Annotated in this window: 100 protein-coding genes and 1 pseudogene (2 of these 101 only partly in view); 30 read left to right on the top strand and 71 right to left on the bottom strand. The window is 47.1% G+C overall.

Features of this window, described 5'->3' with window-relative positions; translation table 11 throughout:
* Together emrA and emrB are read left to right on the top strand one after the other, a co-directional pair.
* A protein-coding gene (emrA, locus tag YWE_RS0102960) for a multidrug efflux MFS transporter periplasmic adaptor subunit EmrA (RefSeq protein ID WP_029093180.1) crosses the window boundary here: on the top strand, positions 1-835 show its 3' portion. It extends 335 nt beyond the left edge of the window; the window shows 835 of its 1,170 coding nt (coding positions 336-1,170); the start codon falls outside the window, past its left edge; its stop codon occupies positions 833-835.
* A gap of 19 nt (positions 836-854) precedes the next feature.
* Positions 855-2,390, top strand: coding sequence for a multidrug efflux MFS transporter permease subunit EmrB (gene emrB / locus YWE_RS0102955; protein ID WP_029093179.1), 1,536 nt, complete (start codon positions 855-857; stop codon positions 2,388-2,390).
* A 227-nt stretch (positions 2,391-2,617) separates the two neighbouring features.
* Here emrB and YWE_RS0102950 read toward each other — a convergent pair whose 3' ends face one another.
* The 6 genes from YWE_RS0102950 to YWE_RS0102925 form a co-directional block, all read right to left on the bottom strand.
* A complete protein-coding gene (locus YWE_RS0102950; RefSeq protein ID WP_029093178.1) occupies positions 2,618-3,760 on the bottom strand; it encodes a glycerate kinase in 1,143 nt (380 codons plus the stop codon).
* A gap of 85 nt (positions 3,761-3,845) precedes the next feature.
* On the bottom strand, positions 3,846-4,730 hold the full coding sequence (garR, locus tag YWE_RS0102945) for a 2-hydroxy-3-oxopropionate reductase (RefSeq protein ID WP_036014829.1): 885 nt from the start codon (positions 4,728-4,730) through the stop codon (positions 3,846-3,848).
* 66 nt (positions 4,731-4,796) lie between these two features.
* On the bottom strand, positions 4,797-5,567 hold the full coding sequence (garL, locus tag YWE_RS0102940; protein WP_029093176.1) for a 2-dehydro-3-deoxyglucarate aldolase: 771 nt from the start codon (positions 5,565-5,567) through the stop codon (positions 4,797-4,799).
* Between the two features lie 86 nt (positions 5,568-5,653).
* Positions 5,654-6,991, bottom strand: coding sequence for a glucarate dehydratase (gene gudD / locus YWE_RS0102935; protein ID WP_029093175.1), 1,338 nt, complete (start codon positions 6,989-6,991; stop codon positions 5,654-5,656).
* An 87-nt stretch (positions 6,992-7,078) separates the two neighbouring features.
* Positions 7,079-8,413, bottom strand: coding sequence for an enolase C-terminal domain-like protein (locus YWE_RS0102930; RefSeq protein WP_029093174.1), 1,335 nt, complete (start codon positions 8,411-8,413; stop codon positions 7,079-7,081).
* 11 nt (positions 8,414-8,424) lie between these two features.
* On the bottom strand, positions 8,425-9,759 hold the full coding sequence (locus YWE_RS0102925) for an MFS transporter (protein WP_029093173.1): 1,335 nt from the start codon (positions 9,757-9,759) through the stop codon (positions 8,425-8,427).
* A 551-nt stretch (positions 9,760-10,310) separates the two neighbouring features.
* On the opposite strand from YWE_RS0102925, the gene garD reads away from it, so the two are divergent.
* On the top strand, positions 10,311-11,873 hold the full coding sequence (gene garD, locus YWE_RS0102920; protein WP_029093172.1) for a galactarate dehydratase: 1,563 nt from the start codon (positions 10,311-10,313) through the stop codon (positions 11,871-11,873).
* A gap of 352 nt (positions 11,874-12,225) precedes the next feature.
* Here the strand turns inward: garD and YWE_RS0102915 are convergent, their stop codons facing one another.
* The 3 genes from YWE_RS0102915 to dgt form a co-directional block, all read right to left on the bottom strand.
* The gene (locus tag YWE_RS0102915; protein WP_211230987.1) at positions 12,226-13,215 is read right to left on the bottom strand and encodes a reverse transcriptase family protein; all 990 of its coding nucleotides are present in this window, start codon (positions 13,213-13,215) and stop codon (positions 12,226-12,228) included.
* Positions 13,216-13,518: 303 nt separating this feature from the next.
* Complete coding sequence (locus tag YWE_RS0102910; RefSeq protein ID WP_029093170.1) at positions 13,519-14,673, bottom strand: CdaR family transcriptional regulator; 1,155 nt, start codon at positions 14,671-14,673, stop codon at positions 13,519-13,521.
* 231 nt (positions 14,674-14,904) lie between these two features.
* Positions 14,905-16,401: a dGTPase gene (gene dgt / locus YWE_RS0102905; RefSeq protein WP_029093169.1), complete on the bottom strand. Its 1,497-nt coding sequence runs from the start codon at positions 16,399-16,401 to the stop codon at positions 14,905-14,907.
* A 288-nt stretch (positions 16,402-16,689) separates the two neighbouring features.
* Here dgt and mtnN point away from each other — a divergent pair, with 288 nt between their 5' ends.
* Genes mtnN through YWE_RS0102890 form a run of 3 tightly spaced genes read left to right on the top strand, consistent with a single transcriptional unit; the run spans position 16,690 to position 18,882 of the window.
* A complete protein-coding gene (mtnN, locus tag YWE_RS0102900) occupies positions 16,690-17,391 on the top strand; it encodes a 5'-methylthioadenosine/S-adenosylhomocysteine nucleosidase (protein WP_029093168.1) in 702 nt (233 codons plus the stop codon).
* Between the two features lie 14 nt (positions 17,392-17,405).
* Positions 17,406-18,251: a vitamin B12 ABC transporter substrate-binding protein BtuF gene (gene btuF / locus YWE_RS0102895; protein ID WP_029093167.1), complete on the top strand. Its 846-nt coding sequence runs from the start codon at positions 17,406-17,408 to the stop codon at positions 18,249-18,251.
* A 16-nt stretch (positions 18,252-18,267) separates the two neighbouring features.
* Complete coding sequence (locus tag YWE_RS0102890) at positions 18,268-18,882, top strand: TRIC cation channel family protein (RefSeq protein ID WP_029093166.1); 615 nt, start codon at positions 18,268-18,270, stop codon at positions 18,880-18,882.
* Between the two features lie 436 nt (positions 18,883-19,318).
* Here the strand turns inward: YWE_RS0102890 and erpA are convergent, their stop codons facing one another.
* The gene (erpA, locus tag YWE_RS0102885; protein WP_029093165.1) at positions 19,319-19,663 is read right to left on the bottom strand and encodes an iron-sulfur cluster insertion protein ErpA; all 345 of its coding nucleotides are present in this window, start codon (positions 19,661-19,663) and stop codon (positions 19,319-19,321) included.
* A gap of 372 nt (positions 19,664-20,035) precedes the next feature.
* On the opposite strand from erpA, the gene hemL reads away from it, so the two are divergent.
* A complete protein-coding gene (hemL, locus tag YWE_RS0102880) occupies positions 20,036-21,319 on the top strand; it encodes a glutamate-1-semialdehyde 2,1-aminomutase (protein WP_029093164.1) in 1,284 nt (427 codons plus the stop codon).
* A gap of 876 nt (positions 21,320-22,195) precedes the next feature.
* Here the strand turns inward: hemL and YWE_RS31810 are convergent.
* From YWE_RS31810 to YWE_RS0102850, 6 genes and pseudogenes are all read right to left on the bottom strand, one after another.
* A pseudogene (locus tag YWE_RS31810) lies at positions 22,196-22,400 on the bottom strand (protein YdhT); the annotation flags it as partial.
* A gap of 2 nt (positions 22,401-22,402) precedes the next feature.
* Positions 22,403-23,176 carry a thiosulfate reductase cytochrome B subunit gene (gene phsC / locus YWE_RS0102870; protein WP_029093162.1) on the bottom strand — a complete coding sequence of 258 codons (774 nt, stop codon included), beginning with the start codon at positions 23,174-23,176 and terminating at the stop codon, positions 22,403-22,405.
* On the bottom strand, positions 23,173-23,841 hold the full coding sequence (locus tag YWE_RS0102865) for a 4Fe-4S dicluster domain-containing protein (RefSeq protein WP_051323161.1): 669 nt from the start codon (positions 23,839-23,841) through the stop codon (positions 23,173-23,175). The genes phsC and YWE_RS0102865 overlap by 4 nt, the downstream gene beginning before the upstream one ends.
* A gap of 209 nt (positions 23,842-24,050) precedes the next feature.
* Positions 24,051-24,773: a YdhW family putative oxidoreductase system protein gene (locus tag YWE_RS0102860; protein WP_051323150.1), complete on the bottom strand. Its 723-nt coding sequence runs from the start codon at positions 24,771-24,773 to the stop codon at positions 24,051-24,053.
* A gap of 16 nt (positions 24,774-24,789) precedes the next feature.
* Complete coding sequence (locus YWE_RS0102855) at positions 24,790-26,892, bottom strand: aldehyde ferredoxin oxidoreductase (RefSeq protein WP_029093159.1); 2,103 nt, start codon at positions 26,890-26,892, stop codon at positions 24,790-24,792.
* A 66-nt stretch (positions 26,893-26,958) separates the two neighbouring features.
* Complete coding sequence (locus tag YWE_RS0102850) at positions 26,959-27,588, bottom strand: ferredoxin-like protein (RefSeq protein ID WP_029093158.1); 630 nt, start codon at positions 27,586-27,588, stop codon at positions 26,959-26,961.
* A gap of 653 nt (positions 27,589-28,241) precedes the next feature.
* Between YWE_RS0102850 and yddG the strand changes: the two genes are divergently transcribed.
* A complete protein-coding gene (gene yddG / locus YWE_RS0102845; protein ID WP_029093157.1) occupies positions 28,242-29,123 on the top strand; it encodes an aromatic amino acid DMT transporter YddG in 882 nt (293 codons plus the stop codon).
* A 27-nt stretch (positions 29,124-29,150) separates the two neighbouring features.
* Here the strand turns inward: yddG and yacL are convergent, their stop codons facing one another.
* Together yacL and acnB are read right to left on the bottom strand one after the other, a co-directional pair.
* On the bottom strand, positions 29,151-29,513 hold the full coding sequence (gene yacL, locus YWE_RS0102840) for a protein YacL (RefSeq protein WP_029093156.1): 363 nt from the start codon (positions 29,511-29,513) through the stop codon (positions 29,151-29,153).
* 200 nt (positions 29,514-29,713) lie between these two features.
* Complete coding sequence (acnB, locus tag YWE_RS0102835) at positions 29,714-32,311, bottom strand: bifunctional aconitate hydratase 2/2-methylisocitrate dehydratase (RefSeq protein ID WP_029093155.1); 2,598 nt, start codon at positions 32,309-32,311, stop codon at positions 29,714-29,716.
* A 328-nt stretch (positions 32,312-32,639) separates the two neighbouring features.
* On the opposite strand from acnB, the gene YWE_RS0102830 reads away from it, so the two are divergent.
* Entirely contained in the window at positions 32,640-32,939 is a 300-nt protein-coding gene (locus YWE_RS0102830) for a hypothetical protein (protein WP_029093154.1), read from the top strand.
* 73 nt (positions 32,940-33,012) lie between these two features.
* Here the strand turns inward: YWE_RS0102830 and lpdA are convergent, their stop codons facing one another.
* The 4 genes from lpdA to pdhR all read right to left on the bottom strand — a co-directional run bounded on the left by lpdA (position 33,013) and on the right by pdhR (position 40,085).
* Entirely contained in the window at positions 33,013-34,437 is a 1,425-nt protein-coding gene (lpdA, locus tag YWE_RS0102825; RefSeq protein WP_029093153.1) for a dihydrolipoyl dehydrogenase, read from the bottom strand.
* A gap of 172 nt (positions 34,438-34,609) precedes the next feature.
* The gene (gene aceF / locus YWE_RS0102820; RefSeq protein WP_029093152.1) at positions 34,610-36,502 is read right to left on the bottom strand and encodes a pyruvate dehydrogenase complex dihydrolipoyllysine-residue acetyltransferase; all 1,893 of its coding nucleotides are present in this window, start codon (positions 36,500-36,502) and stop codon (positions 34,610-34,612) included.
* Positions 36,503-36,516: 14 nt separating this feature from the next.
* Positions 36,517-39,183, bottom strand: coding sequence for a pyruvate dehydrogenase (acetyl-transferring), homodimeric type (aceE, locus tag YWE_RS0102815; RefSeq protein ID WP_029093151.1), 2,667 nt, complete (start codon positions 39,181-39,183; stop codon positions 36,517-36,519).
* A gap of 137 nt (positions 39,184-39,320) precedes the next feature.
* A complete protein-coding gene (pdhR, locus tag YWE_RS0102810; protein ID WP_029093150.1) occupies positions 39,321-40,085 on the bottom strand; it encodes a pyruvate dehydrogenase complex transcriptional repressor PdhR in 765 nt (254 codons plus the stop codon).
* 649 nt (positions 40,086-40,734) lie between these two features.
* Between pdhR and YWE_RS0102805 the strand changes: the two genes are divergently transcribed.
* Positions 40,735-42,078, top strand: a complete 1,344-nt coding sequence (locus tag YWE_RS0102805) for an amino acid permease (RefSeq protein ID WP_029093149.1) — start codon at positions 40,735-40,737, stop codon at positions 42,076-42,078.
* Positions 42,079-42,141: 63 nt separating this feature from the next.
* Here YWE_RS0102805 and ampD read toward each other — a convergent pair whose 3' ends face one another.
* A complete protein-coding gene (gene ampD, locus YWE_RS0102800) occupies positions 42,142-42,696 on the bottom strand; it encodes a 1,6-anhydro-N-acetylmuramyl-L-alanine amidase AmpD (RefSeq protein WP_029093148.1) in 555 nt (184 codons plus the stop codon).
* A gap of 446 nt (positions 42,697-43,142) precedes the next feature.
* Here ampD and YWE_RS0102795 point away from each other — a divergent pair, with 446 nt between their 5' ends.
* The 8 genes from YWE_RS0102795 (at position 43,143) to yjfF (ending at position 51,835) form a co-directional block, all read left to right on the top strand.
* Positions 43,143-43,559: a hypothetical protein gene (locus YWE_RS0102795; RefSeq protein WP_029093147.1), complete on the top strand. Its 417-nt coding sequence runs from the start codon at positions 43,143-43,145 to the stop codon at positions 43,557-43,559.
* Between the two features lie 235 nt (positions 43,560-43,794).
* Positions 43,795-44,241 carry a prepilin peptidase-dependent pilin gene (gene ppdD / locus YWE_RS0102790; RefSeq protein WP_029093146.1) on the top strand — a complete coding sequence of 149 codons (447 nt, stop codon included), beginning with the start codon at positions 43,795-43,797 and terminating at the stop codon, positions 44,239-44,241.
* Positions 44,238-45,701, top strand: coding sequence for a type II secretion system protein GspE (gene gspE, locus YWE_RS0102785; RefSeq protein ID WP_029093145.1), 1,464 nt, complete (start codon positions 44,238-44,240; stop codon positions 45,699-45,701). The genes ppdD and gspE overlap by 4 nt, the downstream gene beginning before the upstream one ends.
* Positions 45,698-46,885, top strand: coding sequence for a protein transport protein HofC (hofC, locus tag YWE_RS0102780; protein WP_029093144.1), 1,188 nt, complete (start codon positions 45,698-45,700; stop codon positions 46,883-46,885). Before gspE ends, hofC begins: the two co-directional genes overlap by 4 nt.
* Before the next feature lie 326 nt (positions 46,886-47,211).
* Positions 47,212-48,168 carry a galactofuranose ABC transporter, galactofuranose-binding protein YtfQ gene (gene ytfQ / locus YWE_RS0102775; RefSeq protein ID WP_029093143.1) on the top strand — a complete coding sequence of 319 codons (957 nt, stop codon included), beginning with the start codon at positions 47,212-47,214 and terminating at the stop codon, positions 48,166-48,168.
* A gap of 112 nt (positions 48,169-48,280) precedes the next feature.
* Positions 48,281-49,789 (top strand): galactofuranose ABC transporter, ATP-binding protein YtfR, encoded by a 1,509-nt coding sequence (ytfR, locus tag YWE_RS0102770; RefSeq protein ID WP_029093142.1) that lies wholly within the window; start codon positions 48,281-48,283, stop codon positions 49,787-49,789.
* Positions 49,790-49,800: 11 nt separating this feature from the next.
* On the top strand, positions 49,801-50,823 hold the full coding sequence (gene ytfT, locus YWE_RS0102765) for a galactofuranose ABC transporter, ATP-binding protein YtfT (RefSeq protein ID WP_029093141.1): 1,023 nt from the start codon (positions 49,801-49,803) through the stop codon (positions 50,821-50,823).
* Positions 50,816-51,835 carry a galactofuranose ABC transporter, permease protein YjfF gene (yjfF, locus tag YWE_RS0102760; RefSeq protein WP_029093140.1) on the top strand — a complete coding sequence of 340 codons (1,020 nt, stop codon included), beginning with the start codon at positions 50,816-50,818 and terminating at the stop codon, positions 51,833-51,835. Before ytfT ends, yjfF begins: the two co-directional genes overlap by 8 nt.
* A gap of 152 nt (positions 51,836-51,987) precedes the next feature.
* Here the strand turns inward: yjfF and YWE_RS0102755 are convergent, their stop codons facing one another.
* Positions 51,988-53,031 (bottom strand): GMP reductase, encoded by a 1,044-nt coding sequence (locus YWE_RS0102755; protein WP_029093139.1) that lies wholly within the window; start codon positions 53,029-53,031, stop codon positions 51,988-51,990.
* Between the two features lie 177 nt (positions 53,032-53,208).
* Here YWE_RS0102755 and YWE_RS0102750 point away from each other — a divergent pair, with 177 nt between their 5' ends.
* The 4 genes from YWE_RS0102750 to yacG all read left to right on the top strand — a co-directional run bounded on the left by YWE_RS0102750 (position 53,209) and on the right by yacG (position 55,740).
* Entirely contained in the window at positions 53,209-54,090 is an 882-nt protein-coding gene (locus tag YWE_RS0102750) for a prepilin peptidase (protein ID WP_029093138.1), read from the top strand.
* The gene (coaE, locus tag YWE_RS0102745) at positions 54,087-54,710 is read left to right on the top strand and encodes a dephospho-CoA kinase (protein ID WP_029093137.1); all 624 of its coding nucleotides are present in this window, start codon (positions 54,087-54,089) and stop codon (positions 54,708-54,710) included. Before YWE_RS0102750 ends, coaE begins: the two co-directional genes overlap by 4 nt.
* Positions 54,707-55,459 (top strand): cell division protein ZapD, encoded by a 753-nt coding sequence (gene zapD / locus YWE_RS0102740; protein ID WP_029093136.1) that lies wholly within the window; start codon positions 54,707-54,709, stop codon positions 55,457-55,459. The genes coaE and zapD overlap by 4 nt, the downstream gene beginning before the upstream one ends.
* Before the next feature lie 74 nt (positions 55,460-55,533).
* Complete coding sequence (gene yacG, locus YWE_RS0102735; protein ID WP_029093135.1) at positions 55,534-55,740, top strand: DNA gyrase inhibitor YacG; 207 nt, start codon at positions 55,534-55,536, stop codon at positions 55,738-55,740.
* A gap of 34 nt (positions 55,741-55,774) precedes the next feature.
* Here yacG and mutT read toward each other — a convergent pair whose 3' ends face one another.
* From mutT to secM, 3 genes are all read right to left on the bottom strand, one after another.
* Complete coding sequence (gene mutT, locus YWE_RS0102730; RefSeq protein WP_029093134.1) at positions 55,775-56,185, bottom strand: 8-oxo-dGTP diphosphatase MutT; 411 nt, start codon at positions 56,183-56,185, stop codon at positions 55,775-55,777.
* Between the two features lie 104 nt (positions 56,186-56,289).
* Positions 56,290-59,007: a preprotein translocase subunit SecA gene (secA, locus tag YWE_RS0102725; protein ID WP_029093133.1), complete on the bottom strand. Its 2,718-nt coding sequence runs from the start codon at positions 59,005-59,007 to the stop codon at positions 56,290-56,292.
* 105 nt (positions 59,008-59,112) lie between these two features.
* Complete coding sequence (gene secM, locus YWE_RS0102720) at positions 59,113-59,637, bottom strand: secA translation cis-regulator SecM (protein WP_029093132.1); 525 nt, start codon at positions 59,635-59,637, stop codon at positions 59,113-59,115.
* 31 nt (positions 59,638-59,668) lie between these two features.
* Here secM and YWE_RS0102715 point away from each other — a divergent pair, with 31 nt between their 5' ends.
* Positions 59,669-60,190, top strand: a complete 522-nt coding sequence (locus tag YWE_RS0102715) for a DUF721 domain-containing protein (protein WP_029093131.1) — start codon at positions 59,669-59,671, stop codon at positions 60,188-60,190.
* 16 nt (positions 60,191-60,206) lie between these two features.
* On the opposite strand, the gene lpxC is transcribed toward YWE_RS0102715, so the two are convergent.
* The 22 genes from lpxC to cybC all read right to left on the bottom strand — a co-directional run bounded on the left by lpxC (position 60,207) and on the right by cybC (position 85,496).
* A complete protein-coding gene (lpxC, locus tag YWE_RS0102710) occupies positions 60,207-61,124 on the bottom strand; it encodes a UDP-3-O-acyl-N-acetylglucosamine deacetylase (RefSeq protein ID WP_029093130.1) in 918 nt (305 codons plus the stop codon).
* A gap of 105 nt (positions 61,125-61,229) precedes the next feature.
* Positions 61,230-62,387, bottom strand: a complete 1,158-nt coding sequence (gene ftsZ / locus YWE_RS0102705; RefSeq protein ID WP_029093129.1) for a cell division protein FtsZ — start codon at positions 62,385-62,387, stop codon at positions 61,230-61,232.
* 69 nt (positions 62,388-62,456) lie between these two features.
* Complete coding sequence (gene ftsA / locus YWE_RS0102700) at positions 62,457-63,713, bottom strand: cell division protein FtsA (protein WP_029093128.1); 1,257 nt, start codon at positions 63,711-63,713, stop codon at positions 62,457-62,459.
* 2 nt (positions 63,714-63,715) lie between these two features.
* Positions 63,716-64,561, bottom strand: a complete 846-nt coding sequence (gene ftsQ / locus YWE_RS0102695; RefSeq protein WP_029093127.1) for a cell division protein FtsQ — start codon at positions 64,559-64,561, stop codon at positions 63,716-63,718.
* Position 64,562: 1 nt separating this feature from the next.
* Positions 64,563-65,474: a D-alanine--D-alanine ligase gene (locus YWE_RS0102690; protein WP_029093126.1), complete on the bottom strand. Its 912-nt coding sequence runs from the start codon at positions 65,472-65,474 to the stop codon at positions 64,563-64,565.
* Positions 65,467-66,912 carry a UDP-N-acetylmuramate--L-alanine ligase gene (gene murC, locus YWE_RS0102685; protein WP_218046415.1) on the bottom strand — a complete coding sequence of 482 codons (1,446 nt, stop codon included), beginning with the start codon at positions 66,910-66,912 and terminating at the stop codon, positions 65,467-65,469. Before murC ends, YWE_RS0102690 begins: the two co-directional genes overlap by 8 nt.
* A 110-nt stretch (positions 66,913-67,022) precedes the next feature.
* Entirely contained in the window at positions 67,023-68,081 is a 1,059-nt protein-coding gene (murG, locus tag YWE_RS0102680) for an undecaprenyldiphospho-muramoylpentapeptide beta-N-acetylglucosaminyltransferase (protein ID WP_036014820.1), read from the bottom strand.
* A complete protein-coding gene (ftsW, locus tag YWE_RS0102675) occupies positions 68,078-69,289 on the bottom strand; it encodes a cell division protein FtsW (protein ID WP_029093123.1) in 1,212 nt (403 codons plus the stop codon). Before ftsW ends, murG begins: the two co-directional genes overlap by 4 nt.
* The gene (gene murD / locus YWE_RS0102670) at positions 69,289-70,605 is read right to left on the bottom strand and encodes a UDP-N-acetylmuramoyl-L-alanine--D-glutamate ligase (protein WP_029093122.1); all 1,317 of its coding nucleotides are present in this window, start codon (positions 70,603-70,605) and stop codon (positions 69,289-69,291) included. The genes ftsW and murD overlap by 1 nt, the downstream gene beginning before the upstream one ends.
* Before the next feature lie 2 nt (positions 70,606-70,607).
* Positions 70,608-71,690, bottom strand: coding sequence for a phospho-N-acetylmuramoyl-pentapeptide-transferase (mraY, locus tag YWE_RS0102665; RefSeq protein WP_029093121.1), 1,083 nt, complete (start codon positions 71,688-71,690; stop codon positions 70,608-70,610).
* Positions 71,684-73,060, bottom strand: a complete 1,377-nt coding sequence (gene murF, locus YWE_RS0102660) for a UDP-N-acetylmuramoyl-tripeptide--D-alanyl-D-alanine ligase (RefSeq protein WP_029093120.1) — start codon at positions 73,058-73,060, stop codon at positions 71,684-71,686. Before murF ends, mraY begins: the two co-directional genes overlap by 7 nt.
* Positions 73,057-74,556, bottom strand: a complete 1,500-nt coding sequence (murE, locus tag YWE_RS0102655; RefSeq protein ID WP_036014816.1) for a UDP-N-acetylmuramoyl-L-alanyl-D-glutamate--2,6-diaminopimelate ligase — start codon at positions 74,554-74,556, stop codon at positions 73,057-73,059. The genes murF and murE overlap by 4 nt, the downstream gene beginning before the upstream one ends.
* Positions 74,543-76,312, bottom strand: coding sequence for a peptidoglycan glycosyltransferase FtsI (ftsI, locus tag YWE_RS0102650; RefSeq protein WP_029093118.1), 1,770 nt, complete (start codon positions 76,310-76,312; stop codon positions 74,543-74,545). The genes murE and ftsI overlap by 14 nt, the downstream gene beginning before the upstream one ends.
* A gap of 68 nt (positions 76,313-76,380) precedes the next feature.
* On the bottom strand, positions 76,381-76,701 hold the full coding sequence (gene ftsL, locus YWE_RS0102645) for a cell division protein FtsL (protein WP_029093117.1): 321 nt from the start codon (positions 76,699-76,701) through the stop codon (positions 76,381-76,383).
* The gene (gene rsmH, locus YWE_RS0102640; RefSeq protein WP_029093116.1) at positions 76,698-77,639 is read right to left on the bottom strand and encodes a 16S rRNA (cytosine(1402)-N(4))-methyltransferase RsmH; all 942 of its coding nucleotides are present in this window, start codon (positions 77,637-77,639) and stop codon (positions 76,698-76,700) included. The genes ftsL and rsmH overlap by 4 nt, the downstream gene beginning before the upstream one ends.
* Positions 77,640-77,642: 3 nt before the next feature.
* Complete coding sequence (gene mraZ / locus YWE_RS0102635) at positions 77,643-78,101, bottom strand: division/cell wall cluster transcriptional repressor MraZ (RefSeq protein WP_029093115.1); 459 nt, start codon at positions 78,099-78,101, stop codon at positions 77,643-77,645.
* Between the two features lie 525 nt (positions 78,102-78,626).
* Positions 78,627-79,646 carry a catabolite repressor/activator gene (gene cra, locus YWE_RS0102625; protein WP_029093114.1) on the bottom strand — a complete coding sequence of 340 codons (1,020 nt, stop codon included), beginning with the start codon at positions 79,644-79,646 and terminating at the stop codon, positions 78,627-78,629.
* Between the two features lie 212 nt (positions 79,647-79,858).
* The gene (gene ilvN, locus YWE_RS0102620) at positions 79,859-80,350 is read right to left on the bottom strand and encodes an acetolactate synthase small subunit (protein WP_036014813.1); all 492 of its coding nucleotides are present in this window, start codon (positions 80,348-80,350) and stop codon (positions 79,859-79,861) included.
* 2 nt (positions 80,351-80,352) lie between these two features.
* Positions 80,353-82,071 carry an acetolactate synthase 3 large subunit gene (gene ilvI, locus YWE_RS0102615; protein WP_029093112.1) on the bottom strand — a complete coding sequence of 573 codons (1,719 nt, stop codon included), beginning with the start codon at positions 82,069-82,071 and terminating at the stop codon, positions 80,353-80,355.
* Positions 82,072-82,618: 547 nt separating this feature from the next.
* The gene (locus YWE_RS0102610) at positions 82,619-84,418 is read right to left on the bottom strand and encodes an AMP-dependent synthetase/ligase (protein WP_029093111.1); all 1,800 of its coding nucleotides are present in this window, start codon (positions 84,416-84,418) and stop codon (positions 82,619-82,621) included.
* A 184-nt stretch (positions 84,419-84,602) separates the two neighbouring features.
* The gene (locus tag YWE_RS0102605; protein WP_029093110.1) at positions 84,603-85,109 is read right to left on the bottom strand and encodes a cytochrome b/b6 domain-containing protein; all 507 of its coding nucleotides are present in this window, start codon (positions 85,107-85,109) and stop codon (positions 84,603-84,605) included.
* On the bottom strand, positions 85,110-85,496 hold the full coding sequence (gene cybC / locus YWE_RS0102600; protein WP_029093109.1) for a cytochrome b562: 387 nt from the start codon (positions 85,494-85,496) through the stop codon (positions 85,110-85,112).
* Between the two features lie 594 nt (positions 85,497-86,090).
* Between cybC and leuA the strand changes: the two genes are divergently transcribed.
* The 5 genes from leuA (at position 86,091) to YWE_RS0102570 (ending at position 91,841) form a co-directional block, all read left to right on the top strand.
* Positions 86,091-87,641, top strand: coding sequence for a 2-isopropylmalate synthase (leuA, locus tag YWE_RS0102590; RefSeq protein ID WP_029093108.1), 1,551 nt, complete (start codon positions 86,091-86,093; stop codon positions 87,639-87,641).
* A 107-nt stretch (positions 87,642-87,748) separates the two neighbouring features.
* Complete coding sequence (gene leuB, locus YWE_RS0102585; protein ID WP_029093107.1) at positions 87,749-88,840, top strand: 3-isopropylmalate dehydrogenase; 1,092 nt, start codon at positions 87,749-87,751, stop codon at positions 88,838-88,840.
* A gap of 2 nt (positions 88,841-88,842) precedes the next feature.
* Entirely contained in the window at positions 88,843-90,252 is a 1,410-nt protein-coding gene (gene leuC / locus YWE_RS0102580; RefSeq protein ID WP_029093106.1) for a 3-isopropylmalate dehydratase large subunit, read from the top strand.
* A gap of 13 nt (positions 90,253-90,265) precedes the next feature.
* Positions 90,266-90,868: a 3-isopropylmalate dehydratase small subunit gene (gene leuD / locus YWE_RS0102575; protein ID WP_029093105.1), complete on the top strand. Its 603-nt coding sequence runs from the start codon at positions 90,266-90,268 to the stop codon at positions 90,866-90,868.
* Positions 90,869-91,214: 346 nt separating this feature from the next.
* Positions 91,215-91,841 carry a LysE family translocator gene (locus tag YWE_RS0102570; RefSeq protein ID WP_029093104.1) on the top strand — a complete coding sequence of 209 codons (627 nt, stop codon included), beginning with the start codon at positions 91,215-91,217 and terminating at the stop codon, positions 91,839-91,841.
* Positions 91,842-91,909: 68 nt separating this feature from the next.
* Here the strand turns inward: YWE_RS0102570 and YWE_RS0102565 are convergent, their stop codons facing one another.
* The 13 genes from YWE_RS0102565 to YWE_RS0102505 form a co-directional block, all read right to left on the bottom strand.
* A complete protein-coding gene (locus tag YWE_RS0102565; RefSeq protein WP_029093103.1) occupies positions 91,910-92,701 on the bottom strand; it encodes a creatininase family protein in 792 nt (263 codons plus the stop codon).
* Positions 92,702-92,718: 17 nt separating this feature from the next.
* Complete coding sequence (locus tag YWE_RS26410; protein WP_036014810.1) at positions 92,719-94,113, bottom strand: purine-cytosine permease family protein; 1,395 nt, start codon at positions 94,111-94,113, stop codon at positions 92,719-92,721.
* A gap of 262 nt (positions 94,114-94,375) precedes the next feature.
* Entirely contained in the window at positions 94,376-95,341 is a 966-nt protein-coding gene (gene lafU, locus YWE_RS0102555; RefSeq protein WP_029093102.1) for a putative lateral flagellar export/assembly protein LafU, read from the bottom strand.
* Positions 95,341-96,204: a flagellar motor stator protein MotA gene (motA, locus tag YWE_RS0102550; RefSeq protein WP_029093101.1), complete on the bottom strand. Its 864-nt coding sequence runs from the start codon at positions 96,202-96,204 to the stop codon at positions 95,341-95,343. Before motA ends, lafU begins: the two co-directional genes overlap by 1 nt.
* A gap of 12 nt (positions 96,205-96,216) precedes the next feature.
* Complete coding sequence (locus tag YWE_RS0102545; protein ID WP_051323147.1) at positions 96,217-96,927, bottom strand: FliA/WhiG family RNA polymerase sigma factor; 711 nt, start codon at positions 96,925-96,927, stop codon at positions 96,217-96,219.
* 32 nt (positions 96,928-96,959) lie between these two features.
* Positions 96,960-97,454 carry a flagellar basal body-associated FliL family protein gene (locus YWE_RS0102540; protein ID WP_036014808.1) on the bottom strand — a complete coding sequence of 165 codons (495 nt, stop codon included), beginning with the start codon at positions 97,452-97,454 and terminating at the stop codon, positions 96,960-96,962.
* Between the two features lie 13 nt (positions 97,455-97,467).
* On the bottom strand, positions 97,468-98,595 hold the full coding sequence (locus tag YWE_RS28880) for a flagellar hook-length control protein FliK (protein ID WP_051323146.1): 1,128 nt from the start codon (positions 98,593-98,595) through the stop codon (positions 97,468-97,470).
* Between the two features lie 4 nt (positions 98,596-98,599).
* Complete coding sequence (locus tag YWE_RS0102530) at positions 98,600-98,905, bottom strand: hypothetical protein (RefSeq protein ID WP_029093098.1); 306 nt, start codon at positions 98,903-98,905, stop codon at positions 98,600-98,602.
* The gene (gene fliS / locus YWE_RS0102525; RefSeq protein ID WP_029093097.1) at positions 98,898-99,293 is read right to left on the bottom strand and encodes a flagellar export chaperone FliS; all 396 of its coding nucleotides are present in this window, start codon (positions 99,291-99,293) and stop codon (positions 98,898-98,900) included. Before fliS ends, YWE_RS0102530 begins: the two co-directional genes overlap by 8 nt.
* A gap of 31 nt (positions 99,294-99,324) precedes the next feature.
* Entirely contained in the window at positions 99,325-100,632 is a 1,308-nt protein-coding gene (gene fliD / locus YWE_RS0102520) for a flagellar filament capping protein FliD (protein ID WP_029093096.1), read from the bottom strand.
* 357 nt (positions 100,633-100,989) lie between these two features.
* Positions 100,990-101,829 carry a lateral flagellin LafA gene (lafA, locus tag YWE_RS0102515; protein ID WP_029093095.1) on the bottom strand — a complete coding sequence of 280 codons (840 nt, stop codon included), beginning with the start codon at positions 101,827-101,829 and terminating at the stop codon, positions 100,990-100,992.
* 240 nt (positions 101,830-102,069) lie between these two features.
* The gene (locus YWE_RS0102510; protein WP_029093094.1) at positions 102,070-102,909 is read right to left on the bottom strand and encodes a flagellin N-terminal helical domain-containing protein; all 840 of its coding nucleotides are present in this window, start codon (positions 102,907-102,909) and stop codon (positions 102,070-102,072) included.
* A gap of 299 nt (positions 102,910-103,208) precedes the next feature.
* On the bottom strand, positions 103,209-104,039 hold the full coding sequence (locus YWE_RS0102505; RefSeq protein WP_029093093.1) for a flagellin N-terminal helical domain-containing protein: 831 nt from the start codon (positions 104,037-104,039) through the stop codon (positions 103,209-103,211).
* A gap of 1,034 nt (positions 104,040-105,073) precedes the next feature.
* On the opposite strand from YWE_RS0102505, the gene YWE_RS0102500 reads away from it, so the two are divergent.
* Together YWE_RS0102500 and YWE_RS0102495 are read left to right on the top strand one after the other, a co-directional pair.
* Positions 105,074-106,075: a transcriptional regulator gene (locus YWE_RS0102500; protein ID WP_036014790.1), complete on the top strand. Its 1,002-nt coding sequence runs from the start codon at positions 105,074-105,076 to the stop codon at positions 106,073-106,075.
* Positions 106,050-106,646: a hypothetical protein gene (locus YWE_RS0102495; protein WP_029093091.1), complete on the top strand. Its 597-nt coding sequence runs from the start codon at positions 106,050-106,052 to the stop codon at positions 106,644-106,646. The genes YWE_RS0102500 and YWE_RS0102495 overlap by 26 nt, the downstream gene beginning before the upstream one ends.
* A gap of 74 nt (positions 106,647-106,720) precedes the next feature.
* Here the strand turns inward: YWE_RS0102495 and YWE_RS0102490 are convergent, their stop codons facing one another.
* The 9 genes from YWE_RS0102490 to flgE all read right to left on the bottom strand — a co-directional run.
* Positions 106,721-107,737, bottom strand: coding sequence for a hypothetical protein (locus YWE_RS0102490; protein ID WP_029093090.1), 1,017 nt, complete (start codon positions 107,735-107,737; stop codon positions 106,721-106,723).
* Positions 107,738-107,748: 11 nt separating this feature from the next.
* Positions 107,749-108,666: a flagellar hook-associated protein FlgL gene (gene flgL / locus YWE_RS0102485; RefSeq protein WP_029093089.1), complete on the bottom strand. Its 918-nt coding sequence runs from the start codon at positions 108,664-108,666 to the stop codon at positions 107,749-107,751.
* Positions 108,667-108,770: 104 nt separating this feature from the next.
* Positions 108,771-110,132, bottom strand: a complete 1,362-nt coding sequence (flgK, locus tag YWE_RS0102480; RefSeq protein ID WP_029093088.1) for a flagellar hook-associated protein FlgK — start codon at positions 110,130-110,132, stop codon at positions 108,771-108,773.
* Positions 110,133-110,264: 132 nt separating this feature from the next.
* The gene (locus tag YWE_RS0102470) at positions 110,265-110,585 is read right to left on the bottom strand and encodes a rod-binding protein (protein ID WP_029093087.1); all 321 of its coding nucleotides are present in this window, start codon (positions 110,583-110,585) and stop codon (positions 110,265-110,267) included.
* Between the two features lie 11 nt (positions 110,586-110,596).
* Positions 110,597-111,706, bottom strand: a complete 1,110-nt coding sequence (locus tag YWE_RS0102465; RefSeq protein ID WP_036014782.1) for a flagellar basal body P-ring protein FlgI — start codon at positions 111,704-111,706, stop codon at positions 110,597-110,599.
* Between the two features lie 36 nt (positions 111,707-111,742).
* A complete protein-coding gene (gene flgH, locus YWE_RS0102460; protein ID WP_029093085.1) occupies positions 111,743-112,417 on the bottom strand; it encodes a flagellar basal body L-ring protein FlgH in 675 nt (224 codons plus the stop codon).
* 157 nt (positions 112,418-112,574) lie between these two features.
* Positions 112,575-113,360, bottom strand: a complete 786-nt coding sequence (flgG, locus tag YWE_RS0102455) for a flagellar basal-body rod protein FlgG (protein WP_029093084.1) — start codon at positions 113,358-113,360, stop codon at positions 112,575-112,577.
* 74 nt (positions 113,361-113,434) lie between these two features.
* Positions 113,435-114,166 (bottom strand): flagellar basal-body rod protein FlgF, encoded by a 732-nt coding sequence (gene flgF, locus YWE_RS0102450; protein ID WP_029093083.1) that lies wholly within the window; start codon positions 114,164-114,166, stop codon positions 113,435-113,437.
* 10 nt (positions 114,167-114,176) lie between these two features.
* A protein-coding gene (gene flgE / locus YWE_RS0102445) for a flagellar hook protein FlgE (protein ID WP_029093082.1) crosses the window boundary here: on the bottom strand, positions 114,177-115,343 show its 3' portion. Its footprint extends 21 nt past the window's final position; 1,167 of the gene's 1,188 nt are visible here — the last part of the coding sequence; its start codon lies off the right edge, out of view; its stop codon occupies positions 114,177-114,179.

The following is a 115,343-nucleotide window of genomic DNA, read 5'->3' as shown; positions in this document are numbered from 1 at the left end:
AACACATCAATTGATTATTAATAATCGCCAACTGTCTGCCAATATTGAGCTGAAAAAGACCGCGTTAAATCAGGCCCAGCACGACTTAGTTCGCCGAGAGACATTGGGTAAAGCCGGCGCCATCGGTAAAGAAGAGCTTCAGCACGCCAGAGATGCCGCAGACAGTGCAAAAGCAGAGCTTGATGTAGCAATCCAACAGTATAATGCCAATAATGCTCTGGTACTCAGTACCCCGTTGGAACAGCACCCTTCGGTGCTTCATGCCTCTTCCCAGCTCCGTGACGCATGGTTAACGCTACAGCGGACCAAGGTTGTTGCCCCGGTTACCGGTTATATTTCACGCCGCAGTGTGCAAGTCGGCTCTCAGCTAGAGATAGGCTCAAAGCTGATGGTGATTGTTCCTGCCGACCAACTGTGGGTCGACGCAAACTTCAAAGAAACTCAGTTAGCCAATATGCGTATTGGTCAGCCGGCGACCATCGTCAGCGACTTTTACGGTGATGACGTAGTTTATCGGGGCACCGTTGTCGGCCTTGATATGGGGACCGGTAGCGCCTTCTCACTGCTTCCTGCACAAAATGCGACCGGCAACTGGATCAAAGTGGTTCAGCGCTTACCGGTACGCATAGAGCTCGATAAACAGCAGGTAGATAAGTATCCGCTGCGTATCGGGCTGTCAATGGATGTCACGGTTGATACCGCCGATCGACAAGGCCTGGTTCTGGCTGATAAACCCCGTCAGGGCATTGCTTATCAAACCGATGCGTTGACCTACGATCTGACACCGATAAATACCCTTATTGCCGATATCATTCGGGCTAATACCGGTTCATGAAACCGAGGTTTATGTATAAATGAAACCTCTTGAAGGTGCCAAACTAGGCTGGATGACGCTGGCTCTGGCGTTAGCGACGTTTATGCAAGTGTTGGACTCAACCATTGCAAACGTGGCTATACCGACCATTTCCGGCGATCTTGGCTCATCGATATCCCAAGGAACATGGGTTATCACTTCATTCGGCGTGGCAAATGCGATTTCAATTCCGTTAACCGGATGGCTGGCGAAACGCGTTGGAGAAGTGCGCCTGTTTATGGGTGCAACAACCCTGTTTGTGGTTGCATCGTGGCTGTGTGGTATGTCTCACAGCTTAGAAATGCTGATCTTTTCCCGCGTGATACAAGGGCTGGTGGCCGGCCCAATCATGCCATTATCCCAAAGCTTGCTGCTTAATAACTACCCTCCCCTCAAGCGCAGTATGGCACTGGCATTGTGGTCAATGACGGTTACAGTTGCGCCGATTTTTGGTCCGATACTCGGGGGCTGGATCAGTGATAATTATCACTGGGGCTGGATCTTCTATATTAACGTTCCGGTTGGTATTGCCGTTGTGATGATTACGTGGGCAACGCTAAAAGACCGCGAAACGCCAACAGAAATTAAACCTATCGATACGGTCGGTCTGGCGCTGTTAGTTGTCGGAATTGGCTGCTTCCAAATGCTACTCGATCGGGGCAAAGAGCTGGACTGGTTTAGTTCGACAGAGATCATCGTGCTGGCCATTATTGCGGTGGTTGCAATTACCTTCCTGATTATCTGGGAACTGACGGACGACAACCCGATAGTGGATCTGTCGCTGTTTAAATCAAGAAACTTCACCATTGGCTGCCTGTGTATCAGCCTGGCCTTTATGCTGTATATCGGCTCGATCGTATTGCAACCTCAGCTACTGCAGGTGGTATACGGATATACCGCCACCTGGGCAGGTTTAGCCGCTGCGCCAATAGGGTTAATTCCATTATTGCTCGCTCCGGTTATCGGCAAGTATGGTCCTAAAATTGACCTGCGCCGTCTGGTGACCTTTAGCTTTATCGTCTTTGCTGGCTGTTTCTACTGGCGTGCCTATACCTTTGAGCCGTCAATGGGCTTCGCTGCCGTAGCCTGGCCGCAGTTTATACAGGGCTTTGCTATTGCCTGCTTCTTTATGCCACTGACAACCATTACCCTGTCTGACGTAGAGCCATCCAAGCTTGCGGCGGCATCCAGCTTGTCTAACTTCTTAAGGACGCTGGCGGGATCGGTAGGAACGTCAATTACCACCACCATGTGGTCAAGTCGGGAAGCGTTACACCATACCCATTTAACCGAAGCCGTTAATTCCTATAATCCGCTATCGCAACAAACTTATGATTCTATGGAAAAAATGGGGATGTCGCCGGAACAGGTTTCTGCCTATCTCAGCCAGCAGATTACTAATCAGGGATTGATTATTTCAGCTAATGAAATCTTCTGGATCTTTGGCGGTATCTTCTTATTCTTGCTGATATTTATCTGGTTTGCTAAACCACCGTTTGTCATTGGCGGCGGAAGGCATGGCGATGGTGCACATTAGGGTAATAAATCAGCGAATAGCTTGAGTGAAACAGAGAGAAACTACCGCATAAGCGGTAATGCCGGTTAGTTAAGCATATCTCTGCACCATATAAGCCTGCGATATCCTCATCCCCGCGAACGCGGGGATGACGGGGAAGATAGCTTGATGATGGCTAACACGAGGGTTGCTCGAAACCCCAAGCCAAAGTCCTTTGAGTTTAAAAACCTAGCCACCAGCCTGAACCACTATCTGAGGCTCAAGCCTAATTTAAACACCATCGCAATATTACGCGCGGTCATTTTTACGTTTTCAGCAGCCTGCTTTAGAGCGTCATCTAAAGAACAAATTTTATATAACACGCTAAATGTCGCATCCAGCCCGTGCTGATAGACAATATCAACATCACTGCTCAGGCTGCCGGCAATGGCGATAACTGGCTTGTTGTAACGCTTAGCCACCCTGGCGACGCCAATAGGTACCTTACCGTTAACGGTTTGGCTATCGATGCGCCCTTCCCCGGTAATCACTAAATCGGCGTCCTTTACTACCGCATCTAACCCGACGGCTTCGGTAACGATATCGATACCGGGGCGCAGCTCCGCGCCTAAAAAAGCCAGTAACGCAGCCCCCATGCCACCGGCCGCTCCGGCACCGGGAACGTCATTAACCTCCAGCCCCAAGTCCCGTTTAATAATTTTTGCATAGTGCAATAAATTTGCATCTAACTGCTCAATCATTGTAGCTGAAGCGCCTTTTTGCGGGCCAAAAATAGCCGAAGCCCCCTGAGCACCGGTTAGCGGATTAGTGACATCACAAGCCACTTCAAAGCGACAGTTTTTAATGCGCGGGTCCATTGCACTAATATCAATGCGGTCCAGCTTTTCCAATTCACCGCCACCAAAACCCAGCTGTTTACCATCAATATCCAGCAGTTGAACCCCCAACGCCTGTGCCATTCCGGCTCCGCCATCGTTAGTTGCGCTGCCACCGATACCAATAATACAGTGGGTTACCCCCTGATTTAGCGCCGCTGAAATCAGTTCACCGGTGCCAAATGAAGTGGTGATCATCGGATTGCGTTTATTAACCGGTACGCGCTCCAGCCCGCTTGCCGCGGCCATTTCAATGATGGCGTAGCGATCGTCACCGGATAGTCCTAAAAAAGCAGAACCTCTTTCGCCCAGCGGATCGGTGACATCTACCGCTATGATTCTTCCTGAGGTTGCAGCCACCATCGCTTCGACGGTGCCTTCTCCCCCGTCGGCGACCGGTAATTTAATATATTCAGCATCGGGGAAAATTTCGCGGAACCCGGCCTCAATTTGAATAGCAACATCCAACGCGCTGAGACTTTCTTTGTAGGAGTCCGGAGCTATGACTATTTTCATAACTTATCCATATAAAAGATGACTTAATGACCCGATAAACATCGACCACTCTTCCGCCGCACCAAGGCGGCGGAATCAACGAGAATTATCGTGTTACTTCAACTTTAGCTAACTTTTCGTAATAACGAGCCAGCGCACAGTGATCAGAAGTGCCCATATCATCAGCTTTTAATGCCTGCATCATCTCCATCACTGCCGCAGTTAATGGCAGTTGGGCGCCTACGCTGTGGGAGGTATCCAGTGCGTTGGCTAAATCTTTAATATGTAAGTCAATGCGAAAACCCGGTTTAAAATTGCGATCCATGACCATGGGTGCTTTCGCATCCAGAACGGTACTACCCGCCAGACCGCCGCGAATAGCCTGGAAGACTAAATCCGGGTTTACTCCGGCTTTGGTTGCCAGTACTAAGGCTTCAGACATGGCGGCAATATTCAGCGCTACAATGACCTGGTTAGCCAGCTTAGTCACGTTCCCTGCGCCGATATCACCGGTATGGACGACTGAGCCTGCCATGGTTTTCATAATGTCAAAGCAACGGTCGAATACCGGCTTTTTACCGCCAACCATCACCGATAAAGTGGCATCAATCGCTTTAGGTTCCCCGCCGCTAACCGGCGCATCAAGCATTTCAATCCCGTTAGCCGCCAGAGCTTCACTGATTTCACGGCTGGCCAGCGGAGCAATTGAGCTCATATCGATAACCACTGAACCCTTTTTAGCGCCTTCGATTACGCCGTTTTCACCCAGAACCACCTCTTTCACCTGTGGTGAATTTGGCAGCATAGTAATAATCACATCAACCTGTTCAGCAACGGATTTCGGTGAGTTAGCGGATACCGCACCGGCAGCAACCACTTCAGCAACAGCATCGGTATTACGATCCATTACCACCAATGCGTAGCCTGCTTTAAGCAGGTTTTTGCTCATAGGCTTACCCATAATACCTAAGCCGATAAATCCAATTTTCATGTCTGTTTCCTTCAATTGGTTAACAAGCACCGCCGCCAGAGGCCGCGGCCTAAATTTCAGTTAAAACTATTTCTTAAATTTGTCACTCAAGGCCTGAGTTGCCGCACGGAAAACCCCCAAATCGCTGCCAACGGCAACAAAGGTCGCTCCCCATTCCTGATAACGGCGGGCATCTGCCTCTACCGGCGCCAGAATTCCGCACGCTTTTCCGTGGGCTTTAGCGCGTTCAAAAATATGACGAATGACTTTCTGTACTTCCGGATGCCCCGCCTGTCCGAGGTAGCCTAATGCTGCTGACAGGTCACTCGGCCCGACAAAAATTCCGTCAATGCCATCAACGGCGGCAATAGCATCCAGATTATCAACGCCCTGTTGGCTCTCTATCTGAGCCATGACGCAAATATTGTGGTTAATTTTTGTAAAATAGTCCTGTTCTAACCCGTAGCGGTTACTGCGGTGAGAGACAGAAACACCGCGTATGCCCTGCGGCGGATAGCGGGTAGATGAGACCGCCCTAAGCGCCTCTTCTTCCGTTTCAACAAACGGAATTAATAGGTTATAGAAACCAATATCCAGCAGGCGTTTAATGGTGACCGGGTCGTTTGACTGCGGGCGCACAATAGGCGCACTAACGCTATCTTTCAGCGCCATTAGCTGGGGAATAAAGGTACCGATATCATTCGGCGCATGCTCTCCGTCAAGCAGTAGCCAGTCAAAACCGGCATAGCCTAAAACTTCGGTGGTAATCGGGTTAGCTAAGGCTGCCCAACAGCCAATTAAGGTTTTTCCCTCACGTAAATCCTGACGAAACTGATTAGGAATATTACATTTAAGCATGGTGAATCCTCTGTTCTTATTGCAACCGGCGAATAATTTTTAGTGGCGAAACAGGCATAAAACCTGGCCTGTTTCGCCCGACAAAATTAACGAACCAAACACGGTTTCTTATTATCGAAAGTCCAATTAGGAATCAGATACTGCATGCCGACCGCATCGTTACGCGCGCCCAGTCCCATGCTGTTATAGAGCTCATTAGCTTTACGCACCTGATCCATATCAATCTCAATTCCCAGCCCCGGTTTCTTAGGAACCTGAACCATGCCGCCTTCAATTTTTAATGGCTCTTTGGTGATGCGTTGATTCCCTTCTTGCCAGATCCAGTGAGTATCAATGGCGGTGATCTTACCCGGAGCCGCCGCGGCAACATGGGTAAACATCGCCAAAGAAATATCAAAGTGGTTATTGGAATGAGAACCCCACGTCAGGCCCCACTCATGGCACATTTGAGCGACGCGAACAGAACCTTGCATGGTCCAGAAATGCGGGTCTGCCAGCGGAATATCGACGGAATGAAGCTGAATGGTATGGCCCATCTGGCGCCAGTCGGTGGCCACCATATTGGTCGCCGTTAGCAGCCCGGTTGCTCGGCGGAACTCAGCCATCACTTCACGGCCTGAATAACCCGCCTCAGCACCGCAAGGATCCTCAGCGTAAGCCAGCACGCCACGCAATCCCTTACCGATTTCAATGGCTTCGTCTAAAGACCAGGCACCGTTCGGATCCAGCGTAACTCGGGCTTCCGGGAAGCGCTTAGCCAGTGCAACAATGGCTTCAGCCTCTTCACAACCGGCCAGCACGCCGCCTTTAAGTTTAAAATCGTTGAAGCCATATTTTTCATATGCTGCTTCAGCTAAACGCACCACGGTTTCAGGTGACAGCGCTTCTTCGTGACGCAGACGATACCAGTCGCATTTATCGTCTTTTTGGTTCTGATAAGGCAGGTCAGTTTTATTTCGATCGCCGATATAGAACAGGTAGCCCAGCATTTCAACGGCATCGCGCTGTTGACCATCACCTAATAATGACGCAACGGTGACATTCAAATGCTGCCCTAATAAGTCGAGCATGGCGGCTTCAACGGCCGTCACAACGTGAATCGTTGTTCTCAGGTCAAACGTTTGGTTACCACGACCGGCAGAATCACGATCGGAGAACTGATTACGTACCGCCTGCATCACATTTTTATATTCGCCCAGCGTTTTACCAACGATTAACGGTTTGGCATCTTCCAGCGTCTGACGAATACGCTCACCGCCGGGAACTTCGCCTACGCCGGTATTACCGGCGTTATCTTTCATAATCACAATATTACGGGTGAAGTAAGGAGAATGAGCGCCGCTCAGGTTAAGCAGCATGCTGTCATATCCGGCAACCGGAATAACCTGCATCTCAGTCACTGTCGGGGATGTTGATAAACTCATAGTAAATCCACCTTTATTATTTGTTTTAAGTTAATTGAATAACCGGTAGTGAAGCTGTTTTCAGCTCACCACCGTAGCAATAATGAATCAGCGCACCATCGCCGGGCGTTTTTTATCAAACGTCCAACCCGGTATTAAATACTGCATCGCAGCAGCATCATTACGTGAGCCGGATGGCAGCTTTTTATGCAACTCATGGGCTGCTTCTACCCGTTGCATATCCAGCTCAATACCTAACCCCGGCTTATCATTAAGGGCAATTTTTCCATTAACGATCTGCATCGGTTCTTTGGTTAAGAACTGTCCTTCTTGCCAAATCCAGTGGGTATCCAGCGCGGTAGGATTACCCGGTGCTGCCGCCCCGACGTGGGTAAACATCGCCAGAGAAATGTCGAAATGGTTATTGGAATGGCATCCCCACGTCAGGCCCCACTCATCGCACATTTGAGCGACGCGCGTTGCACCGGTCATCGTCCAGAAATGCGGGTCGGCCAGCGGAATGTCGACCGCCTGTAACATAATGGCGTGGCACATTTCGCGCCAGTTAGTCGCCACCATATTAGTCGCCGTTGGCAGGCCGGTAGCCCGGCGGAACTCAGCCATGATTTCGCGACCGGAATAGCCATTCTCTGCACCACAGGGGTCTTCTGCATAGGTCAGAACATGGTTTAGCCCTTTACATAATCGAATAGCTTCATCCAGCGACCAGGCGCCGTTAGGGTCCAGTGTAATACGTGCATCGGTAAAGGTTTTAGCTAACGCTGTTACGGTTTCAATTTCCGTTTCACCCGCCAGCACGCCGCCTTTCATTTTGAAGTCTTTAAAGCCATAGCGATCTTTAGCCGCGGCCGCCAACTCAATCACTGATGCAGTGTCCATCGCTTTCTGATGGCGCAGTCGATACCAGTCATGTTTACCCGTTTCCGGAGCCAGATAAGGTAAGTCCGTCTTCTGGCTATCACCGATATAGAACAGATAGCCGAGCACAGTGACTTCATCACGCTGTTTACCCGGACCAAGTAACTCAGCAACGGGTACCTTCAGGAACTGTCCCATCAGGTCAAGCAGTGCTGATTCCAGTGCCGCAACGGCGTTAACCCGCAGTTCAAAGGTCCATGCACCTTTACCAAAGGTATCGTAATCTGCATTCAGGTTTCCCTGGTGCAGGTTATTCACCAGACGGTTAAGAATAGCAATCGACTGCCCTTCAACATGAGGAATAGCTTCAACTAAGGTGTTATAAATCACCGAGCCACCGGGAGCTTCACCCACACCGGTATGACCGGCGTTGTCTTTGATAATCACGATATTGCGGGTGAAGTAGGCGCCATGGGCGCCGCCAATATTCATCAGCATGCTGTCATGACCAGCAACCTGAACAACCTGCATCGAGATAATTTTAGGCGTGTCTTGAGTATGCATAATGAATATTCCTATACTTTCAGCTGGATACGTTCAATCTTACCAACGATAAACAGGTAGCTTATTACGGCAACAAAAGCATGGATTCCAACGTAGATAAGTGCGCCGTTAAACGATCCGGTGGTGTAAACAATGTAGCCGATAGCAATTGGCGTCACGATGCCGGAAACGTTGCCGCACATATTGAATAACCCGCCGCTCAGGCCGCTAATCTCTTTAGGCGCGGTATCTGCCATTACTGCCCAACCCAGTGCACCGATACCTTTACCGAAGAAGGCCAGAGCCATAAAGCCAACCACTAACATTTCAGATTCAACGTAGTTACAGAAAATCATTGAGATAGACAGCATCATGCCCAGAACAATAGGCGTCTTTCTGGCAAAGGTAATTGAACCGGTCTTTTTCATCAGGTAGTCGGAAATAATCCCACCCAAAATACCGCCGGCGAAGCCGCACAGTGCAGGAACGGAAGCCACAAAACCCGCTTTTAGAATCGACATACCGCGAGCCTGAACCAGATAAACCGGGAACCAAGTGATAAAGAAGTAAGTTAATGCGTTGATACAGTACTGACCCAGATAGATACCAATCAGCATGCGTGAACTGAGCAGCTGTTTAATATAGTGGAATTTAGGTCCTTCTTTCTTACCGCTTTGAGTCTGATCCATATTGGTCAGAGCACCACCGCGTTCGATATGATCTATTTCGCCCTGATTAATGCTGGGGTGATCTTTCGGATTGTGGATTACTTTTAGCCAGATAAAGCTAACAATAATGCCGAAGCCGCCCATAAAGTAGAACACGAACTGCCAGCCTAATGTGTGAGTTAACCAGCCCATAATGGGTGCAAAGATAACCGTGGCAAAGTATTGAGCTGAGTTAAATACCGCAACCGCAGTCCCGCGCTCCTGTGCCGGGAACCATGCGGCAACAATCCGGCTGTTGCCCGGAAATGAAGGCGCTTCGGCCAAACCGACTAAAAAACGCAGAGAGAAGAGTAAAACCAGTGCCCACATGCCGCTAAGCATGCCTACTGCACCCTGTAATAAGGTGAAGACTGACCAGGTGAAAATACTCCAGAAATAAACCTGTTTAGAACCAAAACGGTCAAGTAACCAACCGCCCGGAAGCTGGCCAATAACATAAGCCCATGAGAAAGCTGAGAATACGTATCCCATGCTGATCGCGTCGAGCCCCAATTCTGCAGACATTGGCGCACCGGCGATAGCCAGCGTTGCCCGGTCACCGTAGTTAACAGCGGTAACCACAAACAGCATAATAACGATCCAAAAGCGAACGCGAGTTGGTTTTACACCACCCACAGACGCCGATTGTATAGACTCCATGATGTTCTCCTGTAGATAATGTTAAGCGTTAACGCTATCTCTTTTTTTTAATATTGTTAGTGATGATAAGTTTGGTAAACACAGTTCTGATGCTTTATTCCATTAATACAAATCAATAAAATCATCAGATATATTTCCCAATGAGAAATAAGAAACTAGAAAAATCAAGAATTCACAGAACCGCGAAATGATACTAATTGCAGGCATAGGCTAAAGCATTGGGCATATGCCTAATCATTTATGTAAAATAGGATACCATTCAACCTTAATTCGTAAGCGTAAAACAAAAAATAGTTATTTTTCATAATGTAACAAAACACAAAAGACAGCATAATCTTATAAACATTAGTGCAAAAACCCGACATCAATCACATATTCAAAGCCTTTTTTAATGCCCTATTCTGAAGATAAAAAATAGATATTGTTATTTATAAAAATACTCAGTAAAAATACAAATAAGATATAATTGAAAATAGAAACAAATCAGAAAGAACGCATTACGCCGCTAAAAAGATAACCCCCTATAATTATTTAAAATAAAGGTATGTATAATGAATAAAAATATACCTCAACCGGCACCTCTCTATATCAAGGTTGATGACCGGGACAATGTCGCTATCGTGGTTAATGATAATGGTCTACCGGCCGGCACGATCTTTAGCTGTGGCTTAAGGTTGATAGAACATATTCCCCAAGGACACAAAGTTGCTTTAACACCAATAGCTCAGGGCGAGGCTATTATTCGCTATGGTGAAATCATCGGTTATGCGGTGAAAGAGATAAAGCTCGGCAGTTGGATTGATGAATCGCTGGTGACGCTGCCTGATGCTCCGGCGCTGGAAACCCTGCCGCTTGCCACTAAGATTCCTGAAGCCTTACCACCGCTAGAAGGCTATACCTTTGAAGGCTACCGTAATGCAGATGGCAGCGTAGGAACCAAAAATCTACTGGGGATAACCACCAGCGTACAGTGCGTTGCCGGAGTGGTAGACTACGTCGTCAAGCTGATAGAGCGGGACCTGTTGCCTAAATACCCCAATGTAGATGCCGTTGTCGGCCTGAACCACCTGTACGGCTGCGGCGTGGCTATTAATGCCCCTGCCGCCGTGATCCCAATCCGCACTATTCATAATCTGGCGCTAAACGCTAACTTTGGCGGAGAAGTGATGGTTGTGGGTTTAGGCTGCGAAAAACTTCAGCCTGAAAGGCTGCTGGAAGGTACGCCGGATACCGGCACGATCATTATGACGGATAGCCCGATTATCCGGCTGCAGGATGAGCAGCATGTAGGCTTCGGGGCCATGGTGGCTGAAATACTGTCAGTGGCTGAAAAACACCTGCAGCGCCTGAATATGCGTAAGCGGGAAACCTGTCCGGCCTCTGAGCTGATCGTCGGTATGCAATGCGGCGGTAGTGATGCATTCTCCGGCGTGACCGCTAACCCGGCGGTAGGATACGCATCCGACCTGCTGGTGCGCTGCGGTGCTACCGTGATGTTTTCTGAAGTTACCGAAGTGCGCGATGCCGTTCACTTGCTGACGCCAAGAACCATCAATCAGCAGGTTGGTAAAGACTTACTGCGTGAAATGGCCTGGTACGATAACTATCTCAACAGTGGTGAAACCGATCGTAGTGCTAACCCGTCGCCGGGTAATAAGAAAGGCGGCTTAGCCAACGTGGTTGAGAAGGCTCTGGGCTCTATTGCTAAATCAGGTAAAAGTGCCATTGTGGAAGTGCTGTCTCCGGGGCAGCGTCCGACCAAGCGCGGCCTGATTTACGCAGCAACGCCGGCCAGTGATTTTGTATGCGGCACTCAGCAGCTTTCATCCGGTATTACACTGCAGGTATTCACCTCTGGCCGCGGAACCCCTTACGGGCTGGCAGCCGTACCGGTAATCAAAATGTCGACCCGCACTGCATTAGCAAAACGTTGGCATGATTTGGTGGATATCGACGCGGGTACCATTGCCACCGGCGATGCCACCATTGAAGACGTTGGCTGGGAACTGTTTCACCTATTGTTGGACGTTGCCAGCGGCCGTAAGCAACCCTGGTCGGATCATTGGGGATTACATAATGCGCTGGCCGTGTTTAATCCAGCCCCAGTAACATAACCTTTCATTCTTGCAGGGCTAGCTATCGCGTATAGTTTCGTCCGTTAACAGTAAATCGCTCAACTTAGCCACGATACACCGGCCGAACAAGAGGGGGTAGGCCGACCCCCTCTTGTATCTCCGCGGCCTCGCTACAAATGTTGACCGCTGCGGTGCAGCGGCAACCTCAGCCACCTGAAAGATTTAACGCACCGGCACGGATTCGTTCCAGACGAAGCCGTGCCTTGCCCCGCATCCCTGCGGGACATGCTATCTTTCAGTTGTCTTCGGCAACATTCGTCATGCTCGAATTGAAGGTCAAAAGCAAAGATCAACAACGCAGATTAATACCTAGTAACTAGCTTTAGATACCTTAATATTGAGAATTTCTATTAGCTTTTATCATCTGCTTAATCCCCGACATTGCCTGCCGAAATACATCATCCCCCGGGTTAACCTGTAGCAAAAAGTTCACCTTCCCCTGCAAGGCCTGAAGATACCGCTCAACATCCCCGCTTTCCAACGGATAATTCATTCGCTTCAGGTGAGAAACCACGCCAAACTTTTGGCAAAAATAGATCTCCTGCCGTAGTTGCCTGCGGTAATCTCTGGAGAGCTGAAGTTTCTGATTCACTACAATCCCGGTAACCGACTGTCGGGTATGTCGGGTTAATAACTTTGTTTTTTCTTTATTCAGTGAAAAGCCCAGGGCCTGTAAAAAGTGCCCCACCTTATTTTTGACCGCTTTCGCGTCAAAATCGCCGGAGAAGGTCATATCATCGCAGTAGCGGGTATAAATAATTCCCCGTGCTGAACACCACTCGCCAATGTGGCTATCAAAAGGCTTCATCACTAAATTAGATATCGTGGGCGACGTAGGAGCCCCTTGAGGTAATGCATCGTTGTAACAGCACAGGTGAGTTAACAACGTACTGACTGCCGGTGGAAAGTAGATATCCGGAAATGCACTGCGACGGACCATCGGAAATATAATACTGCCGAAGAAATCTTCAATATCCAGCTTGAGTAACAGCTTCTGCCCCAGATGAGCCGCAGCATTAGCAACAACATCCGCCCCCTTATGGTAAGCCGTTGCATAAGGCGAAACAGGTACGGGTGCCAATATATTACGTAAAATATTTTTCTGGATCTTTTTAAGCAGGGGATCCGGTGCCAGCAAATGCCTTGGCGTCCCGTCACGTTTTAAAATAGTAGTGCGTTGATAATGGGCATTAACGTCATTACTGATGGTATAGAGGCAGGAAATTTGTTTTTCAGCGCACCAGTCGGTATCACCAAAAAGTTGGAGTGATATTAGAAACTCAAGATAGTGAGCCGTTGTACAGTATTTCCATAAGGGCATATCCGGCATATTTCCCTGTTTTATATTTTATCGCCCGCCAGAGAGTTCATCATGACAGAGGGGATAGAGGCAATACTATAAAACGATACCCTAAGGTGCGCAGACGTACTCAGCCAAAGGCGTCGCACACGAAGTGTGCTGAGGTACTTCGGAGCAACTTAGGGTCTATAGCTCAGATATCGATTATCCGGTGACGACTCGCCAGCGGATCCGGATAAGATTCCCCGGATAAGCTATTGCCTCTATCTGAGGTATTCTAATCACGTTTTGGAATCAATTACAATTTCCAAATATCTTAATCAGTTACTCATTATCCAATTGCAGTGCAATGTACAGCTGCATATGGTCATCAAACTTACGCAAATTGAGCCCGGTAATTTCTGAGATACGGTTTAAACGATAATCCAACGTATTTCGGTGAATATAGAGTGACTTAACAGTGGCTCCGGGGTGCATATTATGATTAAACCACGCCAATAGCGTTCTGCGTAACAGGCCATTGTTGTCCATGGCCTTTAGCTTTACCAACGGGCGACTTAATTCATTAATCTGCCAGCCGCCGCGTAAGCTATCGAGCAACACCGGCAACATGAGATCCTGATAATAATAGCTACGCTGGTCAGGCATCCGTTGTTTTCCTACCGTCATAGCGGCCTTAGCCGTACTGTATGAGCGGGCCACGCACCCCGGTCCGGAAAAATGGCTGCCTAAAGAGACCCGAACGTTTAGCCGGCTGCTTTCAGAAATACGCAGCAATAGATTATCAACCCGCTTGCGGTGCTCTTCTGCATCCCAGCGCCCATTACTATTCAGGGCAGGCTGAAGCACAACCATTTCAGTCAGTGAAACAATCGCAATTAAGTTATCCCGGTCGGGCATAGTTAACAGACTTTGTAGCTGCTGGAGTTCAGCCATTGAGGTATCGACCCCCAGCAAATTACTGTCCAGTTCGATCATGGTGACCACTCTGGGCTGGGCCATATCGATACCTAATCGCTGAGCCCACTCAACCATTGAGGTCGGCAGCTCATCACTGCGAATCAGATTAAGCACCAATGCCTCACGCATTCGGCTATCTTGCGCCAGCATATTCAATAACCGTGCCTGTTCGAGCATCATCTCCGCCGCCATGCCAACCAGCTGACCATGTTGGCGTAGTAATGACGGATCGCCGGTTAAGCCAATGACCCCGACCACTTCACCTTCTACCCGCAGCGGTAAATTCACACCGGGCTTTACGCCGTGCAGGCTATTCGCTACCGCTTCATTAATTTCAACCACCCGCCCCTGAGATAGCGCCAGTAATGCGCCTTCATGAAATTCCCCAATCCGGTTAACATCACCGCTGCCGATGATCGTCCCCTTGGCGTCCATGACATTAATATTGCTATCAATAATCTGCATCGTTCGATTAACAATGTCTTGCGCCAGCTTGGCATCGAGGTGATAGAAAGGCATGAATAACCCTCTGAAATAACGCTAATTATCCCAGAGTAATGGTAGTCATTCCTATATGCATTGTGCAAATGCCTATATTTGTCTCTTATTTATTCAAATTGAGGGAACAGTCACAATTCACTGACGCAGCAGGTTTACGGGGGGTTAAAAATAGATTAGCTATCATCTCAGCTTATCCAATCTTCCGCCTGACTTTGTTCTTTTCGGCAAAGTCAGGCAGTTTTCTGTTATTTACTCTGCGGCCATTAATTTACGGTATTCGTCATAAGCGTATAAATCCGTCATGCCACTGATATAGTCCTGAATAAAACGAGCGCGGTAGTAGAATTCCCAAATCTCCAGCTGTTGTTCAGGCAGATCGCTAAGCTGAGAAATAGCTTCCTGATAGGCTAAGCGATGCTTAGTGGATAACTTATGAAATAGCCGGGTTTCGATCAAATAATCACGGTGGCTATCATCTTTGAGCAGCTTAGCAAAATCAGACATCGGCATATCCAGCAAAGGACTGTAGATATCCAATAGCCCATTAATCACCCGATACCCTTGCAGCTCAAGCATCTCAACCTCTTCGTGGTTGAATACATACTTCAACGCGACATGCTTATATACGCTGAGTAGCTTAAAGGCTTCATCACTGTCTTCCAGCAATGCCTGATTAAAGCAGCCTTCAAAGATAGCCGGTAGATTATCAATAAATCGTTGAGCAGCACGAGGAACCAGTTGTCCGACGGTATACACCCGTAAATACATAAAGAACTGATCGTCTATATGCCGATAGCCACTGCCGGTCTCCATTTTTTTGACCGCATTGCCGATGGTCTTATCAAACAGATCGCCCGCCACCACGTCGCCCCAGGCATTCTTAAGATGGGAGTACAGCTGCTCAATGGTTAAAATCTTTTTTTCTACCGCATCTTCCAGATCGGCAATGCAGTAAGAAATATCGTCAGCCGCTTCCATAATATACGTCAGCGGATAACGATTAAACCTGGCCATTCCTAACTCCTGACGTAAGTCATCAACAAAAGACTCTTCAGCCAGATAGTAGCCGGGCTTCTTCATCAAATAGCTGTGAGCTTCAGGGATGGCTCCGGACCAATAGGCCGGTCGGGTATATTTCAGAATACAGGCAACCTGAGAATAGGTGAGGTTAAGCTTGAGCAAGGTATGGACTAATCGAATAGCCTGAGCATTGCCTTCAAAATTGCTCAAATCTTGGCAAATTCGCAGCCGCAGGCGGTTGATCTCTGGCTGGTGTTGCTCTAATCGCAAGCAGGCATAACGGCAAAGTTCGCCGGCCCCGTCATTCAGGCGTTTTCCAAACCAATTATTGATCGCCTCCTCACCAAAATGGCCGAATGGCGGATTACCGATGTCGTGCATCAGGCAGGCCATTTCTACAATGCTCTCGAAAGATTCCAGCAGCTTATCTAAGCCAAGCTCGCTAATTTTATCCTCTTCCCGAAGCCGGTTAAAAATATCTTTGGCAATATGCCGCCCGACCTGTTGCACTTCCATTGAGTGAGTGAGGCGGCTGCGCACTGCGGCGTTACGCTCTAACGGGAAAACTTGGGTTTTCTGTTGTAGCCTGCGGATGGCCGCTGAATTAATAATCCGGCCGCGATCGCTTTCAAACTGGCGGGTGATATCATATTCCCCTTCAGGAATGATCATCGAACTAAAGGGGCGCTGAATGGTAATTCGCTTGCTAAAATCAATCACGGGCATAGCATTTTCCCAATATTTTCACAGTGATAACGGCCTTCTGTCTCTTAGCTAACGTTATGACACATTCTTGACAACGAACCAACATGAATCTGGCAAAAGTATCGGAATATCTGGCTATTTACGCGATTCATATTCCATTTTGTTACCAACCTCTATGATTCGCCAATCAACAGATAAAAGCCAATCAAAGTTAAGCTAAAATCTATCTGTGACCAACCGACTCATTTGTATAATTTGCATGATAGACTACGCGCCAGTTTATTGATCCTAACTTAACGGAATATCACCATGAAAATAGGTATTATCGGTGCAATGGAGCAAGAAGTTACCCTTCTTCGCGACAAAATAGAAAACTGTGAAACCTTTGAACGGGCCGGATGTGAGATTTATACCGGTAAGCTCAACGGTATTGACGTTGCTTTGCTGAAGTCTGGCATTGGTAAAGTTGCCGCAGCCTTAGGCACCACGCTGTTATTAGAGCTATGCCGCCCCGATTTGGTCATTAATACCGGCTCTGCGGGTGGATTAGATCCAACCCTTAGCGTAGGCGATATTGTTGTTTCTGACGAAGTTCGTTACCACGACGTTGACGTTACCGCTTTTGGTTATGAGCCGGGTCAAATGGCCGGTTGTCCGGTGGCTTTTATTGCCGACAAGCTATTAGTTCAGCTAGCTGAGCGCTGTATTAGTGAGTGCAAACTGCATGCGGTCAGAGGATTAATTTGCAGCGGTGATGCCTTTATTAATGGCTCAGCCCCGTTAGAACGCATCCGTAAAACCTTCCCTAGCGTTGCCGCCGTTGAAATGGAAGCCACCGCTATCGCTCACGTATGCCACCAGTTTGATGTGCCATTTGTTGTGGTGCGGGCAATCTCCGACGTTGCCGATAAAGAATCTCATCAAAGCTTTGATGAATTCTTAATTTTAGCAGCCCAACAGTCATCACTAATCGTCAGTACCATGCTTCGCGCTTTGGCAGAGAAAAAATAATGGCCACGCCAGCCATGATGCTGCTTAAGCTAATCCCTCGGTCGGTATGCCTAAAGCTACTGGCTGCCGGTCTGTGCTTTAGTAGTCTCAGCGTTCAGGCCAGCGCTGAGCGAGTCATTAGTTTGTCCCCGCATCTTACTGAGCTGGCCTATGCCGCCGGTATGGGCGACAAGCTGATTGCCGCCAGCGATTATTCTGATTATCCGCAACAGGCAAAAAAGCTCGAAAGAGTGGCATCATGGCAGGGTCTCAATCTGGAACGGATTTTGGCACTCAAACCGGATTTAGTCTTGTCGTGGCGGGGAGGAAACCCGCAGAAATCGCTGGATCAAATGACGCATTTGGGTCTCAACATTTTCTATTCTGACCCCAACAGCATTCAGTCTATTGCCGATAACCTGATTAAACTGGCTGAATATAGCCCGCATCCGGAGCAGGCCCACGCCGCAGCGGCCGATATTCTGGCCAAGCGTCAGGCCCTTAAAGATCAATATGCCCGCCCCGGAAAACCTCCGGTGAACGTCTTTTTACAATTTAGTACTCAACCTTTGTTTTCTACTTCCGGGACCACCATTCAGAGCGAAGTCGTCTCTTTGTGTGGCGGGCACAATATCTTTGCCGATAGCCCGGTACCCTGGCCTCAGGTTAGCCGTGAGCAAGTGCTCACCCGCAAACCGCAGGCAATCATTATTTCCGGTGATGAAGCGCAGGTTAAAATCGTTAAAACATTCTGGCACGGACAGTTAGATGTTCCTGTAATCACAGTACCTGAAAACTGGTTTAATCGTAGCGGTCCACGCATCATGCTGGCTGCTGAAGTCATATGCCAAAAGCTGTCACAAATTTCATCTACTTCATAGAGTTGGAGCACCTGTTATGTTGGTCTATTGGCTTGATATTTTAGGGACTGCGGTTTTTGCCATTTCCGGCGTACTACTGGCAGGTAAATTGCGCATGGACCCTTTTGGGGTTTTAGTGTTGGGGGTTGTTACCGCGGTTGGCGGCGGAACCATTCGGGATATGGCGCTGGATTATGGTCCGGTATTCTGGGTTGCTGACCCGACAGACTTAGTGGTCGCCCTTGTGACCTGCGTAGCCACCATTGTATTGGTGCGCCACCCAAGAGGTTTACCAAAATGGATTTTACCGGTGCTCGATGCCATCGGTCTGGCGGTGTTTGTCGGCATCGGGGTAAATAAAGCCTTTCTGGCCGGAACCGGCCCGCTGGTTGCAACCTGCATGGGGGTATTGACCGGCGTTGGCGGCGGTATTATTCGCGACGTGCTGGCCCGAGAAATCCCGATGATTCTGCGAACAGAAGTCTACGCCACCGCCTGTATTGCCGGTGGCTGCGTGCATGCTACCGCCCACTACTACTTTAATCTCGATTTGGATAAATCCCTGATGCTCGGCATGATATTCACCTTATCTATCCGCCTCGCCGCCATCCGCTGGAATCTAAAACTCCCGACCTTCAGTCTGGAGAAATAACCGTTCGGTTTATTCAACAGCATTAATCAATATCTAGCGAATGACGGACACAAAAAAGCACGGCTCTTGCCGTGCTTCAGACTGCTGACAAACGCCCGGACATCAGCGTTTTGCTCTTAAAAAGCTTAAACGTAGGGAAAGAATTACAGGCTACTTCCTGTAGCCTGCCCTTTGGGCCAACACTCTGTGTTGTTCAAAGCCGTTCCCTACGGCTTTGTCCGTTGGGGTCGTAGCTGGCTTGCCAGCCGGAGCGCCCCTAGGGATTCTAAGCCCGGAGCCCACAGTACTCAAAACATCGCTCTTCGGCCGCTAGGAAAAACCAATATTCCGATGCTAACTATGCGGACGAAATTCGCGCTGAAATCAAATTAAACCACTTTGTCATCACTCTAAAGCACGGCTTTTGCCGTGCTTTCTGTTTATTAAAAAACTGAAATTAAACGCTAAACGAAGAACCACAACCGCAGGTACTTTTCGCATTCGGATTCTGAATAATAAACCGCGACCCTTCCAGACCTTCGGTATAGTCAACGGCACCGCCGACTAAATATTGCAGACTCATCGGGTCGACAACCAGAGAAACGCCCTGTTTCTCAATAATCATATCGCCTTCGTTGACTTTTTCATCAAAGGTAAAACCATATTGGAATCCACTACAGCCGCCACCGGTGATATAAACACGCAGTTTCAGTTCAGGGTTATTCTCATCAGCAATCAATGCCTTCACTTTATTAGCGGCCGTGTCGGTAAATTGCAGGGGCAAGGCAGTTGAATCACTCATCAATAGTCTCCAGCTTATTCGTATCAGGCTGCTACTTTGGCAAACCTATTCATCATATGATTATCCAATAGTTGACTAAAACGTTCAAGTATTACTCAACTATCCCTGCAATTAAACATCGCGGCAAATGACAGGGTGAATATTTAATGTGTAAACTACGCTTACGCTGGCTATATTACAATAATCAATAGCGATAGAATTAACCAAACTCGGCTTTTATTTATCCCCCGGCCAGTAATCCAAAGCCCTTATGTCACTTTCGCGGCTAACGTTAAGCCAAAATCTAAAGCTGTCATTTACCCTTAGTTCTTTTAGAATAGACCGATATCCATTCTCCCTATATATCCTAAATAATGAGGCAGGAGCCGATTAATGAGTAAATCAGAAAGTTTGTATGCGCAGGCACAGCAGGTAATTCCGGGTGGCGTAAACTCGCCGGTTCGCGCATTTACCGGTGTAGGTGGCGTACCACTGTTTGTTGAACGGGCTGACGGCGCCTACCTGTACGATGCTGATGGTAAAGCCTATATCGATTATGTCGGATCCTGGGGCCCGATGGTTCTTGGTCACAATAATGAAATCATTCGTGATGCGGTGATTGAAGCCGTACAGCGTGGCTTAAGCTTCGGCGCTCCGACCGAAATGGAAGTCAAAATGGCTGAGCTGGTGACCGAATTAGTTCCGTCAATGGACATGGTCCGCATGGTCAACTCCGGCACCGAAGCCACCATGAGCGCAATTCGCCTGGCCCGTGGTTTTACCGGACGCGATAAAATCATTAAGTTTGAAGGCTGTTATCATGGTCACGCAGACTGCCTGCTGGTAAAAGCCGGCTCTGGCGCATTAACCTTAGGCCAACCAAACTCACCCGGCGTACCGGCTGATTTTGCCAAGCACACGCTGACTTGTACATATAACGATCTGGATTCTGTCCGTCAGGCCTTTGAGCAAAACCTGGATTCAATCGCCTGTATTATCGTTGAGCCCGTTGCCGGCAATATGAACTGTATTCCTCCGTCTGAAGCCTTCTTACCCGGCTTACGTCAGCTTTGTGACCAGTACAACGCGCTATTGATTATTGATGAAGTGATGACCGGCTTCCGCGTCGCTCTGGGCGGAGCACAGGATTACTATGACGTTACCCCTGATTTAACCTGTTTAGGCAAAATCATCGGAGGCGGTATGCCGGTCGGTGCATTTGGCGGACGCCGTGACGTTATGGAAGCATTAGCCCCAACGGGTCCGGTATACCAAGCAGGAACGCTGTCAGGTAACCCAATCGCGATGGCCGCCGGCTTTGCCTGCCTCAATCAGTTAACTGACGTAGGCGTTTATGAGCAGTTGTCATCGTTAACTGAAAATCTGGCTGAAGGCCTGCTTAGTGCAGCTCAAAGACAAGGTATTCCGCTGGTGGTTAACCATGTCGGCGGCATGTTTGGTATTTTCTTTACCGATGCAAAAACCGTCACCTGTTATAAAGACGTCGTGAAGTGCGACGTTGAGCGCTTTAAAACGTTCTTCCATCTGATGCTGGAAGAGGGAGTCTACCTCGCACCTTCCGCGTTTGAAGCCGGCTTTATGTCACTGGCTCACTCAGATGAAGATATCCAGCGCACGGTTGATGCCGCAGAGCGTTGTTTTGCTAAGTTAGCTTAAGACCATACTGTTGCTTGAATAAAGTTAAGGCCAACCAAAAAAGAAATTGGCTGGCCTTTATTTATCTGAATAATCAGGCTGAATATTCGACAAACTGATGATTGTCATTCAGCCTGTATTTAACCCCGGCCCTGATATTCCCTTCCCCTTCATAGGCCACGGCAAATCGCATGCGCTTCCCGTCAAAATAAGCCACGCTGGCACACCCGCCTTTGCCTAACACCACATAGTCTATCGAACCGGCGCTGGCGACCAAAGAGTGTTCCCCCATGGCAACAATTCGCGAGTTATCACCGGCACTCACCACTCTGGCAGCTTCACCAAAGCTAGAAATATGGGATAAGTCGCCTGAGCTGGCGACCTTTAAGGAATCACCGACGCTGCCGATACGGGCTCGCATACCGGCGCTGGCAATCCTGACGCCGCGGCCTGAACTGCTGACCTTAGAGGAATTTCCTGCCGTCGCAATTCTGGCCCGATCGCCCGAGCTACCGACCCGTACATCATGCCCCACACACCCGGCTCTTACGCCATACCCCGAACTGGCAATCTGAGTCGAATAGCCCGAACTGCTTAACCAAGCATATTCACCGGAGCTGCCAATTTGGACGTTAACGCCAGAGCCTGAAATTCGGGCGCTGTGGCCGGTACTGCCAATGCGGGCACTGTCACCGGCACAGCCAATTTGGCTGCTGTTATAGATATCCATCAGCTTGAAATTATCAATATCCGCCGCCAGTTTTCTGGTGTACGGGCTGTTATCACTGGGGATAAATCCGGTTAGCGGTAGCGTTTGAATACCAAGGGCCTGCCTGTCTGCTTTAACCTGAGGGGTGATATCACTCAGGACCTCAGCAAGGAGGTCCGTCGCGTTAGTTTCCTGATAGGCGAAATTCTCTTTTTCCAGCCAGAGTGAATAGGCATATTCAACCAGGCTGGTGGCCCAGTCGACATAACCGTATTGAATTAATGCACTGTGTACATCGGCGTACTTTCCACCATCAGGAAAATTTCTGATAAACCAGCGGTACATATAAGGGCCTACCCGCCAGGCCCTGAGTTCCTGTTTGGTGATTTGCATGATTAATGCCGGTGGTAACCGTCAATCATGCACTTAAAGGTCTCTGTCGGTGTGCGGCCGGTGGTGCACAGGTACAGGTGTCCGAAGATAAAGAAAATACTGATCACCGCCAGTGCAAAGTGCAGCTGTAGCGTCCAATAACGAATACCTACAGCCCATTGCCCTATCACTTCCGGATAAAGAGAAAGCAGTCCGGTTGCCAGTAGCAGCGGCAACAGTGCATACATCACACCAAGGTAAGCAACCTGCTGCAATGGATTAAACTTTGACTGCTGGGTGGCAGGAAACGGATGCTCTTCCCCTTTCATTATACCAAACAGGTAAAAGTTCACCTGACGACTGGCCCGCCCTATCCAACCCTGACGCTTAATCAGATAGTGATGACCGTTACCGCCAAAGGCATTGATCAGGACAAAGCAGATCCAGCAGGCTAATAACAAGAAGCCACAGACTTTATGCACCGCAACAAAGCTTGCCGTCACTGGCGGAGAAAGTAAGGCGAAATGGTTAATCAGGCCGCTACCGAGTAATAAGATAAACAGTAACGCATTAGACCAGTGCCAGAGGCGAATCCCTTTGGAGTAGAGATAAACCTTTTCTCCATGATCGGCCGGTTTATTGGTTGCCAGTCGCCCGCGCAGAAAAGCGTGTAAGGCTAAGACCAGCAACATGCCAACAATGGCTAACCCTGCCAATAATAACCAGACCGGCCAATAGTCTACCGAATAGGTCGGGACATAAAGGTGAAGCTGGGATTGGAACTGTTCAGCATTCATACGTTATCCTCTTTCAACAGATGTTGACCGGGGCGGCGATACAGATAAGGCTTACCTACGCCTTTTAACTGGTATTGGTAGAACTTATTCTGCTTCAGCCAATTCTGTACCACTTCGCTATCTTCTCTGCCAAAAATCAGCGCATTCTCAGGGCAGACATTGACGCAGATTGGAGCAAAGCCTTTAGCCAGGCGAGACTCTGCGCAAAAATCACACTTATCGGCCACTTTGGTTTTCGGATTAAGATAACGCACCTGATAAGGACAGGCGGAAATACAGTAGCTACAGCCAATACATTGTGGAGCATTCACCCGCACAATTCCTTTCTCATCGCGGTAAGAAGCGCCGGTAGGACAAACTTCAATACAAGGCGCATCCTCACAGTGTTGGCATGACTGACGGAAGAAGTGATATTGCGTCTCTCCGTCTTTGGTAGACACCGGAATATGTGCAATACCTAAGCGGCTTCCCCGATCCGGTACATGATTCACTTTGCGGCAGGCCCTGGCACACAGGTTACAACCGTTACACAGCGTCTCATCATGAATCATGACATAGCGAACTGGGCCATTTTTAGCCGGTGCTGCCAATAAACTTTGACCCGGGCCAGTAAAGAAAATAACTGTACCCATACCGATGACAAATTTACGCCGAGAGTACGTCATCTGCTTATCCCCTGATTCTGTTGACTGCAATAGCCCGGCATTATCCATAACATTAAAAATATTATTTTCATCATGCTCCTCCGCCATTAACTATTTTTAATGTTATAAAATAGTGAGGTCACTGCTTAATAATGATGGCCTGAATATTTTTATTAATGGCCATTACAATACGATCGTGCCTAATGTCTTAACCCGTAGTTTAAATAAACCTATGGATTCTGATGTTGCTCTACTTCCAGCCACTCACACAGGCCATAGGCCTTGCCATAACTCATAAATCTTTCACTAAATAAATAAGGTTCGTCATTAGAAGCTTCAACTTTTCGAATATCTGCGTAATCCGGATGGCTATCAATCACAATAATTGCCGCATCGATTTGCTGTTGGTCAAAATAATAAGGTGAATGCGTTAACATGCTGACCTTATAGGGCCGCGGATAGGTTTTACACTCAAACCTCACGGCCTCAGCAATGGTCTTACAGATATTTTTCTCTATCACCAATACACACATATTGGCGTAATTAACCGAGATACTTTCAGTTGAGAAATAGTAACTGTCGTTATCTCCTATATTGACGGTGATATCTGCATAGGCCTCGTCGGCATTAATCTGCGCAAATATCTCCGCCAGATCGTCAGCTGAAACCGAATAAGGCGGAGCCAGAAATATGCTGTGAGCAACGATATTGCCACCGAGAGAGCTTTGCCGGATAAAATCGGCAATCACTTGTGCCGGTGATAGTGATTGCTCCGCCAACGCCTGTTCCGCTGCATCAATCTCACTCTGAATCGCACCAGAATCCTTATCGATAGCGCCAAACAACCGGCGTCTGTTCAGGTTAATATCTTCGGCGATATCATTTTGACTCTCTGCCGGTAATTCGCCGGCAGTGTCTGATGCAAATTGCTCAGCCTTATCAAACTCATTCATCACGTCGGCCCACTGATTATGATGGTAATAAATTCAGCGATGCTAATTCAGCCGCCACGTCTTCCATGCCTAAACGATGAAGCGTCTCTTTAGTCGGGCAGCCTAACAGCGGATCCCAGCCCATTTCGGTATAGAACATGGTGAAGGATTTATACATATCATCACGGTCCATCTTGTCCGTACCTTCAGTAAAGACCGGAATTTTCGGATCTTTATCAAATACCCAAGTACAGATAAGGTCATGTTCATTACGCATATCCATGGTTTGCATCAGTTTGACCGTATAGGCACGATGCAAGGTGAAAATACGCTCTGCCGCCAGGTCCAGACTTTCTTCCGTTGTTTCATCACCGGTAATGGCCTGGAAGTATTTAGACTCAAGTGCTAAATCTCCACGGTAATTACGGCTCTTTAACGGCGATACTGTCATTGGCCATACCCAGTTACATAAGGTTACCGCATCGTGCAGGCAGCTTTTAAGAATGGCCCATTTGGCATACTTAATCTTGGCCGGATTAATTGGCGTATAGTTTTTAGTTTCATCATAGGCATCAGGCGAACCGAAAAGCTCACCGGCAACCTCTTTTTGCAACTTAAGCGGTAAGCCATCGCCGATAAAGTTGATATGAGTGTGAGTCATACAGTCGCGGTTAAACATACAGTTAATCAGCGAGCCAACCTGAGCTGAAGCCTCATTGGCATGGTGAACCGGGAAGCCTAACGGAGACCAAAGTTTATTTTTAGCGTACGCCCAGTACTCGTCGCCTAAATTCCAACGCTCAGCAATGGCATAAGAACCATCGGCAAGGTGGCTAAGCTCACCGGTGCGATGTGCCAAACGATGATAGAAGTCTTTAATAAAGTGCGGGTCGCCGTCTTCCAGCTGATCCCAACGAATTTCCGCATACTCTTCTGCCGGCAGTACACGCTTAAATACCCCTTTGCTATAGCAATAAGTAAAGTCACGATGCAGCTGGCCGTAGTTACACCAAATGCCTAAGTCATCAAAAATATTCAGCCCAACCAGATTACCGATAACCGAGCCGTCGCCTTTATCGTCAAAATCTTTTGGCCCTTTAGGGAATATGGTGGTGTGAACAAAGTTAGCCACGCAGGTATTTCCGCCGGTAGTTGGAACACCAAACTCTTTTACCTTCGGTATATTCAGTTGAGACATACAGCGGATAGGACAAGAGTGGCAGCCCCCCATTTTCACCGTATACTTTTCTGCCGCAGGTCCTAAATCAAAGACGGATTTATAGGTCCGGAACCCAACGGTATTTTGATTTCCCGGAGGAATTTCACCCGTTTCGATTGGGCCACCTTCAGCAGCGCCCCAGAATAGCCCCTTGCGGGCCGTCCAGCGGGAGCTTGGTGCCGAATATTCCGCCCATGCCTGAGGCGTGCTGGGAACCACGTGGTTGTTATTCGCACCAATCAGCTCAGTCATCATATAGTCGTTAAGGCGCTTCATTTCCGCTCTGTCAGCGATATTGACGCCCTTAGAACCTTCTACCGCGATCGCTTTGAGGTTTTTAGACCCCAGAACAGCACCGGTACCGGCACCGCCGCTGTGGTTACGACTATTAAGCATGCAAGACAGCGGAACCAGGTTCTCACCGGCAGGACCAATCGCAGCAACGCAGGTCTCAGCACTGGTCATGCGACAAATTTCTTCTGTCGTTGCCCGGGTACCCTTACCCCAAAGAAAATCAGCCGGCTCAATGCTCACCAGATCGTCTTTAATACTGATCCACACCGGAGACTTAGCTTTACCTTCAATGATAATGGCATCGTATCCGGCAAACTTCATTTGAGCGGCAAAAAAACCGCCCATATGAGCATCAACAACCAGATTGCCTTTGGTGAAAGTGGAAAGCGAAGTGATATTAACCCGTGAACTACAAGGCGCTCCGGAACCGGTCAATGGTCCGACGGCGAAAATCAGTTTATTGGCTTCATCGAAAGGTTTGGTACCGGCAGGAACTTCGTCAAACATGACTTTATAACCAATCCCCATACCGCCAATAAATTTCTTATATTTGCTGGTATCTTCAAAGGAAATCTTTCCTGAAGAGAGGTTAATTCTTACTATTTTACCTGTCCAACCGTTAGTCATGATGTTTTCCTTAAAGCACTGAATAAGAAGGAGCTATTGAGTTTTATCGTTCTGGCTATAGCTCGTTCAAACTGTAATATCTTTCCAGTCAATAATCGTTAATGCACCGGTCGGACAGGCGTTAGCGCACTCACCGCATAGAATACATTTTGACGATTTCTTGGTTTGTGTATTTACCGTTGCCATCATCCATGGGCAAGCCGTGGTACAGGCGCTACAGCCAATACAACGCCGATGATCTACTGCAATACAGCCATCTTTTTCACTGTATGAAATTGCCCCTATCGGACAGACTTTCAGACACTGTGGATCTTTACATTGTCGGCAGGTATCCGGCGTAAAGTTCAAATCACCATAAAGCCCGCCGCCGGAACCAATGCCGTCGTCGCCAAAGTAGTAATTACGGTGAATTTTTATGCGGGAAAAAAAGGTTCCGACGGAACCATCATTGAAGGTCGTGCAGGAGGTTTCACACCGGTGACACCCGGTACATCTTGCCCTCTTTGTGACCAGAACACCTTTTGCCGTTGTTATTAAGCCAACGTTACCGTTGTCGACATCTTCTTGTGTACAACCAAAAAGCGATAACAGAGAAGGTGCTATTGCTAACCCGGTAAGGCCTTTTCCTGAGATACGAAGAAAGTCCAGTCGGGTCAAACCATGATCTAAAAAGGGGCGTTCAGCATTATTAGGCATTTAATTTCACATCCTCTTCCGTACTCACTTTAATAACAACCAGGACATTATTATTTTTATAATATATAGAAAACAGGGATACCTCTTACTAGGTACCAAAATATAATGTCCCTGTTTAACCACATATTCTGTGATCAAGCTCAATTTAGAAAGACATTAATATCAAATCTGTGGTTGTTGATATTAAGTCTCATTTAATACATTAATTAATATATACAAATGACAAATATCACTTGTTATTGTTTTAATAATGTTAATTATTAGATAAAATTTGTTATCTATATAATTTCCTAAAAAATACAATAAGTTGATTTACATTAAAATTAGTGAAATTAGCAGATAAAACCCACATCGCTATATATTTAATTGCATATCGAATAAATGGATTGCTGATAATAAATAAAATTATTTTTAATTCAAAGCCAATATTACGTTAATACTATTTTGCATATAACCTGCAATATGAAGCCTAATATTCGTTTTATACCGATACTCAGAACCAAAAGCATCGCGCCGCCTATGACCAATCGAACCTTATCCAGACAGCCTCAGATGTTGGATAATCTGCACCATAAAGAAATGGATAATGTTACACTCTGCACTTCTTGATCTGTACTTCTGGCTTTTTCTAACAGTGATAATCAATAGCTGATATGAGTAAATTTGCAACCCTTAGCGGCATGGCCGCTATTCTGCTCTGGAGTATGAGCGTAGCCCTTACCCGTAGCCTTGCTGAAGTCTTAGGACCCTTTGGTGCCGGAGCGGCAATATATACGGTCAGCGGAGTCTTAGTTCTATTGGTTACCGGAATGCCGAAAATTCGTCAGCAACGGGCTGCTTATTTGTGGGGATGTGGCTCACTGTTTGTTATCTATATGGTCTGTTTTGCTCTGGCGATCGGCATGGCAGCCAGTCGTCAGCAGACGCTGGAAATTGGCTTAATCAACTACCTTTGGCCAAGCCTGACGCTGCTATTTGCGTTGCCGCTGCTGAAAATATCTGCACGTTGGTGGCTATATCCGGGCATTCTCTTAGCCTTTTCGGGGATTATTTGGGTAGTTAGCGGCGGCTCATTAAGCCTGAATGATTTTATTCATAATATCAGTTCGAATCTGTTGGCATATCTGTTAGCCATAATCGCGGCAGTTGCCTGGTCATTGTATTCAAATCTGGTGAGAATATATTGTCATGGAAAAGGCGTATTGCCTCTGTTCCTATTTGTTACCGCAGCCTGCCTGTGGATTATGACGCCGATATTCTCCCAGCTACCGACAGAGATGATCCCTCAGGACGCGATATTAGAATTATTACTGATGGGAGCAACTACGGCGATAGCCTATGTCTGTTGGGATATAGCAATGCGTAAAGGCAATATCACGCTGGTTGCGGCACTCTCTTATTTTACACCACTGTTTTCAATTTTGATCGCCAGTGTGTGGCTCAACACACAGCCGGGCCGTGCTTTTTGGCCCGGAGTCGGGCTGGTGGTTATCGGTTCATTACTCTGCTGGTCTGCCAGCCGGAACAAAAACTAGCCGGCTATCCATCGTTCAGGGCCAGAATTATCGCTCGGCTAAAAAACGTCGATATGCACTCAGTACGGCTAAAAAGTCTTCTACGCCGCAAAAAGAGAGGCTTTCATCGTCGTAATAGAACATGCCGTCTTCCATTTCGTCGCCTTCTAAGTCGAGTTGGTTTGCCCTGATAATCACCTCTTCACCATCCAGCCACAGGGTATATTCATGGCCAACCTTTTGCCACTGGCGCTCGCTTCCCTTCACCTGTTCAATCGCCTGCTCCACGTCATCAAGCAACGCTAAATTACCGTTAACCTCTTCATTCAGCCAATGTCCGATAGCTTCATGATCCATCGAGAACTGGGCGAAGATTTGTCCGGTTACATCCAGTCTGAATTCATAGTCCATAATCTGTTCCTGTATTTGGCCTTTTACTATCAATCGGGTTAACACCCATAACAGAATGCGACCCTAGCGCTATTTCTATCATAAGCACTTATTGAATTATTCAGCCATGTTATTTTCCGTTTATTAGAGCTGAATAAAAGAACTCGCATAAAAAAACCACGCCCGAGAGAGAGCGTGGTTTGACTATTGTAAAACAGAAATTACGCCATGGTTTGGAAAATCACGGTATCTGCTTTTTTGGTATATTCGTTAAGTTGATCAAAGTTGAGGTAACGATAAGTATCGTTCGCGGTTTTATCAACTTCAGCCATATAGCCCAGGTACTCATCAACCGTTGGTAAACGCCCCAGCAGTGAAGATATCGCTGCCAGTTCAGCAGATGCCAGATAAACATTGGCACCGTTACCTAAACGGTTAGGGAAGTTTCTGGTTGAAGTTGACACCACGGTGGCCCCCTCTTCAACCCGAGCCTGGTTACCCATGCATAGAGAGCACCCGGGGGTCTCGATACGCGCTCCGCTGGTACCAAATATGCTGTAGTAACCTTCTTCACTTAACTGCGCGGCATCCATTTTAGTCGGTGGCGTTACCCATAAGCGGGTCGGTAATTTACCTTTAAAATTAGCCAGTAATTTACCCGCCGCGCGGAAGTGACCGATATTGGTCATACATGAACCAATGAACACTTCATCAATTTTGCTGCCGGTAACTTCGGATAATAAACGAGCATCATCCGGGTCATTTGGCGCACACAGAATAGGTTCTTTAATCTGGTTAAGATCAATATCAATAACCGCGCAGTATTCAGCATCAGCATCAGCTTCTAACAGCTGAGGATTTGCCAACCAGTTCTCCATGGCTTTAATACGACGTTCAATAGTACGCACATCGCCATAGCCTTCAGAAATCATCCACTTAAGCAGCACGATATTTGAATTTAAATACTCAATCACCGGCGCTTTATCCAGCTTGATGGTGCAACCCGCAGCAGAGCGTTCAGCTGAAGCATCAGCCAGCTCGAATGCCTGCTCGGCTTTCAGCTCCGGCAAACCTTCAATTTCAAGAATACGGCCAGAGAAGATATTTTTCTTACCCTGCTTCTCAACGGTGAGTAAACCTTGCTGGATAGCGTAGTAAGGAATGGCGTGAACCAGATCCCGTAAGGTAATTCCCGGTTGCATCTGACCTTTAAAGCGCACCAGAACAGATTCAGGCATATCCAAAGGCATCACGCCGGTTGCGGCAGCAAATGCCACTAAACCTGAGCCGGCCGGGAAAGAAATACCGATTGGGAAACGGGTATGGGAATCACCACCGGTACCTACGGTATCCGGTAATAGCATACGGTTTAGCCATGAGTGGATAATTCCGTCGCCGGGGCGAAGAGACACACCGCCGCGGTTCATAATGAAGTCCGGCAGAGTATGGTGGGTCTGAACGTCAACCGGCTTAGGATAGGCTGATGTATGGCAGAATGACTGCATTACCAAGTCGGCAGAGAAACCTAAGCAGGCAAGATCTTTCAGCTCATCGCGAGTCATTGGTCCGGTAGTATCCTGAGATCCAACCGACGTCATCTTAGGCTCACAGTATTCGCCTGGACGAACACCGGTCACGCCACAGGCACGGCCGACCATCTTCTGAGCCAGCGTATAGCCTTTATTACTTGCTGCAACGGCTTTCACCGTACGGAAAACGTCACTTGGCGGTAAACCTAAAGACTCACGCGCTTTACTGGTTAAGCCACGGCCGATAATTAACGGAATACGCCCACCGGCGCGCACTTCATCCAGTAATACGTCGGTTTTTAATTCAAAGGTCGCTAATAGCTCATTATTATCATGACGACGGACTTCACCCTTACGCGGATAAACATCAATCACATCGCCCATATTTAATGATGAAACATCAACTTCAACCGGTAATGCTCCGGCATCTTCCATGGTATTAAAGAAGATAGGCGCAATTTTGCTGCCTAATACCAGACCGCCGGCACGTTTATTCGGAACGAAAGGAATATCATCGCCCATAAACCATAACACCGAGTTGGTGGCTGATTTACGCGATGATCCGGTACCTACAACGTCGCCCACATAGGCCAGCGGGAAACCTTTTTGCTTAAGCGCATCAATTTGTTTAATTGGCCCGACAGAACCAGCCTTATCAGGCGTAATTCCATCACGGGCATTCTTTAACATCGCTAATGCATGTAATGGGATATCCGGGCGTGACCATGCATCAGGTGCCGGAGAAAGATCGTCGGTGTTGGTTTCACCGGTGACTTTAAACACGGTCACGGTGATTTTATCAGCCATATTCGGACGAGAGAGGAACCACTCGGCGTCAGCCCATGACTGCATAACTTGTTTAGCGTACTGATTACCGGCCTTGGCCTTTTCCTCTACGTCGTAGAAGTTATCAAACATCAGTAAGGTATGGGAAAGCTGTTTTGCCGCAATCGGTGCCAGTTTTTGATCTTCTAAAGCATCCAGCAGCGGGTGGATATTATATCCGCCTTGCATGGTTCCAAGTAACTCAACCGCTTTCTCAGCGGAAACCAACGGCGATGTTGCTTCACCCTTTACAATGGCGGCAAGGAAACCGGCTTTAACATAGGCGGCTTCATCAACACCCGGTGGAACTCGATTAATAAGAAGGTCTAGAAGAAAAGCCTCTTCCCCTGCCGGTGGATTTTTTAATAAAGTAACTAACCCAGCAACTTGCCCTGCATCCAACGGTTTTGGCACAATGCCTTCTGCGCGACGCTCTGCAACGTGTTTACGATATTCCTCTAGCACGACGACTCCTCCAACTATCATTGTTATATTTAGCAGTGAAACGCTAACGGTGTTACTTATACATCGCTGTTAATCTGCAACGTTTAGATTTAAGAGTAAATTGCATTAATGCGCGGACTAAGCATAGCGATATACCGAGATTTTGTTAGTTCAATCACATAAAGACTATATGCACTTTATGCCCTTTATGCAGCTAATTTCCTGATGTCATGGCTAAAACTGACAGCAAGTCAGTAAGTATAGTATTTGATTAAGAATAATGTCGTCTTTTAACGACTAAGCAGGTATATTTACATAAAATTTACCTCATTCATGCAAGGATGCCAGAATGAACACCCAGTCCCCTGGCCAAAGAAGCAAACAGTCCGATATAAAAATCGCCCAATACGTTATTGTGGTGATGATTACATCTATCATTATTATCCTTATTGCTAAGTTTTTTCCCGCTAATCACTATGGTGAGACCTATCAGCCGGCCTTAATCAGAGCAGCAGAAACCGAATGGGATCCTTTAATGTCATCCCTACAGTTTGGCCTGCAATATTTTTTAATCGCCCTGCTGGCCATCGGAATCGCCGTTTCGCTGCTGTTCTTTTTTAGCTGCAGAGATGAGGGTTACTCCGAGTAGAACTTAATGGTCAGTCTTAGCATAAAAAAAACCGCCGAAGCGGTTTTTTTGTTTGATGCGGATTAAAGCTGAATTACTTTTTCTTGGCTTTCGCGTTAGGTAAGTCAGTAATCGTACCTTCATACACTTCAGCGGCTAAGCCAACTGATTCATGTAAGGTCGGGTGAGCATGGATGGTTAATGCGATATCTTCTGCATCACAGCCCATCTCGATAGCCAGACCAATCTCGCCAAGTAACTCACCACCGTTAGCGCCCACGATGGCACCACCGATGATACGGTGAGATTCTTTATCGAAAATCAGCTTAGTCATACCGTCAGCACAGTCGGAAGCAATCGCACGACCAGAGGCCGCCCATGGGAAGGTAGAAACTTCGTAGTTAATGCCTTTCTCTTTCGCTTCTTTCTCTGTCATTCCGACCCATGCAACTTCTGGTTCGGTATAGGCAATAGACGGAATTACTTTCGGATCAAAGTAGTGTTTCTTACCGGAGATAACTTCAGCCGCTACGTGGCCTTCATGCACGCCTTTGTGAGCAAGCATTGGCTGACCAACAATATCGCCGATAGCAAAAATATGCGGCACGTTAGTACGCAGTTGCTTATCAACTTGAATAAAGCCGCGGTCATCAACTTCGATACCGGCTTTACCGGCATCCAGTAATTTACCGTTTGGAACACGACCGATAGCAACCAGCACTGCGTCATAGCGCTGCGGCTCTGCCGGTGCTTTTTTACCTTCCATTGAAACGTAGATACCATCTTCTTTGGCTTCAACGGCGGTCACTTTAGTTTCCAGCATCAGATTAAACTGCTTGCTGATACGCTTGGTAAACACTTTAACCACGTCTTTATCGGCAGCAGGAATAACTTGGTCAAACATTTCAACCACGTCAATCTGTGAACCCAGTGCGTGATAAACGGTACCCATTTCTAAACCGATGATACCGCCACCCATCACTAACAGACGCTCAGGGACAGTTTTTAACTCTAATGCATCCGTAGAGTCCCAAACGCGCGGGTCATCATGAGGAATAAACGGTAACTGGATAGGACGTGAACCTGCCGCAATAATGGCATTGTCAAAGTTGATATTAGTGATGCCATTCTCGCCTTGTACGGCGATAGTGTTAGGACCAACAAACTGACCGTGACCGGTAACCACCTGAACTTTACGTATCTTAGCCATACCGGCTAATCCGCCTGTCAGTTGATTAATCACTTTTTCTTTCCAGACTCTGACTTTATCGATATCGGTCTTTGGCTCACCAAAAACAATACCGTGTTCAGCTAATGCTTTAGCCTCTTCAATCACTTTTGCAACGTGAAGCAGAGCTTTAGAAGGGATACAACCTACGTTTAAGCAAACGCCACCCAGAGTGGAATAACGCTCAACAATAATCGTATCCAGACCTAAGTCTGCGCAGCGGAAAGCTGCTGAATAGCCTGCGGGGCCTGCCCCAAGTACCACAACCTGAGTTTTAATATCAGTACTCATCTATGACCTCTTAATTATTTTTTCGGCCGACCGGCGCTGGTTTCGTTTCATCATAGCGTATTTTGTCGGAACCTTTGCAACTGCTTTAGTTTACAGAAACATAACAATTCTGCAAACAAGTGTTCCAAACAAACACCATAACTAAAGGGCCGGCCTAGACCGGCCCTGCAAATTACATGACTAAACGACGAATGTCTGACATTGCATCATTAATGTAACTAATGAAACGAGCACCCGCTGCGCCGTCGATCACGCGGTGATCGTAAGACAGTGACAGTGGTAACATCAGGCGCGGAGCAAACTCTTTACCATTCCATACCGGTTTCATAGACGATTTTGATACGCCTAAGATAGCCACTTCTGGTGCGTTAACGATAGGGGTAAATGCCGTACCGCCAATGCCGCCCAGGCTGGAAATAGTGAAACATCCGCCCTGCATATCGGAAGCAGTCAGCTTACCGGCACGCGCTTTCTTAGAGATCTCAGCCAGCTCGCGAGACAGTTCAATGATGCCTTTCTTATTAACATCACGGAATACCGGCACCACTAAACCGTTTGGAGTATCAACGGCAACGCCGATATTGATATATTTCTTCAGCGTCAGCTTCTGACCATCTTCAGACAGTGAACTGTTGAAACGAGGTAGCTCTTCTAACGCTTTAGCAACGGCTTTCATGATAAAGACCAGCGGCGTGATTTTCACATCCAGCTTTTTCTTCTCAGCTTCAGCATTTTGTTGCTTACGGAAAGCTTCGACATCAGTAATATCTGCTTCATCGAATTGCGTAACGTGCGGGATCATCACCCAGTTACGGTGTAAGTTAGCGCCAGAAATTTTCTGGATACGACCTAACTCAACTTCTTCAATGTCACCAAACTTGCTGAAATCAACCTTCGGCCAAGGCAACAGGCCAGGTAATGAACCGCCTGTGCTGGCAGCCGCGCCTGACTCAACGCGTTTAACCGCATCTTTAACATAGGCCTGAACGTCTTCTTTCAGGATACGGCCTTTACGACCCGTTCCCTTCACTTTCGCCAGGTTAACGCCAAACTCACGGGCTAAACGACGGATAACCGGGGTAGCATGAATATAGGCTGAGTTTTCGGTAAATTCATTACCACCCGCAGCGGCTGGCGCTACAGGTTGAGCTGCTGGTTTAGCCGCAGCTGCTGGAGCACTGGCTGGAGCCGGAGCAGACGGGGCAGCAGCAGGTACTGCGCCTTGCACTTCAAACACCATAATCAAAGAGCCGGTAGAAACTTTACTTCCCACAGAAACCTTGATTTCTTTTACCGTACCGGCGAAAGGTGCCGGGACTTCCATTGACGCTTTATCACCTTCTACGGTGATCAGTGATTGTTCAGCGGTAACTTTGTCACCCACTTTTACCATCACTTCGGTCACTTCAACTTCATCACCGCCAATATCAGGAACCTGCACATCTTTAGCTGTACTTGCACCCGATGCAGCAGCCGGAGCCGCTGCTGGAGCACTTTCCTGACTTGCCGCTGCCGCTACGTTTGCCGAGCCAGCAACTTCAAATACCATGATCAGCGTTCCGGTTGAAACCTTGCTACCAACGGCAGTTTTGATCTCTTTCACGGTGCCGGCGAAAGGTGCCGGGACTTCCATTGACGCTTTATCACCTTCAACGGTGATTAGCGATTGTTCAGCTTCAACTTTATCGCCAACCTTCACCATGACTTCGGTCACTTCAACTTCGTCACCACCGATATCAGGAACCTGAACTTCTTTCAGCGAAGAGGCCGCTGCAGCCGGAGCTGCTGGCTTGGCTTCAGCTTTTGCTTCTGCCTTCGGAGCAGGTGCCGCATCGGCACCTTCAAAGATCATAATCAGTGAACCGGTAGACACTTTGCCACCGACCTGTACTTTAATTTCTTTCACTACGCCAGCCTGTGGCGAAGGGACTTCCATTGAAGCTTTGTCACCTTCTACGGTAAGCAGGGATTGTTCGACTTCAACTTTATCGCCAACTTTAACCAGCAGTTCGGTCACTTCAACTTCATCAGTGCCGATGTCCGGCACTTTGATTTCAATAGCCATTTAATCTTTACCTCTTATGCCAGACGTGGGTTAACTTTGTCAGCGTTGATACCAAACTTGGTTATCGCTTCTGCTACAACGCTGGCTTTTACTTCACCGCGTTTAGCCAGTTCACCCAAAGCAGCAACCACAACATAAGATGCATCCACTTCGAAGTGATGACGCAGGTTGGCACGGCTGTCTGAACGACCGAAACCGTCAGTACCCAATACGCGGAAATCGCTGGCTGGAATAAAGTTACGAATTTGTTCTGCGAACAGTTTCATATAATCAGTAGAAGCCACCGCTGGTGCATCGTTCATCACCTGAGCAACGTAAGGTACACGTGGTTTCTCTAGCGGATGCAGCATGTTCCAACGCTCACAGTCCTGACCATCACGCGCCAGTTCAGTGAAGGATGTTACGCTGTAGACGTCAGATGAAATGCCATAATCTTTAGACAGGATCTGAGCGGCTTCACGCACATGAGGAAGAATTGAACCAGAGCCCATTAACTGAACGTGGCCTTTTCCTTTCTTACCTTTTACGCTTTCTAACTTATAGATACCTTTACGGATACCTTCTTCAACGCCTTTTGGCATTGCAGGCATATGATAGTTTTCGTTCAGCGTAGTGATGTAGTAGTAAACGTTTTCTTGATTACCGTACATGCGCTGTAAACCATCATGCATAATGACAGCAACTTCGTAAGCGTAAGTTGGGTCATAAGAGATACAGTTAGGAATAGTCAGTGACTGAATATGGCTATGGCCATCTTCATGCTGTAGACCTTCACCGTTCAGTGTCGTACGACCAGAAGTACCACCGACTAAGAATCCACGCGCCTGTTGGTCACCGGCAGCCCAGCACAGATCGCCGATACGTTGGAAACCAAACATTGAGTAGTAGATATAGAACGGAATCATCGGCAGGTCATTGGTGCTGTAAGACGTCGCAGCCGCTAACCAAGATGCCGCAGCGCCCAGTTCGTTGATACCTTCCTGCAGAATCTGACCTTTCTCGTCTTCTTTATAGTAAGCAACTTGCTCACGATCCTGAGGGGTATATTGCTGGCCCTTAGGACTATAAATACCGATTTGACGGAATAGGCCTTCCATACCAAAGGTACGGGCTTCATCCGCTAGAATAGGCACTAAGCGAGGTCCGATTGACGGATCTTTCAGCATCACGTTCAACGCACGAACAAAAGCAATGGTGGTAGAGATTTCTTTATTCTGCTCTTCCAGTAAACCTTTGAACTCTTCCAGCGGTGGAATAGTCAGCGCTTGTGTAAAGTTAGGCAGACGAGTCGGTACATAACCTTTCAGAGCCTCACGGCGTTCATGCAGGTATTTGTACTCTTCTGAATCTTTTTCCAGCGTGATTAACGGCAGTTTTTCGATATCAGCGTCAGCAACAGGTACGTTGAAACGATCGCGGAATTGGCGTACGCCTTCCATGTTCATTTTCTTAACCTGGTGAGCGATATTTTTACCTTCCGCAGTTTCACCCATGCCGTAACCTTTAATGGTATGGGCCAGAATGACGGTTGGTTTACCTTGGGTATCCTGCGCTTTTTTCAGTGCTGCAAATACTTTCTTCGGATCGTGACCACCACGGTTGAGTGCCCAGATTTCGTCGTCGGTCATATCTTTAACCAGAGCGGCGGTTTCAGGGAAGCGACCAAAGAAGTGTTCACGTACGTAAGCGCCATCTTTAGACTTAAATGTCTGATAGTCACCGTCAACGGTTTCGTTCATTAACTGAATCAGTTTGCCGGTCGTATCTTTGCGTAGCAGGTCATCCCAACGGTTGCCCCACATAACTTTGATCACATCCCAGCCGGCGCCGCTAAAGATGCCTTCCAGTTCATTAATGATTTTACCATTACCGGTTACAGGACCGTCTAAGCGCTGTAAGTTACAGTTAATGATGAATACCAGGTTGTCCAGTTTTTCACGGGTTGCAATGGTAATTGCACCTTTAGATTCCGGCTCATCCATCTCACCGTCGCCTAAGAAGGCATAAACAGTTTGTTCAGATGTGTCTTTCAGACCGCGATTGTGTAAATACTTCAGGAAACGCGCCTGATAGATCGCACTGATTGGACCCAGACCCATAGATACGGTCGGGAACTGCCAGAAGTCAGGCATCAGTTTAGGGTGAGGATAAGAAGAAAGACCGTTACCGTGAACTTCCTGACGGAAGTTATTCATTTGTTCTTCGCTCAGGCGACCTTCAAGGAAGGCACGAGCGTAGATTCCCGGAGAAATATGGCCCTGGAAGTAAACTAAGTCACCGCCGTCTTTAGCATTGCGCGCGCGGAAGAAGTGGTTAAAACACACTTCATAGATGGTCGCAGAAGACTGGAATGAAGCCATATGGCCACCAAGGTCCAGATCTTTCTTAGACGCACGCAGAACGGTCATCACCGCATTCCAACGGATGATAGAACGGATACGACGCTCTAAATCAAGGTTACCCGGATAAGCCGGTTCGTCAGCCAGTGCAATGGTATTGATGTAATCACTGCTAGACACCCCTGAAGGTAAATTAACGCCAGCCTGACGGGCTGATGCCATAACCTGATCAATCAGGTATTGAGCACGCTCAACGCCTTCTTCACGGATGACCGATTCAATCGCCTGCAACCAATCGCGGGTTTCAATCGGATCCACGTCTTGATTTACAATTTCCGACATGGTGGTTTCCTTATTCTATCTTTATGTTAGTTGTTCAAAGCCTGTCTCAATAACGTCTACCCTTTGGCTATCTACCTGCATAAGGCAGCTTAAACGTTATTAAGACAGGCTCAGTGTTTGGCCGAGCTAATTTGCTCTCAATCCTTGCGTTGCTGTAGCAGACGCAGCGATCTCTCGCGACGGCTATGCTCTCTATCAAGCTCTAACAGCACATCCTCGATAAAAGCTAAATGACGATGCGAAGCTTCACGTGCTTTTTCTGGTTCACGTGCCACTATGGCATCAAAGATACTAGCCCTATGGTTACTCACTCTCTCCAGCATTTCACGGCGTGAATAGAGTAATTCGAAATTTTGGCGGACGTTTTGCTCTAACAGAGGAGACATGCAACGTAATAAGTGCAGCAGCACCACGTTGTGACTGGCTTCTGTCACCGCCATTTGATATTGCATTACGGCTTCAGCCTCGACCGTTCTGTCGCCTGAAGCCTGAGCGGTTTCAATCTGTTCATGATAGGTGCGGATACGTTGAAAATCTTCATCAGTACCGCGTAAGGCCGCATAATAAGCGGTGATACCTTCCAGCGCATGACGCGTTTCTAACAGATCGAATTGTGATTCAGGATGGTCGGCAAGTAGTTCACTTAGCGGGTCACTCAGGCTCTGCCAAAGGTTAGTCTGGACAAAAGTCCCACCACCCTGGCGGCGCAGAAGAAGGCCTTTACCTTCTAATCGCTGAATAGCTTCTCGCAGTGAAGGACGGGAAACATCAAATTGCTTAGCAAGCTCTCGTTCAGGAAGGAGTTTCTCCCCCGGACGGAGGGTTCCTTCAAGGATCAGCGTTTCGAGCTGTTGCTCAATAACGTCTGATAACTTGGGTTGACGAACCTTGCTATAAACCATAATGCTTCTCTGAAATGCCCTGAAGTCAATTGGTAATACCAATATCAAAAGTGTGACGATAAAGTAACAAAATATTCACCTTATGTCCATATGACCATTGATCGAAATCATGAAACTACGCCTATCACTGTGATTTGTCGGGATTATCGTCGCTAACCCTACCCACATAGGGTTAATTACAATAAATAGCCTGAGAATAAATTTAACCTTTTTGAAACGAATAAAAAGTAAAACTGAAGCGGATCAGCAAACCATTATTTAAATATAAAATCGATATTTATGAATTAAAATTCATTTTTGATCTTTATGGGAAATTCTGCGTTTTTTGGCTACTTACAAATATTGCTATAACAATCTGTGTAAATGCCTAAATAAGAAAACCAACTATCTTCTAGCCTGAGTAAAAAACGCCCAACCCCCCTTATCAAAAAGGTCAATTTATCGGTAAAACAATTCTCAATCCTGAGACATGGAATACAAGAAAATTAATGCAAAGATTTTTGATTACCACTATTCTTGCCGCTTCGGTAGATAGCTATGAAAAAGTCTTTCTCGCCGAGTGTAAATATCTTGGTACAGTAGGCTAATATTTGAACGGTAAACCCACAAAATAACAAAGCTAATCAGTGTATAAGAGGAACGAATAATAATGAGTGATGAGCTCAAACGCGGCCTAAAAAACCGACACATTCAATTAATTGCGTTAGGTGGAGCCGTTGGTACAGGGCTATTTTTAGGCAGCGCTCAAACCATCAGCATGGCTGGTCCCTCTGTCATACTCGGTTATGCTATTGGCGGCATTATTGCTTTTCTAATCATGCGCCAACTGGGTGAAATGATTACTGAAGAGCCTGTCGCAGGAACATTCAGCCACTTCTCCTATAAATACTGGGGCCCGTTTGCCGGTTTCCTCTCTGGCTGGAACTACTGGATGCTGTTCGTCCTGGTCAGCATGGCAGAGCTCACGGCCGTCGGCATCTACGTTCAATATTGGTGGCCTGAAATTCCGACCTGGGTATCTGCCGCCGTATTCTTTGTCTTGATAAACCTGATTAACCTCACTACGGTAAAAGTTTACGGTGAGATGGAGTTCTGGTTTGCCATTATTAAAGTCGCCGCCATTATTGGTATGATTCTTTTTGGTTCTTACCTGCTGTTCAGTGGCTTGGGCGGCCCGGAAGCCGGAATCAGTAACCTATGGTCTCTGGAAGGCGGATTTATGCCTTTCGGCACCGAAGGTTTAATTATGGCGACTGCCATAATTATGTTCTCCTTTGGCGGGCTTGAGCTGATTGGCATCACCGCAGCAGAAGCCGATAACCCGCAAAAAAGTATTCCTAAAGCCATTAATCAGGTTATTTACCGTATTCTGATTTTCTATATCGGCTCGCTGGTGGTTCTGCTGTCACTTTACCCATGGACTAAAGTGGTTGAAGGCGGTAGCCCGTTCGTCATGATCTTCCATGACCTGAACAGCAATATGGTTGCTACCGCACTCAATGTCGTTGTTCTGACCGCCGCGCTGTCGGTTTATAACAGCTGTGTCTACAGTAATAGCCGTATGCTGTACGGCTTAGCGTTACAAAAAAATGCGCCTAAAGCATTGGCTAAGACCAACAGCCGCGGTGTACCGGTCAACGCTATTTTGTTCTCCAGTACCATAGCTGCCATTGGCATCTTGATTAACTATATGATTCCTAAAGAAGCAATTAGTATCCTGATGTCGCTGGTCGTCTCCAGTATTGTAATTAACTGGGCAATGATCAGCTTATCTCATCTTAAGTTTCGTGCAGCTAAAGATCGTGAAGGCGTGGTTCCTAAATTCAAATCCCTGTTTTACCCTTTCAGTAATTACCTTTGCCTGCTATTCTTAGCCGGCGTGCTGGTCATTATGTATATCACCCCGGGCATCCGTATTTCAGTGTTACTGATTCCGGTATGGCTGGTGATTTTAGGCATCGGCTACTTAATCACCCGTAAAACAATAAAGTAGATAAACGGTCTGATATTAATTTAACAATCCCCGCGGGTTTAACCCGACGGGGATTTTTTTTGTTTATCTTATCGACTCATCAGAAATACTTTTTTTATAGTAAGCCCAATCAAAATGAGGCCCCGGATCGGTCTTACGACCGGGAGCAATATCGCTATGGCCGGTAATCCGCCCGGCACTAATCGGGTAATGAGCCATTAGTAATTGCGTAACGACGGACAAACTATGATATTGCTCAGCGCTGAAGTCCCGATCGTCAGTACCTTCCATTTCAATACCAATCGAAAAGTCATTACACCGCTCCCGGCCCTCAAATAGAGAAACACCGGCATGCCAGGCTCGTTTATCAAATGGGACATATTGTACAATTTCACCATCACGACGAATCAGGCAATGAGCCGATACTCTCAGTTGGCTAATACCAGCAAAATAGGGATGTTGGTTGGGGTCCAGCGTACCGGTAAACAGACGATCGATATAAGGGCCGCCAAACTCACCGGGCGGCAAACTGATATTATGAATCACTAACAGTGAGGGAATCTCATCATCTGGCCGATCGTCATAATGAGGAGACTCAACCCGCTTTACGCCGGTAAGCCATCCATTGATTAATTCCATATTACCCCTTACCTGCTTTGTCATAATTAGATTTCATTAACGCATCATTTAGTAACTTTAACCCATGTTGACAGAGCAGCCTCAATCATTCCAAACAAAAAACATAGACATAAATAAAACCAACAACCATAGTTATTTTTCACAGGTCTATAAGTTTGATCTATCACAAAGTGTGAGCACCATCACAAGCGCAGAATGAATAGCACTAATAGCTAAACAGACTATCAGGAAGCATTAAATCAGGTATCAGGCTTGCCTTATCCAGATACCGATAACAACATCAATCAGTTAACACTATAAGTTAGCTGAAAGTGTAACGCACCCGCGGCTGTCAATTCAGATAATAATGACGGTGCCGGGATTAGGAATTCTTTTGCTATTGGCGGGTAATTCACTCCGTCTCCATACTGGAGATATTGAGCACTCATAACACAACGGTAAATAGCATGATCAATAAATTAGCTGTACTGATTAGCATCGCTTTATTAGCGGGCTGTTCAACTCAAGCCTCCAGAATGTCTGATTGTGAAAGTCAGGGAATATCTAAAGACGCCTGTTATATTGCTGAACAAAATAAGCAGGCTAGTGTCACTAATGCAGCAGAAACCGCGGCTCTGCGCAATGCAGCTAAATCAGTTGAGCAAACTACGTATCAACCATTTAAAACACATTTAGCGGGTTTAAATATCGAGGCCAATGCCCAAGGTCAGATGTATGTTGACGGCAAACCGGCTCTTATTACGGAAGATAACGTCGATGCAATAACCTACCAGCAAGGAGGGTTCGATATTATTCATTATAAGAGAACCCATAAACTATTTGTTTTACAAAATGGCAAAATTGTTGGTCGTGGGAAGATATAAGCAGTAATAGCCGAGTTTTCCTGACGAGATAAAGACCATTAAGGGCGCTTATCAAGCGCCCTTTTCTATGTCAATAAACGCGCAATCTATCGCATCAATAAATGTAACAGGGCCATTTACCAGAATTTATCCTGACCACTCTCCAACGATTAAACAATATCGACTCTTTCTACCACCTCAGAAAATAAGCTACTGATATCGTTTACGACATCACGACCTATCAGGAGCAAATATCATGCAACATCAGGCGGGTTTTACCCTTTTTGAATTGATGATTGTTATCGCTATCATCGCCATACTGACCGCCATCGGACTACCGGCTTACCAAGGCTATGTACAAAAAGCGGCACTGACAGATATGTTACAGGCCATGGTGCCTTATAAAACGGCCATTGAGCTCTGTTCATTGGAAAACGGCGGGCTTGGCCGGTGTAATAACGGCAGTAACGGAGTTCCGGCTGATAAAACCACTCGCTACGTACAAAAAATAACGGTCGCTGACGGCGTGATTACCCTTATCGGGCAGAGTGCGCTACAAAGCTTAACGGTAACACTGATACCAATACTGGATACCACATCGTCAGGGCTCAGTTGGCAACGACGCTGCCTGAGCGGCCAAAATGTCGGTCTGCAAAACGCCTGTAACGATATATTTCGTTTTGATGATGTGAGTAATCCATGACAGATATCAGCCAGGATATTCAAGATAAATGTCTGCGTTATCAGGTCGTGCCCCTGAAGATTGATAATCAGCAATTAGTGGTTGCCGCAGTACAAAGTGAATCACTCACTCAGGTGATATCAGAACTCAGTTTTACCTGTGGCTATGCGATCAAAGTCGATTACTGGCCCCGGGCTAAAATTGAACAATATATTCATCAGGTTAAACATGACAGACCTGATAACGCATTCATTGTCGCACAACAGCACCAATCCAATGCTGCTAGCGCTGAGTATACCGACAATCGCCATGATGATGAGCCGGTAGTACAGTTTATCAATCAGGTTATTCGTCAGGCGCTGCAGCGCAGAGCTTCGGACATCCATTTTGAACCTTATGCTCACCATTATCGGATCAGGCTGCGTATCGACGGAACGCTACAGGAAACGGCGACGCCCCCCGCGTCAATAGCGCCACAGTTGGTTGCCCGGCTAAAAATCATGGCATGGCTCGACATTGCTGAACGCAGGCTACCACAGGACGGTCAGCTATTATTTCACCATGATGGTGAAGACCGGGCGCTGCGTATTTCAACTATTCCGGTTTCTTACGGTGAAAAAGTGGTTTTACGGGTTATGGAGTCAGGTAAACAGCAGCAACAAATCGCTGCGCTTGGCATACCTGACCAACTCCTGCAGTTGTATACCAAAACGATTAATCAGCCACAGGGATTAGTGCTGGTTACCGGACCTACGGGAAGCGGAAAAACCGTGACGCTATACAGCGGGCTCCGCCAGCTAAATGACGCTTCTCGCAATATCTGTAGCGTTGAAGATCCGATAGAAATTCCAATCAACGGGATTAATCAGACCCAGATTAATCTCAAGGCAGGCATTACATTCAGTACGGCGCTAAAAGCCTTCTTACGACAGGACCCCGATATATTAATGGTTGGCGAAATTCGCGATCGGGAAACGGCTGAAATTGCCGTTGAAGCCGCACAAACCGGCCACTTAGTTTTGGCAACGTTACACACCAACTCGACGGCAGATACGCTGATTCGCCTAAGTCAGATGGGAATTCCTGACTATCTTTTAGCTTCCAGCCTGAAGCTCATTATTTCCCAACGGCTTATCCGTTGCCTCTGCCCCCACTGTAAGCAGAAAAGCCATCAGCCACAAAAGATATACACCGGCCAAAAGAACGTCATCATTGACGCTTATCAGGCCGTCGGCTGTGAGCATTGCCTCAACGGATACTATGGCCGGACGGGGATTTACGAAATGCTGTCCATCAGTGATGAAATCAGGCAGGCGCTGTTTAACGGAGCAACGGTAACTGAATTACATAGCCTTGCCTGCCGGCAAGGCATGATACCGCTATTTGATGCCGGAATCGGGCTGGTCGAACAGGGAGTAACATCCCTTCCGGAGCTATATCGAACGGTCGGATTCCCCCATAAAACCGAAGATTCCCGATGACATATCCGCGGTTATACACTTGGCTGGATATCGAAGGCCATAGCGGAGAAATTTCGGCTAACTCAGTCCGCCACGCCAGACAACAGCTTATGGTCCAGGGAGTTATTGCTGTAAAGATAAAGCTAGCGGTCAAGCTTAGCCAGCGACAGTGGCAATTAGCTGAGTTATCAACGATTACGCGTCAACTGGCTACGCTGTTACAGGCCGGATTACCGCTCAATCATAGTCTCAGGCTGATTGCATCAGAACACCCGCTACCGGCATGGCGCTATATTTTAAAACAGTTACAGTCACAAATATCGCAGGGAAAATCATTTTCTTCGGCGCTGGCCGAATATCCCCAAGCATTTCCGGCCCTATTTAGAGAGCTAATATCAACCGGAGAACTGACCGGTAAACTCGATCAATGTTGCTTCTTATTGGCCAACCAACAAGAAAAACGGGTACGGTTACAGCAAAAAATCCGTAAGGCACTCGGTTATCCGCTATTTGTACTGGCCGTAGCGCTGCTGGTATCGCTGCTAATGCTCATATTGGTACTGCCAGCATTTACCGAAATCTACCAATCCTTTGATGCCCCGCTTCCCTATTTCACACAGTGTGTTATTGCCCTGTCTGATGCGATACAACATCATGGTCTGATCGGCGCGATACTATTATCAACACTCTATGGATATTATTTAAACAGGCTACACCCTCAACAGTATTGGCAAGCAAGAGAACAACAAATTATTCTTCAGCTTCCATTTTGTGGAAAACTTATTCAAACCAACATATTGGCCAGAGTATTTCGCACCTTAGCCATGACGCAACATGCAGGAATACCGCTAACCAATGGAATAAAATCATCCGCTAACGCTGCCGGAAATATCCATTACTACCATTCATTAATATTCACGCTAAGGCTTATCGAACAGGGAACCTCGTTATTTAGCGCATTACATCAACAGCCTCTATTTCCGGCATTAGCATGTCAGTTGGTGCGGGCCGGTGAGGAGTCGGGAATGTTAGATACCATGCTGGATAAACTGGCTGATATTTATGAGGACCAGGCCGAAAATCTGGCTGAAAACCTATCGGCAAAGGTTGAGCCGTTGCTGATGACGATACTGGCCGTCATTATTGGCGGGCTAGTGATCGCCATTTACCTTCCTATATTTCAACTTGGTAATGTAATGGGATAATCACTGGCTAAAATATACTGAGACAGAAAATATAGGCCTGATAAAGCCTGAATTACTCATACCTATTAGGAACGCTTTCGCGATAGCCCTAAAATAAAACTGAGTATAAAAAATAGAGCCTGAAGGATAAAACATAAAAAAGCAGGTCGATATTTTAGTTATGCGTTAAAAATAACTATGCTTATCGAGTTATTTATATTCACTATCCTGCTATTTGTAACTATATGGGATATTGCTCTCCTTTTATTCTGCCAGTTTTGCCAAATTGTATTAGCAATAATTTGCTGCTTCATAGTCTCCCTAAACTCAATTCGAGGAAAAGTAATATGCTAAAACGTTTACTGATCGCGAGTACTATCGCAACCCTGATATCAGGTGCTGCTTATGCAGAATCATTAACGGTCGGATTCTCACAAATTGGTTCAGAGTCCGGCTGGCGGGCTGCCGAAACGTCGGTAGCAAAAGAGCAGGCAAAACAGCGAGGTATCACGCTGAAAATTGCTGATGCCCAACAAAAACAAGAGAATCAAATCAAAGCAGTACGTTCATTTATCGCTCAGGGCGTTGACGCCATATTTATTGCTCCGGTAGTACAAACAGGCTGGGAGCCGGTATTAGAAGAAGCTAAAGACGCAAAAATACCGGTGTTCTTACTGGACAGAAACATTACGGCGAAAGATCCTTCACTGTATATGTCAGTTGTCACCGCAGATAACGTGTATGAAGGCAAGGTTGCCGGTGACTGGCTGGTTAAAGAAATGGCCGGAAAGGCCTGTAATGTTGTAGAGCTACAGGGTACGGTCGGTGCCAGTGTCGCATTGGATCGTAAAAAAGGGTTCTCCGAAGCGATTGCCGGTGCTCCTGAGATTAAAATAATTCGGACTCAGTCCGGCGACTTTACCCGGAGTAAAGGTAAAGAGGTTATGGAGAGTTTCATCAAAGCTGAGGATCGCGGCAAAAACATCTGCGCGGTGTACTCTCATAACGACGATATGGCCATTGGCGCAATTCAGGCCATTAAAGAGGCCGGGCTCAAACCTGGTAGTGATATAAAAGTTATTTCGATTGATGCCGTACCGGACATCTTTAAAGCCATGCTGGCCGGTGAAGCTAACCTGACCGTTGAATTAACGCCAAATATGGCAGGACCGGCATTTGACGCACTAATCGCCTATAAAAAAGACGGCACTATTCCACCAAAAATCATTCAGACCGAATCAAAAGCTTTTGGTCCTGAGTCCGCTCAACAGCAAATCGATCTTAAGAAAAATATGGGGTACTAAACGCTCACCCTCAGTCACAACGCCGCTATAGCTTAATGGTATAGCGGCGGTTTCATCGCCTTTCTGTAGAAAGCACATCAACCATGATGTACCAGTAAAAACAGAGGAAGCTATGACAGAGCAACATCGACCAGACAATGTTCTGCTGGATATTCAGGGAATCTGTAAATCCTTCCCCGGCGTAAGAGCGCTTCATAATGTCTCCCTCTCCATACACCACGGCGAAATCATGGCGTTGCTGGGTGAAAATGGCGCAGGAAAATCAACGCTGATAAAAGCGCTGACCGGTGTTTATCCGAAAGACAGCGGAACTATTTTTCTCGAGGGAAAAGAAGTTAATCCAACCAGCACGGCACATGCTCAATCTATCGGCATAGGTACGGTTTATCAGGAAGTTAACTTACTGCCCAATATGTCGGTAGCCGACAATCTCTTTATCGGCCGCGAGCCGACCAGGTTTGGTTTAGTTAACCGCAAAGAAATCATTCGCCGCTCACAACAAATCATGACCAGCTATGGCTTCGAACTGGATGTCACTCAGCCTCTTGGTCACTACTCGGTTGCCATGCAACAAATTGTCGCTATTGCCAGAGCGGTTGACCTGTCTGCCAAAATCCTGATCCTTGATGAGCCCACTGCCAGTCTCGATACCAATGAGGTCGAGCTGCTGTTCAGTATTATGCGCGACCTTCGTGCCCGCGGCGTTAGCCTGATTTTCATTACTCACTTTCTCGACCAGGTGTATGCGGTCACCGATCGTATTACCGTATTACGAAACGGTGAATTAGTAGGCACCCGGATTACCGCCGAGCTGCCACAAATTGAATTAGTCAAAATGATGCTGGGCAGAGAGCTTGAAGACAATGCCCTGCGCCGTGCAGGCCGAACGCTACGCAGTGATAAGCCGATAGCGGCCTTTAAGCAGTATGGTAAAAAAGGCACTATCCAGCCGTTTGATCTGTCGGTCCGCCCCGGGGAAGTTGTCGGGCTGGCTGGCCTGCTGGGCTCCGGCAGAACTGAAACAGCAGAAGTGATTTTCGGTATCAAGCCCGCAGATACTGGCCAAGTCTGGGTTAAAGGCCGGGAAGTAAAAATAAAATCAGCCCGGCAGGCGTCTGCACTTGGTTTCGGATTCTGCCCTGAAGACAGAAAAACAGAAGGTATCATTGCTGCGGCCTCCGTCAGAGAAAATATCATTCTGGCGTTACAGTCTCAGCGCGGCTGGTTACACCCCATCTCGCGTAAAGAGCAGGATGACATTGCCGAACGTTTTATCAGACAGCTGGCGATCAAAACGCCGAGCCCTGAACAGCCAATCCAATTTTTGTCCGGTGGAAATCAGCAAAAAGTATTGCTATCCCGCTGGCTGGTCACGAAGCCCCAATTTTTGATTTTGGATGAGCCAACCAGAGGCATTGACGTCGGAGCCCATGCCGAAATTATCCGCTTAATAGAAACCCTTTGTGCTGACGGATTAGCCCTATTAGTTATCTCTTCCGAACTGGAAGAGCTGATTGGCTATGCTGACAGGGTCATTATCTTGCGAGATGGTAAGCAAATAGCTGAAATTCCGGCAGAACAGTTATCTATTCCGGCCATCATGAACGCCATTGCGGCCTAAGGGGAAATAAGATGACATTACATGCCAAATCATCGGCCGAAGCCTCAAAAAAAGCCGGTTTTACGATGCCTAAAGGTTCCGCTCAGGCTATTGCACTGATCGTTATTTTGTTGGTCAATGCATTCGTTGCCAATAACTTCTTCTCAATACATCTACAGGATGGTCGCCTGTTTGGCAGCCTGATTGATATTCTCAACCGCTGTGCGCCGGTGGCAATTTTAGCGTTAGGCATGACGCTGGTGATTGCAACCGGCGGCATAGATCTTTCCGTTGGCGCGGTAATGGCTATCGCGGGTGCAACGGCCGCCAGTTTAACCATTTCAGGCTTCCCTCTGATAATTGTTCTGCTTGGTGCCATTGGAGCAGGAGCGCTATGCGGAATATGGAATGGCTTTTTGGTGGCTATCCTCAAGATACAGCCGATTGTCGCCACCCTGATGCTCATGGTTGCCGGTCGGGGAATCGCTCAGCTTATTACTGAAGGACAAATAGTCACCTTTAACGATCCGGCATTGGCCTGGATTGGCAGCGGCACATTCCTCTACTTGCCGGTACCTATCACCATTATTGTTTGCGTATTTGTTCTGCTTTGGGCCCTCACCCGTAAAACGGCCCTCGGGCTATTTATTGAATCCGCCGGAATTAATATTCGGGCCGCGAAAAACGCCGGCGTAAATACCAATATGGTGGTGATGTCGACCTATGTGATCAGCGGTATTTGCGCGGCCATTGCCGGCATTATTGTCGCGGCAGATATTCGCGGTGCCGACGCCAATAATGCCGGCCTATGGCTAGAGATGGATGCCATTCTGGCAGTTGTCATTGGTGGAGCTTCGCTGATGGGCGGAAGATTTAATCTAGCGCTGTCACTAACCGGAGCGCTGATTATTCAGGGCATGAACACCGGTATTTTGCTCTCCGGCTATCAACCACAGTGGAATCTAGTGGTGAAAGCCTTGGTGGTCTTACTGGTGCTGATACTTCAATCACCCGCCTTTATCCGCTTATTTAAAAGGAAATATGGCCATGTTTAAACGTCACTTACCGTTGATGATTACTATCGCCGTTTTTATCCTTGGCTATATGTTCTGCTTTGCCCGTTTCCCCGGTTTCGCCTCAACGAGGGTAATATGTAACATTCTGACGGATAACGCATTCCTGTGTATTGTTGCTGTAGGTATGACGTTTGTTATTTTGTCAGGTGGTATCGACCTGTCGGTAGGATCGGTTATCGCATTTACCGGGGTTTTTCTGGCTAAAATGATTGGTGACTGGGGGATTGATCCAATATTGGCCTTTGCCATTATTATGGTGATGGGCTGTTCATTCGGCGCTTTTATGGGCTGGTTGATTGATACCCTAAAGATACCCGCCTTTATTATTACCCTTGCCGGTATGTTCTTCCTGCGCGGCGTCAGCTTTCTGGTCTCGGAGCAGTCAATCCCTATCGACCATCCGCTGTATAGCAGCTTATCAAGCATTGCGTGGAAGATACCCGGCGGCGGGCGCTTTAGCTTACTGGCGGTCATTATGCTGGCGGTCGTGCTGTTTGGTATCATCCTTGCGCACAGAACCCGCTTTGGTAATAACGTCTATGCTCTTGGCGGAAACCCAACCTCGACGGAACTGATGGGAATATCAACCCGCAAAACCACTATCGGTATCTATATGTTATCTACCGGTCTGGCTACGCTGGCAGGTATTGTATTTTCATTTTATACCTCGGCGGGCTATGCGCTGGCAGGCATCGGGGTTGAACTCGACGCTATCGCAGCGGTAGTTATCGGAGGAACGCTGTTAAGTGGCGGTGTCGGTACGGTGTTTGGCACCCTGTTCGGCGTACTTATTCAGGGGCTGATTCAAACCTATATCAACTTCGACGGAACCCTAAGTTCATGGTGGACAAAAATCGTGATCGGCATTTTGTTATTTGGATTTATCGGTCTACAACGCCTGTTGACCGTTTTCTGGGCTAATCGTCAGATAGCAACAGCCCGTCGAATTTCCCCGTCCCTAACGGATATAGGGACACCAACTCCGACGTAACACAGCATTAAGGTAAAAAGTGCGCCATAAGGCGCACTTCAGACTAATAATAACCTAGTTCAATTTGGTTCTATCGTCGGTTTCGTTCGCATAATCAATACCGGAATATTTATTTTCCCTAACGACCGAAGAGCGATATTTTAAGACCAAAATTACGACTGATTAAAAACCCGATTCTCTTGCTCGGCAACCCGAATAAAGGTTGTACGCTTAGTCAGCTCTTTCAGGCGCTCGGCACCGACGTAAGTACAGGCTGAGCGCAGGCCACCAAGAATATCGCGTACCGTATGTTCAACCGGGCCACGGAAAGTCAGCTTAACGGTTTTACCTTCTGCTGCACGGTACTGAGCAACGCCACCAACATGGCGATTCATTGCCGACTCGGAGCTCATGCCGTAGAACTGCATATACTGTTTGCCGTCTTCTTCAATGATATTGCCTTCACACTCCTGATGAGCGGCCAGCATACCGCCCAGCATGACGAAATCAGCGCCGCCGCCAAAGGCTTTAGCCACATCCCCCGGAACGCTACAGCCGCCGTCACTAACGATTTGTCCGCCAAGGCCGTGAGCTGCATCAGCACATTCAATCACGGCTGAAAGCTGAGGGTAACCGACGCCGGTTTTAACCCGAGTGGTACAAACCGAGCCGGGGCCAATTCCGACTTTAACAATATCAGCACCGGACAGAACCAATTCTTCAACCATTTCACCGGTAACTACGTTACCGGCACAAATCACTTTATCCATATTGGCTTCGCGCGCTTTTTGTAAAAAGCTGACAAATTGCTCTGAGTAACCGTTTGCTACATCAATACAAATAAATTTTAGCAGAGGTGATAACTCAAGAATTTGCTTCAGTTTGACAAAATCAGCTTCCGAAGTACCGGTTGATACCATGACGTGACGCAGTACTGATTCAGGCACACGGGCAACAAACTCACGCCATTGTTCAACGGTATAATGTTTATGTACAGCCGTCAGCAAATCAAAAGAGGCCAGCGCTTCTGCCATGGTGAAGGTACCGACAGTATCCATATTGGCGGCAATAATAGGAATGCCTGACCATTGGTGGCCTGAATGTTTAAAGGTGTAAGTGCGTTCAAGTTCAACAGCTGAACGGCTTTTAAGCGTGGAACGCTTCGGACGAATCAAAACATCTTTGAAGCCTAACTTCAAATCTTCTTCAATACGCATAGTGATGGGTTTCCTGGTTTTTGGCGACGTATCGCAAATTAGCTATAAGCTGAATGTGGGCCATTTCCAGTGACGTTATCATACACATGAATAATTACTGAACAAGTCTGAGATTCACAAAAAATTTCAGCTATACTCGTACAAATTTATCTGCGATAAAGCAGATTAAGGCACAGGATGGATGCCCCGCTAATTCTTTCTCTATTCGGCGTTGTTGGTTTATTTGTCGGCAGCCTGGTAAATCTTATTTCATCCCGCTTACCGTTAATCATTTATGCCCAGTGGCGGCAGTCTTGTTATCTGTTTATCACTACCGATAACAGCTATAACCGAGCAAAACCTGAGGTTGATAAACCCGCAGAAGTGGCTTTCTTCTCCCGGCGTGGTTGTCAGCACTGCCAGCATTCGCAGTCGATATTCTCAATACTTCCAGTACTTTCATGGCTGTACTCATGGCTGTACGTTCAAGGGCGATGCCCGCACTGTAAACACGCTATATCGCCTTGTAATAGCTATATTGAACTCCTGACCGGCTTTATTTTTATGGTTATTGTCTCTTTACGGCCGGAACCTATTAATATATTGGTCATACTCAGCCTGACTGCACTATTGCTGACTGCGATAATTATTGATATCAGGCATCAGCTCTTACCGGATGCACTGACCTATACGCTAATCTGGAGCGGGCTAATCTGCGGATATCTTGAGTTGTCGGCATTAACCGTTTCTGAATCACTACTGGGCCTTATTGCTGGTTTTCTACTTCTTTGGTTACCGGCCCGATGTTTTAAATTCATAAAAGGTGTTGATGGATTAGGCCATGGAGATATTAAACTGATGGCGGGTCTAGGAGCATGGATCGGTGCATCATTACTCCCAGCCGTACTCTTTTGCGCCAGTTTAAGCGGCCTAATTTATTGGTGGTTTAAGCATCATCGTAGCGCTGATAGTCGTAGGCCAATAGCTTTTGGTCCTTTTCTCGCAGGTGCCGGGTGGCTTGCACTTCTTGGAGATCCCTTTATTATTGATCTATCACTACTATTGCAGGTGTTTGTATGAGTTATATCGTCGCGCTCACAGGCGGAATCGGCAGCGGAAAATCGACAGTTTCTGATGCATTCTCCCGATTGGGTGTCCCTGTTGTTGATGCAGACATCATCGCTCGTCAGGTGGTGAAACCGGGCACAGTCGCGCTACAACAGATAGCTCAGCACTTCGGCTCTTCCATACTTCTTGCCGACGGATCTCTGGACAGGAAAAAGCTCAGGGCCAAGATATTTAGCGATCCTGATGAAAAACAGTGGTTAAATCGCTTACTTCACCCGTTAATTCAGCAACAAACTCAACAACAAATTTCCAGCATTAAGGCACCTTATTTACTTTGGGTTGTCCCACTTTTAGTAGAAAATAATCTTTGCTGGCGGGCAAATCGGATATTAGTGGTAGATGTCAGTATAGAAACGCAATTGCGTAGAACAATGGCTCGTGACGGAACCAATCAACAGCAGGCAGAGCAGATACTTGCAGCGCAAACCTCGCGCGCAGCCCGCTTGTCATATGCCGATGATGTGCTAAATAATGACGGTTCCAGCGATGAATTAATGAATAAAATAGCGCAATTGCATCAGAAGTATCTAACCTTGGCCCATGAATTCAACAGGCAGGATTCGTCTATATGAGTGATTTATCCCAGAACATACTTTTTGAACATCCGCTTAATGAAAAGGCCCGCACTTGGCTTCGCCTTGAGTTCTTACTTCAGCAATTACAACACAATCGCTCACTCACTAATTTGACTAACACTCTCGGGTTCTTTCGGACCGTGAGTGAATTACTCGACATCATCGATCGTGGCGATGTCCGTACCGAGTTAATAAAGGAACTTGAACGTCAGCAGCAAAAATTACTGGCCTGGATTGACGTTCCCGGCGTTGACGTTGAGCGCCTGAATGCACTGCGTCATAGTATGAAAGATCAATCATCAATTCTGTTGGCGGCTCCGCGCCTGGGGCAGTCGTTAAAAGAAGACCGCTTAATCAGTATGGTACGCCAACGGTTGAGTATCCCCGGCGGGTGCTGTAGCTTTGATTTACCTATTTTGCATATGTGGTTACATAATCCGAAGCTGGTGCGCGATGAGCAAGTTTCAGAATGGATTGGCACCATGATGCCGTTAAACAATGCGTTGAATACCTGTCTCAGCTTGATTCGCCAGTCCGGTAACTATCAAAAACAGACTAGCGCCAACGGTTTTTATCAGGATAATGCCGAAGACAGTGATATTTTACGCATCAGAGTTGATTCAGCCTACCAACTGTATCCTCAAGTTTCAGGCCATAAAACCCGTTTTGCCATCAGGTTTATGCCATTTGACAGTGAACAAGGGGAAACCCCCGATCGCTTTACCTTTGAGATCGCCTGCTGCTAATCACTGAGCAAGCTCGGTAGGCGTTAACCGTCAGCTTATAGCCTGACATGCAACAATTTTGTTTGGAGAGTTAGATGAGTACCAGTCCGATTGAAGTCAATTGCCCTACCTGCGGTAAAACTGTTATTTGGGGAGAGCAGAGCCCCTATCGGCCTTTTTGCTGCAAACGTTGTCAGCTAATTGACTTAGGCGAGTGGGCTGATGAAGAAAAACGTATTCCGAGTGCAACAGAGCTGTCTGACAGCGATGACTGGAGTGAAGAAGACCCGAAGCTACAGTAACCCGGTCTCCCTCCCTAAGAGCCGCATAGCGCGATTATTCCGCCTGTGCGGCTTGACGTTTTAACAGAGCGATTATCGGCCGATTGGCTTCAGGGAACTGGTCGACATCTAACTGAGATATATTTACCCATCGGGATAGCTGCCCCTCACATCCTTTTGGTTCCCCTTGCCAGTCATCAACCATAAAAAAATGAAGTTTAAGCTGTCGATCAGGATAATCGTACTCTAAGGTGGTTAACAATTCAGAACGGGCCACGCTGATGCCGACTTCTTCATTCAGTTCCCGATGCAACGCCTGTTGTGGACTCTCCCCTAAAGCCGTTTCGACTTTGCCGCCGGGAAACTCCCAGAAGTCAGCCAGATGGCTTCCCTTTTGTCTCTGAGTAATAAAGATATTCCGCTCTGAATTAATAATAATACCAACGGCAATTTCTATACGTTTAATACTCATATCTGCGCTCACTTAATTAAAATAATCATCTTATGGTTGATAAAGTAAGAGCGCCATCAGGCGCTCTTATCAATCAGTTCAGACTAACACCGCTACGACTATTGTAACTGGCCGTGGCACTGCTTGTATTTCTTACCTGAACCACAAGGGCAAGGATCGTTGCGACCAATTTTACGTTCACCGCGAACCACAGTACCGCCGCTGGCTGGCTCTTCGGCTAGCGCGTTTTCAGCTTCCTGATGGCTCAACTGCTGCTGGCTGGCTAAACGCTCTGCCTCTTCACGACGTTGTTGCTCAATGGCTTCAACTTCTTCAGGCATACGAACCTGGACTTTACTCAGCACGCTGATGACTTCATATTTTAACGCTTCCAGCATGCTGGCAAACATTGAGAAGGATTCACGCTTGTACTCTTGCTTAGGATCTTTCTGCGCATAGCCGCGCAGATGAATACCCTGACGCAAGTAGTCCATCGCTGCCAGATGCTCTTTCCACAAGGTGTCCAGCGTTTGCAACATAACGCCTTTCTCAAAGTTGCGCATCATCTCTTCGCCAACAACTTCTTCTTTCAGTTTATAAACTTTGATCGACTCTTCCAGAATACGCTCACGCAGCGTTTCTTCATGTAATTCTGGCTCTTTATCCAGCCATTCAGCAATAGGAAGATCAAGATCAAAATCATTTTTCAAACGGCTTTCTAAGCCCGGCACATCCCACATTTCTTCCAGAGACTGAGGTGGAATGTAATTATCGATAACCGTGCTGAATACATCACCACGGATGCTGTTGATAGTTTCACTAACGTCGCCACCGTCCAGCAATTCATTACGCTGGGCATAGATTGCACGGCGTTGATCGTTTGCCACATCATCGAAGTCCAGCAGTTGCTTACGAATATCAAAGTTACGGCTTTCAACTTTACGCTGCGCGTTAGCAATAGCTTTAGTCACCCATGGATGCTCAATGGCTTCGCCCGGTTTCATGCCCAGTTTACGCATCATTCCTGCAACGCGATCTGAGGCGAATATACGCATCAGCGCATCTTCCATTGACAGGTAGAAACGGGAAGAACCGGCATCACCCTGACGGCCAGAACGACCACGAAGCTGATTATCGATACGGCGCGATTCATGGCGCTCAGTACCAATAATATGTAAACCACCGGCAGCCAGCACGCGGTCATGACGAACTTGCCATGCGGCTTTAATTTCGGCGATTTGCTCTTCGGTTGGGTTGTCGATTTCAGCAAGCTCAGACTGCCAGCTACCGCCTAATACGATATCTGTACCACGACCAGCCATGTTAGTCGCAATGGTTACTGCGCTTTCCTGACCGGCGTTAGCAACGATGTCCGCTTCTTTTTCGTGGAACTTCGCGTTCAGTACTTTATGCTCAATACCGGCCTTGGTCAGCTCACGGGAAACAACTTCAGATTTTTCAATCGAAATCGTACCCACCAGAATTGGCTGGCCTTTAGTGCTACGCTCTTTGATATCTTCAATGATGGCATCGATTTTTTCTTGCTCAGTCATATAGACTAAGTCAGGCATATCGTTACGAATCATCGGGCGGTTAGTTGGAACAACGATGGTATCCAGCTTGTAGATCTGACGGAATTCGAAAGCTTCGGTATCCGCAGTACCGGTCATACCGGCCAGCTTTTCATATAGACGGAAGTAGTTCTGGAAAGTGATAGAAGCCAGAGTCTGATTTTCATTCTGGATTTCAACGCCTTCTTTCGCTTCAACCGCTTGGTGTAAACCATCGGACCAGCGGCGACCTTCCATCGTACGGCCAGTATGCTCATCAACGATGATAACTTCACCATCTTTAACGATGTAGTCAACGTCGCGGGTAAACAGCGCGTGGGCACGCAGGGCTGCGGTAACGTGATGCATCAGTGCAATGTTGGTCGGAGAATACAGTGATTCCCCCTCTTCCATCATACCGGCGTCCATTAGCAGCTCTTCAACCAATATTAAACCACGTTCCGTAATATTGACCTGACGAGACTTTTCATCAACGGAAAAGTGACCTTCACCTTCGAAGGTGTCTGAATCTTCCTTTTCCTGACGCAGTAAGTGAGGAATAATTTTATTCACTTTCTTATACAGCTCAGAGCTGTCTTCTGCCGGACCGGAGATAATCAGTGGAGTACGGGCTTCATCGATTAAAATGGAGTCAACCTCATCCACCAACGCATAGTACAGTTTACGTTGAACGCGTTCTTCAGGGCTGAAAGCCATGTTGTCACGCAGGTAGTCAAAGCCGAATTCATTATTGGTGCCGTAAGTAATATCAGCGGCATAAGCCTCACGCTTAGCCGGAGGCGGCATGCCCGGTAAGTTGATACCTACTGATAACCCTAAAAACTCAAACAGAGGGCGGTTGTTTTCCGCATCGCGTCGGGCTAAGTAGTCATTCACCGTAACAACATGCACACCGCGGCCAGAAATCGCATTCAGATAGGCTGGCAGAGTCGCGGTGAGGGTTTTACCTTCACCGGTACGCATTTCTGCGATACAGCGGTCATTCAACACCATGCCGCCGATCATCTGAACGTCAAAGTGACGCATACCGAATACGCGCTTACTGGCTTCACGGACTACGGCAAAAGCCTCAGGAATAAGCGCCTCTAACGATTCGCCTTTTTCAATACGCTCACGAAACTCAATGGTTTTTGCTTTTAGCTCATCGTCAGACAGCGCTTCAAATGCAGGCTCAAGGCGATTGATGGTTTCTACATTTTTACGCATACGGCGTAGGGTTCGGTCATTACGGCTACCGAAAATTTTTGTCATTAACTTAGTTAGCATACGTCTAAATATCTCTTTAGTACTGCCAATCCGCAGTAGGAATTCAAAGAAAAAAATAAGGAAACTGCTCAGGTAGCCGAAAGTAAAGCGAATGGCTACGCAAGATTAGGCGTTGGCAGAAGGCCCTGCGCGGATACCTTGAACTTTGGCCAGCCAAAGCCCAACGGTGGGTTGAATAAAGCTAGAATCAATCTGTACCAGCAGAGATACTACGGCAGGTACTTTTAAATTTGTAGAAAAGAGTATCGATAGTGAATCTAATAGCGCAAGATGGCTAACCAGAATCTTACCGTCTTCTTCATTATTCTTTATAGTGTCGAGTGCTGGCTCATCCTGAGGAAAAGCCACCACTAAACGGGTAAGATAGTTACGAATAGCAAATTGTTGCCACGGATTAAGATTTTGCAACGGACGGTTGCTGATTTGACTCAGTAAAACCAGTTGCCCAACGCCGGGAACCGCTGAATTAATGCGGTTAATATTTAACGCCGCCGTTGATAATGAAATCTGCTGAGGTAAACCGTTAAGATTTGAAGGCGCACCGATACTTGCCGCAACAACCCCTAATAAGAGGTGCGGCCAAAAATAACGCCTACCAAATTGTCGCCAACGATTTAAAATGCCCATTATCAACTAATTCTTATCTGCCGGAATCTTATTTATGCGCGATAGTCGCCCAGTATTATTAGATACGCTATTTGACGATGCAGACTTACTGCGTAACGTGCAGCAACGTGCAATAGCTCTGTTAAAACTTAACAAGGCGGTTAAGGCCCTTCTTCCTAAGCAACTACACGGCTATTGCCGGGTTGCTAACTATCGTCAAGGCGTTTTAGTCCTTGAGGTTGCTAACGCAAGCTGGTTAGTTCGACTACGTTATGAACAACCGATGCTTTTAAGTGCGCTCAGAACTGAAATATTACCATCTTTAGCCTCAATCGACATAAAGATTAATCCTAAGCTGACGATAAATAATCAAACCGCCGCAGATTTAGTCCGCAGTTATACACCTAACGCATCTAAAGATGATACGCCTATGCGCAAACTTAGTGAACAAAGCGCAGAACAATTAAGGGATTTAGCGGCGAGATGCCAAGGGAAACTTAAGGAAAAATTAGAACGACTGGCTGCACTGGCCGGAGAGAGAGTTACCAGCACAGCGAGTCGTAATAAAAAGCCGTAAACTTAATAAGTTAAGATTAAGCTAATACGGTTCTTGAAGTTTTGAATGCCAGTGGCATTTCAGCTTCATCTTCGTAGGTCACGTATTCCCAAGCTTCTTGCTGGGCTAATACGGCCTGTAATAACTTGTTGTTCAGTGCATGACCAGATTTAAACGCAGTGAATGCGCCAATAATGTTATGACCACACATAAACAAGTCACCAATTGCATCCAACATTTTGTGTCGAACGAACTCGTCCTGGAAACGTAAACCGTCTTCGTTTAGTACACGATAATCGTCTACTACGATAGCACAGTCGAAACTTCCGCCCAGACACAGTCCTTTAGACTGTAGATACTCGATATCACGCATAAATCCGAAAGTACGAGCACGACTAATTTGGCGAACAAACGCATCTGCAGAGAAATCCATGCGGTAGCGTTGTGAACCAGAATCAATCGCCGGATGATTGAAATCGATAGTAAAGTCTAAGCTAAAACCGTTATACGGAGTCAGTTCAGCCCATTTGTCACCGTCTTCAACGCGAACTGGCTTAGTGATACGCAGGAATTTCTTCGCTACGTTCAACTCTTCAATTCCGCCGTCTAAGAGCAGGTAGACGAAAGGTGCCGCACTGCCATCCATAATCGGAATTTCAGGTGCGTCAACTTCAATAATAATGTTGTCGATGCCTAATCCTGCTAATGCAGCATTAAGGTGTTCCACGGTAGAAATACGTACGTCATCTTCGTTTACCAAACAGGTACAAAGCATGGTATCACGCACGGATTTTGCATCTGCCGGAAAATCAACCGGTGGATTCAAGTCAGTACGACGATAGATGACACCAGTATTCGCCGCAGCAGGGCGCAGAGTCAGGCTAACCTTGCGTCCGGTATGTAAACCGACGCCAGTTGCTTGAATTATGCGTTTTAGTGTCCGCTGTTTAATCATCGTATTATCTCGCAATATTGAACCATCTTGCCATAGCTTACACCATGACCTCCGCGATAGTTTAGCATAAAGAGCGGAGAATCAAAATCATTCAGTCTATTCGGCTTAATCGGCCTGCTTACGCAAGAATGCCGGAATATCTAAATAATCGGGTTCTTTGTTTACCGGTGAACCTTGGTCGTTCACAACTTTCGCTGCCGCTGGCTTCGCTTCCTGCTGTTGCAGTGGGGCTAAACCATGTTGAGCATAACGATGATCGACTGGTTGAGACGCCGGAGACTTAGAAACTAAAGTAATTTCCGGACGCTTATCCATACCGATACCGGTAGCAACAACGGTAACGCGCAGCTCATCACTCATTTCCGGATCTAATGATGTACCGATAACAACGGTGGCATTATCAGAGGCGAAAGCACGGATGGTATTACCTACGGTTTCAAATTCGTCTAAACGAAGATCGAAACCGGCGGTGATGTTGACTAAGACACCACGAGCGCCAGAAAGGTCAATATCTTCCAGTAATGGGCTAGAAATAGCCATTTCAGCCGCTTCTTCCGCCCGATCTTCGCCGCGAGCAATACCGGATCCCATCATGGCATAACCCATTTCAGACATCACAGTACGTACGTCAGCAAAGTCAACGTTCATCAAGCCTGGACGTGTAATCAGTTCGGCAATACCTTGTACCGCACCTTTTAGTACATCGTTAGCCGCACCGAATGCATCAAGCAAAGAGATACCACGGCCCAGAACTTTCAGCAGCTTGTCGTTTGGAATAGTAATCAGTGAGTCAACGTGCTTAGAAAGCTCGGCAATGCCTTGCTCTGCAAACGTCATTCGCTTCTTACCTTCAAAGTTAAATGGCTTGGTCACCACGGCTACGGTCAAAATGCCTAATTCTTTAGCCACTTCAGCCACAACGGGTGCAGCACCAGTACCTGTTCCACCGCCCATACCCGCAGCGATAAACACCATATCAGCGCCTTCAAGGGCAGCACGCAGTGCTTCACGGTCTTCTTCCGCAGAATTACGACCGACTTCCGGGTTTGCACCCGCACCCAAACCTTTTGTTACGCCACTACCGATCTGAATAGTTTGGCCAACGGCTGTTTTACGCAGTGCCTGAGCATCGGTATTGATGGCAAAGAATTCTACGCCTTCAATATGCTCACGGACCATGTGTTCTACAGCGTTACCGCCACCGCCACCGACGCCGATGACTTTAATCACCGCATCATTGGTTAGCTCCATAGGTTCAAACATAATCTCTCTCTCCGTTTTGACTCTTACGCAATAAATTATCGCTTAAAATGAGATAATTGCATCACTGTATTAAAATTCTTTACGTAACCAGCCGGTCAATCTTTTAAACCAGCTACGTACAGATGTTCTTTTTTCTACTTCAGCCTCACCTCTGAGATGAGACTCTTTACCGTAGTGCAATAAACCTACTGCTGTAGAGTAGTAAGGTTCTTGCGCATAATCCGTTAGTCCAGTGATATTCAGCGGCTGTCCGATACGCACCTGCGTGTGGAATACACGTTGTGCACATTCGGCCAGACCATCGATTTGAGCAGCACCGCCGGTTAACACAACGCCGGCAGCTAAATGGTGCTTCACGCCCTGTTGGCGCAACTGTTCCTGAACCTGCAAAATTTCGTCATTTACTAAATTTAGTAATTCGGTATATCGTGGCTCAATAACATCGGCCAACGTCTGTCGTTGTAAACTACGCGGTGGTCTGCCACCTACGCTAGGTACTTCAACATTTTCATCTTTACTGACAATCGAGCCCAGTGCACAACCGTGTCTTACTTTTATGGCTTCAGCATCAGTTGGCGGCGTACCAAACGCATACGCGATATCACTGGTTACAACATTACCAGCATAAGGAATAACCTTAGTATGACGTAGTGCGCCTCCGGTATAAATAGCAATATCCATTGTACCGCCACCAATATCGATTACACAGACGCCTAACTCGCGCTCATCTTCGGTCAACACAGCATAACTAGCGGCTAATCCAGCAAAAATAAGCTGATCAACCTTCAAACCACAGCGTTCGACTGCTTTAACAATGTTTTTTGCCATATCGTTATGGCAGGTAATCAAATGAACTTTTGCCTGCATCCGTACGCCAGAAAGACCAACCGGATTTTTAATACCTTCCTGATAGTCGATAGCATATTCCTGAGGAATAACGTGCAGAATCCGGTGTTCATCACGGACCCGTACTGACTTAGCGGTATGCACAACGCTTTCAACATCTTCCAAAGTAACTTCTTCTTCTGAAATCGGCACCATGCCGATTTCGTTCTGACAGCTAATGTGTTTGCCAGACAGAGCTAAGTAAACTGATGCAATCTGGCAGTCAGCCATCAACTCAGCCTGATCGATAGCTCTTTGGACAGATTTAACCACCGACTCTAAATCGTTAACGCCGCCCTTATCCATTCCTCGGGATGGACAACTGCCAACGCCAATAATATTAATCATCCCATCAGGCAACACTTCACCAACCAGTGCAGCAACTTTTGCTGTACCAATCTCGAGTCCAACTACCAGCTTTCTGTCTGTCGACTTGATCATTATTAATTTGCCTGACTTTGTGGTTTAACCCAGTCAGACAAAACTGCCTGACCCTGCCCTTCTGGTTCAATAAATGCGGGTGCCCAACTGACTGCGGCACCGGTGTCGTAACGCATATCAATAGAACTAATACGCTTGTCTGCCGGAGCCTGTTGTTGAAGCACCGGATAGAGTGAAATAAACCGCTCTAACCGCTTCGCTCTATTCTCTCGCCCTAGCTCGATACGAACATCGTTATCTAAAACTAATTGCCATGACCGTCTTTCACTCATTGCGGCCGTTTTCAATTTAAACTTGGCGGCAGCCAGCGCCTGATTCATGGCATTGAATCCTTCTAACACCTCTTTTTCACCGCCTTCGGGGCCGTAAAGCAGAGGAAGAGTCTTATCGCTGACTCTCTCAGCCGGAACGCTAAATGCATTCCCGTCTTTATCCATCAACTGCAAATCATTCCAGCGGGCATATGGCACATATTCAACAATGTGAATCTTTAGCTCATTTGGCCACTGTTTGCGTACGCTGGCCTGCTTAATCCACCGGAGATGAAGAATCTGCTGTTGCAAAACATCAACATCTTGGGTCATAAACGTTCCCGGAGGACCGGAAGACAACACCGCCTGACGAATATCATCATCAGTCGTAATATGTCGCTCACCGGTCACCACTAAACGAGAAAGCGGCAGGCGTTGAGCATCATTCATCCAGTTAACAACCGCCCAGCATCCCCATGCGATAGTTCCTAGAACCATCAATAAAAAGATGATGCCGACTAGCTGTGTGCCGTTATTACGACCAGAACTTCTTTTATCATTCTCTTCGCGAACGTTTCGTCTTGCCGCTTGGGACATATCAGTCAGCCAACGCCAAAATCTTAACCACTAACTGAGAGAAGCTCAGACCGGACTGACGGGCAGCCATCGGCACTAAACTGTGCGTTGTCATTCCCGGTGCGGTATTCACTTCCAGTAAGTAGAACTGACCATCGCTGTCCATCATGACGTCTACACGCCCCCATCCTTGGCAACCAACGGCCTGATAGGCCGATAAAGCTAATGCTCTGATCTGTGCTTCTTGCTCATCGCTCAAACCGCTCGGGCAGAAATATTCAGTTTCATCCGATAAATATTTAGCCTGATAGTCATAAAATACGCCGGCAGGCTGAATGCGGATTGAAGGTAAAACCTCATCGCCCAAAATAGCTACCGTAAACTCGGGGCCGCTCAGCCATTTTTCGACTAATACACAGGTATCGTGTTTAAATGCTTCTTGTAATGCCGGCAGCAGTTCTTCAGCGGCATTTACCTTGCTCATACCAACGCTGGAACCTTCATTACTTGGTTTAACAATCAACGGTAAACCTAAGCGCTGGATAACATCGTCAGCGTTGAACTGAGCCAGTTGGTCGCAATTTAACGCGATATAAGGTGATACCGCTAAGTTAGAACCCTGCCATAGCAATTTAGTTCTCAACTTATCCATTGTTAATGCAGAAGCCATCACGCCACTGCCGGTATAAGGTAAATTTAGGAATTCAAGTACGCCCTGCAGAGTTCCGTCTTCACCACCACGCCCGTGTAACGCGATAAATACCTTATTATATCCATCAGCTTTTAACTGAGTGACCGCATAGCTCTTCGGATCGATAGGATGAGCATCAACGCCAGCTTCACGTAACCCCGCTAAAACGGCAGCACCGGATTTAAGTGATACTTCACGCTCTGCCGATGTTCCCCCAAGGAGTACCGCTACTTTTTCAGCCATGATTTCCCTCATTAGAATTTGTTGCTTGTTTAGTTGTTGCACATAACTGTAGTTCGGCCAGACGACGGGCAACCCGCCCAATATTACCTGCACCCTGAGTCAGAAGGAGATCTCCCCCCTGAAGCACCTGCTGTAACATCTCAGGCAATGCCTCGACGTCAGGCACAAAAATCGGATCTAATTTTCCACGGCCACGAATAGTGCGGCAAAGCGAACGACTGTCTGCACCCGGAATCGGTGACTCTCCGGCAGAATAGACATCCAGCATAAACAGCACATCAACCTGTGACAGTACATGCGCAAAATCATCGTATAAATCGCGGGTACGCGAGTAACGATGAGGCTGGAAAATCATCACCAACCGACGCTCGCTCCATCCGGCTCTCGCAGCCTTGATGGTGACATCGACTTCGCTCGGGTGATGGCCGTAGTCATCGACAAACATAACGTCGCCGCCGTCAGCACGCTCGAAATTGCCCAAAAAGTCAAAGCGGCGTCCGGTGCCCTGAAATTTAGCCAGAGCCTGAACAATGGCATCATCACAAATGCCCTCTTCCGTTGCCGTTGCTACCGCAGCGGCTGCATTCAGAGCATTGTGTCTACCCGGCGCATTCAGCATCACCCGCAGTTCACTCTTATCCTGACGGCACAGGGTAAAGCTGCCCTGAGAGCGATTTTGCTCATAATCTTTAATACGCACATCAGCGTCATCGCTGAATCCATACGTAATCACCTGACGACCAACCCGCGGAATTAACTCTCTTACCACAGGGTCGTCAATACACATTACTGCACGACCGTAAAACGGCAGGTTATGCAGGAAGTTAATAAATGTCTGTTTCAGATTCTCAAAATCGCCCTGATACGTTTCCATATGGTCAGGTTCGATATTCGTCACAATGGCGACCATCGGCTGTAAGTGCAGGAATGAAGCATCGCTTTCATCCGCTTCCGCAATCAAATAGCGGCTGCAGCCTAGTGCAGCATGAGTGCCTGCTGCCTTAACTAATCCACCGTTGACAAAGGTCGGATCCAGTCCGGCCTCGGCATAAATACCCGTCACTAATGCCGTTGTGGTGGTCTTGCCATGGGTACCTGCAATTGCAATACCATGACGAAAACGCATCAATTCCGCCAACATTTCAGCCCGGCGAATAACCGGAATTCGGGCTTCACGAGCGGCCACCACCTCAGCGTTATCCGCCGGAATTGCCGTTGATACCACAACGACGCTGGCACCCTGAACGTTTTCAGAACGGTGATTAAAGTAAATTTGAGCGCCCAAATCGCTTAACTGTTGCGTGACAGCATTCGGTGCCAAATCGGATCCGCTAATTTGATATCCTTCATTGGCCAACACTTCAGCGATTCCGCCCATACCTGCTCCGCCGATACCGACAAAGTGGATGTGCCGGACACGGCGCATTTCTGGCACCATGGTCCGAAGTTTCGCTAACTGTTGTGTATTTACATGCTTATTCACGGTTTTCTATCGACTCTTTTGTATTAATAATTCAGAACCACTAAGGCCTGAGACATTCCGGCTTATTATAAAGCGACGCTTTTCACCACGGCAGACACTCTTTCAGTCGCATCGGGAATTGCAATCGATCTGGCTTGCATCGCCATGGCTAATAAACTGGAGCGATTTAACGCTTCTAACGCCTGAGTTAACGTATCTACGTTGAACTCAGGTTGCTCAATAATTTTGGCTGCGCCCGCTTTTTCTAACGGCAGTGCATTCCAGTACTGCTGACGATCTTTGTGCATAAATGGAACAAAAATCGCCGGTAAGCCGGCAGCAGCTATTTCGCTGACCGTCAAGGCACCGGAACGACAAACGACAACATCAGCCCAGGCATAAGCTGAGGCCATGTCGTCAATAAACTCCGTCACATCATGGCCGGTCAGGCCACGCTGTTGATAATCCTGCTGTACGCTCGCCTGTGCGCCTTTGCCAACCTGATGCCAGATCGTCACTTTATCACCCAGACGTTCAGCCGCTTGAGGCATGGTCTGATTTAAAATTCGCGCACCTTGGCTACCGCCGATAACTAAAATCCGAATCGGGCCGGTACGCTCAGATAACCGAACTTCAGGTAAAGGCAACGCCAGCACATCGGTACGAACCGGATTGCCAACCACATCGGCAGTTGGGAATGCCCCCGGAAACGCCTGAAGAACACGTTTAGCAATCTTCGATAACCAACGATTCGTTAATCCCGCAATGCCGTTCTGCTCATGCAGCACGACCGGAATACCACATAGCCAGGCCGCTAATCCACCGGGACCAGATACATATCCGCCCATCCCCAGAACAACGTCCGGTTTATAATTGCGCATAATAGCCCGCGCCTGACATACGGCACGAAAAATACGGAACGGAGCACCTAACAGTGCTTTAATGCCTTTACCGCGCAAACCTGAAATCGTAATAAAATCAATTTCAATACCGTGTTTAGGGACTAAATCGGCTTCCATTCGATCGGAAGTTCCTAACCAGCGAACCTCCCAGCCTTGCGCCATCAGGTCATGAGCCACGGCTAATCCGGGAAAAACGTGTCCTCCGGTTCCACCCGCCATCACCATTAAACGCTTCTGCTTCATCGGGTACCTCGTCCGTGCGCCTGGCAGGTAGCCAGCCGCGTTTCATAATCAATTCGTAATAGCATGACAATTGCTGTCGACATCACCAACAGACTCGAACCACCATAACTAATTAACGGCAGTGTTAATCCTTTGGTTGGCAGAATACCGGCAGCAGCGCCGACGTTAACTAACGTCTGGAAACTAAACCAGATTCCAATCTCGCAGGCTAAAAAGCCGGAAAAGCGCTGACCGGCCTCTAAAGCACGGCGTCCAATCAGCATTGCTCTAAAAGCGACGAAGAATACCATTAAGAGCACTAAAACCACACCCACATAGCCCAATTCTTCACCAATAATGGCAAAAATAAAGTCAGTGTGGGCTTCAGGAAGGTACTCAAGCTTCTGAACTGAGTTACCTAAGCCCTGCCCTAAAAACTCGCCGCGGCCAAAAGCCATCAATGACTGCGTCAGCTGATAACCGGCACCAAAGGGGTCAGCCCACGGGTCCCAAAATGATGTTACCCGGCGCAAACGGTAAGGTTCTGCAATGATCAATAACACCACGGCAAAGACGCCCGAACCGATAATGGCCAAAAACTGCCACAGTTTAGCCCCGGCTAAAAACAGCATGCCTAGTGTGGTCACAAAGAGCACAACAACCGACCCTAAGTCAGGCTGGGCCAGTAGCAATACCGCCAGTATGACCATCACGCCCATCGGTTTGCAGAAACCCCAAAAGTTGTTACGCACTTCATCAACTTTTCGCACCAAATAACTGGCCAGATAAATAAACAGCGCTAATTTAGAGGCTTCCGCCGGCTGAATATTCACAGGTCCCAGAGAAATCCAGCGGGATGCGCCGTTAACTGAACTGCCGATTCCCGGCACCAGCACAACCAATAACATCACGATAGCAATAATCAGAATGACCGGGCTATACCGTTGCCACATCTCCATCGGGATGCGTAAAGTAACCAGCGCAGCGGCAAAAGCCAGCCCCATATAAATGGCATCTCGTTTAGCAAACAAGAACGGGTCTTCTGTATAACGCTGAGCAACCGGCATCGATGCCGATGTCACCATAATAAAGCCAACCAGAGCCAGACCCAGCGATAGCCACAGCAACGTACGGTCGTACATGACTTCGCAGTCAGACTCACTGCCGGTACGGCTCCCCATAATCCACTGTCCCAGGGACTGGAAAGGCCTTAGCGTTAAAATACTCATTAACCAAGTTCCTGAGCTAAACGGGCAAACTCATGGCCGCGCAGCTCGTAATTTTTAAACTGATCTAAACTGGCGCAGGCCGGTGACAGTAGCACCATATCTCCGGGCTTAATTCGCTGTGCAATCAGCGCCATAGACTGAGCCATCGTCTCTGTTATTTCTGCAACGTCAGGGCGTAAGTTAAACAACGCTTGTTTATCTCGGCCAAAACAGTAAAGACGAACTTTGTCCCCTTGCAGATAGGCCGATAACGGAGAAAAATCGGCTGACTTGCCATCACCGCCTAACAGCAGATGTAAGACACCATTAACCCGAATACCGTTTAGCGCCGCCTCGGTACTTCCTACGTTGGTGGCTTTGGAGTCATTAATCCAACGGACTCCGTTATTTTCCCAAACTAACTGAAAACGGTGTTCCAGACCGGTAAATTCGGTCAATGCTTTCAGGCTGGACGCTCTTGGAATCTCAACGGCATCCGCTAAAGCCAGTGCGGCCAAACCGTTCAAATAGTTATGCTGACCCACCACTTTCATTTCTGAGGTATTCAGCACTTTCTCGCCCCGGACGCGTAACCAGGTTTCACCCTGCTGGTGGCTCAGATGGTAATCGCCAATATCAACGCCAAAGCTAATGCAACGACGGTCTGCGCCCTGTAGCGGCATTGTCAGTGCGTCATCGGCATTAACCAAACACACTTTGGCACCGTGATAAATACGTAGCTTAGCATCACGGTATTGGCTCATTCCCCGCGGATAGCGATCCATATGGTCTTCGCTTACGTTGAGAATAGTGGCCGCAGCCGCTTCTAAACTGGACGTAGTTTCAAGCTGGAAGCTGGATAACTCCATAACATAGAGCTGGCATTCAGGGTCAAGTAAGGTTAAGGATGGCTGCCCTAAATTACCGCCAATGGCAACATTCCAGCCCGCGGCCTTCGCCATATCACCGACTAATGTTGTCACCGTGCTTTTACCGTTAGAACCGGTAATAGCAATAATCGGCGCCTGAGCTTCACGGCAAAAAAGTTCGATATCGCCGACAATTTCAATACCGGCCTCTGCCGCTTCTTGTAGCATCGGTGTAGCCAGCGCAATGCCCGGGCTAACGACCAGTAAATCTGCCGACATAATCCATTCGCGGTTTAGGCTACCGGTATGGCGCTCTACTGAGTCAGCTAAACTATCGAGCCCCGGAGGAGACTGGCGCGTATCAATCACGCGCGGCGTTACATTACGGGCAATAAAGTAATCGACACAGGATAATCCTGTGGAACCTAATCCAATGATAACAACCTGTTTATCCTGATAGTCGATCATGATTAACGTACCTTCAGCGTAGCCAAGCCAATCAATACAAGCATTAATGAAATAATCCAGAAACGCACAATAACGCGCGGTTCCGGCCAGCCTTTAAGTTCATAGTGGTGATGAATCGGCGCCATGCGGAAAATACGTTGCCCGCGTAGCTTAAACGATCCCACCTGTAAGATTACCGACAGTGTTTCAACCACAAACACACCGCCCATAATCACTAATAAAAATTCCTGACGCAGCAGCACGGCAATAACGCCTAACGTGCCGCCAAGGGCTAATGAACCGACATCGCCCATAAAAACCTGAGCCGGATAGGTGTTAAACCATAGGAAGCCAAGACCTGCACCAACAATGGCAGTACAGAAAATCACTAATTCCCCGGCGTGACGCAGATAAGGAATATGCAGGTAAGCGGCAAAGTTAACGTTACCCGTTGCCCACGCCACCAGCGCAAAACCAGCGGCAACAAATACCGTTGGCATAATTGCCAGACCATCCAGACCATCAGTTAGGTTGACCGCATTGCTGGTGCCGACAATCACAAAATAGGTTAGCAAGATATAGAGCACGCCCAGTTGAGGCATCACGTCTTTAAAGAACGGCACAACCAGTTGAGTTGCCGGCGTATCTTTGCCTACGGCATACATGGTAAAAGCAACGGCTAACGCAATCACTGACTGCCAAAAGTATTTCCAACGGGCAATCAGGCCTTTTGTATCTTTGCGTACCACTTTGCGGTAGTCATCAACAAAACCCACAATGCCGTAGCCGATTAAGACAAACAATGAACACCAGATATACGGGTTTTCAAGATTAGCCCACAGTAATACCGAGATAGTAATTGAGCCAAGGATCATCAGGCCGCCCATAGTAGGCGTTCCGCGCTTACTAAAATGAGACTCAGGGCCATCATTACGCACCACCTGACCTATTTGTAATCTCTGCAAATAGGCAATCAGATGAGGTCCCATCCATAAAGAAAGAACTAAGGCCGTTAACAGGCTAAGTACGGCACGAAACGTCAGATAAGAAAAGACGTTAAAGCCAGAATAAAATGAGACCAGGTGTTCCGCCAGCCATGTTAACATTGTGTCATCTCCTGTACCCCGCGTACTACCTGCTCCATTGCGGCACTACGTGAACCTTTAATTAAAATTGTTATTACCGCGTGTTCAGATAGCAATTCATTCAGGCGCTTAATTAACGCTGCTTTATGACTAAAATGTTCACCGTTTCCACTGGCAGTACTGATTACTTCACTTAAACCACCAACGCTTAATACTTTATCAATACCTGCATTGCGGGCCGCCTCACCCACCTGACGATGGCAATCTTCGGCTTCGCTGCCTAGTTCGCCCATATCACCGACTACCATCACACGATAGCCGGGCATGGATGCTAAAACCTGTGCGGCAGCAATCATCGACCCCACGTTGGCATTATAGGTATCATCCAGCAACAGTTTCCCTTCGCTAAGCTGAAGCGGAAATAAGCGACCGGGCACTGCTTTCAATTGGGATAGCCCAACTCGAATATTTTCTAAGCTTGCACCGACTGACATTGCCAGAGCGGCGGCAGCTAATGCGTTTGATATATTATGTTTTCCCGGTAGTGGCAGCGCTACGCTAATAGCCCCTTCCGGCGAATTTAAGGTAAAACGGGTTATCTGCTGCTCCACCGCTACATCAGAAGCATAAAACTCAGCACCGGTCTCAGCATCCGTTGAGAACTGCCATAATTGTTTATCAGCCAAAGCCGTCGCCCATCCGGCTAAATCATGACTTTCAGCATTAACGATAGCAACGCCGTGTGGAATTAATCCCTGAAAAATTTCACCTTTGGCTTTTGCTACTCCGGCCAGAGAACCGAAACCTTCCAGATGAGCTGAAGATAGATTATTGACTAAAGCCGCTTCTGGCTGAGTCAGTCCGACAGTATAGGCAATTTCACCTGCGTGATTAGCCCCCAGTTCGACAACGGCGAACTGATGAGCACGGGTTAACCGTAATAACGTTAAAGGTGCACCGATATCATTATTCAAATTACCAGCGGTATACAGGACATCACCACACTGTTGTAAAATTTTGGCCGTCATCTCTTTTACGCTGGTTTTACCGGATGAACCGGTCAGCGCAACAACACGGGCCGTGACCTGCTGTCTTACCCATGCACCAAGCAGCCCCAGAGCGAGACGCGTATCCGGTACAATAATTTGGGCAATATCTAAAGGTAAGTGCCGACTAACCAGTAAAGCACCGGCACCGCTTTCAACGGCATCCGCGGCGAAGTCATGGGCATCGAAACGTTCACCTTTCAATGCAATAAACAGACAGCCGGCGGTTATTTTTCGGGTATCCGTAGTCACTTCAGTTATCTGAAGACCGGTAATATCCGCGGTTGAAGCGATTAGCTTACCTTCAACGGCCTCAGCCAGCTGTTTCAGCGTAATCGGAATCATGCTAATACTCCTGATGACAGACCGAGTAAATTAGCCACGGTTGTTCTGTCTGAATAATCCAAACGGCGATTACCAATCAGTTGATAGTCTTCATGGCCTTTACCGGCGATCAGAACGACATCATCAGGGCCAGCCTGCATCACTACGTTAGTAACGGCTTCAGCACGACCGTGAATAGGGTGTGCACGAGCAGCATCAACAAATCCGGTTAAAATATCTGCCACGATAGCTTGTGGATCTTCACTGCGCGGGTTGTCATCAGTAACAACAACGCGGTCGGCGAGCTGTTCAGCAATTCCCCCCATTAGCGGGCGCTTACCCCGGTCACGATCGCCACCACAACCAAATACGCACCAAAGCTGGCCTTTACAGTGCAGTCTTGCTGCTTCCAGCGCCTTTTCCAAAGCATCCGGCGTATGGGCATAATCGACTACTACCGTAGGCCGCCCTGGTGCAGTAAAGACTTCCATTCGGCCACAAACCGGTTGTAGCTGCGGTGCAACCTCAACTAATTCAGTTAAATCAAATCCCAGAGCCAATAAGGTCGTCAAAGCAGCAATCAAATTACTGACGTTAAACGCCCCTAACAAACGGCTTTCGATAACGCCGCCTCCCCAGCTGGAATCAAACTTAATGGTCGCGCCGCCGTCATGATAATCAACCTGAGCGGCGCTCAGCCAACGGCCGCTCCAGCCTTGAGGTAGGTTATCAGCCATGGTAAATGCAATGGCTGACGGCATCTGGCTAATACGACGTAATCCGACTTCATCATCAACGTTAATAATGGCTTCGCCAACCTGATGACGGGTAAACAGGCGCCATTTAGCCGCTTCGTACTCTGCCATATTGCCGTGATAATCAAGATGATCGCGGCTAAGGTTGGTAAATACGGCCGCGGCAAAAGAGAGTGCAGCAACGCGTTCCTGAACCAGACCGTGTGATGACACTTCCATGGCGGTAAAGGTGGCACCTTTTGCCGCTAAGTCATGCAACTCACGTTGAACATCAACGGCAGAACCGGTGGTATTCTCAGCGGGAACCACATGGTCCAGCAGGCCATTACCGACAGTCCCCATCACGGCACTGCGCTCGCCTAATAGCTGAGCCCATTGTGCAAGCAATTGAGTGGTTGTGGTTTTACCATTGGTTCCGGTTACGCCGATTAATCGCATGCGTTCTGACGGCTGGGCATAAAAACGCCCGGCAATCGCTGATAGGTGCTTATTTAGCTGCTCGATATAAATAACCGGTACGCCATGAGACATTACAACGCTGCCGTCGGCTGCTTCGCCGTCAGCTTCAGCAATCACAGCGGCAACGCCTTGAGCAATGGCTTGAGATATATAGCGACGACCGTCCGTTTGATGGCCTTTGATAGCAATAAACAGATCCCCGGAAGCTGCAACGCGACTGTCCAGCGTCATCTCTTTTAACTTCAGCTCAGGTACCTGAATATGCCAGGGAGCAAGCAGTTCAGATAAATTAAGAACGGTCACCGGCAGCTCCTCTTTGATTAATAACGACGTCATCTTTACCCGCGATAGGCAAAGCGTCTGGCTCTATATTCATTGTTCGCAAAACACCGCCCATAATGGCACCGAATACTGGCGCTGAAATAGCACCGCCGTAGTATTGACCGCCGCTCGGGTCGTTAATCACCACCACTAAGGCATAGCGAGGGTTACTGGCTGGCGCAAGGCCTGCGGTATAAGCAATGTATTTATTGATGTAGCCGCCATTAGGGCCAACTTTTTTTGCCGTACCGGTTTTAATTGCGATCCGATAACCTTTAATAGCCGCTTTAGTACCACCGCCGCCGGGTAACGCCACTGACTCCATCATATGGACTACGCTGCGGACGGTACTTTCAGGGAAAATTCGCGTCCCTTGTACCGGTGGATCTATTTTAGTAATCGACAGGGGACGATAAACACCAAAGCTCCCCATCGTTGCATAAGCACGTGCTAACTGTAACGGAGTTACCATTAGTCCATACCCGAAAGAGAAGGTGGCCCTCTCTATGTCAGACCACCGTTTTTTTTGTAACATTAAGCCACTACTTTCTCCGACCAATCCCAAATTGGTTGGTTTTCCCAGTCCGAAACGTGTGTAAGTATCTACCAACGCGTCGTAGGGCATCGCTAACGCCAGCTTAGAAACACCGACGTTACTCGATTTCTGTAGAACCCCCGTAATGGTCAGCTCAGGATAAAGCGCTACGTCTTTAATTTCGTGACCATTAACCCGATAAGGGCGGGTGTTCAGTACTGCATTCTCTTTAATAATTCCGCGATCTAACGCGGTCATCACAACCATCGGTTTGACGGTTGATCCCGGCTCAAAAATATCGGTAATGGCGCGGTTACGGAAAAAATCTTCCGGCGTACCGACCCGATTATTCGGGTTATAAGACGGGCTATTAGCCATTGCTAATATTTCGCCGGTATTCACATCAACCAAAACCGCGGTACCTGATTCAGCCTTGTTCAGATTTACCGCATTGCTTAACTCACGATAAACCAGCGCCTGTAAACGCTCATCAATACTAAGCGTCAGGTTATGAGCAGCCTGGCTATCTATGGAAGAGATGTCTTCAATAACCCGCCCAAAGCGATCTTTACGCACCGTACGCTCACCCGACTTGCCAACCAGCTTATCTTCGAAGCTTTTTTCTATCCCTTCCAGACCGTTATCATCGATGTTAGTAAAACCAATGATATGAGCAGTCACCGGACCGGCCGGATAGAAACGGCGAGATTCACGCTTTAAATAGATACCGGGGAGTTTAAGCTTACGGATATAGTCAGCCGTTTCGGCATTGACTTGGCGAGCGAGGTAGACAAAGCGGCCTTTCGGATTAACGTTAATCTTTTCAGACAGTTTATCTATCGGTGTTCCAAGAATATCAGCCAGTGCTTTCCAGCGCATATCCTGAGTAATACCACCGCGGTCGTTTAACTCTTTAGGATCGGCCCAGATCGCATTCACCGGCACGCTAACCGCCAGCGGGCGGCCCAGTCGGTCGGAAATCATTCCGCGAGCGGTAGGAACTTCCTGAACCCGTAAAGAACGGGAATCACCTTCTTTAACTAATTTGTCAGGCTCAATAACTTGTAACCACGCGGCACGGGCCATCAGACCAAACATAGCAGCAACAATGACTATGCAAAGCAAACTAAAACGCCAGCTAATATAGCCGGCCTGATTTTCGGGACGTTTAACCTTAACCTTATTCGGTCGTGCTGCTTTCATTTATGCTTATTAGCCACCGTATTGCTATTTATCTGATACGCACTCCAGGGTGTGCGCTACCTTACTAATTACTTCTGGACCACGATTTGTTCCTGGTCCGGTGTAACATGCTGCATCTGTAATTTTTCATTGGCCAGTCGATCAACCCGACTGTGATCGGCCAGCGCATTCTCTTCCAGAATCAGGTTACGCCATTCAATTTCTAAAGCTTCCCGCTCCAGAATCAACTGCTCTCGTTCCGCCGTCAGTAACCGGGTACGGTGACTGGACAACACAACCGCGATAGCTGATACCAAAATTAGTACGGTCAGGATCATCGGTATCTTGGCGAAACGAAGTAAATCATCACCAATAATTCCAACTAAGCTATGGCGCTCATTTGGAATCATTCTGCGGTCCTTTCTGCAAAACGTAGTACTGAACTTCTTGCCCTGGCGTTACCTGACACTTCCTGCTCGGATGGCATCATTTTACCCAGTGCTTTTAACTTACGTCCGCCGTGCTGCCTTAATTGTTCTTCTGTTAAAGGTAATCCGGCAGGAACCTGCGGGCCTTTACTGTGCTGGCGAATAAAGCGTTTAACAATACGGTCTTCCAGCGAATGGAAACTAATAACCGACAGGCGCCCTTCGGTTGCCAGTACCTCGAGCGTACCGTCTAATGCCCGCTCAATCTCTTCCAGCTCACTGTTAATATAAATACGAATGGCCTGAAAACTGCGGGTTGCCGGGTGCTTATGCTTATCACGAAACGGGCTGGCATTAGCGATCAGTTCAGCCAGTTCACGCGTTCGGGTCAACGGTTGCTGGCGATTGCGCTCAACAATGGCCTGAGCAATGCGTTTAGCAAAGCGCTCTTCACCAAAGGTTTTTAACACCCAGGCAATATCTTCAGCGTCAGCTTTTAATAACCACTCTGATGCAGATAAACCTCGGGTCGGGTCCATACGCATATCCAATGGACCATCACGCATAAAAGAAAAGCCGCGTTCAGCGTCATCTAACTGTGGAGAAGAGACGCCAAGATCTAATAAAACGCCGTTAATCTTTCCTTCCAAACCGCGATCGCGTACATATTCTGCGATATCTGAAAACGGGCCATGGACGATCGAAAATCGAGGATCGGTTATTTCCGCTGCTGCAGCAATTGCCTGAGGGTCACGATCGATAGCAATCAACTGTCCCTGAGGTCCAAGATGGGAAAGAATAAGGCGCGAGTGGCCGCCACGGCCGAAAGTGCCGTCGATATAGATACCGTCCGGTTGGATATTCAGACCGTTAACGGCTTCATCCAAAAGGACTGTTGTGTGCTGATAATTAGTAGACATAACTTATAGTGACAAATCCTGTAACCGCTCTGACAGTGTGTCTTGAGCGGACTGTTCAGCGTCTATATCTTCCTTAACTTTTTGATACCAAGTTTGTTCATCCCATAACTCAAACTTATTGAGCTGGCCGACAAGCATCACTTCTTTGACTAAAGACGCATGTTGCCGCAACGTCGTTGCCACTAACAAACGCCCTGCGCTATCCATCTGACATTCGCTGGCATGACCTAATAACAGGCGCTGTACCCGACGCTCAGCCGGATTCATGCTGGATAGCCGAGATAATTTTTGTTCGATCTTTTCCCATTCCGGTAAAGGGTAAAGCAACAGGCACGGCTGATGAAGGTCAATGGTACATACCAATTGGCCTTCACATTCATCCAGCAAAGAATCCCGATAGCGAGTGGGGATAGCTAATCGCCCCTTACCATCCAGATTTACCGTTGTTGCTCCACGAAACATGGGCAGGTCACTCCTTAGCGACAAGTTTTACCACTTTACCCCACAATTCTCCACTTGAACAGAGTTTACGAAGGGTATTAAAAGCTTGTCAAGCCAGAGCACCATGACTTTTCACTAATATGGCGGGGCTATTTCGCTAAGAAAGCGTAAATAGACACGGATAAACTGATAGAAATACGACTAATACAATGAATAGTAATAAGTATTTTTGACAGGTTATAAAAATGAAAATAATGACTCAAAAACTGACCAACAATTAAATAAAAATATCCCTACCCTGTTAAAAACTGGCAGGCACTTAGTTAAAGCTCAATGGGAGTTGTTTATGCCGGGGCGTGATTTTAGTGTCGAACAGGCCGCTAATATCAGCGATTAATAGTAACATAAAGTAAACAGGACAAATAATAGACCATAACCGTTTAAATTTTAAATATAAAAAGGAGCCTTTAATCGGCCCCTTTCTTTGAGTTACTTTTTTAATCCAGAAAACAAGAAACTGAATATTTTCTGCCAATCGCTAAATGATTATGACTCTGTTCGGCTTACCCGGCTTAAACAACCTCGACGGAATAAGCTACGGCGAATACGTGTTAACCCCGGCTTAGGTTTCTGAGGTTCATCAATAGAGGCCAAGACCAACTCCAGAACGCGTTCAGCGACTTCACGGTGGCGCTGTGAAACGGCCAATACCGGACACTCAAGAAAATCTAGCAGTTCATTATCACCAAAGGTGGCAATGGCTAAATTGGCTGGCAAATGCCCTTCCCGCTGCAGAATAACATCCATAACACCCTGTAATAATGAGAAGGAGGTGGTATAGATCGCCTGCGGTATCGGATTGGTTTTGAGCCAGTTATCAAACAGTTCAGCCGCAGAGGCACGTTCATAGCTGTTAGCGTATAGATAATTAACCGCGCGCTTATCGTCTTTCCATGCCTGTCGGAACCCCTGCTCGCGCAGTTGGCTGACAGATAACTCAGGTAATGCACCAATGTAGGCTACCGTTTCAGCATCGAATGAACGTAGCTCAGCGGCCAGCATTTCGGAATCTTCAAAGTCAGCCCCCACAACGCTGATAAAATGTTCCCGATCTAACGCACGGTCTAAGGCGATGATAGGGAAAGAGCTATTTATCCAACGTTGATAAAACGGATGCTCCGGCGGCAGTGCGGTAGAAACAATCAGCGCATCCACTTTGCGCTGGAGTAAATGTTCCACACAGCGCATTTCATTATCCGGCTGGTCTTCAGAACAGGCTATCAGTAGTTGATAACCACGCTGGCGGGCCTGACGCTCCAGATAATTGGCAATACGGGTATAGCTGGTGTTTTCTAAATCAGGAATAACCAGACCGATTGAGCGGGTACGACCGGCACGTAGCCCTGCGGCTACGGCATTTGGTTGGTAATTATGTTCCCGGACTACCGCCATGACTTTTTCTACCGTCTTGTCACTCACGCGATATTGCTTAGCTTTGCCATTAATAACATAGCTAGCCGTTGTGCGTGAAACGCCAGCGAGACGCGCAATTTCATCCAGTTTCACGTTAACCCCTTAATTATTATTTAGCCCCAATCTTTGGTGGCACAATAACCATATTATTATATATGGTATTTAATAATGTAGATCTAACTCCAGATTAGCAGGTTCAGCAACTGCTTAATCCATTCAGTTAGTGTAATACAAAATAAAAAGCCCTACACAGGGTAGAGCCTTTTCATTAATGCTTATTTAATCAGCAAACCAGTGCCATTCAACTAACGCATGATGCGCTCACCGCGAGCAACACCGACAATACCAGAGCGAGCGACCTCAACAATTTCGCCAGCTTCACGGATAGCCGATAGGAATGCATCGAGTTTACCACTGGTACCAACCATTTGAACAGTATACAGCGATGCCGTGACGTCCACGATCTGCCCACGGAAAATATCCGCACAGCGTTTCACTTCTTCTCGGCCTTCGCCGGTGGCCCGCAGCTTAACCAACATAATCTCACGCTCAACCCGATCGCTTTCTGTCAGTTCAGCGACCCGCAGTACATCAACCAGCTTATGCAGCTGCTTTTCAATTTGCTCAAGTACCTTAGCATCACCCATGGTCTGAATGGTCATACGCGATAGCGTAGGATCGTCAGTCGGGGCTACCGTCAGGCTCTCAATATTATATCCACGCTGAGAAAACAGGCCAATAACACGCGACAGAGCGCCTGATTCATTCTCTAATAATACCGATAATATACGGCGCATGATCAGCTCCTCTCCGTTCTGCTTAGCCACATTTCGTCCATTCCGCCGCCACGAATATGCATCGGATAAACGTGTTCTCTTTCATCTACCGCAACGTCGACAAAGACCAGTTTAGTTTTCACCGCCAAGGCTTCGGCCAGCTTGCTTTCCAGCTCTTCAGGCTTACTGATAGAGATACCCACATGGCCATAAGCTTCAGCCAGCTTGACAAAGTCAGGCAGTGAATCCATGTAAGAGTGGGAATGCCGGCCCGCATAAATCAGATCCTGCCACTGCTTAACCATACCTAAGAATTTATTATTCAGATTCAGAATCACTATAGGCAAATCATATTGAAGCGCCGTCGATAGCTCCTGAATATTCATCTGAATACTACCGTCACCGGTAACGCAGACCACGGTCTCTTTAGGTAACGCCAGCTTCACGCCCAGCGCAGCCGGGAAGCCAAATCCCATGGTGCCCAAGCCACCGGAGTTAATCCAACGGCGTGGCTTATCAAACGGATAATAGAGCGCCGCAAACATCTGATGCTGACCGACGTCAGAAGCAACATAAGCGTTACCCTCAGTCAGACGATACAGGGTTTCAATAACGGCCTGAGGTTTAATACGATCGCCACCGTGATCAAATGCTAAGCAGTCTTTTTCACGCCATTGCCGAATACGCTCCCACCACTCGCTGTGGGCTTCAACGGTAGGTTCAACTTCTTTCTGCTTTAGTAATTCAAGCATCTGCCCCAGAACCTGCTTGGCATCACCAACAATAGGAATGTCTGCATTAACCGTTTTGGAAATAGACGTCGGGTCGATATCGATATGCAATACGGTCGCTTCAGGGCAATATTTGGTCAGATTATTCGTCGTCCGATCGTCAAAGCGTACGCCAACGGCAAAAATGACATCCGCATTGTGCATCGTCATATTGGCTTCATAGGTGCCGTGCATCCCCAACATTCCGACAAATCGCTCATTAGTAGACGGAAAAGCACCTAACCCCATTAAAGAGCTGGCAACCGGCAAATCTAATTTATCCACCAGGGTTTTCAGCTCGACATCACAGGCGGAAGTAATGGCGCCACCGCCGACATAAACCACCGGTTTTTTCGCATCAAGCAATACTTGAAGCGCGCGTTTAATTTGCCCGCGGTGGCCTTGCACCGTTGGGTTATAAGAACGCATAGAAACCTGGTCGGGATACGAATAGGGAATTTTAACCGCCGGATTTAAGATATCCTTTGGTAAATCCACCACGACGGGACCAGGGCGGCCGGTACTGGCGACATAGAATGCTTTTTTCAGCACCATCGGAATATCTTCGGTGTGCTTAACCAGAAAGCTATGTTTGACCACAGGGCGGGAGATACCGACCATGTCACATTCCTGAAAAGCATCGTTTCCGATAAGGGATGTTGCCACCTGCCCTGACAACACAACCAATGGAATTGAGTCCATATAGGCAGTAGCAATGCCGGTAATCGCATTGGTTGCCCCCGGCCCGGAAGTGACTAATACCACGCCAACCTCACCGGTTGCCCGGGCGAATCCATCGGCCATATGCACCGCAGCTTGCTCATGGCGTACCAATACGTGATCAATGCCGCCCACGGTATGCAAGGCATCATAAATATCAAGTACCGCCCCACCCGGATAACCGAATACATGCTTAACGCCTTGATCGATCAGCGATCTGACGACGATCTCGGCTCCTGATAACATCTCCATGGGTCTCCTCCAGGCTTATCTTGTTATTGTATCTTATGCGCACCAGCTAATGCTGCGTGGCGATTGTCGGGTCTTGCCCATGTTGTGTTTAAATTTTGCCTACTGACTTTCTTTATAACCATTCCCTGATATCAGCCAAGTTATTCTGTTCAGAGCAATGAAAGCCAGATAAGAGATAAATAATAGGTGACTTATTACCATACCGTCGCTTTTAAATGCTGGCAAAGGCAATTTACCCTAATGAGAAAGAAAGTTTTTCAATCCAAAAAAACACTCTTTATTGAAATAAATATTTGTATATACAACCAATATTGCCGTTTCAGCCTGCTTTAATATACACACTCAGCTAAAACATAGGGCACACCAAATGGTATTTATGGCTGGAGATAAAATGATTTAGTTTGATTTCAGCGTAAGTTCCTTCCGCCTGGCCGGCATAGGAATGCCTATTTTTCTTTTTCTTAGCCGTCGAAGGGTAACATTTTTAAGCGTATCAGGTTTGCCATCAATTTGAAGCACACCGTAGTGTGCCTGTATTAATCGTTAATTACTCAACGTACATCCGCTCGATTTCAGTATGATAACGGCTAAGGATCACTTTACGCCGCAGTTTCAGCGTAGGGGTGAGTTCCCCCTGTTCCATCGAAAATGCATCCGGCAGTAACGTGAAACGTTTAACCTGTTCAAAACGCGCCAGCTCTTTCTGCAATACGCTTAACCGTGCTTCAAACATCTCAACGATCTGGCTATGCCTTAGCAACTCTAATCGATCATGATATTTAAGATTAATCGAATGGGCGTACTCTTCCAAACTGACAAAGCAAGGAACGATCAGGGCTGAAACAAACTTACGCGCATCGGCGACTACCGCAATCTGATCAATAAACCGATCTTGGCCCAATGCGCCTTCAATCGCCTGTGGAGCAATATATTTTCCACATGAAGTCTTCATTAAATCTTTAATTCGTTCGGTGATAAAAAGATTGCCTGACTCATCTAATGCGCCCGCATCGCCGGTTTTCAGCCAGCCGTCATCGGTAAACGCCGTAGCCGTATCTTCCGGACGATTGTAATAACCCCGCATTACAATAGGGCCACGCACCTGAATTTCATTATCGTCACCGATACGGACATCAATGCCCGGTAAAGGACGCCCAATGGAACCGAAACGAAACTGATTTTCTTCCCAGCAGGAAACCGTCGCACAAGTTTCGGTCATTCCGTAGCCATAGATGATATTCAGACCGACAGAGTGGAAGAACAAAATAATATTGTCATCCAGCTTGGCTCCCGCGGCCGGCAGAAAACGAACGTTCCCACCTAATATGCCCCGTAGCTTACGCAATACCAGCTTATCGGCTAAGCGGTGACATGCAGACATCATCGGGCCCAGACTTTTACCCTGATGGGCAGCCCAGAATTTTCGCTCGCCACACCATAATGCAGCACGGAATATCGCCCGACGGTGCCAAGGTGCTAAATCTACCTTGTCGTGAATAGCAGAAAATACTTTCTCATAGAATCGGGGAACTGCGCACATCACCGTTGGTTTGACGTCCGACATGGCATCACGTACCGCGGCGGTATCCCGCAAATAAACATTCTGCGCCCCGGCATGCATCACATATAGACTCCATGCCCGCTCAAAAACGTGAGACAGCGGCAAAAAGCTCAGTGATACGTCATCAGGCGTAACCGTTAGTCGTTCGTCATGCAAATGAAACTGAGTGGCTAAATTGGCATAGTCCAACATCACGCCTTTAGGCTCACCGGTAGTCCCTGAGGTATAAATTAGCGTAAACAGGTCATCCATTTCACGACTGTCAATACGTTCCTGAAGCAGATGATGGTCACCGTCACTGGCTAACTGACAAAAGTCATCTAAATGGATAGCAATATCACAGCCGCTTAAATCAACCTCTGACTCAAAAACAATAATACGCTCCAGCTTTGGGCAAAGCTGGCGAATAATCAGCGCAACGTCCATTTGAGCCTGATCGCCGACAAACAGCGTACGCACTTGGGCATCGTTAAGCACAAAAGCAGATTGAGCGGGGGTATTCGTCGAGTAAATAGGCACGCCAGTTGCGCGTAAATGCAGAATAGATAAGTCAGCAATCGCCCAGTTCATACTGTTGGTTGCAAAAATAGCAACGCGATCCTGAACCTGAACGCCGGAGCTCAACAGGGCTTTAGCAATCAGAGAGATCTTCTCCCCGACTTGCCGCCAGTTAAGCTGTTGTTCCTGGTGGTTATGCCATTCTCTGAAAGCAATTTTGTCTGGATCTTGTTGAATTCTATCTTGTACACGTCCGACCGGATGAAATTGCTTTAACGCTTGAGTCATAGAATGGCTTCTCAGTTCAGCTTACAGCTGTCCATTATTTTTTCATGCAGTCTACCGTTTATCATCATCAGGTCAACGGAAATTGATTGGATATGTGTGGGAAATAACAAAGTTTATTCTGCGGGGTTCAAAATAGAAAAGTCGGGAAACATCAGGTTTACATGGTATTAATAAAACAGCAATCTTATTTTTTTCCGGGCAACATGGCCCTAATTAAGTTGTGTTTTAACCAAAGAGAAAGTCCGATAACGGCGCTGATGTGTAAACAAACAAGTAAAGTAACAAAATTCACGAGCCAATAGTGCCAGACCTCAAGCGGATAGAGATCCATCAATGATGTGTCTTGAGCCCATCCGGTAAAAGCAATAAGAGGAAGACAAATCCAGAATAGCCAAATAGCCATTGCTCCTAGCGGATTATGACCCAACGATTTGTCGGATGAGCGGGTTCGGACTTCATTGATATGATGGCAAATAGCGGTTTTTGTCGGAATTAACGCAGATAATCTGGCCGGGCCCTTTGCTTTGGTTAGCCCCCATAGCACGCGAATCACCACCAGCGCAGCAACGGCTAACCCAATAATCCGATGCGAAAATGCACCGGGATCGGTAATGTGCAAGCGATTGAGCAGAAAACCAAGGGCAACGCACCAATGCGTCACCCTGACAACCGGATCCCAACGTTGAGTCATTTACTTATACTTTTTATGGAATTCATCACGGGTCAGCTTAAACTGCTCAGCCGCCTGCTTCGCTTGCTCAAACTGGCCAGCATCAGCTAACGCTTTTGCACTATCTATTTCACCAATAAGCGTCGTTAAACCATAGCGAAAATCTTTCATGCTGGCACTGTCTTTATCCTGACCTTCCAGCTTGCTTGGTGTACCTTGCTCAGCCAGAGTCGCAGCCTGTTTCATGGCTTCCAACCCCTGCTTAAATTCTTCAGGAGAGTCCGTTTTCAATACCGTACGGTAATTACTGGCAATCAACTTCATCTGATCTTGTACTACGTTTGCCTGGCTGACGGCGCTGGTGGCCATGGCAGCAATTCCAAGCAAAGCAACTAACCATTTATTCATATATCCTCCAATAACGTTAATCCTTAGTAAGTGTAGTAGAAATAAAGATTAACGTTGGAAACGGTGAGGTTTAATTGAGAAAATGATTTAAATAATAGCTATATATCAGGTGATGTTGTGATTTACCCGCCCATCAGCCCCTTAACGCCGTCAAGGCCACCGAGCATATAGGTAATTAGAATCACGACGCCCACCGCAATAAACGCAAATTTAATAAAAGTTTTTATCGTTGGCATTGAGCCTCTCCGGTATGAATATGATAAATATCTAAGCGCATGTTACTAACATATAGCATCCGGTAATGATAAATATTTCAGCTCTATTTTAAAACAAACGTTGACAACGCTTCGGTAATCCAGTATCAATTTACACCATTGTGAAAATAATTTATTAGAGAACTGGATCATATGATTTTTTCAATTCGTCTCCTCAGCCTCCTCCTCCTCGCATCCCGTTGCGCGGCTGGCTTGTGGAAAACGAACTGACCTGATTCAGTCAGAACACAAGAAACCCGCGCTACCTGCGCGGGTTTTTTTTCGCTCCGCAGGCAGTGACACACCTAATCAGTCGGTATAAAAAGAAAAGGAATACAGCATGAGCCAGCAAGTCATTATATTTGATACCACCCTGCGTGATGGCGAACAGGCATTACAAGCCAGCCTGAGTGTTAAAGAAAAATTGCAGATCGCTTTAGCCTTAGAGCGCATGGGCGTTGACGTAATGGAAGTCGGTTTTCCTGTCTCCTCTCCGGGCGATTTCGATTCAGTACAAACCATTGCCCGCCAGATTAAAAATAGCCGGGTTTGCGCCTTGGCCCGCTGCGTTGATAAAGATATCGACGTCGCCGCTGAAGCACTGCGTATCGCTGAAGCCTTCCGTATTCACGTATTCTTAGCCACCTCCACACTGCATATCGAATCTAAGTTAAAGCGCTCGTTTGAAGACGTGATGGAAATGGCTATTCGTTCGGTAAAAAGAGCGCGTAATTATACTGATGACGTTGAATTCTCATGTGAAGATGCTGGCCGCACGCCAATCGATAACTTATGTCGTATCGTAGAGTCCGCGATTAACGCGGGTGCAACCACCATTAATATCCCTGATACCGTTGGCTACACCGTTCCTCGTCAGTTCGGCAATATCATTGAAACCTTATACCAGCGCGTTCCAAACATTGATAAAGCTATCGTCTCTGTCCATTGTCATGACGACTTAGGCATGTCAGTCGCTAACTCTATTACCGCAGTGCAGGCCGGTGCCCGTCAGGTGGAAGGGACAATTAACGGTTTGGGCGAGCGTGCGGGTAACTGTTCGCTGGAAGAAGTTATCATGGCGATAAAAGTGCGTCAGGATTTACTGGGCGTTCATACTAATATCAATCACCAAGAAATTTACCGCACCAGCCAATTAGTCAGCCAGCTGTGTAATATGCCCGTTCCGGCGAATAAAGCCGTTGTCGGTTCCAATGCCTATGCTCACTCCTCCGGTATCCATCAGGATGGGGTACTGAAAAATCGTGAAACCTATGAAATCATGACGCCGGAGTCCATTGGTTTCAGCCAAGTGCAGTTGAACTTAACCTCTCGCTCTGGCCGCGCGGCGGTAAAACACCGTATGGAAGCCATGGGTTATACCGATAATGATTACTCACTGGACGAGCTGTACAGCGAATTTCTGAAGCTGGCCGATAAAAAAGGTCAGGTATTTGATTACGATTTAGAAGCACTGGTGTTCATTCGTAAGCAGCAAGAAGAGCAAGATCACTTCGGTCTGGATTACTTCAGCGTACAATCGGGCACTAATTTGATGGCAACCGCATCCGTGCGCTTATCCTGCGGCGGCGAAATCAAATCAGAAGCTGCAACAGGAAACGGTCCGGTTGATGCGGTTTATCAGGCAATTAACCGTATTGCCGGTTACCCGATTTCAATTGTTAAATATCAACTGACGGCCAAAGGTCAGGGCAAAGATGCACTGGGCCAGGTTGATATCGTCGCTGAATATGAAGGCCGCCGCTTCCACGGTGTGGGTCTGGCAACGGATATCGTTGAATCATCTGCACAGGCGCTGGTCCATGTACTGAACCATATCTGGCGTGCGCAGCAGGTAGAAGAACAAAAACAGCGTTTGTCCCAGTCAGCATAAAAAATTTCAAACCTGCTTATGGCGACCCGTAACCATTGCCATACGCAGGAATTAGCAGCATTAGAAACATTAAAATAAATCTATAAGGTAATGGAGCAAATACAACTATGACGCGTTCTTATCATATCGCAGTTCTGCCAGGAGACGGCATCGGTCCCGAAGTCATGCAACAGGCCCAAAAAGTATTAGAAGCAGTTCGCCAGCGCTTCAATATGCAGATCACAACTACCGAATATGACGTAGGTGGCGCTGCTATCGATCGTCATGGCATGCCTCTGCCGGGTGCGACGGTTGTCGGATGCGAGCAGGCTGATGCTATTTTATTTGGTTCCGTTGGCGGCCCTAAATGGGAAAACCTGCCACCGGCAGAACAGCCAGAGCGCGGCGCATTATTGCCATTACGCAAACACTTCCAGTTATTCAGCAACCTGCGTCCTGCCCGCTTATATCAGGGATTAGAAGACTTCTGTCCGTTAAGAAGCGACATCGCTCATAAAGGCTTTGATATCTTATGCGTACGTGAACTGACCGGCGGCATCTATTTCGGTCAACCTAAAGGCCGTGAAGGTAGCGGCCCGGAAGAGAAAGCTTTTGATACCGAGGTTTATCATCGTTACGAGATCGAACGTATTGCCCACATTGCCTTTGAAGCGGCCCGTAAGCGTCGTGCAAAAGTGACCTCCATTGATAAATCGAACGTATTACAAAGTTCTATTTTATGGCGCGAAGTGGTCAGTGAAATTGCCCAGCAGTATCCTGACGTTGCCCTGAATCATATGTATATCGACAATGCGACGATGCAAATGATTAAAGAGCCATCTCAGTTTGACGTTGTACTGTGTTCTAACCTGTTTGGTGACATTTTATCTGATGAATGTGCCATGATTACCGGCTCTATGGGTATGCTGCCTTCTGCCAGCCTGAACGATAAAGGCTTCGGTTTATACGAACCAGCCGGTGGTTCAGCTCCGGATATCGCCGGTAAAGATATCGCCAACCCAATTGCGCAGATTTTATCTCTGGCACTGTTACTGCGCTATAGCCTGCAAGCTGATGATGCAGCTACCGCTATCGAAAAAGCCATTAATCAGGCATTAGAGCAAGGCTACCGTACCTCAGATTTAGCCGGTAACGGCCAATCTATCAGCACCAGTAAAATGGGCGATATCATTGCTCAGTTCGTGTCTCAGGGGGCATAAAAATGGCTAAAACACTGTATCAAAAATTATACGATGCTCACGTTGTCCACGAAGCACCGAATGAAACTCCGTTGTTATATATCGATCGCCATTTGGTCCATGAAGTGACTTCACCTCAGGCTTTTGACGGTCTGCGCGCCATGAAGCGTAAAGTCCGCCAGCCGGGTAAAACCTTTGCCACGATGGATCACAACGTTTCGACCCAGACAAAAGATATCAATGCCTGCGGTGAAATGGCACGCATTCAGATGCAGGAACTGATTAAGAACTGTGCTGAATTCAACGTATCATTATATGACCTGAATCACCCCTATCAGGGAATTGTGCACGTTATCGGGCCAGAACAAGGCATGACCCTGCCGGGCATGACTATCGTTTGCGGTGACTCTCATACCGCTACTCACGGTGCATTCGGTTCGCTGGCCTTTGGTATCGGCACCTCTGAGGTTGAACACGTACTGGCCACCCAAACGTTGAAACAGTCTCGTGCTAAAACCATGAAGATTGAAGTCAATGGCGATGCCGCTGAAGGCATCACTGCCAAAGATATCGTGTTAGCCATTATCGGTAAAATCGGCCATGCCGGCGGAACCGGCCACGTAGTTGAGTTTTGCGGTAAAGCCATTGAAGCACTGTCAATGGAAGGCCGTATGACCCTGTGTAATATGGCTATCGAGATGGGCGCTAAAGCCGGTATCGTGGCGCCTGATGACATCACATTTGAATACGTCAAAGGCCGCCAGTTCTCACCTAAAGGTGAAAAATGGCAGCAAGCCGTTGCCTACTGGCGCACGCTGAAATCAGATGAAGGCGCTAAATTCGATACTATTGTCACGTTGAACGCGGCAGACATTGCGCCACAGGTGACGTGGGGAACCAATCCCGGCCAGGTAATGGCCGTTGATCAAGCCATCCCGGATCCGGCATCCTTTACCGATCCGGTTGAGCGTACCTCAGCAGAAAAAGCGCTGGCCTATATGGATTTGAAAGCCGGAACTAAACTGACTGATGTTGCTATTGATAAAGTGTTTATTGGCTCTTGCACCAACTCACGCATTGAAGATTTACGTGCTGCGGCAGCCATTGCTAAAGGGCGTAAAGTTGCACCGGGCGTTGTTGCCATGGTCGTTCCGGGATCGGGCCCGGTTAAAGCTCAGGCAGAAGAAGAAGGTCTGGATAAGATCTTTATTGAAGCCGGTTTCGAATGGCGTTTACCGGGTTGTTCTATGTGTTTAGCCATGAATAATGACCGTTTAGAGCCGGGTGAACGTTGCGCATCTACCAGCAACCGCAACTTTGAAGGCCGTCAGGGCCGCGGTGGACGTACCCATTTAGTGAGTCCTGCGATGGCGGCTGCGGCTGCAATTAGTGGCCACTTTGCCGATATCCGTGAGCTGAGACAAGCCAAATAAGGAGCCTCACAATATGACTAAATTTACCCAACATATCGGAATCGTGGTGCCATTAGACGCAGCCAATATCGATACAGATGCCATCATTCCTAAGCAGTTCTTACAGAAAGTAACCCGCACCGGGTTTGGTCAGCACCTGTTTAATGACTGGCGCTTTCTTGACGATGCAGGTCAAAAACCTAATCCTGACTTTGTATTGAATAAGCCGCGTTATAAAGGGGCATCAATTCTGTTGACCCGTGAGAACTTTGGCTGTGGTTCTTCCCGTGAGCATGCACCATGGGCACTGACTGACTACGGTTTTAAAGTGGTTATTGCATCAAGCTTTGCCGATATCTTCTACGGCAACTCGCTGAATAACCAATTGCTACCGCTGACGCTGAGCGAAGCAGATATCGACGAACTGTTTAAGCTGGTTGATAGTCAGGAAGGTATTCAGTTTACCGTTGATTTAGAAAATCAAACGGTGATCGCCGGTGGAAAAAGCTATAGCTTTGAGATCGATGCATTCCGTAAGCACTGCATGATTAACGGGCTAGACAGCATCGGTCTGACCTTACAGCATGATGCTGAAATCAGCGCTTATGAAGCCAAGCAACCCGCGTTTTTAAGCTAACCGTATTTGTTTGGTAATATGTTTATAGGCCAGCATTTGCTGGCCTATAAGATTACTGACAAAGTGGTTTAATTTAATTTCAGCGCATATTTCGTCCGCATAAGCAGCATCAGAATATTGATTTCGCCTAGCGGCAGAGGGGCGACTTTTTCAATATATCGGGCTCCGGGCTTAGTCCGCCCACGGGCGCTCCCTCCGATTAACTATTTTTAAGACTGACTCATGAGTCATTAAAGTATTGGTTAGCCGTCTGAGGCCAGCATTTGCTGGCCTTTTTGCTTAAAAACGCTTAATTTAGCGCATGTTATTCAGTATTCAGTATTCAGTATTGCTTTAAGGGTCCGATATGATTGACCTTACTACCTTAAGTACCTATCTGGTTGTCGTTCTGGGGCTGTTTTTGATCCCCGGCCCTGCGGTTTTGCTGGTATTAACCCGCACCGCTCAGGGTGGCCGTAAAACGGGAATCATGACCGGTTTGGGCATTGCGCTCGGCGACTCGATCCATGCTCTGCTTGCCGCCGTTGGCCTATCGGCCATACTGATGACATCAGCTCTGGCATTTAATATTGTTAAGATTGTCGGCGCAGGCTACCTGATTTACCTCGGGGTACGCGCGTTACTGGAAAAGAGAGGCGACTCATCGGCGCCCATAGTACAAAACTTATCGCCGATGAAAGCCTTTCTGCAGGCGGTTCCGGCTGAAATATTGAATCCTAAAACGGCACTATTCTTTCTGGCTTTTTTCCCGCAGTTTGTTCACCCTGAGCAGGGCTCGTCGCTCATGCAGTTCACCATACTCGGCGCTATTTTTGTGGTACTCGGCATTTTATATACCACAACTCTGGTGTTTATCGTCCGGCCATTAGGCATATTGCTTAAGCGCCTGTCATGGCTGAACCGCTGGCAGGGAAAAATCATCGGTACAATCTTTATTTCCCTTGGTTTAAAAGTTGCACTGCAAAGCCAATAGATATCAAGAGAGAATAAAAAAAGGAAGCCATACATATTGATGGCTTCCCTACTCAGTCTATAGCTTAGCTATTTAATCTTATGGGCCAAACGCCGGTCGAAATCCCAATTGGTTTTCTCTAGTTCCTTGATGCTGTCAACGACCAGCCCGACCAGAATCTCCAACATTTTTTTACCTTTTTCTTCCGATGCCTGCGTTGGGTTACCCGTAGCCCCCGTTGCTGAGACTTCAGAAATATCCCAAATCATCTGAACGTTTTTACCTAAACGGATACTGTCGTCAGGCATCTGCCGTACCGCTTTAGTCACATCACAGAGTTCAGGGCAAACTGCCATCGTTATTGATGTTTCCCCCTCTCCGCCGTGACCAAGGCCATCCCATTCGCTAAAAAAGTCTTTATTAACGTGCTCACCAATCAGGTACCACCATGCAGGCATAAAGGCGAAAACCACATCTTTATGACGGGCCTTCACTTTACGCTGGGCAATTTCCAGCGGTGCAATATTGCCATCGTGGCCGTTGAGCACAAAAATATGCTTGATGCCATACTGAATCAGGCTTTCAAACATATCTTCAGCAATCGCAATAACGGTTTCAAAACGTAATGTGACGGCCATCGGATTGGCGTTGTAGTGCATCGATGTGCCAAAAGGAACCCCCGGAACGACCAAGGTATTATCCAACTTTAACGCTGCCTGACGCGCCACTTCCGTTGGTACAAACAGATCCGGCCCCAGCGGTAAATGGTCGCCATGACTTTCACAACTGCCAAATACGGTAATCACGCTATCAATCCGATTATGGGCAAACAGCGATTCAAGCTCAGCTGTGTTAAATTGATTTAAGAAGACTTTTTTCATTCCAACTTTCCCCTCAATTATGGGCTAATAACAACCGCTTTATGTGGAACCAGCAAACGCAGAACCGTATACAGCGCAACGGTAATGAATAAAGCCAACAGGCCGGTTGGCCATTCCGTTAATATATTTTGAACGACAAAAATTAATCCCAGGAACATCCCTACAATGGCTGAAATTATGCCAATCCAGTTATAGGACGGATGTGAATTTAACTCTTTTAAGTCGTAGCGCTGCCTGCGGATTAAGTAATAATCCGCCAGCAGAGGCCCGGCCAATGGCGGAGCCATGATGCCGAGATAGTTAATGAACTGAGCAAAGAAAATCTGATAAAAACCGATAGACCCAAGAATTGAACCAATAATACCAACGGTTAAAATCAGCTTCTTTTTGTTTACTGGCACACCATAAGACTTTAGCACCGGACCGGTGTACATCGCATTGCAATAAAGCTCAGCGTCGTTGGTGGTCCACAGTGAAAGCGTCCACGTCAGCACCCCGACCAGAGCGAAAATAAAACTCTTATCCATCATCCACTGTACGTAGTTAGGCTGACCAACGGTAATGGTACCAATATATCCGACGATATTGAGCAGCGGATTGGTGAAAATAAAACAGGCCGCGGCTCCCCACAGTACAGCTCGAACGTTTTTATTAAAACGAAACAGATCTACGCCCATTATCGCACCGGCAATCCAGCTGCCAATCAACATGGTAATTCCCGTAGACAGGCTCATGCCGGTATTTAATGACGATTTTTCAATAAACGCCGTTATTCCGCCCCCCTCCTGCAACATGCTAATACCCACAAATACAGCAATTGCCATAATCACCGGAGAGACAGGTATAGCAATAATTTCAAGGCCTTTCATGCCATATAGCGAAGTAATCGTGAACAACATTCCACAAAAAAGGCAGATAGCGAATACTTCAAGAGTAATCGGGGGTATTGAATAGCCAAGGCTGGCCGGGTCGAAAATAATCATGCCCGACGGATTACCGACAAAGGTTCCCCATATATCCCCCACCATACCGGTAATGGCCGAGAACCAACCTAAGGTTAATAGCCCCATGGCGAGCATCGGTAAATTAGCGCCCAGTGCGCCATAAGAGTACCGGCTCAGCAACGCTAAACTAAGCCCGGTTTTCTGCGCCATAATGCCCAGTAGTGAGGTAATAATAAAAAGGATGCCCATGCCGATAGTAATGGCCAACAGCGCCTTTGGAAAAGAAACGCCGGGATTCCCGCCCCAGCCGGCCAGCGTACCGCCAATAAAAAGACCTGTCGCCACATAGCCAAAACCGATCCAGACTAAAATCTGCTTCCAGGTCGGCCTTCTTGCGTGGTCAGGAATCGGGGTAAACATATAATCACCGTCAACCGGCAGATGAGGATCTTCAGTAGATGTGGTCATAGTAATGCTCCGTGATGTGATGTTGATTTATTCTTATTTGCAGTTGATTATTATTTAATCTAATTCATATTAAAAGTTTTAATTTCTTTGTTTTGAATAGCAATAAATTAACCAACCTAAAACAAATTCCCATCACAAAATTGAGCAACAATTTTTATTATACAACAACGAGTTGCTTGGTCTCTCACCAGCTAGAAAGTTAAAAAAAGCCCTCCGGTTATGGCCGGAGGGCTTTTTTTATACCAACATAATCTTTAAATTATTATTTGGTGTTCATCGCTGAAGCCACACCTTCTACCCGTTCTGCGGCAGGCTTAACCACTTTTTCACCGTGGTTGCCAAAGAACTGATACAGCGTATCTGCCGCACTTTTGGTCAGAACCATAATTTCGATTCGGCGATTCTGAGCGCCTTCCGGCTCGTCAGGATCCAGCAGCATCTGAGCTGACATGGCATTAACCTGAATGACTTTACTTTCGCTCAATCCGCCCTTCTCCAGCACTCTACGGGCTTCCAGAGCACGGTCACCGGACAGATTCCAGTTATTGTAGTTATCCTTACTCTTATATCGGACAGCATCCGTGTGGCCGGTAATAATCATTGGGTTTTCGATCTCATCGAATACCGGCGCCAGTTCTAGTAATAATTCATTAAAGAATGGCGAAAGCTGTGCGCTACCCCGCTGGAACATTTCACGAGATTTATCGTCCTGAACCAGAATTCGCAGCCCCTGCGGTACAATTTCGATTTTAAGGTTAGATCCGGCTTCCAGTGATTCGGTGATCTTCAGAATCACTCGGGCTAAATCTTCCATTTCCAGCTTAGAGTTATACAGTGCTGTATTCAGCGTAGCCCGAGGATTAGGAACCAAAGGTCGCTGTTGACGCGGATTAATCGCGTTAGTTTTAACATCAGCCATATGGGCTGAGACTTTAATTGGCATCGGTACTGGTTTGGTTCCTTTAGAAGAACCATCCAACGAGCTAATCGGAGAGAATGGGTTACCATCAAAAATGGTATGTCCGTTCAATACCGCAACAATCTCTTCACGCTCTTCTTGTGACACTGAGTTCACAATCCATAACACCATAAACAGTGCCATCATCGCTAAGGTAAAGTCGGCAAATGCCACTTTCCATGCGCCGGTATGCGCGGCGTGATGACCCTTTTTAGACGAACGCTTGATAATCGTTGTATGCCCGCCACTTCCACGTCCTGACCTTTTCATTACGATGCGTCCACCAACTCATTCACCCAGGCATCCAGCTTCGCAAAGGTCGGTTTCGTGTCCAATGGCAACATTTTACGTCCGGCATCCACCGCCAGTAAGGTTGGTTTACCTGCAACATGGTTAACCAGAACGGTACGAACACACTCCAGCAAAGAGAGCTGAATGCGTGAACGCTGTTCCATTGCATTGGCTAATGGATCTAATAAACAGTAGCTGAAGAATACCCCGAGGAATGTTCCTACCAGCGCGGCCGCAACCTTTAAACCGATCACTGCAATAGAACCGTCGATTGACTGCATGGTAATGATAATACCTAAAACCGCAGCACAGATACCAAAGCCGGGCATGGCTTCAGCAATACGTTGCATAGAGCGGGAAGGAATTAAGATTTCGTCTTCTACCGCTTCAATTTCCTGCTCGAGGATACCTTCCAGCTCATGCTCATTGATTTTACCCATGGCCATCAGACGGAAGTTATCAGAAACAAACGTCATCAACTTCTTATCTTTCAGAATAGAAGGATAGCGTTGGAATAACGTGCTCTCTTCAGGTACTTCAATATGTTGATCCAGTACCTTAAGTCCGCCGTCCTGAACCATCTCTAATAGTTCATACAGCATCATCAATAGCTGGCGCTGAAACTCAGCGGTGTATTCACTTTTACGACAAGATGCCTTGCTCTGGGCAAAGATCTCTTTTAAAACATGCTTAGGATTGGCGATCACCATTGCACCTAAGCCGGCACCTAAAATAATGATGATTTCTGCGGGCTGCCATATAGCAACTATCTTCCCGCCGGCGGCAATATAACCACCGAATACGCAGCCAAATACAATCAGCATGCCTAATAATTTCTGCATAACATCCTCTGACTAGAAAAAACTTTTAATTTTTTCTGATATCTTCTTATTCATCTGACAGATACGTGCTTCCGTCAAATCCATAACCAGAGCAATCTCTTTCAAGCTCAGCTCTTGCTGATAGTACAGATTCAAAATTAGCTGCTCTCTTTCGTCTAAAGAACCCACCGCGCTGGCAAGTGTCCGACGAATCACTTCTTCATCTTCAATAGAACGGCTATGTAGTGAATCGGTATACGACTCAGGCATTAATAGCTCATCCAGGCTTTCCATCGATCTGGCACTGTCCAGTAACAAATATTCCTGATATTCATCAGCTGAAATATTTAACTGGGTAGAAATCTCATCAAATCCGGGCTCGCGGCCCAATTTTTTGGTCAGTTCGCGGATAGCGTCATTCAATTTATGGGTCTTTTGGCGTAAACGCCGCGGACGCCAATCTAGCTGACGCAGCTCGTCCAGAATCGCCCCTCTTACACGATGAATTGCATAAGCGGCAAACTGTTCGTCAGGTTTACCATAGCGACGCAAGGAATCCAGCAACCCCATCAGGGCGATCTGTTCCATATCCTGACGGTCCATCACGCTGCTGGCCTGAAAGGCCAGCTGGCTTACCGTGCGTTTAACTAACGGCAGGTAATCTTTTATATACCGGCCTTCATCATCCGCAGTCATCAGCCCCACGTCCTGAAATTCCGCTATACCATGCGTTGTAGTATGCATTTCAGCTCATTACTCCGTGTCATAACATCTCGCTATTGGAAGACCATTTTGCTGATCAGCACATCATTAAACGTGACCGTCATCTTGAGTTCTTCATAGGCTTTTTTATACTCATCCAACAATTTTTGTCGTAGCTCAACTACGCTCATACTGCGGATATCGGAATAGTTCATATTGGTTAATAGATTCACCGTTGAACTCTGAATTAACGGAATTGCACTTTCGACTTTGTTAGCCAATTCTTCATTACTCGCCGTTAATGCTAAATCAAGTAACAAATAGTGTTCGTACCCTTCGGTGTTCACGTCTTTGCCTGTACCGGAGTTCAGGGTAATCACAATGTTTTTAATTGAGACGAAGTGAACTTCTGTTTCTTTTTCTTTTGAAGAGAACAGGCTACTTATGCTCATCCCTTCACCTTCCTGCTCCTTTTTTTGCATCTGATTACCGGCAAAAAACATGACGCAACCGGTTAACGACGCGCTAAAAATAGCGACAATTAGTGCAAGTATTATGTGCTTCTTCATCACCCTGAATCCCTTAAGCAGTGGTTAAAATGGTGTCATCAATATTTTTAGTAAACTCACCCTGTTCAGCATGTTGAGCGACCTCAGGGTCAGGCTGTTGGCCATTCATCTGGCGATTTTGCCCCTGCTGTTGCTGCTGACCGTTTGAAGTCACCTGTACACTGACTTGACTGAAATTTTGCTCAGTCAGATTGATTCTAAGTTCATGGCTAATGTGCTGCAGAGCCTTATAAACGTCATTCTGGCTGGCGTTTATTTGTACCTGCAGCTTCCCGCCGTCCATATGGAGAGAAATATCAATTTTGCCCATATCCGGCGGATCGAGTCGGATCGTGGCATGCTGGATCCGGTTATCGGTCTGAATTTGTAACCGATCGCTGAGCACAGAATGTAACTGCTGTGACCATTGTTGTTGGTTCGGGTCCATCTTAACCGTCGACCAGTTAGCCGGGCGTTCGGCCGAATTAACCCCGTGAGTGATGCTCTCTTGCGCCGCACTCATACCGACAACCGGCATAGTGATTGACGACGGCGATGGCAGCGAACCATCAGACTTATCCAACAGGGTTCTTAACATCGACGCCGGAGCGCCATCCATTAATTCCCCCCGCACGCTAAGCACTTGCGAAGCCGCAGACATCAACGTTGGCATATCAGCAGCATTGGCGGTCGGCATAGCCGTTGCCTGTGCAGGACGCGGCGGCTGAGTGCCACTATTCACACTCGCATTTGGTAGCGTTGATTGACTGGCTGTCGGCATGGCTGTTGGCATAGCTGTCGTGGCAGCCAGCCCGCGATGCTGAATAGCCTCCTCAGCCCCACGGCGGCCAATCCGGACTTCCCCCGTCGCGGCACTCGATTCACCTTTGAGTAAATAATTCAGCAACTGAGTCGCCTCATCGGCAGGCGTCTGAACCAAAGCCGTATCCCCAATCTGAACATCCGGAACGATATCTTGCTCTTCTCCGTTAGCCGCCAGCTCCGGCTCATCAAAAGCCGGAAGAAGATTGTCGAGAGAAAAAGTGGGGTTCTCGCCTTCTCCATCCGGCATAGTCCCCATCAAATTTTCCAGCGGACTCCCCTGAGCAGAGGACTTCTCTGACGACAGCGTAGATGGCTGAGAAAAAGAGTTAATATTCATTCCGTTATTCTCCCGGGTGGTATCCGACTGAGGCGTAGGCTGCCATGCCTTCACGATTGTTCTGATGCTGCTTCATCTTTTGATCGAGCACTTCATGTTCATGACGACAATACTCGACCGTTTTTTTATGCAACAGCTGCAGTTGCTTAACCGCATGCAGCGTGTCCGGTGCAACTACGTCTCGCTGACGCAGTTCCAGCAATAGCGCAGCAATGCGCTTATCGACTTCCACTAACCGAACCCACTGGTGCAGTGAAGCAACCCGCTTTAGCTCAACGCCTAATTCACGAATGGCGCGAACCTCATCCATTTTGCTTACCTAAGTTTTCCCAACCTTCACGAATGTTGGTGAGAATGGCTTCAACTTCTTCAATCTGTGTGACTGACAATTTATCACTTGCGTCATATAAGCGATAAACGCAGTAGTCATACAGTCGGGCTAAATTGATAGATAAGTCGCCGCCCTTATCGAAATCTAATGCGCTGGTTAACGCATTCAGAATATCGATACATTTATTAATACTCTGAACCTTACGCTCATAGCGCTTGGCTTCAATGTGGCTTTTAGCCCGCACTAATTCGTCCATCAGGCCACTAAAAAGCATGATGACCAGTTGGTAAGGTGAGGCCGCTGCAGCCTGTATCGCCAGATCAGATTCCTGATATTGCGAATATCCTTCTCTTTGATTGCTATACATAATTTTCCTTATTTACTTCACAAGCTCACCGTTAGGCGGTCAAAAACATACTCATGGTTGAGTTCATCTGTGTAATCACTTTTTGTAAGTGACTAAACTGCTTTAAATAACGGTTATACGACGTGTCATAACGGGTCTCTATCTGAGCCTCACGATCGCTGAGCTGGCTCTCTTTACGGTCGATAGTTTCCTGACGCATTTTTAACTCGCCGCGGGTACTACTCAGATAACCATCGAGCACTTTATCCATACCCTTAATTAAACCGTCGTTGCCGTTAAACATATCGGTCAGCGAGCCCGGATTCTCTTTCATCGCAGTATTAAACTTATCGCTGTCCAGCTTGAGCTTACCGTCACGGTCAGCGGTAATACCAAAGTCGGTTAACTGCTTGCCACCAAATGGAGTACGGATCATGCTGTTTAACTGACGCTCCAGCGACATGATTCCTGAGTCACCGGCAAACGCTCCGCGATCGGTACCGCCACTGCCACTTTTAGTCAATTCGCCCAAGGCGGATGACAGCGTGTTATAAGCATCCAGGAACGTCTGCATTTTCTCTTTGGTCGCAGTATCATCGGTGCCCACATTAATTTTTAACGCAGCATCACCGGCTTTATGCGCCTGATTAAATTCCAGCGTCACGCCCTGAATCAGATTGCTAAACGTATTGGAGTCATTGGTGACTTTAATCCCTTTGCCTTCTTCACCGATCCAAACCTCAGCATCCTTAGCGGTGGTAATTTCAGTCTCCTGAGCGTTGGCAAACGCCGAACCGGTCATGGTGACATCAATATGGTTCTTAGCGCCCGTCTCGTTGCTGCTCAGCATCAGCACTAACTCACCGTTAGTACGGATAACTGAAGCGGTTACGCCCGGGTTATCTTCATTGCCATTAATGGCAACCGCCAGTTCCTCAAGGCTCTTCACCCCGTCCATATCTATATCAAGCTGCTCGCCGTTCATATTCAGGGAGAGCGTCCCGCTGCCGTTCGCAATATCATCATCAGTCAGATTGGTTAACCCGGACTGATGAGCACTGGCCAACTGTGATACAAAAAACGAGTAGTTCCCCTTTGCCGCGTTAGAGTTGGTGGTGATTTTAGCCATCCCTTCAACGCTGGCCGTTGCGATGTTCTGCAACATACCGTCATTTAGCTTGTTCAGATCGCTCAGGGCCGTACGAAAATCGCTTAACGACGTTCTTAACGATGAAAGCGCCGCTTTCTGGGCAGCTAAAATCTTTTGCTGTCCTTTAAGCTGGGTTTGCATGGTCATAACATCGTAATACGCCAATTTCTCAGCCGTGCTTTGTGGATCTAAATTCAAAAAATCTGACATTAGCCTTTCTCCTCTCTAGCTCTATTAAGCAAGTACCGTGCCAAAAAAAATATTGTTATAAAACAAATCAGTAAATTAGTAGCGGAAGCTAAACTTCCGATAAAACCGGAAATTAGCACTTTCCTTCCGCTGGCCACTGGTGTCTGACTGGCCCAAAATCACAGTCTTCAATGTCATGTGGCGCAATCTCACTAAATACAAGCGGTACAAAAGGCAGAAAACTTAATAAATATTTGATATGGGTGAAAATCTTGTTGCGGGGAAATTGGATGTGACCTAAACGGGTATATCTTTACTTTAGGTAAAAAAAACACCGCCATAATGGCGGTGTTGATTTAATTCAATCTGTCGGGGCCATTAGCCTAACAGTGACATTACCATACCTGACATGCTGTTAGACTGCTTAAGCATTGACATGCTGGTTTGAGACAGCATCTGGTTACGGGTCATGTTAGAGGCTTCAGCGGCAAAGTCTGCATCCATGATATTACCGATAGCCACGTCGGTGTTGTCTTTCATATTAGACAGGTTGTTTGACGTGTGGCCCAGGCGGTTAATGTTGGCACCCAAGGTTGAGCGCACGCCACTAACGTTATCCAGCGCGGTATTGATGGTAGAGATCATCGCGTTAGCATCAGCACTGGCACTGATATCACCAGCGCCTACGGTGGTTTTCAGCTCGGTGTTCAGCGCAGTCAGCGTTGTGCTCAGATCTAATTCCATGGTTTCGCTTGAGCTGGCACCAATCTGGAACGTTACGGCACTACCTAACTTATCAGCACCAAATAATTTGTCGCCGCTGTAAGAGGTGTTATCCATAATGTTGGTTAATTCTTTGCTTAACTCACCAAATTCAGACTGCATAGAGGTTAAATCTTTATCGGTGTTAGTGCCGTTCGATGCCTGAGTAGACAGGTCTTTCATACGGTGCAGGATGTTAGTCACTTCATCAAATGCGCCTTCAGCAGTTTGCAGCATCGCCGTTGCGTCAGAAATATTACGCTGAGCAACCCCCATACCGTTTGACTGTGCCTGTAGGCGAGTAGCAATTTGCAGGCCTGCAGCGTCATCAGCCGCAGAGTTAATACGCTTACCTGTTCCTAAGCGTTCCATTGCTGTCGCTAATGCATTGTTTGATTTATTCAGTGCATTCGTTGAAGCCATAGATGAAGCATTGGTAAAAATGGATAATGACATTGTGATATCTCCTGATATAGAACAGTCATGCTGTTGTTTGGTTAGAACTAAATTCCATGTGGTTAGTACTTAATAAAGACGGCACAACGCATCGAGAAATTAAATTCAAAATGGATTTTTTTTAATCATTTCTAAAATAAATAACTTACTGAAATTAAAAGAATCTTATAGACACTCGCGCAATAAAAAATGGCGCCTTTAAAAAAGGCGCCATTCTTAACGTCATTCTATCGCTTTGGATTAACCCAGCAGAGACATCACCATACCAGACATGCTGTTAGACTGCTTGAGCATTGACATGCTAGTTTGAGACAGCATCTGGTTACGGGTCATGTTAGAGGCTTCAGCGGCAAAGTCTGCATCCATGATGTTACCGATAGCCACGTCGGTGTTGTCTTTCATATTAGACAGGTTGTTTGACGTGTGGCCCAGGCGGTTAATGTTGGCACCTAAGGTTGAACGCACGCCACTGACGTTGTCCAGCGCGGTATTGATGGTGGTGATCATCGTGTTAGCATCAGCACTGGCACTGATATCGCCACCGCCAACGGTGGTTTTCAGCTCGGTATTCAGCGCAGTCAGCGTTGCACTCAGGTCTAATTCCATGGTTTCACTTGAGCTGGCACCAATTTGGAACGTTACAGCACTACCTAACTTATCAGTACCAAATAATTTGTCGCCGCTGTAAGAGGTGTTCTCCATGATATTGGTTAACTCTTTGCTTAACTCACCAAATTCAGACTGCATAGAGGTTAAATCTTTATCAGTGTTAGTACCGTTCGATGCCTGAGTAGACAGGTCTTTCATACGGTGCAGGATGTTAGTGACTTCATCAAATGCACCTTCAGCCGTTTGCAGCATCGCCGTTGCGTCAGAAATATTACGCTGAGCTACGCCCATACCGTTTGACTGAGCCTGTAAGCGAGTGGCAATTTGCAGGCCTGCAGCGTCATCAGCAGCTGAGTTAATACGCTTACCGGTACCCAGACGCTCCATCGCTGTCGCTAATGCACCGTTTGATTTATTCAGTGCATTGGTTGAAGCCATGGACGATGCGTTAGTGAAAATTGATAATGACATTAGTATTTCTCCTGAAAGTAAATTTAATTTCTATCCATAGTGGTTAGTACTGAATATAAACGACACAGGTAGTGAGAAAATTAAATCCGAAAACAATTTTTTTCAGTTAATTTATAAAATTAGTTATTTTTCAAAAAGATAATAAACAATCAAACAAGTGCCGATATACCTATTACTTCTTATTGCTTTCTGACATTAATAAAAAACTCGCCAATATTGATCTCAGCGCGTAACAAATTCGAGATAAAAAAAACACCGCCATCAAGGCGGTGCTCTCTTAATATAATCTGACGGAAATATTATCCCAGCAGAGACATTACCATACCTGACATGCTGTTAGACTGCTTGAGCATTGACATGCTGGTTTGAGACAGCATCTGGTTACGGGTCATATTAGAGGCTTCAGCGGCAAAGTCTGCGTCCATGATATTACCGATAGCCACGTCGGTATTGTCTTTCATATTAGACAGGTTGTTTGACGTGTGGCCCAGACGGTTAATGTTGGCACCTAAAGATGAACGCACGGTACTGACTTCATCCAGAGCACCATTTAATGTGTCGATCATAGCACTGGCGTCTGTACCCGTTGCAATAGATGCCGTTCCCAGAGCGGTCGTCGTGGTAGTAACTTTGCCCAAGTCAGTAGCAATATCTAAAGTCATTTTCTCTGACGATGACGCACCAATTTGGAAATCAACCGCAGTACCCAGCTTAGTGAAAAGCTTATCGCCGCTGTAAGAGGTGTTACTCATAATATTACCCAGCTCGGTACCCAGCTCTTTAAATTCAGACTGCATAGAGGTCAAATCTTTATCGGTGTTAGTGCCGTTCGATGCCTGAGTTGCCAGGTCTTTCATACGGTGCATGATATTAGTCACTTCATCAAATGCACCTTCGGCAGTTTGCAGCATGGCCGTTGCGTCAGAAATATTACGTTGAGCAACGCCCATACCGTTTGATTGAGCCTGTAAGCGGGTGGCAATTTGCAGACCAGCTGCGTCATCAGCGGCAGAGTTGATACGTTTACCCGTACCCAGGCGTTCCATCGCTGTCGCTAATGCATTGTTTGATTTGTTCAACGCGTTAGTTGAAGCCATGGATGAAGCATTAGTAAAAATTGATAATGACATTTATTTATCTCCAGATAAGTAAGTTTAGTTTCTATCCATAATGGCTAGTACCAGAGATAAACGACACAATGACGGTTAAAATTAAATAGAAATAAATTTAGATCGATAATATCAACGACTATCCATAACGCTTCATATAGAAGATATAACCAGACGTGGCGGGAAAAACCAAACTTTCCTAAAAAAAATCAAACAATAAAGCGATTAAACACACCTAGCTCTAGGAATTTACATTCAGAATAAAATGCTATTTACACCATTAAGTAAACATCATGCTAATTAAAGCATAGTTTATATATAATGAATTAATTATTCGATAGCACAAAATGACAATAAAAATTATTTTATGGGATATACCTCTTTATATTTAGAATAAGCACTGGCCTATCCGACATAAAAATAACCCATATTACGAGTATAACTTATTCCAAACGCTCATTTATCCTTTATAAAAATAGATAAAAATAGCAAATGGGATATTTCTTGTGCGATACCCCCTCATCAATCAACCCTAAATTTAACATTAATTTAACATTAATCACACATCTCAGGCATTACACACACATTCGAAAACATTAATTAAAATATAGCCACACACTTAGAATGGATTTATATTAATAATTATATTTATCAATACATTATAAAAATAAAATGTTAAATAAAAAACAGAGCACTCACGCTTATGTAAAAGCGGTTTCATTCAGTTACAACTATTAATAAAATATTATTTGCCTTATATTGATTATTTGAAACAATTAAAGTAGTAATATGGCCCCGTAGCAATAGGAACCCGCTAAGGTAATTCAACACTCGCTTTTGAACTAACATGTTAAGATGACTTAACATTTTTTAGATGAAGTGTGATGCACTGTTATGTTGTTCTCCTTTAAGAATGGACTCTTCGGCAATTTAACTAAAATTGGGCTTAATATAAGAGAGAGTTCTATCCCTTTTCACCTCTTTCTGGATAGTTTCAATTATTAGTTTTTCGCGTAATGAATGCGCCACTTGAAAAGGTTTTTACTCATTCAATAATGAAAGCACATAACACACGCTGTTTCATCAATGGTTGGTTAATAGATCACGCCTCGGGCTCTATCATTCACAAGGATACAAATGAAGTTAAGCGCCTAGGTGAATACCAACTAAAATTACTGGAAACTCTTGCCCAGCACGCTGGCATTGTACTCTCCAGAGAACGCCTGACTGCCTTAGTCTGGGAGAAACGCATTATCGGTAATAACAGCTTACCGAACGCGATTCATGCATTAAGAGCCGCTCTTGAAGATGATGGTAAAAATCAAAAAGTAATCAAAACCATCCCGAAAAAAGGCTACCTGCTAGAAAAAGAGTACTGTGAATATCTGGAAGATGAAGTGCCTGATGAAGAGAGTTCCGATGAACCATTTTCAGTTGAAGCATCAACCGATGGCGATGCCGAGGCAGCCCAGAATAATGAGATTCCGGGCTATACCGGGTGGCAGTTGGCACCGGTATCTGAGAATGATGCAGAGAGTTCAGCCAAGCAGGTCAAAAATCTTCCAGCCGTTGCCAATATACCGCCTAAAGGCGTGCATTTTAGTCGGAGCTACCCTTTCTATTTTCTGATTGGTGCCGTTATTGTAGCGGCCTTTGTGATTGGGGTATTTTTCTTTAACCCTGACTCACCACAGGACAGCCTAACGGCAATGAACGTCACAAAAGAGAACGAGCAGCCTTATGATAATATCAGTCTGTACCGGGTCTCTAAAAATACTCAATCAACCCGGCAAACTGCCTATAATATACCTGAACGCTTAAAATCATCGCTTGAGCGAATCAATGAATTATTGGAGAAAAACAACGCGACGCTGGATGCCTATTACCGTGCGTCCGACCCTATTTTGCACTATACGTTTTCAATTAAAACCAGCTGTGAACATAAAGAACTGAGTATGAATATCTTCCACTGGCGCATCAATAATGACCGTTTAAACGACCTTGTTTTACGGGAAATCGAAAGGAAGTTAAATGAATTATCCGCGTGCCATAGCTAAAGCCACTGTATTGGCATTATTCATGGTGATTAGTGTCTCATTCATTGCCAGAACACATGCCAATGGGCCTCCTAATGAGTCTGATATAGCCGTTGTAGAAGATCTTGACCTAAAATCTCAGATGGGCTTTTATGATTTGTTGTCTGAACAAGAAGAAGTTTATGACGTTAGAATGTTTCCGGGAAACAACAGTTTCCTTATCTCGATAACAACGCCTAGCGATAGTCGTTTTATCATGAAAGGAGACATGAAGCTGGAAAAGAATAACAGTGGCGGAACTGATTTCAAGTTCCTACCGATTTACTACAATAGCCCGCAGAAAAACAGGCTGATCGATAGCCTTATTGACGGGACAACCAATCGGATAATGTTGTTGAACAGCTTTCAGAATGAAAAGAATCAGGTCATTATTTCACAGAATGGTCTGGTTTTTGTTCACCCGAAAAGCGCCAAGCTGGAGTACACGCCTCCGCTGTTTAAAAGCATTAAAACAACAACCAAACCGCTAGAAAACACGCCTCCTGCGGCACCGGCTACTGATAAAAAACCAGACGCAGCTGATAAGCAGTAACTGTTAATGATTCTTCAGCCTAAGTGCAAAGTGGTTGCTAACACTCGCTGCTTTGTCCTTAGGCTAAAATCAGATTAGCCAAGTAAGTTTCTCACCGTCAGGCTCCGTACGTTTGCCTGACCGGCAATCGCTTGAGTAATGGTTTTATAATCCTGCGTACCTGAACTCAGTTTATCTGCCAGTAATGATGATGCCTGAAGCGCATCGCCGTCATTCTGAAACGTTGCCATACCGTCAATGCGCGAACGCACATTATCTTTGTGCTGCATCAGTTGGCGACGCTGGCCGTTCACATGCTCCAGAATGTTCTGAATATCACCAAGCTGGCTTTTGGCCGGAACAGCGTTAGTTTTCAGCTTATTAATCACATCTTCCGGGGCCACTTCGGCCACGGTTTTAACCGGATAAAATACGCCGTCAGGGTAACGTTGCCCTTCTCCGCGAACGCTTAGATGCTCAGAAACTCGCCCCCATTGGCTTTCATTAACTGAAAAAACCACCTGCTGGCCGTCAGGCGAACGCCCCTGTACGCCAAAACGCCCCAGACCAAGATTCAAACTACGTAAAATCTGCTGTGGAGAGCTGTCATCTTTAATTGTTACCGCGGTAATATCCCGCTTTTGCCCGGCTAAAGAAAAAATCAGCGTTTCCTGCTGTGATTTTTGCAGCACGTTATTAATTCCCTGTAGGGAAAAATTAACCTGAGGTGGTTTTTCCCCTAATATCGCATTTAGCTGACGATCGACCGTTCCGCCAGAAAGCTTATTGCGATTATTCAACAGCGTGTTCAGGCTATCTGCATGTTTTTGATACTGGCTATTATTAGTAGAAACGCCCTGGCGTAGTGCCAGCAGGTGATTCTCTACTTTACGCAGAAAATTATCGGCCTGCTGAACGGACGTTAGCTGTTCATTTAACTGCACGTTGTAACGTAACGGCTGAGTTGAAATAAACGGCGAATCAGGGAAATTTGTCAGTTTGCTATCAGCAACTGCATTCACCTGACCAACGTTGGCAGTACGAGAAACCTGCCCCCGCGCTAACGCGGAAGCGGTACCAAAACTGTTAGGGGACTGTAAACCTACTTGCATAGCACTCTCAGTTAGATGGCATCAAACAACGATAAATTATTAATCTTCACATAGGTAGCCTGGGTCGCTTGGGCTGCCAGAAGATATCCATTCAGCTTTATTGACGCCGTCGGATAATCCAGATCGGACAGATCTTTCTGAATCAACTCATTAGAGGTAGCAACATCGACATGAGTATCGTTCAGCATAGAAATAGTATTTTGGCGCCCGCCTAATCCGGTTATCTTAGACGCAACAGAACCAATTCCGTTATCAACGGTATCAATCATGTTCTTCATCGCATCGTTAAACTCTGGCGAATTAAAGTCAGTGTTCGGATCTTTTAGCATACCAACCAGCGAATTTAAGTCGTTCAGCAGGTCATCATTACCGTTAAAGAACACGTCACCTACGGTAGTGTTCTCTTTAATATCAATACCGTTAGCCACCGTACTCTCACGCTGCTCATTATTGCCCTGAAACACATATTTGCCTGATGCTTCATCAAACATTACGGTTTGTTCCGACGTTTTAGTACCGGAGAAGATATAACGACCGTCTTCATTCTTAGTGTTCAGCTCTGCAACGATAGACTCCATCATGGCCTGTAACTCGTTGCCATATCCGTCCATATTTTCCGAAGTATTCGTGCCGTTCGATGCGATCAATAGTTTGTCACGCATCGCTAAAAGCTGCTTATTGATCGAATCCATATGAGTTTCTTGCTGGGCTAAGCTGCCTGAGACCGTACTAATATTGCTTTTATATTGGCCGATAGCGGCCTGCTCACGGCTGATTTGTATCATGCGAGTGCTGGCAATCGGATCGTCTGAAGGAACTAACAGACGAGTCTGTTGAGCCATTTGGTCCATCAGCTTGTTCATAGATGAGGCATTATTATTAATGTTTCTCATCATTGTCGCAGCAGTATTTAAGCTAGTTACACGCATTATCATTATTCCTTTATCGTTTGTGTTGTGCGGAATTTGCTCCGTTACACATTATTCGTACTTACGGGCTCGACCCTATTGGTGTTCAGGCTGTTAGACCTGACTTAAAACAGTGCCAGTAAGTCAGAAAATATCTGGTCACCGGTTGCCATAACCTTCAGGTTAGACTGGTAAGCCTTGGTATAGGTCAAAAGATTGACTGCCTCTTCGTCCATACTCACGCCGCTTACGCTATCGCGTTGAGAGATAGCCTCAAACTGGACCGCCGATGCCGCTCTGAGCTCCACCTGATTTTGGCGACTGGCAATACCAACCCGGCTAACAATCGCGGCGCTGGCATCGTTCAGGCTCATATTGCCCAAGCCATCAATCGCCATAGTTTGGTTTTTAATTCCAATCAGCGCCTGCAAGTTTTTACCGTTACCGTCTTCCCCTGCAGTATCAGAAAATGCCAACTCTTCGGCACTAATATCATTAACCTGCAGCATTCCACGCGGGTTATTCGGATCAAACACAAACAGAGGTTTACCCGGATTACCGTTAAGGTCAAAACCTTGAGCCAGTTGATCGTTAAATGTATCAGCAATCAACTTAGCCATGCTGGTAACCGTGGCCTGCATTTCACCCAAAGTACCGACTTCGTAGTCATGCAGCGCACCTAATTGGCCACCGGTAGACATATCAACGCCGAAAGTGGTACCAGAGAAGGTCAGTTCCATTGCCGGCGCACCGTTACTATCGGTACCCATCTTTAAAGTTGATGAATTTCGTCCGCTAACCAGCGGTTGTCCGTCAACCAGTGAAACCGTGTAAGAACCGTCAGAAGTTTCATTAACCCGTACGTCTACCAGGCCACTCAGCTCATTAACTAACTCATCGCGCTCATCGCGCAGCGTATTAACGTTATGACCTTTAGCTTCCAGCTCACTAATATGACGGTTAAACTCAGCAATATTACTGGTCAGAGAATTAATGCTTTCCAGAGTGCTATTACGCTGGGTAGTAATATTGTCTTTCTGGGTATTAATAAAGTTATTAATGCTGTTGAAGCGCGTCGCCATCGCGTTGGCTTCATTAATCACTTGCTCACGCAGCGCTCGGTTTTCAGGCGTTGTGGTAGCCGAATTCAGAGAGGCAAAGAATTTATCCAGGCCGTAGCCTAATCCGGTACTCTCAGCACCAATAATCTGCTCTAAGGCCCCGATGTACTGCTGGCCCATAGTGAAATAACCGGTTTCGCTATTAGCGCGCCAGACCTGATTTGTCAGGTACTGATCTGAAATCCGACGAATACCCGTAACTTCTACGCCGCTTCCTGCTGACATGCCGTAACCGCCTAAGGCGCTGACCTCCACACGCTGACGGCTATAGCCCGGCGTATAGGCATTGGCCGTATTCATTGCCGTCGTATTCAATTTGGCTTGTGCAGCCTGTGCTCCGGTGTAAGCGATATTAATTAACTTCATTTTTTGCATCTCACGTTATGTCATTCCCGGTGCCGTCAAAATCAGTCTGGCCGGTCATTGATGTTCAATTTGCCGCTATTGATATAGCTTCTTTACTGTTTAAAGCGGCCAAACTCAGCCAGACTTAAATACTTATTCGACTTCAGCTGTGGCGTTGTTACCGCCCAATTGCTGAATCAGCAAGTTGGCGATACCACCGCTGCGCTGGGAGGCCAAATTAGTCGCCAGCGTGTCGTCGTAAAAATCACGCATCATGCGCTGCTGCTTACTGTTAAACGGATCGTCATCTGCCGCTAATACATCGGCTGCTTTACGCATCTGTTGTAGCATTGAACGTAAGAAGATGGCTTCAAACTCCTGAGCGGCCTGTTCAATATTTGTCGGCCTGGCGCTGCCGGTTAAATCACCGGCAATGGTATTGCCGGCGTTACTTGAACCTATTGCGTTAATCATATTCAGCCCTTTTAAATCACAACCAGTTCAGCATCTAAAGCACCGGCTTCATGTAAAGATTGCAGAATTGACATCACATCGTCAGGCGTCGCACCCAGACTGTTAATAGTATTTACAATCGATTTCAGGCTGGTACCGGCGGGGATTTTCACCATCTGAGCACCCTGCTGATTCACGCTAACATCACTTTCCGGCGTGATAGCCGTCTGGCCTCGGCCAAACGAGTTCGGTTGGCTCACGTTCTGGCGCTCTTCAATGGTGACTGAAAGGTTACCGTGAGCTACCGCGGCTGCGCGAACAACCACGCCTTCACCCATAACCACCGTGCCAGTTCTGGCGTTAAATACCACCCGTGCCGGCTGAGGACCTGAATCCACTTTGAGCTCTTCCAGCATTGACATAAATGTAACGCGGGCGCTGGGGTCCATCGGAGCAACGACCGAAATATTGGTCGCGCTTTGAGCTGAAGCGGTTGTGCCACCGAAAGCCTGATTAATCGCAACCGCGATGTTATTAGCCGTTTTAAAGCTCGGGCGTTTCAAGTTAAGAATTATCTGGTTATTGGTATTAAAGTCGCTTGGAATTTCACGCTCAATGCTGGCACCGTTAGGTACGCGACCTGCGGTGGTTGTATTAATCGTCACGCTCGAGCCACTTTTGCCCTGAGCGCTAACGCCACCGACAACCACATTGCCCTGTGCTAATGCATAAACTTCACCGTCAGCACCGCGCAGTTGAGCTAGCAGTAATGTTCCGCCGCGTAAGCTCTTTGCATCACCAATAGATGAAACCGTGACGTCAATAGTCTGACCACGCGCATACATAGGTGGCAGCGTGGCGCTGATAGCAACTGCAGCCACGTTCTTTACCTTAGGGTCAATTTTGGCCGGCATCTGAACGCCGAACTGACGAAGCATATTGGTCACGGACTGGCTGGTGAATTTCACCTGATTTTTATCACCCGTACCGTCAAGGCCAACAACCAAGCTGTATCCCACCAGTTGGTTACCACGAACCCCCTGAACATCAACCAGGTTACCGACCGTTTGGCTAAAAGCCTGTGGCACGACCAATGAAAGTGCCGTGATTGCCGCACACAGCGAGCGTTTAATCCTTAACATATTTTGTACCTACATCCTCAATAATCAGATTAATCATTAAATAGGGAACACCGGATGGTTAAAGAAGCGCGTTAACCAACCCGCTGCATTCGCATCGCTAAGCGCTCCGCGGCCGGCATAAGAGATCCGGGCATTCGCAATTCGCTGGGATGATATTGAATTATCCCGTTCAACGTCTTCGGCTCTGACCAAACCGGTAACGCGCATATATTCATCGCCCTGATTTAGGGTAAGCCACTTTTCACCACGGACTTCCAGCACGCCGTTAGGCAGGACTTTATGAACGGCAACAGAAATAGAGCCTCTGAGCATGTTTTGCTGCTGGGACGTGCCATTACCGTTAAAGTTACGATTACCCGAAACAGAGCCGCTCAGGTTGTCTATGGTGTGGCCGAAAACTTCAGGCGCGCCGATAGACACATCATTTTTCTTACCAAAATTCGTTCTGGCCTGCTTGCTCGATTGCGTTGATTCATCCAGCTTGATAGTCAAAATATCGCCAACCCGGTAAGCCCGGCGATCTTGAACCAACGTCCAGTTATAACCGGTTTGATATAGCCCGCCACCGCTGACCACTGGCTGAGCAGCGCTAAGATTTTCTGGCGGTGCAAAAGCAGCATCGTCTTTAGTCACCAGCATGGCTGGGCTTTCGCAGCCCGCCAGGCTGATAAATAAAGGAAGACTACATAGCAAAATAAATAATTTTTTCATCACGTTAGCTACAATTCAAAGTTCATAAGGGCGTACTTTCATACGCCGGAGGTTAATGACAACGACAGTGCCCAAATCACCGCCCTTTGTCCGCCAGGAAATACCGCTATTCCAACGCACTCTTCGCGGACAAAACCTACGAAAAACTCAGCGCTAATTACATGCTCTGAGTAATAAACTTCAGCATATCGTCGGCGGCAGAAACCATCTTGGCATTCATTTCATAGGCGCGTTGAACGGTGATCATATCCACCATTTCTTCAACAACCTGCACGTTAGAACCTTCCAGTGTGCCTTGTTTCAGTTGCCCGAAAGCTTCTTCACCGGGAACGCCTTCTACCGCTTCACCGCTGGCAGCAGTCTCTTTATATAAGTTACCGCCAATGGCGTTTAAACCGGCCGGATTAACAAAGTTCACCAGCGTTATCTGACCCAGTTCAGCCGGGTCGGTTTCACCGCCAACAATGGCAGAAACCGTTCCGTCGGTACCGATGGTGACCGAAGAGGTATTCGGTGGCAGCTCAATTTGTGGCAGTAACGGCAGACCCTGAGCGGTAACAATCGTACCGTCAGCATTAACCTGTAAATTACCGGCGCGGGTGTAAGCAATATCACCATCCGGGGTTTCTACTTGGAAGAATCCCTGCCCGGTAATCGCCACATCCAGGCTCTGTCCGGTGGTCTGCATACTGCCAACGGTAAATTGCTTCTGGGTACCGATAATATTGACACCGCTACCGTACTGAACGCCGGTCGGTGCCATATTGGCCTGATCGAGCTGAGTACCCGGTGCTCTTGCCGTTTGGTAAAACAGGTCTTCAAAAACGACGCGATCCCGCTTAAAACCGGTGGTGTTAACGTTAGCCAGGTTATTGGAGATTGCGTTCATCTTGGCATCTTGTGCCGCCAGACCCGTTTTACTAATCCACAATGCTGGATTCATTCTGATCGTTCCTTAGTCTCGTTATTTCGGGAGTGGGTACTCCCGGCCATCCGGAAGCACGCTCAAACGGTGGTTTAACCGTTACGGATTAGCTTGTTACCAGCCTGAGCCAGTTCTTCAGCCGCTTTCATCATTTTGATTTGGGCTTCAAACTGACGGTTCAATGACACGGTGGATACCATTTCAGTAATCGCTGACACGTTACTGCCTTCTAAATGCTGGCCAATAACCTGAACCGCTTCGTCACGCGGTACAGCGCCGGCATTAGAAATCAGCAGCCCGCTGTTATCTTTACTCAGCTGATTAGCCGCAATATCCACCAGCTTAATGCGATCCACATCCATTACTGCTGCCATATTGCCGTCGTCAGGCGTAATCGAGATGGTTCCGTCACGGCCAATGTCCACCGAGGCAAAAGGAGGAAGTACGATAGGTCCGCCATCGCCTAAAACGGGCATGCCGCCAACCGTTAAACTTCCGTCTTCTTCAATCTCGATATTCCCGTCACGGGTGTAGACTTCACGATCGCCATCTTGCAAAGCGATTAATCCTCGTCCCTGAATTGCTACGTCCAGCCCGCGGCCAGTCTGGATAATCGAACCGGGCGTCATATCAACGCCACCGTTCTGTCCTTCAACAAGATAACGACTGTCAAATCCAGCACCCATAACCTGACGGGATGCGGCCTGTGCCAGATCGGCTCTAAACCCCTGAGTATTGGCATTAGCTAAGTTGTTTGCGCTGATCTGCTGCTTCGATAACGCCTGATTAGCGCCGCTGACAGCGGTATAAATTAAAGGATCCATAACTTACCTATTAAATAGCCTGGAACAGCGATTGCATCATGCTGTCATTGGTGGAAATAACTTTGGTATTTGCCTGATAGTTACGCTGTGCCGTCATCAGGTTAACCAACTCGGCGGTTAAATCGACGTTTGAGCCTTCCAGTGCATATGACTGAACTGACCCCAACAGGCCGCTGCCCGGCGTTCCAATAATCGGGTTACCGGAAGAAGAGGTTTGTGACCAGCTGGTGCCGTCTTTCGGTGCCAGACCGTTGGCATTGGTAAAGTTAGCCAGCACTAACTGCCCCTGTAGCATACGTTCGCCGTTGCTATAGGTTGCATAAACAGTACCGTCTTTATCGATTTGAACACCGGTACGTTCTGCTGAGGCAAAACCGTTGCTGGCGTTATTTGAAACGCTGAACCCTGAACCAAACTGGCTGCTGCCACCGTAGTTAATTGAAATATTCAGGTCTTGTGCGCCGGATACCGGCGTTGTGATATCCACATTCCCCGTCGGTGCGATCATCACGCCGTTTTGGTCAAACTGTAACGTAGTCGGCGTACCGGTTGTTTGACCGTCGACGCTGTAATGGGCTTCCCACTCATTCTCACCGGTTTTAACAAAATACTGGGTCATGGTGTGCTCACGACCTAATGAGTCAAATACCTGAGTGGTATAAGAGTTATTAAAGCTATCTCTGTCTGCCGGATCGAACGGGGTTTTAGCCGGAATGGTCGCTTCTGCATCAAAGTTAGCCGTAAAGTTCAGGCTGTCCGTTGCTTTAGCCGGAATTGAACCGGTGCTGACCTGAAGGTCAGAAACGGTACCAACCTGAAGATTGCCATTGGCATCTACCGGGTAACCTTGAATTTTCATATCGTTATTGTTAACGATAAAACCTTCTTTATCGAAACCGAAGTAACCTGCGCGGGTATAGCTGGTGGTACCGGCACTATCGCGTACCACAAAGAAACCATTACCGCTGATAGCAAGGTCCAGCGGGCTTGAACCGGCGCTGATATCACCACCACGGGTAATACTTTGAGAAACGCCGGAAACGGAAACCCCTAACGGCTGCGACTGAGCATAAATAGAAGAAAACTCCGCTCGTGAAGATTTGTAACCCACGGTTCCTGAGTTGGCGATATTGTTACTGATCGACGTCAGCTGTTCGGTTACGGCATTCAGGCCGCT

Source organism: Budvicia aquatica DSM 5075 = ATCC 35567 (assembly GCF_000427805.1).
Classification (GTDB): domain Bacteria; phylum Pseudomonadota; class Gammaproteobacteria; order Enterobacterales; family Enterobacteriaceae; genus Budvicia; species Budvicia aquatica.
Note: the sequence above shows the minus strand (reverse complement) of the source record. Positions and strands in the feature narration are given on the sequence as shown.

What these genes read in the sequence shown, in the direction of transcription:
- flgH (WP_029093085.1), bottom strand. Translation starts at nt 112,417, where the DNA reads ATGAAAAAATTATTTATTTTGCTATGTAGTCTTCCTTTATTTATCAGC.
- YWE_RS0102715 (WP_029093131.1), top strand. Translation starts at nt 59,669, where the DNA reads ATGCGCGATAGTCGCCCAGTATTATTAGATACGCTATTTGACGATGCA.
- YWE_RS0102490 (WP_029093090.1), bottom strand. Translation starts at nt 107,737, where the DNA reads ATGCAAGTAGGTTTACAGTCCCCTAACAGTTTTGGTACCGCTTCCGCG.
- yjfF (WP_029093140.1), top strand. Translation starts at nt 50,816, where the DNA reads ATGTTTAAACGTCACTTACCGTTGATGATTACTATCGCCGTTTTTATC.
- leuA (WP_029093108.1), top strand. Translation starts at nt 86,091, where the DNA reads ATGAGCCAGCAAGTCATTATATTTGATACCACCCTGCGTGATGGCGAA.
- hemL (WP_029093164.1), top strand. Translation starts at nt 20,036, where the DNA reads ATGAGTAAATCAGAAAGTTTGTATGCGCAGGCACAGCAGGTAATTCCG.
- murF (WP_029093120.1), bottom strand. Translation starts at nt 73,060, where the DNA reads ATGATTCCGATTACGCTGAAACAGCTGGCTGAGGCCGTTGAAGGTAAG.
- yacG (WP_029093135.1), top strand. Translation starts at nt 55,534, where the DNA reads ATGAGTACCAGTCCGATTGAAGTCAATTGCCCTACCTGCGGTAAAACT.
- emrB (WP_029093179.1), top strand. Translation starts at nt 855, where the DNA reads ATGAAACCTCTTGAAGGTGCCAAACTAGGCTGGATGACGCTGGCTCTG.
- garR (WP_036014829.1), bottom strand. Translation starts at nt 4,730, where the DNA reads ATGAAAATTGGATTTATCGGCTTAGGTATTATGGGTAAGCCTATGAGC.
- mraZ (WP_029093115.1), bottom strand. Translation starts at nt 78,101, where the DNA reads ATGTTTCGTGGAGCAACAACGGTAAATCTGGATGGTAAGGGGCGATTA.
- secA (WP_029093133.1), bottom strand. Translation starts at nt 59,007, where the DNA reads ATGCTAACTAAGTTAATGACAAAAATTTTCGGTAGCCGTAATGACCGA.
- YWE_RS0102565 (WP_029093103.1), bottom strand. Translation starts at nt 92,701, where the DNA reads ATGAAAAAAGTCTTCTTAAATCAATTTAACACAGCTGAGCTTGAATCG.
- YWE_RS0102865 (WP_051323161.1), bottom strand. Translation starts at nt 23,841, where the DNA reads ATGACGTACTCTCGGCGTAAATTTGTCATCGGTATGGGTACAGTTATT.
- yacL (WP_029093156.1), bottom strand. Translation starts at nt 29,513, where the DNA reads ATGGACTATGAATTCAGACTGGATGTAACCGGACAAATCTTCGCCCAG.
- ilvI (WP_029093112.1), bottom strand. Translation starts at nt 82,071, where the DNA reads ATGGAGATGTTATCAGGAGCCGAGATCGTCGTCAGATCGCTGATCGAT.
- coaE (WP_029093137.1), top strand. Translation starts at nt 54,087, where the DNA reads ATGAGTTATATCGTCGCGCTCACAGGCGGAATCGGCAGCGGAAAATCG.
- fliS (WP_029093097.1), bottom strand. Translation starts at nt 99,293, where the DNA reads ATGTATAGCAATCAAAGAGAAGGATATTCGCAATATCAGGAATCTGAT.
- erpA (WP_029093165.1), bottom strand. Translation starts at nt 19,663, where the DNA reads ATGAGTGATTCAACTGCCTTGCCCCTGCAATTTACCGACACGGCCGCT.
- ftsQ (WP_029093127.1), bottom strand. Translation starts at nt 64,561, where the DNA reads ATGTCCCAAGCGGCAAGACGAAACGTTCGCGAAGAGAATGATAAAAGA.
- YWE_RS0102465 (WP_036014782.1), bottom strand. Translation starts at nt 111,706, where the DNA reads ATGTTAAGGATTAAACGCTCGCTGTGTGCGGCAATCACGGCACTTTCA.
- YWE_RS0102925 (WP_029093173.1), bottom strand. Translation starts at nt 9,759, where the DNA reads ATGGAGTCTATACAATCGGCGTCTGTGGGTGGTGTAAAACCAACTCGC.
- fliD (WP_029093096.1), bottom strand. Translation starts at nt 100,632, where the DNA reads ATGTCAGATTTTTTGAATTTAGATCCACAAAGCACGGCTGAGAAATTG.
- YWE_RS0102505 (WP_029093093.1), bottom strand. Translation starts at nt 104,039, where the DNA reads ATGTCATTATCAATTTTTACTAATGCTTCATCCATGGCTTCAACTAAC.
- YWE_RS0102855 (WP_029093159.1), bottom strand. Translation starts at nt 26,892, where the DNA reads ATGACTAACGGTTGGACAGGTAAAATAGTAAGAATTAACCTCTCTTCA.
- YWE_RS28880 (WP_051323146.1), bottom strand. Translation starts at nt 98,595, where the DNA reads ATGAATATTAACTCTTTTTCTCAGCCATCTACGCTGTCGTCAGAGAAG.
- ftsL (WP_029093117.1), bottom strand. Translation starts at nt 76,701, where the DNA reads ATGATTCCAAATGAGCGCCATAGCTTAGTTGGAATTATTGGTGATGAT.
- garL (WP_029093176.1), bottom strand. Translation starts at nt 5,567, where the DNA reads ATGCTTAAATGTAATATTCCTAATCAGTTTCGTCAGGATTTACGTGAG.
- YWE_RS0102530 (WP_029093098.1), bottom strand. Translation starts at nt 98,905, where the DNA reads ATGGATGAGGTTCGCGCCATTCGTGAATTAGGCGTTGAGCTAAAGCGG.
- motA (WP_029093101.1), bottom strand. Translation starts at nt 96,204, where the DNA reads ATGCAGAAATTATTAGGCATGCTGATTGTATTTGGCTGCGTATTCGGT.
- leuD (WP_029093105.1), top strand. Translation starts at nt 90,266, where the DNA reads ATGACTAAATTTACCCAACATATCGGAATCGTGGTGCCATTAGACGCA.
- leuB (WP_029093107.1), top strand. Translation starts at nt 87,749, where the DNA reads ATGACGCGTTCTTATCATATCGCAGTTCTGCCAGGAGACGGCATCGGT.
- pdhR (WP_029093150.1), bottom strand. Translation starts at nt 40,085, where the DNA reads ATGGTTTATAGCAAGGTTCGTCAACCCAAGTTATCAGACGTTATTGAG.
- murG (WP_036014820.1), bottom strand. Translation starts at nt 68,081, where the DNA reads ATGAAGCAGAAGCGTTTAATGGTGATGGCGGGTGGAACCGGAGGACAC.
- YWE_RS0102850 (WP_029093158.1), bottom strand. Translation starts at nt 27,588, where the DNA reads ATGCCTAATAATGCTGAACGCCCCTTTTTAGATCATGGTTTGACCCGA.
- murC (WP_218046415.1), bottom strand. Translation starts at nt 66,912, where the DNA reads ATGGTGCCAGAAATGCGCCGTGTCCGGCACATCCACTTTGTCGGTATC.
- YWE_RS0102570 (WP_029093104.1), top strand. Translation starts at nt 91,215, where the DNA reads ATGATTGACCTTACTACCTTAAGTACCTATCTGGTTGTCGTTCTGGGG.
- ytfT (WP_029093141.1), top strand. Translation starts at nt 49,801, where the DNA reads ATGACATTACATGCCAAATCATCGGCCGAAGCCTCAAAAAAAGCCGGT.
- yddG (WP_029093157.1), top strand. Translation starts at nt 28,242, where the DNA reads ATGAGTAAATTTGCAACCCTTAGCGGCATGGCCGCTATTCTGCTCTGG.
- YWE_RS0102755 (WP_029093139.1), bottom strand. Translation starts at nt 53,031, where the DNA reads ATGCGTATTGAAGAAGATTTGAAGTTAGGCTTCAAAGATGTTTTGATT.
- phsC (WP_029093162.1), bottom strand. Translation starts at nt 23,176, where the DNA reads ATGAATGCTGAACAGTTCCAATCCCAGCTTCACCTTTATGTCCCGACC.
- ampD (WP_029093148.1), bottom strand. Translation starts at nt 42,696, where the DNA reads ATGGAATTAATCAATGGATGGCTTACCGGCGTAAAGCGGGTTGAGTCT.
- YWE_RS0102540 (WP_036014808.1), bottom strand. Translation starts at nt 97,454, where the DNA reads ATGAAGAAGCACATAATACTTGCACTAATTGTCGCTATTTTTAGCGCG.
- cybC (WP_029093109.1), bottom strand. Translation starts at nt 85,496, where the DNA reads ATGAATAAATGGTTAGTTGCTTTGCTTGGAATTGCTGCCATGGCCACC.
- YWE_RS0102910 (WP_029093170.1), bottom strand. Translation starts at nt 14,673, where the DNA reads ATGCCTTTCTATCACCTCGATGCCAAGCTGGCGCAAGACATTGTTAAT.
- ftsA (WP_029093128.1), bottom strand. Translation starts at nt 63,713, where the DNA reads ATGATCAAGTCGACAGACAGAAAGCTGGTAGTTGGACTCGAGATTGGT.
- ftsZ (WP_029093129.1), bottom strand. Translation starts at nt 62,387, where the DNA reads ATGTTTGAACCTATGGAGCTAACCAATGATGCGGTGATTAAAGTCATC.
- YWE_RS0102690 (WP_029093126.1), bottom strand. Translation starts at nt 65,474, where the DNA reads ATGGCTGAAAAAGTAGCGGTACTCCTTGGGGGAACATCGGCAGAGCGT.
- hofC (WP_029093144.1), top strand. Translation starts at nt 45,698, where the DNA reads ATGACATATCCGCGGTTATACACTTGGCTGGATATCGAAGGCCATAGC.
- dgt (WP_029093169.1), bottom strand. Translation starts at nt 16,401, where the DNA reads ATGCCCGTGATTGATTTTAGCAAGCGAATTACCATTCAGCGCCCCTTT.
- YWE_RS0102750 (WP_029093138.1), top strand. Translation starts at nt 53,209, where the DNA reads ATGGATGCCCCGCTAATTCTTTCTCTATTCGGCGTTGTTGGTTTATTT.
- aceF (WP_029093152.1), bottom strand. Translation starts at nt 36,502, where the DNA reads ATGGCTATTGAAATCAAAGTGCCGGACATCGGCACTGATGAAGTTGAA.
- YWE_RS0102510 (WP_029093094.1), bottom strand. Translation starts at nt 102,909, where the DNA reads ATGTCATTATCAATTTTCACTAACGCATCGTCCATGGCTTCAACCAAT.
- murD (WP_029093122.1), bottom strand. Translation starts at nt 70,605, where the DNA reads ATGATCGACTATCAGGATAAACAGGTTGTTATCATTGGATTAGGTTCC.
- gudD (WP_029093175.1), bottom strand. Translation starts at nt 6,991, where the DNA reads ATGAGTTTATCAACATCCCCGACAGTGACTGAGATGCAGGTTATTCCG.
- btuF (WP_029093167.1), top strand. Translation starts at nt 17,406, where the DNA reads ATGATGCTGCTTAAGCTAATCCCTCGGTCGGTATGCCTAAAGCTACTG.
- flgK (WP_029093088.1), bottom strand. Translation starts at nt 110,132, where the DNA reads ATGAAGTTAATTAATATCGCTTACACCGGAGCACAGGCTGCACAAGCC.
- YWE_RS0102950 (WP_029093178.1), bottom strand. Translation starts at nt 3,760, where the DNA reads ATGAAAATAGTCATAGCTCCGGACTCCTACAAAGAAAGTCTCAGCGCG.
- YWE_RS0102805 (WP_029093149.1), top strand. Translation starts at nt 40,735, where the DNA reads ATGAGTGATGAGCTCAAACGCGGCCTAAAAAACCGACACATTCAATTA.
- ytfQ (WP_029093143.1), top strand. Translation starts at nt 47,212, where the DNA reads ATGCTAAAACGTTTACTGATCGCGAGTACTATCGCAACCCTGATATCA.
- YWE_RS26410 (WP_036014810.1), bottom strand. Translation starts at nt 94,113, where the DNA reads ATGACCACATCTACTGAAGATCCTCATCTGCCGGTTGACGGTGATTAT.
- YWE_RS0102605 (WP_029093110.1), bottom strand. Translation starts at nt 85,109, where the DNA reads ATGACTCAACGTTGGGATCCGGTTGTCAGGGTGACGCATTGGTGCGTT.
- lafA (WP_029093095.1), bottom strand. Translation starts at nt 101,829, where the DNA reads ATGTCATTATCCATTTTTACCAATGCTTCATCTATGGCTTCAACGAAT.
- YWE_RS0102860 (WP_051323150.1), bottom strand. Translation starts at nt 24,773, where the DNA reads ATGAATGAGTTTGATAAGGCTGAGCAATTTGCATCAGACACTGCCGGC.
- ytfR (WP_029093142.1), top strand. Translation starts at nt 48,281, where the DNA reads ATGACAGAGCAACATCGACCAGACAATGTTCTGCTGGATATTCAGGGA.
- ftsI (WP_029093118.1), bottom strand. Translation starts at nt 76,312, where the DNA reads ATGAAAGCAGCACGACCGAATAAGGTTAAGGTTAAACGTCCCGAAAAT.
- lpdA (WP_029093153.1), bottom strand. Translation starts at nt 34,437, where the DNA reads ATGAGTACTGATATTAAAACTCAGGTTGTGGTACTTGGGGCAGGCCCC.
- YWE_RS0102915 (WP_211230987.1), bottom strand. Translation starts at nt 13,215, where the DNA reads ATGCCCTTATGGAAATACTGTACAACGGCTCACTATCTTGAGTTTCTA.
- garD (WP_029093172.1), top strand. Translation starts at nt 10,311, where the DNA reads ATGAATAAAAATATACCTCAACCGGCACCTCTCTATATCAAGGTTGAT.
- YWE_RS0102610 (WP_029093111.1), bottom strand. Translation starts at nt 84,418, where the DNA reads ATGACTCAAGCGTTAAAGCAATTTCATCCGGTCGGACGTGTACAAGAT.
- YWE_RS0102795 (WP_029093147.1), top strand. Translation starts at nt 43,143, where the DNA reads ATGATCAATAAATTAGCTGTACTGATTAGCATCGCTTTATTAGCGGGC.
- flgF (WP_029093083.1), bottom strand. Translation starts at nt 114,166, where the DNA reads ATGGATCCTTTAATTTATACCGCTGTCAGCGGCGCTAATCAGGCGTTA.
- YWE_RS0102470 (WP_029093087.1), bottom strand. Translation starts at nt 110,585, where the DNA reads ATGATTAACGCAATAGGTTCAAGTAACGCCGGCAATACCATTGCCGGT.
- YWE_RS0102930 (WP_029093174.1), bottom strand. Translation starts at nt 8,413, where the DNA reads ATGCATACTCAAGACACGCCTAAAATTATCTCGATGCAGGTTGTTCAG.
- YWE_RS0102890 (WP_029093166.1), top strand. Translation starts at nt 18,268, where the DNA reads ATGTTGGTCTATTGGCTTGATATTTTAGGGACTGCGGTTTTTGCCATT.
- ftsW (WP_029093123.1), bottom strand. Translation starts at nt 69,289, where the DNA reads ATGAGTATTTTAACGCTAAGGCCTTTCCAGTCCCTGGGACAGTGGATT.
- rsmH (WP_029093116.1), bottom strand. Translation starts at nt 77,639, where the DNA reads ATGTCTACTAATTATCAGCACACAACAGTCCTTTTGGATGAAGCCGTT.
- mraY (WP_029093121.1), bottom strand. Translation starts at nt 71,690, where the DNA reads ATGTTAACATGGCTGGCGGAACACCTGGTCTCATTTTATTCTGGCTTT.
- lpxC (WP_029093130.1), bottom strand. Translation starts at nt 61,124, where the DNA reads ATGATTAAACAGCGGACACTAAAACGCATAATTCAAGCAACTGGCGTC.
- zapD (WP_029093136.1), top strand. Translation starts at nt 54,707, where the DNA reads ATGAGTGATTTATCCCAGAACATACTTTTTGAACATCCGCTTAATGAA.
- aceE (WP_029093151.1), bottom strand. Translation starts at nt 39,183, where the DNA reads ATGTCGGAAATTGTAAATCAAGACGTGGATCCGATTGAAACCCGCGAT.
- flgG (WP_029093084.1), bottom strand. Translation starts at nt 113,360, where the DNA reads ATGAATCCAGCATTGTGGATTAGTAAAACGGGTCTGGCGGCACAAGAT.
- mtnN (WP_029093168.1), top strand. Translation starts at nt 16,690, where the DNA reads ATGAAAATAGGTATTATCGGTGCAATGGAGCAAGAAGTTACCCTTCTT.
- flgL (WP_029093089.1), bottom strand. Translation starts at nt 108,666, where the DNA reads ATGCGTGTAACTAGCTTAAATACTGCTGCGACAATGATGAGAAACATT.
- leuC (WP_029093106.1), top strand. Translation starts at nt 88,843, where the DNA reads ATGGCTAAAACACTGTATCAAAAATTATACGATGCTCACGTTGTCCAC.
- gspE (WP_029093145.1), top strand. Translation starts at nt 44,238, where the DNA reads ATGACAGATATCAGCCAGGATATTCAAGATAAATGTCTGCGTTATCAG.
- YWE_RS0102830 (WP_029093154.1), top strand. Translation starts at nt 32,640, where the DNA reads ATGAACACCCAGTCCCCTGGCCAAAGAAGCAAACAGTCCGATATAAAA.
- YWE_RS0102500 (WP_036014790.1), top strand. Translation starts at nt 105,074, where the DNA reads ATGAAAGCACATAACACACGCTGTTTCATCAATGGTTGGTTAATAGAT.
- YWE_RS0102495 (WP_029093091.1), top strand. Translation starts at nt 106,050, where the DNA reads ATGAATTATCCGCGTGCCATAGCTAAAGCCACTGTATTGGCATTATTC.
- ppdD (WP_029093146.1), top strand. Translation starts at nt 43,795, where the DNA reads ATGCAACATCAGGCGGGTTTTACCCTTTTTGAATTGATGATTGTTATC.
- YWE_RS0102545 (WP_051323147.1), bottom strand. Translation starts at nt 96,927, where the DNA reads ATGCATACTACAACGCATGGTATAGCGGAATTTCAGGACGTGGGGCTG.
- ilvN (WP_036014813.1), bottom strand. Translation starts at nt 80,350, where the DNA reads ATGCGCCGTATATTATCGGTATTATTAGAGAATGAATCAGGCGCTCTG.
- lafU (WP_029093102.1), bottom strand. Translation starts at nt 95,341, where the DNA reads ATGAAAAGGTCAGGACGTGGAAGTGGCGGGCATACAACGATTATCAAG.